At 29.1% G+C, this 115343-nt stretch carries 138 protein-coding genes, 1 other RNA gene, 1 pseudogene and 1 other annotated feature (1 of these 141 running past the window's edge); of the genes and pseudogenes, 19 read left to right on the plus strand and 121 right to left on the minus strand.

The annotated features are described in order from the left end of the window. Window positions 1–94: 94 nt before the first annotated feature. Window positions 95–1108 carry a type II CAAX endopeptidase family protein gene (locus tag B3B03_RS06155; protein WP_346846894.1) on the minus strand — a complete coding sequence of 338 codons (1014 nt, stop codon included), beginning with the start codon at window positions 1106–1108 and terminating at the stop codon, window positions 95–97. 310 nt (window positions 1109–1418) lie between these two features. Between B3B03_RS06155 and ssrS the strand changes: the two genes are divergently transcribed. Continuing rightward, window positions 1419–1611, plus strand: a non-coding RNA gene (ssrS, locus tag B3B03_RS06160) — 6S RNA. 169 nt (window positions 1612–1780) lie between these two features. Here the strand turns inward: ssrS and abc-f are convergent. From abc-f to B3B03_RS06180, 4 genes are all read right to left on the minus strand, one after another. Next, window positions 1781–3757, minus strand: coding sequence for a ribosomal protection-like ABC-F family protein (gene abc-f, locus B3B03_RS06165; protein ID WP_346876714.1), 1977 nt, complete (start codon window positions 3755–3757; stop codon window positions 1781–1783). A 530-nt stretch (window positions 3758–4287) separates the two neighbouring features. Beyond that, window positions 4288–4863, minus strand: a complete 576-nt coding sequence (locus tag B3B03_RS06170; protein WP_346876715.1) for a GNAT family N-acetyltransferase — start codon at window positions 4861–4863, stop codon at window positions 4288–4290. 142 nt (window positions 4864–5005) lie between these two features. Continuing rightward, the gene (locus B3B03_RS06175; RefSeq protein WP_346876716.1) at window positions 5006–5575 is read right to left on the minus strand and encodes an HD domain-containing protein; all 570 of its coding nucleotides are present in this window, start codon (window positions 5573–5575) and stop codon (window positions 5006–5008) included. 176 nt (window positions 5576–5751) lie between these two features. After that, window positions 5752–6255, minus strand: a complete 504-nt coding sequence (locus B3B03_RS06180) for an Rrf2 family transcriptional regulator (protein ID WP_346876717.1) — start codon at window positions 6253–6255, stop codon at window positions 5752–5754. A 206-nt stretch (window positions 6256–6461) separates the two neighbouring features. Between B3B03_RS06180 and B3B03_RS06185 the strand changes: the two genes are divergently transcribed. Continuing rightward, a complete protein-coding gene (locus B3B03_RS06185; protein ID WP_346876718.1) occupies window positions 6462–6833 on the plus strand; it encodes a pyridoxamine 5'-phosphate oxidase family protein in 372 nt (123 codons plus the stop codon). A 266-nt stretch (window positions 6834–7099) separates the two neighbouring features. Here B3B03_RS06185 and B3B03_RS06190 read toward each other — a convergent pair whose 3' ends face one another. The 14 genes from B3B03_RS06190 to B3B03_RS06255 form a co-directional block, all read right to left on the minus strand. Beyond that, window positions 7100–7228 (minus strand): hypothetical protein, encoded by a 129-nt coding sequence (locus B3B03_RS06190; protein WP_346876719.1) that lies wholly within the window; start codon window positions 7226–7228, stop codon window positions 7100–7102. A gap of 384 nt (window positions 7229–7612) precedes the next feature. Continuing rightward, window positions 7613–8473 (minus strand): hypothetical protein, encoded by an 861-nt coding sequence (locus B3B03_RS06195; RefSeq protein WP_346876720.1) that lies wholly within the window; start codon window positions 8471–8473, stop codon window positions 7613–7615. A 169-nt stretch (window positions 8474–8642) separates the two neighbouring features. Further along, window positions 8643–9299, minus strand: coding sequence for an HAD family phosphatase (locus B3B03_RS06200; RefSeq protein WP_346846887.1), 657 nt, complete (start codon window positions 9297–9299; stop codon window positions 8643–8645). A gap of 147 nt (window positions 9300–9446) precedes the next feature. Next, window positions 9447–10004 carry a hypothetical protein gene (locus B3B03_RS06205; protein ID WP_346876721.1) on the minus strand — a complete coding sequence of 186 codons (558 nt, stop codon included), beginning with the start codon at window positions 10002–10004 and terminating at the stop codon, window positions 9447–9449. Window positions 10005–10135: 131 nt separating this feature from the next. After that, on the minus strand, window positions 10136–10606 hold the full coding sequence (locus B3B03_RS06210; protein ID WP_346876722.1) for a GNAT family N-acetyltransferase: 471 nt from the start codon (window positions 10604–10606) through the stop codon (window positions 10136–10138). Between the two features lie 188 nt (window positions 10607–10794). Then, window positions 10795–11247, minus strand: coding sequence for a GNAT family N-acetyltransferase (locus B3B03_RS06215; protein WP_346876723.1), 453 nt, complete (start codon window positions 11245–11247; stop codon window positions 10795–10797). Window positions 11248–11627: 380 nt separating this feature from the next. Further along, window positions 11628–12041 carry a RidA family protein gene (locus B3B03_RS06220; RefSeq protein WP_346846883.1) on the minus strand — a complete coding sequence of 138 codons (414 nt, stop codon included), beginning with the start codon at window positions 12039–12041 and terminating at the stop codon, window positions 11628–11630. Window positions 12042–12218: 177 nt separating this feature from the next. Beyond that, window positions 12219–12488, minus strand: a complete 270-nt coding sequence (locus B3B03_RS06225) for a CD3324 family protein (RefSeq protein ID WP_346876724.1) — start codon at window positions 12486–12488, stop codon at window positions 12219–12221. 531 nt (window positions 12489–13019) lie between these two features. Next, the gene (locus tag B3B03_RS06230; RefSeq protein ID WP_346877178.1) at window positions 13020–15422 is read right to left on the minus strand and encodes a heavy metal translocating P-type ATPase; all 2403 of its coding nucleotides are present in this window, start codon (window positions 15420–15422) and stop codon (window positions 13020–13022) included. A gap of 107 nt (window positions 15423–15529) precedes the next feature. Next, on the minus strand, window positions 15530–15898 hold the full coding sequence (locus B3B03_RS06235) for a metalloregulator ArsR/SmtB family transcription factor (RefSeq protein WP_346846881.1): 369 nt from the start codon (window positions 15896–15898) through the stop codon (window positions 15530–15532). A gap of 316 nt (window positions 15899–16214) precedes the next feature. Beyond that, on the minus strand, window positions 16215–17126 hold the full coding sequence (locus tag B3B03_RS06240) for a metallophosphoesterase family protein (protein ID WP_346876725.1): 912 nt from the start codon (window positions 17124–17126) through the stop codon (window positions 16215–16217). Between the two features lie 93 nt (window positions 17127–17219). Beyond that, the gene (locus B3B03_RS06245) at window positions 17220–17999 is read right to left on the minus strand and encodes a DUF5694 domain-containing protein (RefSeq protein ID WP_346876726.1); all 780 of its coding nucleotides are present in this window, start codon (window positions 17997–17999) and stop codon (window positions 17220–17222) included. 98 nt (window positions 18000–18097) lie between these two features. After that, a complete protein-coding gene (locus B3B03_RS06250) occupies window positions 18098–18667 on the minus strand; it encodes a hypothetical protein (RefSeq protein WP_346846878.1) in 570 nt (189 codons plus the stop codon). Between the two features lie 249 nt (window positions 18668–18916). After that, window positions 18917–19207 carry a cytochrome b5 domain-containing protein gene (locus tag B3B03_RS06255; protein WP_346846877.1) on the minus strand — a complete coding sequence of 97 codons (291 nt, stop codon included), beginning with the start codon at window positions 19205–19207 and terminating at the stop codon, window positions 18917–18919. Window positions 19208–19448: 241 nt separating this feature from the next. Between B3B03_RS06255 and B3B03_RS06260 the strand changes: the two genes are divergently transcribed. After that, a complete protein-coding gene (locus B3B03_RS06260) occupies window positions 19449–19796 on the plus strand; it encodes a four-helix bundle copper-binding protein (protein WP_346846876.1) in 348 nt (115 codons plus the stop codon). Between the two features lie 149 nt (window positions 19797–19945). On the opposite strand, the gene B3B03_RS06265 is transcribed toward B3B03_RS06260, so the two are convergent. The 12 genes from B3B03_RS06265 to B3B03_RS06320 all read right to left on the minus strand — a co-directional run bounded on the left by B3B03_RS06265 (window position 19946) and on the right by B3B03_RS06320 (window position 30400). Then, window positions 19946–20476 (minus strand): dihydrofolate reductase family protein, encoded by a 531-nt coding sequence (locus B3B03_RS06265; RefSeq protein WP_346876727.1) that lies wholly within the window; start codon window positions 20474–20476, stop codon window positions 19946–19948. Window positions 20477–20641: 165 nt separating this feature from the next. Then, the gene (locus B3B03_RS06270) at window positions 20642–21193 is read right to left on the minus strand and encodes an AAA family ATPase (RefSeq protein ID WP_346876728.1); all 552 of its coding nucleotides are present in this window, start codon (window positions 21191–21193) and stop codon (window positions 20642–20644) included. 42 nt (window positions 21194–21235) lie between these two features. Then, on the minus strand, window positions 21236–21865 hold the full coding sequence (locus tag B3B03_RS06275) for a hypothetical protein (protein ID WP_346876729.1): 630 nt from the start codon (window positions 21863–21865) through the stop codon (window positions 21236–21238). A gap of 117 nt (window positions 21866–21982) precedes the next feature. Then, a complete protein-coding gene (locus B3B03_RS06280) occupies window positions 21983–23191 on the minus strand; it encodes an SDR family NAD(P)-dependent oxidoreductase (RefSeq protein WP_346876730.1) in 1209 nt (402 codons plus the stop codon). 415 nt (window positions 23192–23606) lie between these two features. Further along, window positions 23607–24659 (minus strand): serine hydrolase, encoded by a 1053-nt coding sequence (locus B3B03_RS06285; RefSeq protein ID WP_346876731.1) that lies wholly within the window; start codon window positions 24657–24659, stop codon window positions 23607–23609. Between the two features lie 343 nt (window positions 24660–25002). Beyond that, window positions 25003–25452 (minus strand): GNAT family N-acetyltransferase, encoded by a 450-nt coding sequence (locus B3B03_RS06290; protein ID WP_346876732.1) that lies wholly within the window; start codon window positions 25450–25452, stop codon window positions 25003–25005. 5 nt (window positions 25453–25457) lie between these two features. Then, complete coding sequence (locus B3B03_RS06295) at window positions 25458–25754, minus strand: pyridoxamine 5'-phosphate oxidase family protein (protein ID WP_346876733.1); 297 nt, start codon at window positions 25752–25754, stop codon at window positions 25458–25460. A 321-nt stretch (window positions 25755–26075) separates the two neighbouring features. Then, window positions 26076–26918, minus strand: coding sequence for a class I SAM-dependent methyltransferase (locus B3B03_RS06300; RefSeq protein WP_346876734.1), 843 nt, complete (start codon window positions 26916–26918; stop codon window positions 26076–26078). Between the two features lie 151 nt (window positions 26919–27069). After that, a complete protein-coding gene (locus B3B03_RS06305; protein WP_346876735.1) occupies window positions 27070–27990 on the minus strand; it encodes a phosphotransferase enzyme family protein in 921 nt (306 codons plus the stop codon). A 104-nt stretch (window positions 27991–28094) separates the two neighbouring features. Beyond that, window positions 28095–28949, minus strand: a complete 855-nt coding sequence (locus tag B3B03_RS06310) for a hypothetical protein (RefSeq protein WP_346876736.1) — start codon at window positions 28947–28949, stop codon at window positions 28095–28097. A gap of 128 nt (window positions 28950–29077) precedes the next feature. Further along, window positions 29078–29824, minus strand: a complete 747-nt coding sequence (locus tag B3B03_RS06315; RefSeq protein WP_346876737.1) for a GNAT family N-acetyltransferase — start codon at window positions 29822–29824, stop codon at window positions 29078–29080. A 75-nt stretch (window positions 29825–29899) separates the two neighbouring features. Continuing rightward, window positions 29900–30400 (minus strand): GNAT family N-acetyltransferase, encoded by a 501-nt coding sequence (locus B3B03_RS06320; protein WP_346876738.1) that lies wholly within the window; start codon window positions 30398–30400, stop codon window positions 29900–29902. A 435-nt stretch (window positions 30401–30835) separates the two neighbouring features. Between B3B03_RS06320 and B3B03_RS06325 the strand changes: the two genes are divergently transcribed. Further along, window positions 30836–31279, plus strand: coding sequence for a hypothetical protein (locus tag B3B03_RS06325; RefSeq protein ID WP_346876739.1), 444 nt, complete (start codon window positions 30836–30838; stop codon window positions 31277–31279). 333 nt (window positions 31280–31612) lie between these two features. Here the strand turns inward: B3B03_RS06325 and B3B03_RS06330 are convergent, their stop codons facing one another. From B3B03_RS06330 to B3B03_RS06415, 17 genes and pseudogenes are all read right to left on the minus strand, one after another. Then, entirely contained in the window at window positions 31613–31756 is a 144-nt protein-coding gene (locus B3B03_RS06330; protein WP_346876740.1) for a hypothetical protein, read from the minus strand. 49 nt (window positions 31757–31805) lie between these two features. Further along, window positions 31806–32015 (minus strand): hypothetical protein, encoded by a 210-nt coding sequence (locus B3B03_RS06335; protein WP_346876741.1) that lies wholly within the window; start codon window positions 32013–32015, stop codon window positions 31806–31808. A 113-nt stretch (window positions 32016–32128) separates the two neighbouring features. Next, window positions 32129–32641 (minus strand): GNAT family N-acetyltransferase, encoded by a 513-nt coding sequence (locus B3B03_RS06340; RefSeq protein WP_346876742.1) that lies wholly within the window; start codon window positions 32639–32641, stop codon window positions 32129–32131. 164 nt (window positions 32642–32805) lie between these two features. After that, window positions 32806–33282 carry a DUF4829 domain-containing protein gene (locus tag B3B03_RS06345; RefSeq protein ID WP_346876743.1) on the minus strand — a complete coding sequence of 159 codons (477 nt, stop codon included), beginning with the start codon at window positions 33280–33282 and terminating at the stop codon, window positions 32806–32808. A gap of 176 nt (window positions 33283–33458) precedes the next feature. Continuing rightward, window positions 33459–33950, minus strand: coding sequence for a hypothetical protein (locus tag B3B03_RS06350; protein ID WP_346876744.1), 492 nt, complete (start codon window positions 33948–33950; stop codon window positions 33459–33461). Window positions 33951–34214: 264 nt separating this feature from the next. Further along, window positions 34215–34661: an NUDIX domain-containing protein gene (locus tag B3B03_RS06355; protein WP_346876745.1), complete on the minus strand. Its 447-nt coding sequence runs from the start codon at window positions 34659–34661 to the stop codon at window positions 34215–34217. A gap of 123 nt (window positions 34662–34784) precedes the next feature. Next, entirely contained in the window at window positions 34785–35594 is an 810-nt protein-coding gene (locus B3B03_RS06360) for an alpha/beta fold hydrolase (protein WP_346876746.1), read from the minus strand. A 213-nt stretch (window positions 35595–35807) separates the two neighbouring features. After that, window positions 35808–36236 carry an N-acetyltransferase gene (locus B3B03_RS06365; protein ID WP_346876747.1) on the minus strand — a complete coding sequence of 143 codons (429 nt, stop codon included), beginning with the start codon at window positions 36234–36236 and terminating at the stop codon, window positions 35808–35810. 218 nt (window positions 36237–36454) lie between these two features. Continuing rightward, complete coding sequence (locus tag B3B03_RS06370) at window positions 36455–36916, minus strand: GNAT family N-acetyltransferase (protein WP_346876748.1); 462 nt, start codon at window positions 36914–36916, stop codon at window positions 36455–36457. 134 nt (window positions 36917–37050) lie between these two features. Next, on the minus strand, window positions 37051–37533 hold the full coding sequence (locus B3B03_RS06375) for a GNAT family N-acetyltransferase (protein ID WP_346846851.1): 483 nt from the start codon (window positions 37531–37533) through the stop codon (window positions 37051–37053). A 44-nt stretch (window positions 37534–37577) separates the two neighbouring features. Then, a complete protein-coding gene (locus B3B03_RS06380; RefSeq protein ID WP_346846850.1) occupies window positions 37578–37760 on the minus strand; it encodes a hypothetical protein in 183 nt (60 codons plus the stop codon). Then, window positions 37751–38167, minus strand: a complete 417-nt coding sequence (locus B3B03_RS06385) for an OsmC family protein (RefSeq protein WP_346846849.1) — start codon at window positions 38165–38167, stop codon at window positions 37751–37753. Before B3B03_RS06385 ends, B3B03_RS06380 begins: the two co-directional genes overlap by 10 nt. Window positions 38168–38802: 635 nt before the next feature. Then, a complete protein-coding gene (locus B3B03_RS06395; RefSeq protein ID WP_346876749.1) occupies window positions 38803–39333 on the minus strand; it encodes a VanZ family protein in 531 nt (176 codons plus the stop codon). A gap of 398 nt (window positions 39334–39731) precedes the next feature. Continuing rightward, window positions 39732–40321 (minus strand): annotated as a pseudogene (locus B3B03_RS06400) (arylamine N-acetyltransferase family protein). 356 nt (window positions 40322–40677) lie between these two features. Then, a complete protein-coding gene (locus tag B3B03_RS06405) occupies window positions 40678–41106 on the minus strand; it encodes a hypothetical protein (RefSeq protein ID WP_346876750.1) in 429 nt (142 codons plus the stop codon). 19 nt (window positions 41107–41125) lie between these two features. After that, window positions 41126–41290, minus strand: coding sequence for a helix-turn-helix transcriptional regulator (locus B3B03_RS06410; RefSeq protein WP_346876751.1), 165 nt, complete (start codon window positions 41288–41290; stop codon window positions 41126–41128). 177 nt (window positions 41291–41467) lie between these two features. After that, complete coding sequence (locus tag B3B03_RS06415) at window positions 41468–41662, minus strand: hypothetical protein (RefSeq protein WP_346876752.1); 195 nt, start codon at window positions 41660–41662, stop codon at window positions 41468–41470. A gap of 453 nt (window positions 41663–42115) precedes the next feature. Here B3B03_RS06415 and B3B03_RS06420 point away from each other — a divergent pair, with 453 nt between their 5' ends. Beyond that, entirely contained in the window at window positions 42116–42259 is a 144-nt protein-coding gene (locus tag B3B03_RS06420; protein WP_346876753.1) for a hypothetical protein, read from the plus strand. A 387-nt stretch (window positions 42260–42646) separates the two neighbouring features. On the opposite strand, the gene B3B03_RS06425 is transcribed toward B3B03_RS06420, so the two are convergent. The 30 genes from B3B03_RS06425 to B3B03_RS06570 form a co-directional block, all read right to left on the minus strand. Then, window positions 42647–43105: an NUDIX hydrolase gene (locus tag B3B03_RS06425; protein ID WP_346876754.1), complete on the minus strand. Its 459-nt coding sequence runs from the start codon at window positions 43103–43105 to the stop codon at window positions 42647–42649. 23 nt (window positions 43106–43128) lie between these two features. Further along, window positions 43129–43536 (minus strand): DUF3795 domain-containing protein, encoded by a 408-nt coding sequence (locus tag B3B03_RS06430; RefSeq protein ID WP_346876755.1) that lies wholly within the window; start codon window positions 43534–43536, stop codon window positions 43129–43131. A gap of 5 nt (window positions 43537–43541) precedes the next feature. After that, entirely contained in the window at window positions 43542–43961 is a 420-nt protein-coding gene (locus B3B03_RS06435; protein ID WP_346876756.1) for a DUF3788 domain-containing protein, read from the minus strand. A gap of 161 nt (window positions 43962–44122) precedes the next feature. Continuing rightward, window positions 44123–44677 (minus strand): NUDIX hydrolase, encoded by a 555-nt coding sequence (locus B3B03_RS06440; RefSeq protein WP_346876757.1) that lies wholly within the window; start codon window positions 44675–44677, stop codon window positions 44123–44125. Further along, window positions 44626–44976 (minus strand): VOC family protein, encoded by a 351-nt coding sequence (locus B3B03_RS06445; protein WP_346876758.1) that lies wholly within the window; start codon window positions 44974–44976, stop codon window positions 44626–44628. The genes B3B03_RS06440 and B3B03_RS06445 overlap by 52 nt, the downstream gene beginning before the upstream one ends. Window positions 44977–45221: 245 nt before the next feature. Further along, window positions 45222–45893: a manganese catalase family protein gene (locus B3B03_RS06450; protein WP_346846838.1), complete on the minus strand. Its 672-nt coding sequence runs from the start codon at window positions 45891–45893 to the stop codon at window positions 45222–45224. Window positions 45894–46118: 225 nt separating this feature from the next. Then, entirely contained in the window at window positions 46119–47084 is a 966-nt protein-coding gene (locus B3B03_RS06455) for a phosphotransferase (RefSeq protein ID WP_346876759.1), read from the minus strand. 196 nt (window positions 47085–47280) lie between these two features. Further along, window positions 47281–47646 (minus strand): hypothetical protein, encoded by a 366-nt coding sequence (locus B3B03_RS06460; protein ID WP_346876760.1) that lies wholly within the window; start codon window positions 47644–47646, stop codon window positions 47281–47283. 162 nt (window positions 47647–47808) lie between these two features. After that, entirely contained in the window at window positions 47809–48753 is a 945-nt protein-coding gene (locus B3B03_RS06465; protein ID WP_346876761.1) for an alpha/beta hydrolase, read from the minus strand. An 82-nt stretch (window positions 48754–48835) separates the two neighbouring features. Beyond that, complete coding sequence (locus B3B03_RS06470; RefSeq protein WP_346876762.1) at window positions 48836–49282, minus strand: VOC family protein; 447 nt, start codon at window positions 49280–49282, stop codon at window positions 48836–48838. 14 nt (window positions 49283–49296) lie between these two features. Beyond that, window positions 49297–49575, minus strand: a complete 279-nt coding sequence (locus tag B3B03_RS06475; protein ID WP_346876763.1) for a zinc ribbon domain-containing protein — start codon at window positions 49573–49575, stop codon at window positions 49297–49299. Between the two features lie 61 nt (window positions 49576–49636). Beyond that, complete coding sequence (locus tag B3B03_RS06480) at window positions 49637–50539, minus strand: YafY family protein (protein WP_346876764.1); 903 nt, start codon at window positions 50537–50539, stop codon at window positions 49637–49639. A 168-nt stretch (window positions 50540–50707) separates the two neighbouring features. Continuing rightward, complete coding sequence (locus tag B3B03_RS06485) at window positions 50708–51187, minus strand: NUDIX domain-containing protein (RefSeq protein ID WP_346876765.1); 480 nt, start codon at window positions 51185–51187, stop codon at window positions 50708–50710. Between the two features lie 150 nt (window positions 51188–51337). Beyond that, entirely contained in the window at window positions 51338–51892 is a 555-nt protein-coding gene (locus tag B3B03_RS06490; RefSeq protein ID WP_346876766.1) for a flavodoxin family protein, read from the minus strand. A gap of 430 nt (window positions 51893–52322) precedes the next feature. Further along, window positions 52323–52796 (minus strand): GNAT family N-acetyltransferase, encoded by a 474-nt coding sequence (locus B3B03_RS06495; protein ID WP_346876767.1) that lies wholly within the window; start codon window positions 52794–52796, stop codon window positions 52323–52325. Window positions 52797–53001: 205 nt separating this feature from the next. Then, entirely contained in the window at window positions 53002–53592 is a 591-nt protein-coding gene (locus tag B3B03_RS06500) for a GNAT family N-acetyltransferase (protein WP_346876768.1), read from the minus strand. Window positions 53593–53746: 154 nt separating this feature from the next. Beyond that, a complete protein-coding gene (locus tag B3B03_RS06505) occupies window positions 53747–54406 on the minus strand; it encodes a UDP-N-acetylglucosamine pyrophosphorylase (protein ID WP_346876769.1) in 660 nt (219 codons plus the stop codon). Window positions 54407–54626: 220 nt separating this feature from the next. Then, entirely contained in the window at window positions 54627–54854 is a 228-nt protein-coding gene (locus tag B3B03_RS06510) for a hypothetical protein (protein WP_035131546.1), read from the minus strand. Between the two features lie 259 nt (window positions 54855–55113). Then, window positions 55114–55938, minus strand: coding sequence for a GNAT family N-acetyltransferase (locus B3B03_RS06515; RefSeq protein WP_346876770.1), 825 nt, complete (start codon window positions 55936–55938; stop codon window positions 55114–55116). 275 nt (window positions 55939–56213) lie between these two features. Continuing rightward, the gene (locus B3B03_RS06520) at window positions 56214–57017 is read right to left on the minus strand and encodes an alpha/beta hydrolase (RefSeq protein WP_346876771.1); all 804 of its coding nucleotides are present in this window, start codon (window positions 57015–57017) and stop codon (window positions 56214–56216) included. Window positions 57018–57030: 13 nt separating this feature from the next. Next, window positions 57031–57657, minus strand: a complete 627-nt coding sequence (locus B3B03_RS06525) for a TetR/AcrR family transcriptional regulator (RefSeq protein WP_346876772.1) — start codon at window positions 57655–57657, stop codon at window positions 57031–57033. 359 nt (window positions 57658–58016) lie between these two features. Further along, window positions 58017–60041, minus strand: coding sequence for a phenylalanine--tRNA ligase subunit beta (pheT, locus tag B3B03_RS06530; RefSeq protein WP_346876773.1), 2025 nt, complete (start codon window positions 60039–60041; stop codon window positions 58017–58019). A gap of 18 nt (window positions 60042–60059) precedes the next feature. Beyond that, window positions 60060–61067, minus strand: a complete 1008-nt coding sequence (gene pheS / locus B3B03_RS06535) for a phenylalanine--tRNA ligase subunit alpha (RefSeq protein ID WP_346876774.1) — start codon at window positions 61065–61067, stop codon at window positions 60060–60062. A gap of 49 nt (window positions 61068–61116) precedes the next feature. After that, window positions 61117–61403 (minus strand) — a binding site (T-box leader). Between the two features lie 843 nt (window positions 61404–62246). Continuing rightward, entirely contained in the window at window positions 62247–62705 is a 459-nt protein-coding gene (locus tag B3B03_RS06540) for a GNAT family N-acetyltransferase (RefSeq protein WP_346876775.1), read from the minus strand. A 223-nt stretch (window positions 62706–62928) separates the two neighbouring features. Next, window positions 62929–63633, minus strand: a complete 705-nt coding sequence (locus tag B3B03_RS06545; RefSeq protein WP_346877180.1) for a DUF4037 domain-containing protein — start codon at window positions 63631–63633, stop codon at window positions 62929–62931. Beyond that, window positions 63630–64052, minus strand: coding sequence for a hypothetical protein (locus B3B03_RS06550; protein WP_346876776.1), 423 nt, complete (start codon window positions 64050–64052; stop codon window positions 63630–63632). The genes B3B03_RS06545 and B3B03_RS06550 overlap by 4 nt, the downstream gene beginning before the upstream one ends. A gap of 201 nt (window positions 64053–64253) precedes the next feature. After that, window positions 64254–64823, minus strand: a complete 570-nt coding sequence (locus tag B3B03_RS06555; protein WP_346876777.1) for a GNAT family protein — start codon at window positions 64821–64823, stop codon at window positions 64254–64256. A 64-nt stretch (window positions 64824–64887) separates the two neighbouring features. Then, window positions 64888–65271, minus strand: coding sequence for a hypothetical protein (locus B3B03_RS06560; RefSeq protein WP_346876778.1), 384 nt, complete (start codon window positions 65269–65271; stop codon window positions 64888–64890). Between the two features lie 73 nt (window positions 65272–65344). Further along, window positions 65345–66103, minus strand: coding sequence for an APH(3') family aminoglycoside O-phosphotransferase (locus B3B03_RS06565; RefSeq protein WP_346876779.1), 759 nt, complete (start codon window positions 66101–66103; stop codon window positions 65345–65347). A 121-nt stretch (window positions 66104–66224) separates the two neighbouring features. Beyond that, entirely contained in the window at window positions 66225–66713 is a 489-nt protein-coding gene (locus B3B03_RS06570; RefSeq protein WP_346876780.1) for a topology modulation protein, read from the minus strand. Window positions 66714–67100: 387 nt separating this feature from the next. On the opposite strand from B3B03_RS06570, the gene B3B03_RS06575 reads away from it, so the two are divergent. From B3B03_RS06575 to B3B03_RS06585, 3 genes are all read left to right on the plus strand, one after another. Beyond that, on the plus strand, window positions 67101–67571 hold the full coding sequence (locus B3B03_RS06575) for a hypothetical protein (protein WP_346846814.1): 471 nt from the start codon (window positions 67101–67103) through the stop codon (window positions 67569–67571). A 227-nt stretch (window positions 67572–67798) separates the two neighbouring features. Continuing rightward, entirely contained in the window at window positions 67799–68590 is a 792-nt protein-coding gene (locus B3B03_RS06580; protein ID WP_346876781.1) for a CPBP family intramembrane glutamic endopeptidase, read from the plus strand. 131 nt (window positions 68591–68721) lie between these two features. Continuing rightward, window positions 68722–69207, plus strand: coding sequence for a hypothetical protein (locus B3B03_RS06585; protein ID WP_346846812.1), 486 nt, complete (start codon window positions 68722–68724; stop codon window positions 69205–69207). A 404-nt stretch (window positions 69208–69611) separates the two neighbouring features. On the opposite strand, the gene B3B03_RS06590 is transcribed toward B3B03_RS06585, so the two are convergent. The 4 genes from B3B03_RS06590 to B3B03_RS06605 all read right to left on the minus strand — a co-directional run bounded on the left by B3B03_RS06590 (window position 69612) and on the right by B3B03_RS06605 (window position 72235). Continuing rightward, window positions 69612–70112 carry a GNAT family N-acetyltransferase gene (locus tag B3B03_RS06590; RefSeq protein ID WP_346846811.1) on the minus strand — a complete coding sequence of 167 codons (501 nt, stop codon included), beginning with the start codon at window positions 70110–70112 and terminating at the stop codon, window positions 69612–69614. 127 nt (window positions 70113–70239) lie between these two features. Next, on the minus strand, window positions 70240–70902 hold the full coding sequence (locus B3B03_RS06595) for a Type 1 glutamine amidotransferase-like domain-containing protein (protein ID WP_346876782.1): 663 nt from the start codon (window positions 70900–70902) through the stop codon (window positions 70240–70242). Between the two features lie 117 nt (window positions 70903–71019). After that, window positions 71020–71547 carry a GrpB family protein gene (locus tag B3B03_RS06600; protein ID WP_346846809.1) on the minus strand — a complete coding sequence of 176 codons (528 nt, stop codon included), beginning with the start codon at window positions 71545–71547 and terminating at the stop codon, window positions 71020–71022. 235 nt (window positions 71548–71782) lie between these two features. Beyond that, on the minus strand, window positions 71783–72235 hold the full coding sequence (locus tag B3B03_RS06605) for an NUDIX hydrolase (RefSeq protein ID WP_346876783.1): 453 nt from the start codon (window positions 72233–72235) through the stop codon (window positions 71783–71785). Between the two features lie 501 nt (window positions 72236–72736). Between B3B03_RS06605 and B3B03_RS06610 the strand changes: the two genes are divergently transcribed. Beyond that, a complete protein-coding gene (locus B3B03_RS06610) occupies window positions 72737–72859 on the plus strand; it encodes a hypothetical protein (protein WP_346846807.1) in 123 nt (40 codons plus the stop codon). A gap of 30 nt (window positions 72860–72889) precedes the next feature. Further along, window positions 72890–73156, plus strand: a complete 267-nt coding sequence (locus tag B3B03_RS06615) for a hypothetical protein (protein ID WP_346876784.1) — start codon at window positions 72890–72892, stop codon at window positions 73154–73156. Window positions 73157–73373: 217 nt separating this feature from the next. On the opposite strand, the gene B3B03_RS06620 is transcribed toward B3B03_RS06615, so the two are convergent. The 3 genes from B3B03_RS06620 to B3B03_RS06630 form a co-directional block, all read right to left on the minus strand. After that, on the minus strand, window positions 73374–73853 hold the full coding sequence (locus B3B03_RS06620; protein WP_346846805.1) for a GNAT family N-acetyltransferase: 480 nt from the start codon (window positions 73851–73853) through the stop codon (window positions 73374–73376). 219 nt (window positions 73854–74072) lie between these two features. Further along, a complete protein-coding gene (locus B3B03_RS06625) occupies window positions 74073–75977 on the minus strand; it encodes a S41 family peptidase (protein WP_346876785.1) in 1905 nt (634 codons plus the stop codon). Between the two features lie 211 nt (window positions 75978–76188). Further along, the gene (locus B3B03_RS06630) at window positions 76189–76659 is read right to left on the minus strand and encodes an NUDIX domain-containing protein (protein WP_346846803.1); all 471 of its coding nucleotides are present in this window, start codon (window positions 76657–76659) and stop codon (window positions 76189–76191) included. Window positions 76660–77025: 366 nt separating this feature from the next. Between B3B03_RS06630 and B3B03_RS06635 the strand changes: the two genes are divergently transcribed. Then, window positions 77026–77355, plus strand: coding sequence for a hypothetical protein (locus B3B03_RS06635; protein ID WP_346876786.1), 330 nt, complete (start codon window positions 77026–77028; stop codon window positions 77353–77355). A 337-nt stretch (window positions 77356–77692) separates the two neighbouring features. Here the strand turns inward: B3B03_RS06635 and B3B03_RS06640 are convergent, their stop codons facing one another. The 18 genes from B3B03_RS06640 to B3B03_RS06725 form a co-directional block, all read right to left on the minus strand. Beyond that, on the minus strand, window positions 77693–77995 hold the full coding sequence (locus B3B03_RS06640) for a spore coat protein (protein WP_346846801.1): 303 nt from the start codon (window positions 77993–77995) through the stop codon (window positions 77693–77695). A gap of 4 nt (window positions 77996–77999) precedes the next feature. Beyond that, the gene (locus B3B03_RS06645; protein ID WP_346876787.1) at window positions 78000–78215 is read right to left on the minus strand and encodes a hypothetical protein; all 216 of its coding nucleotides are present in this window, start codon (window positions 78213–78215) and stop codon (window positions 78000–78002) included. Between the two features lie 266 nt (window positions 78216–78481). Next, a complete protein-coding gene (locus B3B03_RS06650; protein WP_346876788.1) occupies window positions 78482–78670 on the minus strand; it encodes a hypothetical protein in 189 nt (62 codons plus the stop codon). A 271-nt stretch (window positions 78671–78941) separates the two neighbouring features. Next, window positions 78942–79400 carry a GNAT family N-acetyltransferase gene (locus tag B3B03_RS06655; RefSeq protein WP_346876789.1) on the minus strand — a complete coding sequence of 153 codons (459 nt, stop codon included), beginning with the start codon at window positions 79398–79400 and terminating at the stop codon, window positions 78942–78944. A 220-nt stretch (window positions 79401–79620) separates the two neighbouring features. Next, window positions 79621–79947 carry a hypothetical protein gene (locus B3B03_RS06660; protein ID WP_346876790.1) on the minus strand — a complete coding sequence of 109 codons (327 nt, stop codon included), beginning with the start codon at window positions 79945–79947 and terminating at the stop codon, window positions 79621–79623. Between the two features lie 229 nt (window positions 79948–80176). After that, complete coding sequence (locus B3B03_RS06665; RefSeq protein WP_346876791.1) at window positions 80177–80812, minus strand: class I SAM-dependent methyltransferase; 636 nt, start codon at window positions 80810–80812, stop codon at window positions 80177–80179. A 282-nt stretch (window positions 80813–81094) separates the two neighbouring features. Beyond that, window positions 81095–81607: a GNAT family N-acetyltransferase gene (locus B3B03_RS06670; protein ID WP_346876792.1), complete on the minus strand. Its 513-nt coding sequence runs from the start codon at window positions 81605–81607 to the stop codon at window positions 81095–81097. A gap of 75 nt (window positions 81608–81682) precedes the next feature. Then, a complete protein-coding gene (locus B3B03_RS06675; RefSeq protein WP_346846793.1) occupies window positions 81683–82393 on the minus strand; it encodes an HAD family hydrolase in 711 nt (236 codons plus the stop codon). Window positions 82394–82767: 374 nt separating this feature from the next. After that, the gene (locus tag B3B03_RS06680; protein ID WP_346846792.1) at window positions 82768–83013 is read right to left on the minus strand and encodes a hypothetical protein; all 246 of its coding nucleotides are present in this window, start codon (window positions 83011–83013) and stop codon (window positions 82768–82770) included. A gap of 174 nt (window positions 83014–83187) precedes the next feature. Then, window positions 83188–83607 carry a GNAT family N-acetyltransferase gene (locus B3B03_RS06685; protein WP_346876793.1) on the minus strand — a complete coding sequence of 140 codons (420 nt, stop codon included), beginning with the start codon at window positions 83605–83607 and terminating at the stop codon, window positions 83188–83190. Between the two features lie 108 nt (window positions 83608–83715). Next, window positions 83716–84183 (minus strand): NUDIX domain-containing protein, encoded by a 468-nt coding sequence (locus B3B03_RS06690; protein ID WP_346876794.1) that lies wholly within the window; start codon window positions 84181–84183, stop codon window positions 83716–83718. 134 nt (window positions 84184–84317) lie between these two features. Beyond that, window positions 84318–85235 (minus strand): hypothetical protein, encoded by a 918-nt coding sequence (locus tag B3B03_RS06695; protein WP_346876795.1) that lies wholly within the window; start codon window positions 85233–85235, stop codon window positions 84318–84320. A 271-nt stretch (window positions 85236–85506) separates the two neighbouring features. After that, the gene (locus B3B03_RS06700; protein ID WP_346846788.1) at window positions 85507–85950 is read right to left on the minus strand and encodes a GNAT family N-acetyltransferase; all 444 of its coding nucleotides are present in this window, start codon (window positions 85948–85950) and stop codon (window positions 85507–85509) included. Window positions 85951–86055: 105 nt separating this feature from the next. Next, on the minus strand, window positions 86056–86538 hold the full coding sequence (locus tag B3B03_RS06705) for a GNAT family N-acetyltransferase (protein WP_346876796.1): 483 nt from the start codon (window positions 86536–86538) through the stop codon (window positions 86056–86058). A gap of 184 nt (window positions 86539–86722) precedes the next feature. Then, on the minus strand, window positions 86723–87022 hold the full coding sequence (locus tag B3B03_RS06710; RefSeq protein WP_346876797.1) for a hypothetical protein: 300 nt from the start codon (window positions 87020–87022) through the stop codon (window positions 86723–86725). Window positions 87023–87180: 158 nt separating this feature from the next. After that, window positions 87181–87543: a sigma-70 family RNA polymerase sigma factor gene (locus B3B03_RS06715; RefSeq protein WP_346876798.1), complete on the minus strand. Its 363-nt coding sequence runs from the start codon at window positions 87541–87543 to the stop codon at window positions 87181–87183. Between the two features lie 184 nt (window positions 87544–87727). Further along, on the minus strand, window positions 87728–89263 hold the full coding sequence (locus tag B3B03_RS06720) for a virulence-associated E family protein (protein WP_346876799.1): 1536 nt from the start codon (window positions 89261–89263) through the stop codon (window positions 87728–87730). A gap of 80 nt (window positions 89264–89343) precedes the next feature. After that, entirely contained in the window at window positions 89344–89745 is a 402-nt protein-coding gene (locus tag B3B03_RS06725; RefSeq protein WP_346846783.1) for a sigma-70 family RNA polymerase sigma factor, read from the minus strand. Window positions 89746–90526: 781 nt separating this feature from the next. Here B3B03_RS06725 and B3B03_RS06730 point away from each other — a divergent pair. Next, window positions 90527–90871 carry a hypothetical protein gene (locus tag B3B03_RS06730; RefSeq protein WP_346876800.1) on the plus strand — a complete coding sequence of 115 codons (345 nt, stop codon included), beginning with the start codon at window positions 90527–90529 and terminating at the stop codon, window positions 90869–90871. A gap of 231 nt (window positions 90872–91102) precedes the next feature. Here the strand turns inward: B3B03_RS06730 and B3B03_RS06735 are convergent, their stop codons facing one another. The 6 genes from B3B03_RS06735 to B3B03_RS06760 form a co-directional block, all read right to left on the minus strand. After that, on the minus strand, window positions 91103–91906 hold the full coding sequence (locus tag B3B03_RS06735; protein WP_346876801.1) for a RelA/SpoT domain-containing protein: 804 nt from the start codon (window positions 91904–91906) through the stop codon (window positions 91103–91105). 214 nt (window positions 91907–92120) lie between these two features. Further along, a complete protein-coding gene (locus B3B03_RS06740) occupies window positions 92121–93359 on the minus strand; it encodes an MFS transporter (RefSeq protein WP_346876802.1) in 1239 nt (412 codons plus the stop codon). A gap of 1 nt (window position 93360) precedes the next feature. After that, a complete protein-coding gene (locus tag B3B03_RS06745; protein WP_346876803.1) occupies window positions 93361–94110 on the minus strand; it encodes a hypothetical protein in 750 nt (249 codons plus the stop codon). Next, window positions 94110–94832 (minus strand): ABC transporter ATP-binding protein, encoded by a 723-nt coding sequence (locus B3B03_RS06750; protein WP_346876804.1) that lies wholly within the window; start codon window positions 94830–94832, stop codon window positions 94110–94112. Before B3B03_RS06750 ends, B3B03_RS06745 begins: the two co-directional genes overlap by 1 nt. 78 nt (window positions 94833–94910) lie before the next feature. After that, window positions 94911–95558: a TetR/AcrR family transcriptional regulator gene (locus B3B03_RS06755; protein WP_346876805.1), complete on the minus strand. Its 648-nt coding sequence runs from the start codon at window positions 95556–95558 to the stop codon at window positions 94911–94913. A gap of 156 nt (window positions 95559–95714) precedes the next feature. After that, window positions 95715–97886 (minus strand): peptidase domain-containing ABC transporter, encoded by a 2172-nt coding sequence (locus tag B3B03_RS06760; protein ID WP_346876806.1) that lies wholly within the window; start codon window positions 97884–97886, stop codon window positions 95715–95717. 425 nt (window positions 97887–98311) lie between these two features. On the opposite strand from B3B03_RS06760, the gene B3B03_RS06765 reads away from it, so the two are divergent. From B3B03_RS06765 to B3B03_RS06785, 5 genes are all read left to right on the plus strand, one after another. Beyond that, on the plus strand, window positions 98312–98533 hold the full coding sequence (locus B3B03_RS06765; protein ID WP_346846775.1) for a lichenicidin A2 family type 2 lantibiotic: 222 nt from the start codon (window positions 98312–98314) through the stop codon (window positions 98531–98533). A 21-nt stretch (window positions 98534–98554) separates the two neighbouring features. Continuing rightward, a complete protein-coding gene (locus tag B3B03_RS06770) occupies window positions 98555–98743 on the plus strand; it encodes a lichenicidin A2 family type 2 lantibiotic (protein ID WP_346846774.1) in 189 nt (62 codons plus the stop codon). 158 nt (window positions 98744–98901) lie between these two features. After that, a complete protein-coding gene (gene lanM / locus B3B03_RS06775; protein ID WP_346876807.1) occupies window positions 98902–101955 on the plus strand; it encodes a type 2 lanthipeptide synthetase LanM in 3054 nt (1017 codons plus the stop codon). Between the two features lie 14 nt (window positions 101956–101969). Next, a complete protein-coding gene (locus tag B3B03_RS06780) occupies window positions 101970–102686 on the plus strand; it encodes a flavodoxin family protein (protein WP_346876808.1) in 717 nt (238 codons plus the stop codon). A 100-nt stretch (window positions 102687–102786) separates the two neighbouring features. Then, entirely contained in the window at window positions 102787–103647 is an 861-nt protein-coding gene (locus B3B03_RS06785) for a site-2 protease family protein (protein WP_346876809.1), read from the plus strand. 131 nt (window positions 103648–103778) lie between these two features. Here B3B03_RS06785 and B3B03_RS06790 read toward each other — a convergent pair whose 3' ends face one another. Further along, window positions 103779–104006: a DUF4351 domain-containing protein gene (locus tag B3B03_RS06790; RefSeq protein ID WP_346876810.1), complete on the minus strand. Its 228-nt coding sequence runs from the start codon at window positions 104004–104006 to the stop codon at window positions 103779–103781. 101 nt (window positions 104007–104107) lie between these two features. Between B3B03_RS06790 and B3B03_RS06795 the strand changes: the two genes are divergently transcribed. After that, on the plus strand, window positions 104108–104266 hold the full coding sequence (locus tag B3B03_RS06795; protein ID WP_414632719.1) for a hypothetical protein: 159 nt from the start codon (window positions 104108–104110) through the stop codon (window positions 104264–104266). A gap of 55 nt (window positions 104267–104321) precedes the next feature. Here the strand turns inward: B3B03_RS06795 and B3B03_RS06800 are convergent, their stop codons facing one another. The 8 genes from B3B03_RS06800 to B3B03_RS06835 all read right to left on the minus strand — a co-directional run bounded on the left by B3B03_RS06800 (window position 104322) and on the right by B3B03_RS06835 (window position 111295). Continuing rightward, window positions 104322–105167, minus strand: coding sequence for a DUF2785 domain-containing protein (locus tag B3B03_RS06800; protein WP_346876811.1), 846 nt, complete (start codon window positions 105165–105167; stop codon window positions 104322–104324). Between the two features lie 125 nt (window positions 105168–105292). After that, the gene (locus tag B3B03_RS06805) at window positions 105293–105778 is read right to left on the minus strand and encodes a GNAT family N-acetyltransferase (protein WP_346876812.1); all 486 of its coding nucleotides are present in this window, start codon (window positions 105776–105778) and stop codon (window positions 105293–105295) included. Window positions 105779–105838: 60 nt separating this feature from the next. Continuing rightward, the gene (locus B3B03_RS06810; protein ID WP_346876813.1) at window positions 105839–106042 is read right to left on the minus strand and encodes a hypothetical protein; all 204 of its coding nucleotides are present in this window, start codon (window positions 106040–106042) and stop codon (window positions 105839–105841) included. 318 nt (window positions 106043–106360) lie between these two features. Next, window positions 106361–108445: an ABC transporter permease gene (locus B3B03_RS06815; protein WP_346876814.1), complete on the minus strand. Its 2085-nt coding sequence runs from the start codon at window positions 108443–108445 to the stop codon at window positions 106361–106363. Continuing rightward, on the minus strand, window positions 108445–109200 hold the full coding sequence (locus B3B03_RS06820; RefSeq protein WP_346876815.1) for an ABC transporter ATP-binding protein: 756 nt from the start codon (window positions 109198–109200) through the stop codon (window positions 108445–108447). Before B3B03_RS06820 ends, B3B03_RS06815 begins: the two co-directional genes overlap by 1 nt. 26 nt (window positions 109201–109226) lie before the next feature. Further along, entirely contained in the window at window positions 109227–109664 is a 438-nt protein-coding gene (locus tag B3B03_RS06825; protein ID WP_414632829.1) for a helix-turn-helix domain-containing protein, read from the minus strand. A 261-nt stretch (window positions 109665–109925) separates the two neighbouring features. Next, complete coding sequence (locus B3B03_RS06830) at window positions 109926–110360, minus strand: DUF3788 family protein (RefSeq protein WP_346876817.1); 435 nt, start codon at window positions 110358–110360, stop codon at window positions 109926–109928. Between the two features lie 503 nt (window positions 110361–110863). Continuing rightward, window positions 110864–111295 carry a hypothetical protein gene (locus B3B03_RS06835; RefSeq protein ID WP_346876818.1) on the minus strand — a complete coding sequence of 144 codons (432 nt, stop codon included), beginning with the start codon at window positions 111293–111295 and terminating at the stop codon, window positions 110864–110866. 395 nt (window positions 111296–111690) lie between these two features. Between B3B03_RS06835 and B3B03_RS06840 the strand changes: the two genes are divergently transcribed. Then, window positions 111691–112128: a GNAT family N-acetyltransferase gene (locus tag B3B03_RS06840; RefSeq protein ID WP_346876819.1), complete on the plus strand. Its 438-nt coding sequence runs from the start codon at window positions 111691–111693 to the stop codon at window positions 112126–112128. Window positions 112129–112531: 403 nt separating this feature from the next. Here B3B03_RS06840 and lexA read toward each other — a convergent pair whose 3' ends face one another. The 3 genes from lexA to B3B03_RS06855 form a co-directional block, all read right to left on the minus strand. Further along, entirely contained in the window at window positions 112532–114976 is a 2445-nt protein-coding gene (gene lexA, locus B3B03_RS06845) for a transcriptional repressor LexA (protein ID WP_346876820.1), read from the minus strand. A gap of 141 nt (window positions 114977–115117) precedes the next feature. Next, window positions 115118–115276: a hypothetical protein gene (locus B3B03_RS06850; RefSeq protein WP_346876821.1), complete on the minus strand. Its 159-nt coding sequence runs from the start codon at window positions 115274–115276 to the stop codon at window positions 115118–115120. A 42-nt stretch (window positions 115277–115318) separates the two neighbouring features. After that, a protein-coding gene (locus tag B3B03_RS06855; protein ID WP_346877181.1) for a DUF2357 domain-containing protein crosses the window boundary here: on the minus strand, window positions 115319–115343 show its final stretch. The gene runs 2273 nt beyond the window's last position; the window shows 25 of its 2298 coding nt (coding positions 2274–2298); its start codon lies beyond the right edge, outside the window; the stop codon is at window positions 115319–115321.

Below are 115343 nucleotides of genomic sequence, written 5' to 3' on the forward strand. Positions count from 1 at the left end.
TATTTTCCTCCTACTCGATTAACTATTAGTGTACATTAAAGATAAATATAAAGATATACACCTATGTAGTTTTGGTGGGTATCTTTATATATTCCTATTCATTTATTTCTTCTGAAATATGAGTTTTCTTTCTATATTCTTTTGTAGCTAAAAATGGCAAATAAATAATACTAAAAATCACAAAGGACAAAAGAACATCTTGCCACCTAATAACAGTATTTGAACCATCTGCACCAAAGAGTAGAAAACCAAGATTATTGTTTAAATAATGTATCATGGACACAGCCCAAATATTTTCCGTCTTAAGATATACATAGCCAAAGAAAACAGAGTAACATATACAAACTATAAGCTGAGTAACTATGCTATAAAAAGAGGTCTCTGGACTATAATAAAATAAATTTATTGGGAAATGCCAAAGTCCCCAAATTACTCCAAGTAAAAGTACACCCCATCTTTTACCAAACTTGTCCTGAAGTACTGGTTGTAAGAAATACCTCCATCCGTATTCCTCTCCAAAGAAAAGAAAATAAGTAAATAAAAAATTTAATGGTAAAAGCAGAAGTAATTTAAAAATAGTCGGATACTTAAGGTATGTAAAAAAATCATCAAGGGATCCACTTATAGCACAGGATATTAAATTTGCTAATAAGTAAAGTACAACAAAAATAAGAATATAGAATAATGATTTCTTACCATTCTTTTTTATGCTAAGTCCAAACTCTTCCCTGGTTTTGCTATCTTCAATACCTAGCATAATAAGTCCCAGAAAACTTCCTGCTGTGACTAATATTCCAGCTACAATCTCTGGCTCACCATATCCAGTAAAGGTCTGTATAGAAAGTATAATTACTGATACCATTGAGAAAATCAAAAATACTCCAAAAAACTTTTTAGGTGCCCTTGTTCTTATTTCCTTGTTACATAAGAATGCAAACATAACTCCCATGGATGGGTAATACATTTGTACGAGGGGAAATGCACCTACAGCCCCTTTAGAATATGCAAAAGCCATTAAAAATCCCATTAATGCTGTCATTCCAAAACATACTATAAAGAATATAATAACAGTACCTTTGCCACTGTGTTGCTTATCCAAATTGTCCATAAATACTCTCCTTATATTTATTACTGTTATACTAAGACAAGTTATATGAATATTTATGTAATTTCATTATATAACTAAGTTTTTACCTCATATAACTAAGGTGCTACCTTAAAATATAATAAATAAAAAACATAAATATTCAACAATTTCATTATATCAAAATTACTAAATATATACAAATCATGGTATTTACGTTAAATTAAAGTAAAACATCAAAGGATTAATTTACCATAAAAAAATATATTGTACATTAAACTAAAATATGATATTATAATCTCACACCAAGGAAATGACTAATAAATAAAAAGTTAAATTTCTGGAATATGCGTTAAGCTCTTATTTTGAACCTACATTTAATTTTAGGGAGTTCAATATTTAAATGAGGAAATGTACCTTCTTGTGAGTCCTTTTCACGGCATTGAGGGCGATTGAGACATCTGTGAGGACACCCACCTATCGTGAGATAGGCTTCAAAATTAGAGTACCGGTATTTTGGATTTTATATTAAAATTTAAGCCAAGCTTATAGTCTTAAGCATTGGCTTTTTGTTTTATCCGATGAATATCAGCTCTAATACTCCCATCTTCTTCAAAATGGTAGTAAAGAGAAGTTACGTCCCTAGAAACGATTTCTACAACTTTCCACTAATCTAATTACAGTTACCCATAGGTATTAATTTAAACTTACCCACAATTCCATAGCTTCATCACGCTTACTACTTAACTCTTCTTTTTTGCAGTATAACTTATTAAGATTTTCATAATCCAACTTTTCATCAGTCATGGCAACATCAATATCCTTTATTTCATTTTCAAGGACTTCAATGATTCTTTCAACCTTAGCCTTTTCCACTTCCTTCTGTTTATCCTCATCAACCTTTTTAGGTTTCTTAACTTTTTCCTGTTTTATCACTGGCTCTTTGATCTCCTGTAGCTTAAGCTGTTCTTTTACATTTTTATAATAATCATAATTTCCAGGATAGCTTTTAAAACCATTATCTTCAATGGCAATTACTCTTTCACTTATTTTATTAATAAAATATCTATCGTGGGATATGAAAAATATAGTTCCTTTAAAGTCTTCTAGAGCTTCTTCAAAGTTTTCTATGGAGTCAATATCAAGATGATTAGTAGGCTCATCCAATATCAATAAATTTACATCTTCATATAATAACTTACCAAGTTTTAGTCTTATTCTCTCGCCCCCAGATAAATGCTTTACTTTTTTAAATACACTATTCCCATAAAACATGAATTTTGATAGATATTCACGTGCTTGACCTTCAAGTATTGAAATATCTTCTCTAAAGCACTCTAGTACAGTAAACTCCTCATTTTTAAAGGTGATTTTCTGTGGTAAATATGCAGCCATTACATTAGCACCTAATTCCACTACACCAGAATCTGGCTTTTCTTCATCTAAAAGCATTTTCAAGAAAGTAGTTTTACCACTACCGTTTGGGCCTATTAATGCTGCTCTTTCACCGAAATGAATCAATAAATCTACATCTCTTAAAATAACCTTATCATCAAAAGATTTAGAAAGCCCTTTAGCCTTAATTGTCTCATTACCAGATCGTTCACCATCTTTAAAGTTAAGCTTCATATTCTTTCTTTCAAACTTTGGTTTTTCAGTTCTTACATATTGACCCCTGGTTCGATAAAATTTATCACTTTCAGTATCACTACTTTTCATTTTATCAAGCTTTTTTTGTAGACTAGCAGCTCGTTTAAAGAATTTATTATTATCTACCCTAGCTGCCCAATCCCTTAACTCCTTTATAGCGTTCTGTAGATTCTTAATCTCCTTTTGCTGCTCCTTATATTGGTGAAATTGTTCAAGGATATTCTCTTCTTTTTGCTTTGAAAAATCAGAATAATTTCCTTTATAAGTCTTACTTTCCATATCCTCTATTTCTATAATCTTTGTTACCACATTATCTAAAAAGTATCTATCATGAGCTACAATAATTACAATACCATTGTAGCTTTTAAGATAAGCTTCAAGCCATTCAGTTGACTCCATATCCAGATGATTTGTAGGCTCATCTAGTAGTAATATATCTGGGTTATCTATGAGCAGTTTGCCAAGGACAACCGTAGTTTTTTCGCCACCACTTAATAAATTAAATTCTTTATTTAAAAAGCTTTCATCTAATTTTAACCCAGTACAAATCCTACTTAATTTTTCTTCTGTATTGTATCCATCTTTAACTTCATATAATTCAACTAATTGGCTATACTGCTTCAGAGCTTTTTCTAAATTATTATCTTCTAAAAACTTCATTCTATCTTCTAATTCACGCATTTTATTCTCTATGCTATAAACTTCTTCAAAGGCTAATTTTAGAACATCAATAACCTTTATGCCATCTTCATACTTAGGAATTTGCTCAAGGTATGCACAAGTAGCTTCTCTAGGCTTACAAATGAAACCTTCATCATATCCTGGACTTGTAGCTCCCGGATACCCAATACAATAATTCATTGGTAACACTCCTGCTATTAACTTAAGAACAGTACTCTTTCCACTTCCATTAACCCCTACTATACCAACTTTTTCTCCTGAAAAAATCTGAAAGGATATATTTTTAAGAACAAGAGTTGCATCCATATATTTTTTTACACCATTTAATGTTAATTCGAACATAAAAATTCCTTCTTCCATCAATAATTCTAATTATGCATTTCATGGATAGGCACAAAAACACCTTAATTATTATAACTTTTTATTATTTAAAAATAAAAAACTGTAAGAAGATGGTTTCTTCTTACAGTCAGAAATACTCTAATACTATTATAATTTACTTAAATAAGATATAGGTTAAAAACATATTATTATGCTATATATCCCATTATATACTCTTCAAAGCTTTTTCTCCAATAGTTAAAGCTTTTTGAAATATTATAAATTATAGTATCAATTTCAATAAAGTAAGTTACCTTCTAAATGCCTTATTCCATAAAGAGCACAACAATAAAACCTAAATATAATTAGGTAAATTAAAACTCATTATAAAATATATTAATTATTAAATTAAAATTAATATTAGCAAATAGCTGGTTTCATAACTTACTTCCTCCTCTTGGCGTTTTTTTTATTATACCATTTTTAATATATTATGTAAATACATTTAAAAACTGTATCAACATAGCTATTTTAATCCACCAATTTAAGACCTATACTATGATTTTCTGTGCATTTTCATGGGTATCATCATATTCTTCTCTAAGTAGTGAACACATATATCTATCAACTAGTTTCCCCTTATTTTTAACACTTTTTCTCATTAATCCTTCTACTTGAAATCCTAAACTGGTTAATAAAGCTAAAGAGCCTGTATTCTCCTTTTGTAAAGTTGCATATATCCTAGCTAACTTTAGTTCCTGAAATGCATACCTAATAAGCATTTGTGCTGCTTCTTTGGTATAACCCTTATTCCAAAATTTTTTTCTTATCCAATATCCAATTTCTCCATTTTCATATTGATAATTAATATTACTTAAGGAAACAACTCCTATAAAGTCATCTGTATTTCTATTGAAAATACCCAGTTCTATGCAAGAATCATCTTTTATAGAATTTAAGTACTTTATATAGCTTTCAGCATCTTCTAAAGTATATGGGTATGGAACTTCATGCATATATTTTGTCTGTTCAAAATCATTTATGTTTTCTTGAAGGGTCTTTGCATTAACTTTGGTTGTAAGCGTTTCCAAATAAATTCTTTCACCTATTAACAAAAGCTTTCTCACAACAACTACTCCTTTTAAAATTATATTTTTAGGTAAATTACAACTTTACCTAATTATAACTCAATATATAAAAAGTTCAATGATAATTTTATAGGGTGAATAAAAATTCACCCTATAAGTCACTGTTATTTATTCTAAAAAACTAAGCTTCATTCTTATGAGCTATTTTTTCTTTCGTTCTTTGGTCAATTTCTTTCTTCAGCTCTCTTAAATAAGGAGAGAATTCCACCTTATCCGCACCATAAGTAAGTTGCAAGTCATATTCTAGCGGAATCCAAGTACTAATATCCGCCTCGTTATGCTGAATGACTGCTTCTAAATTGTCTAAAGCTTTATAAAGCTTTGCTTCATCAGTCTCAAGTTCATTCATTTCCTTTAAAAGTTCTGTGAATTCTTCACGATAAGGAGTATGGAAGGTTGCGATCCATTTGAAAAACATCTCATCCTCTTTTTCATTATCTTCTTCTTTCTTCTCAAATGTAGGAATATCACCAGTAAAGGCTTCACCTAAATCATGAATCAAACACATACGAATTACCTTGTTCATATCAATTTCTGGAAATTCATCACGCATTAATAATGCCATTAATGCAGTACGCCAGCTATGTTCTGCTACACTTTCATGGCGTCCGCTCGATGTCCATGAGTGCCTAGTATTGCATTTTAGTTTTTCTGCTACTGTTAATATTTCTAGAAATGTTGCTGTATTCATACGAAGGTCCCCCTAGAATTTTTATTTGTGGAATATTATAACAAATACATATAAATAAGACCACGCCTATTTGGCTAAAAGTAAATAAATGAAGTTAATTTAAATTATAGATTTCCTAAAATATAATGAAAAAGATCTAAAATATGGAACCTTATTAAGGTGTAGTTCACCTTATTTTATTTCCTTCTATTACTAAACCATTCAATTGTTACTTTTTCCACCTCTTTAGGAAGCTTTTTATTATATACCTCATCATATAGCCATGCCAATGTCTTATTATTTAAATATTTTTTCATTTCATCTTCTGCTTCTAACATTACAACTTTTATTAAACAAGGACATTTGGTATGTGTATCTGGCAAATTCTCTTTATCTAATAATATATTTTTTTGTCTAATTTCTGCACATTGAAAAAATGATTCAGTTCCTTCTACTGCTTCAACAACATCCCAAAATGTTATTTCTTCTGCACTACGAGCTAGCGCATAACCACCTTTTACACCTGGTATAGATTTTACAATTCCTGACTTACTTAATTTTGCATATACTTTTGATAAGTAAGTTTCTGAGATACCTTGAAATGTCGCCAAATCCTTTATTCCCACAGATTTACCTTCTTCTAAATTTACCATATATAATAAACAATGTATTGCATATTCTACTCCTACTGAAAATTTCATTTTTCATACTCCTTTGATATATATAGTCTTTTATTAATAATATCCTATTATTTATTCTTCTTCAAGATAATCATGTTCCATTAAATATGTACTCTCTTACAAAATATCTCCATTGACAAAAGGGAAAAAAAATTATATTCTTATTAAGGATAACTGTTGTCCACGATAATTCTTATCCATAATCTATAAGAAAGAAGGAATGTGAAATGTTTACAGATAAATTTTTTGAGGTACTAAATCATGAAGGAGTAGTTTCTATTGTTACTTGTGCAAATAATACAGCTCATGTCGCTAATACATGGAACAGTTATTTAATTGTTGTAGAAGAAAATAAAATCTTAATTCCTGCAGCAGCTATGATTAAAACAGAAGAAAATATTAATGCTAACCCTAAAGTTAAATTGACTCTTGGTAGTAAAGAAGTAATGGGATACAAATATATGGGAACTGGATTTTTACTTGAAGGAACCGCCAAATTCCTAAAAGATGGAGATAACTTTAAGAAGATGAAAGAAAAATGCCCATTTCTTACAAGAACATTAGAAGTTACAGTTACCTCATGCAAACAAACACTGTAAAGAATATTAAACTCAATCAGAGAAACTATGCTAAGAAAAATAAGGCCTAGAATTAGTTCTAGGCCTTATTTTTTATATAATTTTACATCTTCTTTCTAACTTCTTAATTCAAAAATAAAAAAATGCTTCATACAAAATATTATCTAATTAAAATTGAACCTTTACCAAAACTAAATACTACCTGGGCTGTCAAATGAGCAATAGCTAACTATTGGCATTTTTTATCAAATAGAAATTAGTGTTTTACACCCTTTTCATAATAAATGCTACCCTCTGTTTGTCAAATATTCTCCTTTACTTTCACCGAATCTAATGTCTTCATCTGTATAAGCAAGTCTTCTAACCTCTATGATATTATGAGCATCTTCAATTTTAACCTTTTCAAGATGTAACATAGATTAATCTCCAACATTTTATATTTTTCATTTTTAGGTATATTAAATCCCACTTTCAAAATATGAAAACCTCTGAAACCAACATGGTGACAACAACTAGTTTAATAGTTAAATATTTTTATAGTTAACTATGTTTATATATTTATAGTTAAATAGTTCTCTATATACATTTTTACCTATGTAAATAGTTATGTATATACCTAGATGTGTTCTAAATTAAGTAAAAGTATAATTTTTTTTATTTTAATATATCAATTGACTTATAGACAATATAAGAAAAATATGAAGTAATTAGATTTTAACTTGTCATTTGAAAACCGAGCAATACTGTGAAATAGTTATCTGATATATAGTTTAAAAATATTCTTTTAGTATTAGTTTATTTTAGTCCAAATTAAACACTACACATATAAGTAATCCTATTTCACAAATCGAAAATAATTGAGCACAAAAATAAGTTTTATAGAAATCATCGGACTGTCGTTTTTCAAGTAAATATATAAAAAATATCATTAATGAAAATATAATTCCTATAATTAAACCAAATATGCCTTCATTTTTAAACGAAAACCAAATACCATTTTGCATTCCATATTTCGTAAAATAATAAGCAAATGTCGGAATGGCAATTATATTTGTTGGTATGAATACTTTCAATTTAATAAATTGTGAAATAAAAGCTAAAAAGAATATTGCACCTAGTATAGCAAGGAACAACAAGATATCTTTAAAAGGAAACCCTATAACTTTTCCTGCCTTTTCATTATTACTGCCCAAAACGATTTTCTCACAATAAATTGCTTTATGGGTATGGGTTAGATATCCTATTTTATAAAAATCATATTTACTTACACCAGATGAAAAGAAAAATTCAACCTCTTCTCCTGTAGACAGATAAACATAGTCTGTTGGGTCTTTGCTATAATGTTTTATTTCTACTACTTCCCCAGTGACATAATTTAGTTTTCCAGTTATTAATTGAGGAATATCAAGAAAGTTCGGTTTAAGAAAGTAAATTGTTATGCCCATAACGATTATAAACCAAATAACTTTCCATGGACTAACCTTACTTATATCCCATCTTTTTCTTTTAGAAAAACTTTCTAAATAATTATATCTATGTTTTTCTTTCGTTGCATTTTTTTTAATGCCTAAAAGCCAATTAGAATTTAGTGCTATTATAAGTCCTATTATTAACCAGAATATGATTCCAATTATAAAAAAACATGTTTGAAACATCCTCATTCTTTTACCACCTTAAAATTTTCAATATATATTAGGGTTTATTCAATGTATATCGCTCTTATTTAATTGAATAATGTTCGTACTAATTTACAATTTTCATTTATAAATATAGTTATACAAACTTATTGTAACATAATTACAATATTTAGTTTGTTATATTAGAACTATGTTAGTGATAAAAGCTATCTGCCAGCTCTATTCTCTTAAGAATGTCCGTTAAATCGTCTGTATCAACTACATACATCGCACTCTCTTTAACTTTCGGTGAGCTGTTTATTGCGATAGAGCCTCCACAGTATTGAAAAATTGGAATATCTGTTGAACCATCACCTACAGCAATGCATTCTTCGGGTTTAATACTATTGTTACTACAAAAATCTTGTAAACACTCAATTTTTTGTTCCGCCCCAATATAATTAAGGATTTTTCCAGTAAATACTCCTTCAACTACTTCATAATCACTACCATAATAATAATCAAATCCCCAAATATCACATACAACTTTGGCTACTTGCTTTGGACCGACAGTAATAACAATACATTTAATATTTTGTTCATGTAATGCTTCAACTACACTCTTGATATTTTTTAAAGGTTTTGCAATCTCTAAAAAAGATTGAGCGATTTTACGTTCTTCAAGACCTAAAAGCAATTCTGATCTAAGGTAATCTGCTGATATATAGTCAAGCAGTCCTTTTTCTTCCTGTTCTTGAATGAGAGAGTGCTCTTTTTCTTTCCCATTTAAAATGCATGGCAACATAACGGAATGAATTTCTCTAATGAGAGTATCATCCAAGTCAAAACAAACAAGTTTCAAATTTTTCACTCTAAATACACCATCCTAAAATATAAGTTATACAATTGTAAACTTATTATAACATAATTACAATAATATGTATGACTATATATTAAAAAGCACCTCCTTTAAGAGATGCTTTAATTCAGTATCTATTAAAATTATTCATTAATATTGTTATGATATAGCCATACTTATAACTTCTAATTCCCATTGACCATTTTTATAGACCGCTTTATATTTTGGGAAAACTGCTCCTAAGTTGCCAAACCAGGAAGTAGATTCAACCACAGCTTTATTATTCTTAAATTGCTCTACTTTAATTGAAAGCATTGTTCCATTTAAAGTTCTTGACATCATGCCATTGTCATCAAATTCAAAAAGTGATTTATCATCTTTAACATCTTCATACCAATATACATTTTCTGTTAGACTTTTAAGTCCTTCAAGTACATCTTCCTTTGCCTTTTCTTCTATAAGTCCGTCTAATGTGTCTTTTTGTACAGCAATGAAGCCGTTTCCTCCATTCTCTATTTGAAAGGCTGCACTCATAACTGCAACATACAATTTAACCCGTTTAACTTCTTCTTCAGTGTACTGACTATTATCATTCTGTATTGGGTTAGTAGTCTCCTTACAAATAGAAATATTTGTCTTTGTATGTGATACATATATAGCTACGGCTATAGCTCCAATAATGCATAGAGCTAAAATTCCTATAATAATTTTTTTCATTGATTTGACCCCTTTCATATATCTAATATTTAAACTTATACCATAAATAAATATAAATTATATACGAATTTAAAAGGTCACTAGTTCTCAATAGGTTACAATATAACTTCAAATCTTTTCTTCCGCGTTATTTATATTATTTTTTTCATCTTAATAAACTCAAACTCTCCACCATTTGTTTTTTGCATATATTTCTCTACAAACTGGAAGCCTATGTTCTCATATACTTTTATTGCTCGCTTATTAAATGAGGCAACTGCCAACATAATATAATCTTTCTTATACTCAAATTCTTTTATCCCAAAGTTAATACCAGCAACTACAAATTCAGCCCCGATCCCTCTTCCAGTTAATTCAGGCTTTAGACCAAACCCTATCCACAGAATACCACCTTCAAAGTAGTATGAGTAATAAGCAATTAACTCACATTCATCATTAAGAACTGCGAAATAATGTCCTTCCCAATTATCTTCATTTAGAAATTCTTTTAAATCTTCTTCGTCAGCTATCATGTCATAGAATGAATATACTCCATTATATTTCCAATTATATGCAATCTCATTTGCATATTCTTTATTCATAGGAATAAAAACATAATTCAAAATATCCCCTCCTCCTTTGCAAATTGTTATATATTGTCTTAAAACGGTTAATTTGTAGTTTTAAGACTACAAACTTATTGTAACATAATTACAATAAAGTGTTTGTTCATATATAAAAAGCACCTCATTAAAGAGATGCTTAAGAATCAAATATAATTACCGTTTCTGTATAAAAGCATAATAAATAACTATTTTAAAATCCATTCATATATGCACTCTTGTCGTTCTCCCTCTAGATACAGTTCATTATATGGTGGCAAATCTACTATCTCTTTAAGTTTAAGTCCTGCTTTTTCGCAAGTTTTTCGAGATGGGTAGTTCTCTGGATTGCAAGTTATTATAAGTCTATTCATTCCATGTGCAATGGCTACATCTTTGATAATTTTACAAGCCTTTGAAGCATAATTATTTCCCCTATAGTTTTCTTCAACTCTATAACCAATATGACCACCATAATATAAATTTTCATTATACCCAATTCGTATATCAATAGCACCTATACTATCATCTGAATCATGTAGCGTAATTCTATATTTATATGCAGGTACATAACCTTTTTCCTCATTAGCTGGAGTTTTTTCAACAATTTTTAAATCAATCTCGCCATCAGTTAAGTAATCAAAATCTTTGAACTCAAACATCTATATTCCTCCTTTATTTTAATCAATTTTAGCCTTATGTATTATAAGATTATTAATGTTCCAATCATCAAAATTTCCATTTTTAACTCCAATCACTATAAAATAAGTTCATATTTTTGTACAATAGATACTTATATTTGATTTTATATCCTATATTGTAATATATTTTACAACATATATTAATATATTGTAAAAGAACAATTATATAAGAACGCACGGTTGGTATGTCTCTTGGTTATCATATTATTTATTTCAAATGCGACGTAAAAAACACTGTAAAATTCAAATTTGAATAATACAGTGTTTTAATGAATCGCTCGTCTTTTCAGTTGTTACGTTAAATAAGAATGGTGTAAATTAGTTCACCTCTATCACTTCAATCATTTTGAATTATTTTCTACTGCTGCTACTGCTTCAATTTCTACCAATTGATTTGTATATCCTAATACTGTAACTCCAAATAAGGTGCTTGGAACATCATGATCACCAAACTCTTTTATTATTTTTTCCCATGCAGTTACCAAATCTGACTGATTTTGAGATGCTACAAGAACTCTGGTATATACAACGTCTTCCAAAGTGGCCCCACAGTCCTTCAGTGCTTCCTTCAAATTCTCTACACAAAGTTTTGCCTGAAGCTCATAATCACTCAAATTAGGTACTTCTCCATCTCTATTAATGGGACATGCACCCGCCAAAAATAATAAGTCCATTCCTGAAGGTATACGTCCAGCATAAGCATAATCTACTGGAGCTAAATTTGTAGAATGAATTAATGATATTTTTTTATTCATTTTGACTCTCTCCTTTTGTTCTAATATATACGAGAATAATTAAAAATTCATTTTTAAAATGAATTTTATGTTCAATATCATTTTAAAGCTTCTATATTTTTTATGAAAGATAATAATCGTTTCTATATCATCTTTTATACAAAAGCTACCACCCATTACAAGAGTGGTAGCTTTTTACTAGTTATCTTTTTTATATACAATTTTCTTAATACTACTATGTGAAAGGAAGAATTCTTCAGCAAGATTGCTAATTGATTGCCCACCTATATATTGGTTTAATATCTTTGCATTTCTAGCTTTTATATAATCTCGGCTTTTAGATTTTTCACCCCATCTTTTTCTCTTTTCAGGAGGGGAAGGCACATATATATATTCACCTTGAATATACTTTTGAATTTCTTTAACTAAATCATCTGGTAATATTCTATCAATTCTTACATATTTCATAAAGCTCACTTCCTTAAATTTATTATTTAATTAAGGAAACAAAGCCTGTATATGTATGAATTTATTTATGAAAAGCGACTAAAATCTATCTCTGTGCAAATTGTCGCCCAAACTCATACTTACAGACTTTGCACAGAGTATTTTAAGCATTTTTCTATCCATGAGGTTAATATTCATGATATCACACTCCCTATTTATATTAAGTCAATTATATTATTTATTAAGACGATACGCAATTTTTTACTAATTTAACTTAATTAATGGTAATTATATTATTATATCATATTTACGCTGCCTTATATGGTTATTTTTGTAACAAAAATCAAATATCTTACTTCTTAACACTGTATTATTCAATTCTCAAAGAACATAATTTATTGTCTAGTTCGCATTTTCTACAAATTGCATAATATATTTGAATTACAAAACAAAAATACCGCATATTCATATTGAATAATACGGTATTTTACATACGTTATTTAATTAAATATTTGTTACGCTATTTAAGAATATTGAGATCTAAGAATTAATTTATTGCGCTGTTTTCATTGCTCTCATAGAGTTTAATACTGCAATTAGTGTTACACCTACATCACCAAATACAGCCTCCCACATAGTTCCTAATCCAAGAGCTACAAGTACTAATATTATTGCTTTAATACCTAAAGCAAAGACAATATTTTGCATAACTATTGCTCTTGTTTTCTTAGCTATTTTTATTGCAGATGCAATCTTTGAAGGTTCATCAGTCATTATTACAACGTCAGCAGCTTCTATTGCTGCATCTGAACCGACACCACCCATAGCTATCCCAATATCTGCTCTTGCTAAAACTGGAGCATCATTTATTCCATCACCAACAAATATTAACTTGCCTTTAGAGGATTTTTCTTTATCTAATGCTTCTACTTTTTCAACCTTTTGATCTGGTAATAACTCTGAATATACTTCATCTAACCCTAATTGCTTGGCAACTTTAGTTCCAACAACTTTATTATCTCCTGTAAGCATAACAGTTTTTCTAACACCAATTTCTTTTAAAGCTTTAATTGCCTTAGCTGAATCTTCTTTCACTTCATCTGAGATAACTATATATCCTGCATACTCTTTATTAACAGCAACATGCACTACAGTACCTATTGTTTCAACTTGTGCATAGGATATATTTTCTTTACTCATTAACTTGTAATTACCTGCTAAAACTTCTTTACCTAAAACAGTAGCTTTTATACCATGTCCTGAAATCTCTTCATAATTTTCAATTGATTCATTATCTATTTCCTTACTATATGCTTTAACAATAGAAGTTGCTATTGGATGATTAGAAAAGCTCTCAGCAAAGGCTGCATAAGTGATAAGTTCGTCCCTTGATACATTGCCTTGAGGTTGTATTTCTGTCACCTTAAATACACCCTTAGTTAATGTTCCAGTTTTATCAAATACTACAACTTCTACATTATTTAATGCCTCAAGGTAGTTTCCACCTTTAACAAGTATTCCATTTTTTGAAGCTCCACCTATACCACCAAAGAAACCAAGAGGAATAGATACAACTAAAGCACATGGGCAAGATACTACTAAAAAGGCTAATGCTCTATATATCCACTCTGAGAAGGTAGCTCCACTTATAAATAGTGGTGGTAATACAGCTAATGCTAATGCTGAGAAAACCACAGCAGGTGTATAATATCTTGCAAATTTTGTTATAAAGTTTTCTGTGGGAGCTTTTTTACTACTTGCATTTTGAACTAAATCAAGTATCTTAGCAATAGTAGAATCTCCAAATTCTTTTTCTACTTCTATAGTTAATAGTCCATTTTTATTAATAACTCCGCCTAGTACATTATCTCCTATTTCTACCTCTCTAGGAACTGATTCACCAGTAAGTGCAGAAGTATCTACCATAGAAATTCCTTCAATTACTTTACCATCTAGAGGAACCTTTTCCCCAGGTCTTACAACTATAATATCACCTATATTAACCTCTTCTGGTGATACCTTTTTAATATCACTACCAATTTTTAAGTTCGCAAAATCCGGCCTTATATCCATTAATTCTGCTATGGATTTTCTTGAGCGATTTACAGCCATACCTTGGAATATTTCACCTAATTGATAGAATAGCATAACTGCCACACCTTCTGGGAACTCACCAATAGCAAAAGCTCCTATAGTAGCTATACTCATAAGGAAGTTTTCATCAAAAATTTGACCTCCTCTAATATTTTTCAATGCTCTTAACACAACTTCTCCACCAACAAGGAGATAACTAACTAAAAACAATGATAACTCAACATAAAAATTAAATTTAAAAGCTGTAGCAAAGGCAAAAATTGCTGCGCCAACTCCAAGTCTTACAAATTCCTTTTTGCTATTTTCATGCTCATGCTCATGATTATGATCATGGGATCTTTGCTTTCTGTTCTGATTTCCTTCTTCAGCATATACTTTTACATCAGGTTCAATCCTTTTAACAATTTGTTTAACTGATTCAATAATATTATCTTTATCGCTATTGTTTTCCACTTCTAGAATAAGTTTTTGAGCTACAAAATCAACTACAGCACTACTAACATTAGTAATATTTTGAGATTCTTTTTCAATTTTTGATGCGCAATTTGCACAGCATAACCCCTCAAGAATTATCACTAATTTGTTTGACTTTCCTACAGACTTTTCTTTAACTTTTACATGTGATTCTATTTTGTTTATTGACTCTATAGATGAAGCAATTAACTCATTAACTTTACTTATTTCTTCTAACTCCATAGTTAAAGTTTTAGTGACAAAATTTACTGATGCATTGGCAATTCCATCAATACTATTTAGTTTTGTCTCTATTTTTGATGCACAATGTGCGCAGTCTAACCCTTCCAAAATGAATTGCTTTCTTACTTTTCCAGGGTTTTTCTTTGTCGTTGTTCTCAATTCCATAATAGTATTTGATTTATTATTTGATTGAGATTTTATTTGTAATGATTTATCTTCTTTAACGTTAGGTTTTAAAACTTTATTACTCATTCCCATGCCCCCTAAATTCTTTATTTCTCATATAAATGTTCTAATCCTTGATCAAATATCCCCTTAACATGATCATCATCTAAGGAATAGTATACAACCTTACCTTCTTTTCTATTCTTAACCAACCTAGTTTGTTTAAGAACTCTCAACTGATGGGATATTGCTGATTGATTCATTCCAAGTAGTGCCGCAATATCACAAACACACATTTCTGCTTGGAATAATGCACAAATTATTTTTATTCTTGTACTATCTCCAAAAACCTTAAATAAATCTGCTAATTCATATAAATCTTCTTCATCTGGAATAGTTTCCTTTACTCTCTTAATCACATCTTCATGGATAGTATTACAATTACAGGTACTAATTATTTCATTTTCGTTATTCATTTATATATCACCTCATTAGAATGTATGCACACATGTTCATATGTTTATATATTCAGTATATGTATCTTCTTCATATTTGTCAAATATTTTTATTATAATTTTAAAAATATTTTTAAATATTTATTAAAATAAAAGAGGCTGTATATTTATGTTATATGAAAGATTTCTAATACAGCATTATTCAATTTATAAAGATCATATTTACTAATTGATTTGCATTATCTGCAAATTTAATAATATATCTAAATTGAGAAATAAAAAACTACCGTAAAATTCAATTCTGAATAATACGGTAGTTTAGCAAATCATAAAAATACTATATATCCTTTAAAGAAGATACCCTTGGTAGTATAGAGCGACCATTCCACCTATCGCCAATGCCCAAGTCTTTTGGGGTGACATTTTGGTAGCTTCCATTGATGCCTTGTATATGTATGCCACCATCGTTGTTAATGGTAACAATGGCATATAGCCCCTCATTATATAATACTAAGTCTTTTAAAAAGGGGTAATCTTCATGTATTTCCTTTGAGTAAGGGAAATGCTCATATTCAGGCCCAACCCATATATATGACATAGCATTAAGACCAAAGTAATATGTTTGTCCTATTTTTTCAAGAGAATCTCCATGGTCATGACCATTTACGCATAAAAGTACCTTTTTTCCTGTATCATTTATTCTGTTTATCAAATCTCTAACTTCACCCTTGTTATATACTCCTCTTTTAGCAAATTCATTTTCAAAACTATGGTGTGAAAAAATAATATAATACTCACTATCATCATTGAACTGCTCCTCCAGCCAATTAAATTCATAATCTGGAAGAATTGGATATATGTCCTGTGTTTTATCATAGTTTCTCTTACAATATGGTATATATCCATTATCAGTTTTTATAAAACATGTATCTAATACAATGAACTTAATCTTGTCCATTTTAAATGAATAATAACTATTGTCCATTTTTAAAAACTTCATAACTTCTTCTCTTGGGAATGAATCAGAATCATGATTACCAATGGTATGATAATAAGGCTTCCCTATACTATCAAGGATATCAAGTAAAAATCGATTTTCTTCTTTAGGCACACAAAAATCCCCAAGTTGGATAACAAAATCTATATCTAGATTTTTTACATTGGTAATGAAGTTTTCAAGCCTTTCATAACCATCATGGATATGATCATAATGTAAATCAGTAAATACTGCAAATTTAACGCTATCCATCAATATACCTCTTCTCATAGTTAATATAAAATTTCTAAATATAAATTAAGAAATTTAACCTTATTTTATTCATTAAAATAAAGGAATTATGTTTTATATTAAATATGGTAAAACTTCTGTATACTCTAAATCGAGAGAATCATTTATAAAATCTCTTAAGAGCTTTAAATGACCCGCCCCATATAAAACTAATACACGATCGTCATCATTACAAATATGCTTTAAGTTAGAAAAAATGTGAAGATTTCTTTTATACCATGAAGCAACGAAGTCAATCCCTATAGAATCATCTCCTATTTCAATATCATTAAAAGGTAGGAAGGAGGTTACATGTTGGAACTCATTAAACTCTTTACTATTAAAAGATTTATATATATCTTCAATGGTTGTTTCTTCTGTAAATAATCCATAGTACTTATTTGCAAATTTCATAAATGACTCATTAAGATTTTTGTATAAAGCATGATTTTCTTTAGCTTTCTTAAATACAAGAGGTTGAGTCCAACCATCATAATAATCAATACCATATATATAATTTAATTTATTATATTTCGCTATATCAAAAGCAAATTTAATACGTTCATCTACGGCATCATTAATGCTATAATCTGCTCCTCTTATACCGATTTCAGCTAATTGCTTACTTAAATCCAAATTAGACTTATATAAAAATTCTTGAAAGAGTTTATTATATTGCCCCTCTTCACTAGGTCTTAGTTCAACACATAATTTATTTGGATTAAATTTAGATATTTTCTTTATAATTTCTTTTAATTCATTCTGGCGCTTGTCATCTTGAATTTTAATAATGCTAGTACTCTCTTCAGTTTTAAAATGAAATGTACCTAAAATCATAATTTTTGCTTTGTTCATATATCCTCCTTCATACCTCAATATAGAGTTATGTGATAATCACCAGGTGAAATTCCTTGCAATTATATATTTACAATTACTATACTTTAAATGTGTTTCTAAAATTTATATTTAAAATATTCCCTAATGAAGTTAGCCATAGGATTTTTTTCATCTTCATCTCCTATGTAGTCTAAATCCGAATCATAAAAATATAAATAAGCTATACTTTTTTTATCTTCAGATACTCCAATCATTCCAAAGGATTTAGGAAATTCTGTATTTGAAGTATCATTTTCGTCTACAACTCTAAAATCATAGCTTTTCAAAGAAAACTCATATTCTGGAATATAATATTTACTTTCATCAAAACTAGACTTAATTTTTTCATCTAAAAAAGTATATTGCTCATCTATTTTTTTCTTTTCACTCTCAAAGGTATTATCATCATATTTTACAATTAATGCAACAGAGTCAGATTCAAAAATCAATAGGGACTTATGTGTATATCTATATTTGATATCCTCATATTTAGGCAAGTCCTCTAGCTCTGGCATAATATCTTTCGAATTTGAATCGATTGTTTTCCCAGTGTTGAGATAATTATCAATTTTTGAACTTGAATTACTACAACCAGTAATACAAAGAATAAACGTAATTATCATGACAATTAAATATTTTTTTCTCATTTAAAATCACCTCTTTAAAAATAAATAGTCCTGAATTCTTAAAATGTCATTTGCTAAATTTTAGTTCCTAAAACTTACAATTCATTACATATAGCATAAAGGTAGCCAATTTATCCCATGACTATTAATTTTTAATACTCCATCTCCTTCAAAGTGGAACAAAGAACTCCATTCATTATAACATAATTAGTATAAATTGTATATTAAAGCAAAAATGACCTTGATTTTTAATCAAAGCCATTAAATAATTTATTCTTTAAGTATCCCAACTTTAGGTAATTTATCAAGTTTAGTCATTACATGACAAGCCTTAAATTCACTGGTTAAATCTTGACCTGCAGTATTACCAAAGTGTTTTCCACCTGCCCACTCTGCTACCTTACTCACATCATATACTATACCTTCAATTGCCACATAAACAGGTTTCCCATTACTTCCATCAAACTGTGCTAATTCATCTAATGTAAATTCTTTCTGTTGTCTAGAGTAATTATGTCCTATAAGTTCTTCAATAGTTTTTAAATCAAAATAAAGTGCCATATATACCTCTAAAATATTTATATATATATATCATATGATTATAATAGAAAGTTGTTCAATTAATTAATGTTATAAACTTGAAACTAATCCCCTTATATACTTTTATTGCTTATTTATCTAATGAAATAACCGTAGATATTTACTTATGGAAATCATTTCTACAAACAATATTTGAATAATAATTAGCTTATTACGAATAATAATTTTTGTATCATAAAACTATTTTAAGGAGGACTATATAATGGGAATAGTAACTAATTCAACAGACAAATTTCAACCATGTATTGATGAATGTAACAAATGTGCACAGGCATGTCATGAGTGCTTTACAGCATGTTTAAATGAGCCAGATGTTGCAGCAAGAAAGAAATGTATAAGCATTCTTACTGAATGTGCATGTATGTGCCAAATGTCATCAGCAATGATGTCTATGAATGGCCAATTTACAAAAGAACACTGTCAACTTTGTGCTACTGTTTGTGATAAATGTGCTCAAGAATGTGAAATGTTTAAAGATGACCATTGTCAAAAATGTGCTCAAGAATGTAAAAAATGTGCTACTGAATGTAGAAACATGGCTAGTATGTAATAACCCATAATATAGAAGCCAATAGTGTTATACTACTGGCTTTTGTACTATTTTAAATTACCTTTAGGGTAAAAGTCTATTACACTTCTCAACTCCATCTTACAAATAGTACATCATTTAAGAAAATTGTGAACTAGATATCAATTGTTTTATTTCATCTTGTAATGAAGTTCAACAAATTGATTGAATCTCCTTATCCCCTTTAACTTTAGTTCTAACTCAAAATCATTTCTTTTAAATAAAGGTATTCCATGACCTATTAGTGTAGGTGATATAGTAATAATAAATTCGTCAACTAGCCTTTCTTTAATAAAAGAATTTAGAAGAACACCACCGCCAACAAGCCATATGTTTCCTCCATCCAGTCTTTTGATTTTATTTGTAAATTCCACTACATCTTGATTAATAAATTCTACATTCTCATTCTTACCTTTTTCTGATTTAGAAAATACATAACACTTTTTATTCTTATAAGGAAATTTACCTTTTTCTTTTTCAATAATCCAGTCATAAGTTCTTCTACCAATTAGAATAGTATCAACTGTATTGTAGAATTCAGAATATCCATTATCTCCTTCGCCTTCAGTTTTAAACAACCATTCCAAGGAATCATCTTCTGTAGCTATGTAACCATCTAAACTTGTTGCAATATATAGAACTAATTTTCTATTGTTGTACATCTATAAACCTCCATATTTATAAAATTTAATCTAATTTTAAAACACAATTAGTGAACAATATTCTACAATTATTCATTTGAAAAATCAACCTATTAATATCTCACATGACTTATAAGCAATATCAGAAGAATACGAATTAAAGTTTATAGTTATTCTAATCAGATATTACAGCCCAAATTGCTCTTTTATTATCTGTGCAACAATTTCCGCCGAAAGATTGGTATTGTCAATTTTTATATAGTTATCATAAGGAATCTCACCATCATTACTTACACACCGATACTTGTTATCATCATTTATAAGCCTTTGATTTGACAGTTCTATATCTCGTTTTGAGATTTTATTTTTCAGACGATTTTCAGTAGCATTTCTTTCTAATCTGATTGCTTGAGGAGCAACAAGCTCCACATAACATATATCTGCATTATGTTTTCTGAAAATATCACAAACATATTCAACATAATCCCAATCAGATTGCTGATTAAATGCCCACATATATGTGAAAATTAATCCATAGTGTTCAGATTTTGCAAACTCTTCAAAAATAACTTCTCTCATGCCAGAGATAGCTTTTCCATTAAAATATCCGAATATCTCCAGTACAGGTTCAATCATCATATGATTATGGAATAAACGTAAATCCGTAATTTTAGCTAGTTCTTGTCCTACTGTCATTTTTCCAACAGCACTGTCTCCGATTATAAGTACTAATTTCAAAATATCACCTCTTTTATCAAATATAAATAATCTTTTTTTATCCTATTTAACTTCTGTTCCACCCCATTCAATAACGGTAAATCCCTTTCTTTCAAAAGATTTAACTTCTTGTTCTTCTATTTCTATAGGTTTATCTAATGATTTAAAGAGCATCATTACCCTTAATATCGAATCTGGCTTTGGAGTTATATTAAGCTCTGCTATATTTTCATAATCTTCCCCTGCAAAAGTAATCAGGTTGTATTTATTCTCTTGCATAATTGGTAGCCAATACACTATAAATTCGTTATATTCCCTTGGAGTTAACCCCATGTATTCAAGCTTTTCTTGCAGAAATTCTTCAGTATCTTCTCCTTTTACTACAAACCCTTTTGACATATCCCATTGATTTTTTGAAATCCCTTCCCAATATAAATAAGAATACTTCCTCTTATCTCCAATATTAGTTAATGTACCATCAGGTTCTGCTATTACATTCCAACCATCTTTGTACTCTGGATAAGTACAAGTAAGCTCTCCATTATAATCTAGTTTAACGCTAACTGATTGCTCTGAAGTTGGATACAAATAAATTACAGGTTTCTTAGTCATATCTTTATTTGTACAACCTGTAAATGTTATTAAAATAAGAGATAGTAATATTATAAGAAATTTTGCTTTATTTGTTTTCATATTAACCCCCTAAAAACTTTCTTTGTTATATTATTAATTTTTAAGATATGGTAAAAATATATCATTACACCAACATTTCATTGATTTCTCAATCCATGGCTGATTATAAATTTATATTCATCTTTCATTATTAAGTAAAATATCACAAATAGTTTTTAAATCCTCAATATAATGCAAAAGTGTTATAGAATATTCCTTGAGTTTTTCAGGATTTTTTTCATATCCTTGTAGTAGTGTATATTGTCGCTTATAATATTCCATCAATTTTTGAAAATTAGATGAATAGCTGCTTATCTCTTGAATCTTTTCATTATTAACTACGTATTGAATGTGTTGCATAATTTCAAGAAACTGGTCAGCAGAATATCCTACTGTTTTCTTAAAATCACGCAATACCCATTGACGTTCAAAAACATTTCTTTTCATCCAACCATAATATTGTTCTTTATAAACTTTTACCACATTCAGAACAGTTGGAATAATGTTTTGATAATCATTACTTTTAGTGTTTTCACTACTATCTAATTTTAGTAGTAAGCCAGAATCAGACAAAACCTGTATAGCACCAATTTCTTGACCGTTATACCTATCAGCCATTAAAACTGATATAGCAAATCCAGTGCCAGCTTCCTCAACTCCAATTATGTGATCTTTATTCATTTCATAAAATTCTTCTGTTGTTATTCCCATATGAGATGACACAAGCTCTATTCCCTTCATTGCGGTTTCTGTTTTAATGAGTCCTGGACCGATAGTATATACTTTTATATTTGTACTTTCCAATTCTCCATATAGTGTATTAGACAATTCCACCTGTGCTGTTTTAAAGACTTCATATGCGCCCATAAAGGGTGCTGCACCAGAAGATGAAACAAAAACAATTGTCCCAGAACGCTTTTGTTTCATGAGTGGCAAAACTAATTGTGTTAATAGTAATGGGGCTTTGAAATTAACGGCATAACTCTTATCCCATACATCAATAGAAACTTCTTCTACTGTTCCCATAGTAGCTATGGTCGCATTATTAAATAAAACATCTATGCCACCATATTTATCTTTCACATGAGAAACTAGAGCATATATCTGATTTTCATAGGATAAATCAATTTCATAAAATTCTACAGAGTTTTTACCAAATATACTATCTAAAGTGCTTTGTGCACATAATATTTTTCGTTTATCTATTTCAGCCACAATAACCTTCGCGCCCATATAAACTAGTGCTTTTGCAGTTTCAAAACCTATACCACTCCCTGCACCAGTTAAAAGTATAACTTTACCTTCCAATTTATTTTTAAAGGATATATTTTTTTCTATAAGCATCATAATCTCCTTCTTTATAATTGTTAGCCAATTTCATTTTTGGTTTTAAATACTTATCTTTATAATAAGAAAGAAACTTAACTCGACTTCATATTATGTTTACCAATGAGTCCATATTTTAATACAATCAAATCCAAATAGCATTCATTCTCATGGATTTGATACATAATCCAGCCGACATTATTGCCCGTTTAGATATCCAAGATTATATAGTTTTCCTTACGTGATAAAAGTTCGAATCATTCTTTCCATTCGTTTTCAGACGTATTGTTTTCAGCAAAGTATGGTTCATACTCCTCATTTGTAAATAAAGAACGTATAAATTCAACATCACTCACCGTAGTCACACTAAATATAATACACATTAACTTCCCCTCATAAAATATAAATAATTTTCACCTTTGTTTACATATAGGATTTAAACCCCTATCGTTATATCTTCAAACACCTTAAATGCCATATAACTACCTGCATCACGATTGCATAAAACAGTACACACACTTTTGTTATGTGGATAATAAGCGCTTCTGAAAGAGACTCCAGGGTCACCACCCATAACATGAATTTTCATAACCATGTTATTACATGTATCTAACCATACACCATATCCATAGGCACTACCATTTTCTCCAGCTTTTATTTGTGGAGTACACATAGATTGTACATTCTGAACCGATAGCAGTTTTCCATTTATCAAAGCATCCCAGAATAAATACATATCACTTGCAGTAGTATATGCCCCTCCATCTCCACCGCCAATGATAGGCACAGAATAAATATTAGACTTTAAGCCTCCCTTTCCATTATCTGTATAACCAATTGCAGTATCACATGGAAGATTGTCCATCGAAAAATAACCGCTATTACTCATTCCGCATTTGTCAAAAATGTATTTCTGGATAAAAAGTGGAAAATCCACTCCTGAAACTTTTTCTATAATCATAGAAAGTATTACAAATCCACCGTTATTATATTTGAAGCGAGAACCAGGTTCAAACTCCATTTTTTTATTTTTAAGCAATCTCAAAAAATCACTTGGTGATTTCATGACATACATCGGAATATTCTCCCATACCTTAGCATAGTAAACATCAGATTCATTTTCTTCTTCATCAAAATAGTCGCTAAATCCCGATGTATGGGTAAGTAGATGGCGAATTATCACCGAATTATCCATATATGGGAAAAAGTTCGGCAAACAATCTGTAACCGAATCATCTAATGACAGTTTTCCCATTTCAATTAATTTTAATATGGCAATAGCAGTAAAAATCTTACATCCAGATGCTGTTGGAAATCTCGTATTTATATGATTTTTAATATGTTCACTTATATTAGCTTCCCCAATAGCTTCTTGTATAATTTTTTTTCCACTAATCGAGAGGAATATAACTCCAGAAAAATCAGGGTTCTTGTTTAATATTTGTGATTTAATAATATGAGCATCCAATATTTTCACACTCCACTTCAAATTTTACAATTATATTTATAGTATTTTACAGTTCAACCTCACCTATCCATATATAAATTTTACCATTAAATTTATACTATGAAAAACAATTTATGTTAATATAAATATTTCCTAATAATATATCATCCAGTTTACAAATAAGGATTTTTAATTTTATTAGTACTGAAGGTCTTTGAATTGCGAAATAAAAAATACCGCATATTCATTTTGAATAGTACGGTATTGTGAATAAATTATTTAATTGTATATTAGTTTGTCCATTTAAGAAAGGTACGACATAACTGAATAAAAAATATGTTATATCAACCCTACAAATTGGAATTTGATGAACTTCTCATTATACTCATACCTCTTTTTGATAATAAACAGATTCCTTATCTCTGTACATTTCCAAATATCCAAGCTTTTTATAAAATGAATTTGTTCTTGTATTCCAAATCGGAGTTTCTAAGCGCCATGTTGTAATCTTGGGAAACATATTTTCAATATATTTCATTGATTCTAATCCGAAACCTTTTTTATACTCTTTTGGATCTATGAATATTCTTCCCACATACATAATCTCCTTATTTCTTTTATCCTGAAATAAAACGGCTCCCCCAATGAGATAATCCTCCTGCTTTATAGTGTATAAATTATGACTTAACATCATTTTTTTATGCCATTTTTCAGAATCATAATTGGGTGGCCCTCCTACCTCATCGGCACCTACCATTACGTCTGTATCGAAAGCTCTCTTTGAAATATTGGTTACTATTTTGATTTCTTCTGGACTCGCTAACTTAATATCCAATTCACTCACCATCTCTCTAAAATTTCTTTATTTTCATCACTTGATGGATGTCCTAATATGACTGCTCTTCCTTGTATTTGTACATTATTAAAACACATTGCCACTAAAGTATTTTTAATAATTTGTTTATATTTCGCATAGGCTTTCGAAGTCATAAAATATATTTTCAATTCATTTGATGTGCAGTAAACAGTTCTAGCAGTAACTTTTCTATTTTCACAGGTTGCTAATACAACATTTTTTTGTTCTTTCAATCGATCAATTATTTTAGCCCTCATCTCTGTATATTCAAGACTCCTCATTACTTTTCACCTCACAAAATATAAATAATCTTCCCTACAAATTACTATTTATAAATCATTAATTCATCATATAATACCACTATGACTTAACTCATAAAAAAAGTGTATCATACTAACTGTTTTATTGCACTAATTCCCAATATGCTTATGTTAAGTTTTATCTTTAATACCGTATTATTTAGTTTTCAAAGAACATTATTATCACTCTAAATTCAATTAGTTATGTCGCTTTTTTCATAAATTATAACGTAACTAATATATAACTAATTTTATGCTTTTACATATTACTGAATAATACGGTATCTAAATTTTTTTAAGAATTTATAATTTTTCACCAAAGGCATATAAAACAGACTTTGTATGTGGTATGCCTCCTGCTTCTTTCATTTCTCTAAGTTTTTCAAAAACTTCTGATTTAAAGTCTTCAAGCATATCTTTTGGTATCTTTTCTAGTGTGCTTATAGCGCCATGAGTCCAAAGTTTATCCCACCATTCTTGTTCATCTTTGTATATAAAAACTTTTTCTTCACTTATAACTCGTATATTTTTAAATCCAGCTTGATTCAAAATTTTATATAAACCTTCTTCTGTATCAAATTCAGGGATATCCTCTGATTGATACTCATCTAATTCATCTTCAAATACAGGTAAATATTTATCAAATAATTCATTTAGCCACATAAATTTTTCATCTTTTTTTCTAAGAAATGTAGTTAATGAGAATCGACCACCACTTTTTAGAACTCTCATGAATTCATGAAAGGCAACTTTATAATTTGGTAAGAAGAATACTCCAAATCCACAGAGTATATGCTGAAAAGTTTCATTTGCAAATTCTAATTTTTCAGCATCCATTACCATTGCATGTACATTTTTTACACCTCGGCGTTGCATTTCTAAATCAATTTCATTAACCATTCCTTCAGCTATATCAATACCTGTAACAACTCCACTCTTCCCAACTTTCTCTGCTGCTGAAAAAAGTGAAGCTCCTTTTCCTGATGCAACATCTAAAACTCTTTCGCCTTCCTTTACATCTGCAAATTCAACCAATCTCTCTCCAAAGTATGTAAAGTATCTTGGACCACTACCATCAAAAACTGCTGATACCTTATTAAATATATTAGTTATATCTTTTTTTATTTCTATACTTTTGTCTTCCATAAATTTCTCTCCTACCAAATAAGTTAATCAATTATTTTTTAATACTAAATATAATGAACTCATACTATATGTTAACCCAATATATTCAAGCTTTTCTTGCAGAAATTCTTCAGTATTTTCTCCTTTTACCACAAACCCTTTTGTATAATTATTAATCTTTAAGATATGGTAAAAATATGTCATTACACCAACGTTCCATTGATTTCTCAATCCATGGCTGATTATAAATTTTTTCATGTTGACAGATGATAAATAATAGTACCTGTAAGCTTAAACATGTTTGAATAGCTTTTTTATCAACCTTTATACTGCAATAGGATTCATAACCCTTCAAAATTTCTTTATTTAACTTGTCATTATTGATATGACTGAATATTGATGCTAAATCCATTTCTGGAAGGCAATATCCTGATAATGAGAAATCAATTGGAACTATTGCTTCATTACATAAAAGGAGATTTGATTTTCCAAGATCAGCATGAATAAAAGAAAATCTATTTTTATCTTTATCCATCTTCATCTTAATTTTTAATAAAGTATCTATAATAATTGCCCCATGCTCCTTATCATAATGCTTAGCTGCTATTGCATACCTGGCCTCTTCCAATAATTTATCAATCATTTCTGCTCCATATATATATCTATTTTCTATCTTTACCTTACTCATAGATTTATGAACACTACCAATCATCCTTCCTAGCCTCAAGGCTAATTCATTGGTAATTTCCACATTTTCTAAAGTCTTACCCTTTACCCATTCCAAAGCAGTAACCAGACTTCCATCCCTTAAAGTGGTAATAGGTTCTCCACTTTTGTTTCTAAATACTTTTTGTGTCCCTAATTGAGAAGTGTTTTCCAGATAAGTAAGTACTTCCATTTCACTTTCTACAAACTTATTCTGTGCAACTCCAAGACGCAAAAAATCCACTGAAAAACCCTTTGATGGTTTATGTATCCTGAGAACAAATTGTCCATTATCATCAGTAATACAATATGTCATATTTTCATTATGACGCACAAATCTTGATGTGGGATTTACAAAATTGTATTTTTCTATTGCTTCTTCAATCATAATTTTTTCTCCTGAATATTCAGTATTTAAGGACGTTAATTATTTTATAATTGCTTAATGTTGTATGAATATTGCTAATCTTTATTAAATAATAATTTAGTAAACTAAAGTATACATCTATAGCATCTATATCTTTCTTTAATTTCAAAACCTGCATTCAACACAAAATTTAGTTCGTCACTATTATCTTCATCAACAAAATATAATATTTCTTTTACGGAACCAAATTCATTATATAATTCCATGAGCATTTCATTGATTAAAATACTTTCAATACCTTTATTTTTATATTCATTATCAATAAATAAACCAACAACGTCTGATAAGTCTTTGTTACCCTTAGTAAAAATGCTTCCATGAATCTCTTCGTCTTTTCTAAAGACAAGTACTTGAAAATAATCCATATCATTTTTCAAATTTGTGCTATTGTAATAAATACCTAATGGAATAGCATGTTTATCATGAAATATAGCATATTCTTCAAAATTATCTTTAGTAATTTTATCTACGTTATCATGCCTTTGATTCCAATGAGTTTTTAAATTATATAAGTTTGCCACAATACTAGATTCGATACATTCTATATTCTTTTTCTTAAAATATTGGTTTGCATTTTCGTTAGAAAATGGTACACCTATAAATAGCTTATATCCAGACAATTCCTTACTTATGTAATGAATCATTTCTTCTGCAACTTGTTGATAATCGTCTCTTATTAAAAACTGTAGTGTTTGTGCATATTTTTCATCAGGTATCCAAAAATAAGTGCATACGCCCCATAGTACATCATTTTGATAATAGGCTATTATATTACGATTCTTCTCATTTAGAGCCTTTTCAAGTTCTCCTTTAAGCTCCTCTATTGAGTTTATCCTTGGATAACTTGCATGTATATTGTCCTGACTTAATTCCCATATAAAATCAATTACTTCCTCAGATGTATAAACGTTTTTTATCATTTTTATCCCCCATTATTAATTATTTTGAAATCCTATTTAAATATATTTATTAATCTAAACTCTAATTTCCTATTAAAATGTCACATAAAAAATTGAGGTGTAAATTGCTTGTTACTTCACTTGTAATATTAATATAATAGTTTCACTAATTCATTATAAGATGAACTACCATCAAGTATATTCTTATATGTGCTTATCCAGTAAGGTATCAACCCAGCTCTATGAGCTACTGCTTGTGAGGCAATATTAGATGATGATGCACAGTATATGGGTAAAATGTTTTTGCTTAATATTTTATGCATTAAATGATTTACAAGTACTGTAGCCAAACCACCTGTTCTATAATTACCTTTTACATCTATACCCATTTCCCACATATTATTGTATTCCTTAGATGCACCAGCAAGTCCTATGATTTCTCCATCCTTCATAGCAAAAAATACAATTGCAGTAGATGCATTTCCACATTCATCAAACTCTAATGAATTATTAAATCCTTTAATTTCTCTTAATTTATTTATCTCATTTCCTTCTAAATAGAAATATTCGTATTGTGGTAATAAATCACATAACTTCATTTCTTTCATATCAGGAATATAATAAATTGATTGACCATATATTAAAGGGCATTCAAATACCTCATCTCTTGATTTCCCAACTAATAAAGTCTTCACATTTTCCATAATTTCATCTGAAGCTGATACAATAATTGTTTTTTCAATGCTCGTAATTTCCAAAAATGGATTTTGTTGAAATTCATTTAATTTAATTGGTTTATGAAAAATTAATCCGTTATGATCAAAGATTTCTTGTTCACAATTTAAGTGTTCTCCAAGATTTTCTTTCACAATTTTTTTAATTTGCATCTTATTCATTTATCCATCTCCTAAGTTTTATCTATCCATGTATTATTTAATAATCTTTACTTCACCTTACCTACACGCAGTGAATTAATAATTCCTAATTTTCAAATTTTTCAACATAGATATATTCTGATTTTTTTCATCTCTAACTTCATATTCTAAACTTTTATATAGTGAATAAGCGGGTTTATTGTATTTAAAAACATTGAGTAATATTTTATTAAACCCCTTTTCTATTGCTTCTTTTTCAAGCATAAGCAAGGTCTGTTTTCCATAACCTTGTTTACGGTACTTCTCAAGTATTAAGAAATCGCAAATAAACCCTATATCTTCCTTATACTTTTGATACCAGATAAATCCCAAACTTTCATTGTACTTATTTACAATCACATAAATATAATTATCTTTTGTGCCCTTTCCTTGTGGGAGCAATTCATTAAAACTTTCTTTTGCATCCTCCAGTGCATTTTCTTCACTAGATAGACCCGCCTTTATTAAATCTTTGGAATAATCTAGAATATCCCACTGAGCAAATCTATCAAACTCAGCATCACTCATTTCTCTAAATTTTATATTGAAGTCTTCCATGTTCTTCCTCCTTAAGTATAGTTTTAATTATACTAATTATAACATGATTTACAATATTATATATATATTACCCAGGGATAGCTGAAAAAAATACCTTTAAAGATAGGATTTTAAACTTTTCAAATCAGATTTTAGGGATGATTAAAATTTAAATAGATTGGATAGTGAACTGAATTAAATGGTTGAAGCAATGATCTTGCTATGATAAAATATAAAAATAACCACTAGGCAAAATATTTGCAAAGGGGTTGTGTCCCTAAATTACCCTGTGGGATGTTTTTGTATTTGGAGTTATTAGGATTAATGAAAGAATAGCAAGAATAAAATTTTTAATGGAAAATAATTGTTTTAAAATGAAATTTTAAAAATGGAGTATAAATATAGAGCTTCATATTGAATGGATTCAAAGATGACGTATAGATTAAGGAGTAAAATATGAATAATTTTGGAACTATATTAGCCGTTATAGGTGCAGTGGGATTTATTGTAGCAATTTGGATATTATTTGGATGTCTTTACTTTAAAAAAAGAAATTTTAAAACCGGTTTATTGCTTTTACTTGTTTCTTTGCTGCTTGTGGCAGGTGGGGTTTTTATTGGTGTACAAGGTGCATGGAATAGTGCATCAAAGGGAATAGCCTTGTCTGAAGAAATTATTGAAATTATTGAAACTAAAAGCGTAGAAGAAACCACGCAAGAACAGCAAGCAAAAGTAGGTAGCAGTGTATTTTTAAAAATTGATGAAGATGATTGGGCTAAATATGAAGATAAAATAATGACATATTACATTGCCTGGCAAAAAAGCTTAAACCCTCAGGCAGAAGATGAAGCTATAAAAATCGAGTTTAAAAATTTGAGAGTGAAAGCCCTTTTAAATTAATCGATTATTTAAGATTAATGCAAATCAAAATTTATGGAAGCGCAATATGAACATAGTAAAATTCTTGTTGGCTAGGACGTAGATGGATAACCTTTTTATATTTTCATATGAAATTCATGTTTAAAATTTTTACAGTTGCATTTTAAAAAAGACACCCTATTGTAAAATACTAGGTATTTTAAAATAGGGTGTCTGTATTCTTAAGCCTTTCATTAACCTCTTCACTAGTATTAAGTGCTACCTCACTAGGGGATGCCCAATTTCTAATTTCCCTATTAAACCTTTAAGGATGCCTCTCTCTTGTAATATTATAAACCTTTCTTCTATGAGCCATTATTTCTTCATCTTTTCCACAACTATTTTACCACCCAAGGCACCATTAAAATTATTGTTTATTAACCGAGTATATAGAGTGTGGTGAAGATCATTAAAGCAATAGCAAGTACAATTCCTACAATTAAATTTTTTAATTTTCATTCCCAAGAGTGAAGAATATGCTATAGTTTCAAACTAAAATTAAAATCTCCTAATATGAAAATGTCTGCAGCAGTAATAGTCCAAAAATTAATACTCCTGCTATACCAGAAAATCTATAGAAAAAAACCTTAGGGTCCTCCTTATCTAATTCTTGTAGGATAAACATAACTCTAATTGTGTTCATAATTTTCAAAGGTTTTATAATTATAAATATACTTATTAGTATCAATATAATACAAAGAATTTGGTCTAATAACATAAATATACCACCTATAATTTTCAATCCATCTAATTATTTATTAATCTTTTTGTTTCTTTTAAATTATTATCTATTTTCAAGTCTAGTCTTTCACCTTTTTTATTCCAATTGTATTATACCGTCTGCTTACTTAAATAATCTTGTTTAGTTAATTCAACAATTTCATCTGAAACTCTTTTAAAGCCTACTTTATTAAACACTTTTTCTGCGGATATTCTGGATTTTGGAAAATCATAGAATACCTTATCTGCTCCTAACTCATTGAATGCAACATCAACTAATAATCTTAAGGCTTGTTCACTAAATCCATTGCCCCTATGTCTTGCTTCGATTATTATATTAACACAGTAAGACTTTTTTTCACTTACATATCGTAGAGCAACCTCACCAACAGGTAAATTTTCATCAGTCTTAATAATATATGCATAATATCTTTCTGGAGTATTATTAACCCATCTAAAAAACCAGTCTCTCCAAGTATTTTCCTTAAAATCTATACATCCTGTTCCATCAGTGTCTTCATACCCTATATTGTAAATCATTGTTTCTCTATCTGATAAAAGTTTTCTTCTATAATCTAACTCTTCAAATTTAGGTGTCTTTAATTCCACTTTGATATTTTCCATTTATGCTCCCCCATATTAGATAAATTAGTGTAAAGTTTTATGCACTTTTTATTTTATAAATTATTTGCATATTAAGGTTTCTATAGTGTTTTGTATAATATGAAAATTACACTTCCCAATTACTTCTTACAGACAGTATATTATTTAAGAAGAGTGTGAATTAATTATACGCCCATATCATCTATAAGCCATGGTGAATTTTCATCTTTTCTTATAACAAAATACCACCAATCATATATCCCACTATTTTGGGGACTCGCTCCATCATTTTTATACTTTACTTCATACTTTACTTTGTAAACTTTAAGGTTATTTTCTGTTGTTCCATTTGTACTACCTCGTCCATTATGCAAATAACCTTCTTTAACTTTTTCGTTCATTTCCTCTTCAATGCTTATTATCTTAGTGCTGTCCAAATTATCAAAGCCCCAAACTACATTTGGAGCGTTGAAATGCTCTGTTAAAGTAGTTAATAACTTATCTTTATTTTTTTCATTTTCATACTTAAAATAATTCTCTACTACAGTTTGAGCAGAATCACCTTTAGTATCAATTGACCTATTGCTCTCACTTGAGCAACCGACAAGAAGGATCAAAGTAATAATAATAAGCATAACATTGAAACTTATATTTCTCTTCATAATACCCCTCCTATGAATTAACTTTTTCTTTTTCCCATTATAATACATTCCCATTTGAAAACATAGTTGTATATACTTATTGTAGCATAATTACAATAAAATGTATGTATATAAAAAAGCACCCCTATAAAGAGATGCTTTAAATATTGTCTTTTACTATTTCTTACATTAAATAATTATTTTAACTCTTCCATAATCCTTTTAATATCAAAATCCTTATCTTGGATTTTATAATATTTTTCCTTATGCTGATCTTGTTCTCGAAAACCAATTACGTTATCATCATAAAATGTAATAGAAAATACATCTTTAGTATAAGTAGTGTATTCATCTTCATCATAGCTTGCCATAAAATTAAGACTAAATTTAGACCAATCCTTAGGCCTCCTAGCTTTTTTATAAGATAACTCATCAATTATACTGACTAACTTATTTACTTTGTCATCTTCAGTATTATCTATCCAAGTTGAATTATCTAGTAAATCTGAATCTATTTCATCTTCTTGTCTATAGGTATAGTCATATGCATTTACTTGTTTATAGGTGTAATCATAATTATTTTTTGATATTAAGTTATTTGTAGGAAAAATATATGGTATGTCAATCCATACAATTATAGCAAAGAAAATAAAAATAACTATTCCCCAAATGATTTTTTTCTTATTCACAAATAATCCTCCTAATTTTATAAGGTAGTTTAAAGATGTTTCACTTATATTTTATAGTTTCAATATTGTATACTTATTATAGCATAAATGCTATATAATGTATGTTTATATTTATAAAAGTTACTACTATAAATAACACTTTCTATCTCACAATTAGGCACTTCAATTTCTACACTTCCTAATGTCGGTTGCAGTATTCCAATTAAACATTTTAACGTAGTACTCTTACCAGCATCAGTAGGTCCAATATGGATTAGCAAATATTTATTCTATACTCTCATTTCCAAGATATACTACCGTTTCTTCAGCATTATATAAATTCATTATCTGTTTTCTTAATTTTGAAGGATATAATGGCTCATTCATAAGATTTTCAATAGGTAACCAATCAAATCCAATTTGATTATAATCACCAGTAATTTGAGCATCAGGTATTTCTTTGATGTACTCACACAAAAATACTAAATCAACTCTATGAAATGACTCCCCTGTTACTCCTTCAATTACAAATTCAAGGGTTTTGGGTTCAACAATCAATCCAAACTCTTCTTTAACTTCTCTTCTAACAGCCTCTTCCAAAGTTTCTTCAGATTCTTGACCACCTCCAGGCATTATATAAAAAATATCACCGTTATCATTGATTTTTGATGCTAACATTTTCCCATCTTTAATAATCAATGCCTTTGCAGAATTACGTATTTTTCTTTCCATTCTCTTACTCCTTTTATATCTACAAATATAAATAATATTTACTTGGTTCTATCCTATAATTTTTCATTTGCAAACATGGTTACATATACTTATTGAAGCAGAATTACAATAAAATGTACGTATTTAAAGCATCCTATCAACTATTTCATTTATAGCATCAATTACTATCTGAGGCTTATCCTTCTGTATATAATGACAACAATCTTTAACCATGATGTGTTTACTATAATCCGATAATGTTACTATGTCATTTTGATAGTTTAACCAGGTTTCTTCCGAAATGGCAGCAGACTCTTCACCTTTATGGTCAGCAGTAAGTACAATTATTGGAATATTCCTTAAAGCATCCTTTTTTCTTATTTCTTTTACTTGCTTAGCACTTATTAATAATTTATCAAAAGTTTGCTCTTCTCCAATCAATTGTTTTCTCACCATTTCTATTTCTTCAGCAGAAGAACGGTTTACCCTATCTTCAAATTGATTTTCATGTGAACAGTCAATAAATATAATACCAGCTAATTCTTTAGGATATGTACCAGCAAATAATCTTGCATTATAGCCTCCTATTGAGTGTGCAACTATAATATAGGGTGCTTTAACCTTTGCTTTATTTAAAAGGGTATGTAACTCGTGAACTTGCTCTAAACTTGTTCTTGATAAATCACCTATAGCACTATTTCTCAGCTGTGCTCTATCATAAGAAAATGTTATTGTAGTTTTTGAAATTTCTTGCTGAACTAACTTCCAAACTCCATTATCATCGCCTAAACCTGATTCAAATATCACAGTTGGCGTTCCTTTTACCTCACATTTATATTTATTTCTATTATCTTCAACATTCCAATGACATTGATTCTGTTTCCAATTAACATCCTGACTTGCCAAATCTCTATTCGTACTTCCTCCACTCAATGCTTTTACTCTATCGTCCATATTAGTACCCCTTTCATAAATTCCTATTTTAAAGTAATTTTAATAAAAGCACCCCTATAAAGAGATGCTATAAATATCGCCTTTTACTAATTCTTTATATTAAATAACTATTCCCCAAATGATTTTTTTCTTATTCACAAATAATCCTCCTACTGTTAAAGCGTGTTGCAGAATTTTTTGCAACACGCTTATTTCTGTCGATTATATATTAAACTATTTTTTACCAAAAGACATAGTATATTCCATTTCTTTTGTATCCTCATGAATACGTTCATCTACAACTATAAAATCGTTTTTATCATAGAAGTTTATTGCTCTTTTGTTTTTTGTAAAGACATCTAATAGGAGATATGGATACCTAGATTTACAATGATCTATCAGTTTCTGTCCTATACCTTCTTTTTGATATTCTTTTTTCACAAAAATTCCTGCTATATAATTTTGTTCTACAATTCCTATAAAACCCTTTATAATATTATTTTCTTCATAAACATAAATATCAGCAGATGGCAACATTTGTTTCACCATATCATAATTTTTAATCCAGTATTCTTCCGGTATAAAACTGTGAGCGTTAATGTTAGTTTCAAGCCAGATTGCCATTACATCATCTAATTTACTTATATCAAATTTTTTAATCATTCTATTCTCCTTCATTTTTAAAAATATTAAAAGTAAGAGTAGAATACACTCATGAAGTTCACCCTTTCTATTGCTTTTCTAATAATATATTTTATACTATTAGAAAACTCTATTAAGTTAAATAAATACTATTAACTATATTACATCATATCATATTATTTAGTATTTCTTATTATATTTTTCTTATTTCTTCAATAATCTAATCAATAAACTTTAATTTATATTGTTCTATGGATATACATTCTTGTCAGATTTTTTTCACCCTCGGCTTGGACCATACACAGAAACTCCCAACCATGACGCTCATAAAAAGACGTGTGGTCTGTAACAAGATAAAGTGTATCAACATTTTTTTCTTTCATATCATCACATACATAGTTCAGCATTTTACCAGCAATTCCTTGACAGCGATAATCATCTTCCACATAAACAGCACATACATTAGGAGTTAAATCTTTTCTGTTGTGAAAATCATTTTCTATTACACCAAGTCCACCTACAATTTTATCTCCTATTATTACTATATACCATTGTGGAACAGCAGTTTTATTTTTCATACATTCATCTATGCTTTCAATATATGCTTCAAGGGGAATATTCCACTTTTCATGAAACCAATTTGCCGCGTAGTTTTTCAATTCAGGGTATTCCTGTAATTTTATAATTCTATAATTGCTCATTTTTCACTCCTTATAAATTATAATTTTATTTTATAAAATAAACTTCTTCTATCTTTTATACTTTACTTTTACAATTCTTATTATTAGCTTCTACTAATTCATAATCTACTTTCTTTATATTACACTTTCCTTTTTTATTGGTTCAATAATTCATAATAGTATGAAGGCACACCATCCTCTTCAAACTCCTCAAGCATCCTAAATCCCACACTTTCTAAGACACCTTTAGATCTTGTGTTATTTTTATATGTGAATGCACATAACTTGCTGACATTATATTTTTCAAATACAATGTGGCAAAATTGTGTTAACGCATTCTTACCAATCCCTTTACCCCAATATGTCTTATCAAATATAACTATACTTACAAATGCCTGTTTCTCATCAGCTTCATCGATTCCATAACACCAGATATCACCTATGTATTTATCATCAAAATAAATAACCTTCCCAAAACTCCTTGCACCAGGCTTTAATGATTCCTCATACATCTTAACTGCTTGGTCTAATGTATTCCTTTCAAATGGAAACATAGCTTCTACTTCTTCGTCCTGGGATTGTCTCCAAAATATTTTTACATTTTCAAGTTTGCGAGGTTTTAGTGATAAATTTTCCAATTTTACATTCCTCCAATTATAATACATTCCTCTCGATTTATACCTTATTTCATATATTTTCTTAGATATTTTCCTGTATAGGATTCATCACACATTATAATATCCTCAGGGGTTCCCGCTGTTACTATTTGACCATCATTTTCTCCTGTATCTTGGCCCATATCTATTATATAGTCTGCGGTTTTTATCAAATCCAAATTATGTTCAATTACCTTTTTTAGTGGCATATTATCTTATAATCATAGCTTATGTCAACATTACTTTTTACCATGTTCCAAACAGGGCATAACGACTCTTCCATCAGTTTTATAGTCCTTTCGATCTCATCAGTCTGTACGTCCTTTGATGCAATTTCAAATATTAAATGTATACTTTTAAAATATGTAGGATAGATTTCTCTTCTTTCACCTGAAGCGATTACTTTTAATTCAGATACAGTTTTGTTCATCTTCCTAAGCAATAAAGCTAAGGTCATCCCACTGCAGGTTGCCAGACTCATAAGAAATAGCTCAAGTGGAGTATACCCATCGCCATCCACGGAATCAATGATTATCTCCTTATTATAACGTGATACCCCTGAAAATTTCACCTTGTCATTTATAAGATCTGCTGTTACTGTCAAATTATTACTCACAATAAAACCTCCTAAAATTACATTTATACTATTTGATAATATTTTATTTTTTTACAACTATGTATTAACTCACAAGAAAAGTACAATATATTTACTACTTTATTGCATACACTTTTCATACATTTGGTAATATATGCTATTTTTCTAGCATTGTTTATTATAAGTCTATTTTATTCATCATATCTTTCATAAAATCCAGTGATTAAGCTCATAATTCATTTTATCTGGCTTAAACACATTAGAAACAGCTTCTGCAACTATCGACATTTCTTCAAGGTGTTGAACCTCTGATACCATCCTAAGATAACATATCCAGTTTCAAGTTCCATAATAAAATATGGATCATTTGCAATATTCTTTTGTTGTTCACATATCTTGCATTGCATATTATAATCCCCTGAATAAAATATAAATTTTATACTTCTAATTATTTTGCAACTATTTATTTACAATCATAATTATAATACTTATTATAGCATGATTACAATAAAATGTATTTACATAAAAAAAGCACCTCTATAAAGAGATGCTCTAAAATAAATGGCTTCAATTTTTAATCAAAGCCATTAAATAATTTTATTCCTAAATAATCCTGACAATCCTCTAAAACATACATAGGATCAGTATGTAAAGTATTAATGTCTAAATATCCATAGGTTGTTTGTCATTAGTAATAATAACAATAAAATCACTAAGATAGTTCCTATTGTTGCAATTATATTTATGAATTTTTGTGCCTTAACACTATTTTTAAATGCTTTTTCAATTCCTTTATATATCATTAATCCAATTATTCCGCCTAAAGTATTATTAATTATATCTGTAATATCAGAAGCCCCAACATTTAAAATAAATTGGAATACTTCACATATTAAACTAATTAAGAAAAACAAGAAAAGTTTTTTTCCAATACTCCATCTTTTAAATAAAATTCCTGCATATATACCAAGTGGTACAAAAATCACTACATTCATAATGATTTCACTAAAAGCAATTTTACCATTTAAGATTAAAGGTTCACTAAAAGGAATTAAGTTTATACTTCTCATATTTCTCAAAGAAGGTAATCGTACATTAAATTTAAATACTATAATCCAAAATAATGCAATCAAATAAATTATAAATAATACATTAGTTAACTTGTTTGTTTTATTATTATCTTTCATATTGTTCCTCCAATGTTTTGCAAATTCATGTTTAACCATAAGATTATATAAATAACTACTAGTTCGCATTTTTTATAATTATTCATTTACAATTACTTATTATAGCACATTATAACAAACTATATCAAAATACAAAAGCACCTCTATAAAGAAATGCTCTAAATATGGCTTATTATATTTTATAACTAAAAGTGAAAATACCTAACAACAATTTCATTATCTTTCATTGCAACAATAGAATAAATTGTATTTAACCTTTAACATATTTTCCATCTGTTTTTATCCACATTATAGCATATTTTCAAATACCGTACTGTTCAATTTTCTAATTACATATATGTTACATCATTTAAGAAAAATGTAACATAATTACAGCTGCTATTAGTTCTATAATTTTACTAATAATCTATTTTTACCCTAAAATACTTTTCAAGTGTGTCATCAATTTCTTCTTCATTTTTTAACTTGACTTTCTTTATTACTTTTGCATTTTCATAAAATTTTAAAGTGTTGCCTACAAGTGTAATATTAGATGTATCAGTAAAAATTGATATCTTTTTATAACCAGTAAAAAGCGATTGTTGATGTTTTTCACAGAAGAAAGAAGGCATGACATAATCAATGTCCAGTTGAGGTTCTTCTGTAAAACCATAAACTCTTTTCCAACTCTTACCTTGCTCCTTCTGCCAAAAAGTATGTCCATAAAAGTCATCATGCTCAAATATATATTCACTTCTCACCCACACATCACATATATAGATACCATCATTCGTTGTAACTTTAAGTATACGATGGCTTCGCATCTTAATAGTAGTCTCATCATTCGCAAAACGCCCTGCTAAATTTGTAACATTAAATCCAAGGCTTTTTAACAAATTACTATATAATCCGTTTAACTCAAAGCAATACCCGCCCCTATGGTTTAATATCATTTTTTGAATAAGTCTTCTGCATTAAGAGACAGCGGAACTTGATTTAAAATATCCAAGTTTTCATATGGAATATTTTTTAAGTGAACAATTTGTAATTTATAATTTTAGTTCAAAATCTCCTTTAACCCTGAATTTCTTTGCCATGAATGATGCTTATAATAGGAAATTATCTTTACATAAAGTGTTATAAATTTCATGCAACAATAATTTTACTGCTTTTACTACCTTTAAGACCTCCCTTGTGAGCTTTGCGAGGCATAGTTAAAGTTGTACTTTTTTTATGGTCGTCTTTAAAAAGTTCTCTAAAAAAGCCTCGTCAATTTACCACAACATAGTGATGTACAATTCAAAAAAACTTGAAATATTATCTAATCTATTAAATATATTGGAATTTGTTAGCTTAGCATTATGCTCATTTTCTTTGTTGATTTTTTAGAATGATATAACTAAAAATCAAAGTAATGATATATACAACAATAAATACAGCAATGGCATAAATATCTGTAGGATAAGGAGAAATTACCTGTCTGCATAATAACGAAATCGCAATAGAAATTGGCATAAATAAACCAATGGCTAAATTAGCGAAGTTTATTACAAGTGGTATTTTTGATTGAGAATATATCTTTCCAATGAAGTAACCTACAATACCGACAATTTGTATAATCATTCCACCCCAAATAGCTTCAGCAGATTGCTCTTCATACCAAACGCCAAATGCGCAAAATAAACCGATTGCTAAAAATGCTACAGAAGATATTAATAAAATTTGTGCGGTAACATCATTTTTGTTCCCTTGAAGTGTAATTTTGCTTATGCTGATCTCTTGTTCATCTTTCAAAAGATAATCTGTTGTTACATCAAAAATATTGCTTATTTGTACAATTTTTTTCCATATCGGGATTTGATTCACCGAGCTCCCATTTTGAAATAGCTTGTCTTGATACATTAATTTGTGTAGCAAGTTGTTCTTGCGACATACATTTTGATTTTCTTAATAATTGTAGTTTTTCCCCAAATGTCATAAAGACCACCTCCTGTTTTCTTGCTTTTAGTTTAGCATTTTGCTCAGTTGCATTCTACCAAAGAGACCTTGAACTTTCGCAACTGCCAGTTGCAGGTCTTATTCAAAGCTATTTCCAGATAAGTATACTTGTCACGTCATTTAAGAAGATAATGAACTAACTAAACTCAAATTATGATTATTCTGTATGGTTGGTATCGTCATTACCTGAACATATTTCAATAAGGTTTCCTTCGGGGTCTGCAACATAGCAGATTCGCATACCATAAGATTCAGTAGTAGGCCTATAAATTGGTTTTGCTCCTGCATTTATAACACATTCAAATTCCATGTCTACATCAGAATACTTAGGAACATCAAAACAAATCTCCATATTACCGTTTATGCCTTTACTCCAATGAAATACCTCAGGTATAGAATTTTCAAAACATAAGTTTAAAGATTATGATAAATTTAATGTTAAAAATTTTGCATTTCAGGATTTTGAGTGTCCTGCTAATTCATTTGACCTCATCTTTTCAGCATCAGCCTTTCACTAGATTCCTGAAGATATAGGATATACCAAAGTATTTGACATACTAAAAAGCGGTGGTATTTTTGCACGATTTGCTAATCACCCATACAAAGATAAGAAACGCAATAACATACATATTGCATTTGAAAATATATATGCAAAGTATAGCCTGATTCATTAGGTGGAGATGAATATAGTGAGGAAAATGCTAAAAATATAGCAAATATAGCTTACAAATATGGATTTATAGATGTAAGTTATAGACTCTATCATAGAACAAGAACTTTTACAGCTGACGAATATACATCATTATTGGGTACTTATTCAGACCACATTGCTATTGAAGAAACCACAAGAATGAAATTCTTTGATGAAATAAAAGAAACAATTAATGACAACAGTGGTATTATTACTATATACGATATAATAGATTTACAACTTGCAAGAAAACAATAACTTCCTGTTATGAGAATAACAGGAAGTTCGCTAAATTCCAATTTATAGAATTAATTTACCCACTTTTGCTCTTAGAGGGGGTTTTGTCGAAAATGTTGGCTCTCTCCCTCAAAGAACATAATTTAATCTCTACTTCGCATATGCTAAAATTATTCATTTAAATCTATTTGTTAAACTGGAATATATATATTATATAATTATTATTAGTACCATACTATCCAATTTTCAAAGAACAATTTATATAAGGATGTATGGTTGTCCTACACACTAGGTCTGATATACTTGAATTACGACGTAAAATACCGTGCAACTCATTTCTGAACAATACGGTATTTTCATAAATTATTCGATTTTATTTTTAGTGAGCTACTTATATCTTTTACAGCTTTACATTTCAATTACTTCACTATATTGAATGTCATTCTTATAATTATCAAGAACTATTTTTCTAATATCAATAATTTCATTTGGAAGATCATCTATTTTAAACCATCTCAATTCTGAGCATTTATCTGGTTCTATGACTTTAGGTATACCATGATACTTATTAACGACAAAATAAATATCATAATAAGTCCTTCCTCCATTGTTGCTAACACGATGAGATAGATGAACAAAAGATAAATCTTTAATTTTCACATCAATCCCTAACTCTTCTGCACATTCTCTTACAACAGCCATTTTAGCCGTTTCACCTTCATCCACATGTCCACTTGCTGCTATATCCCACTTCCCGTCTTGATAACCAGTATTTTTTCTACGATGCAATAAAATTTGTATAGTATCATCTTTCTCTTGTAAAATAACTGGAAATATTGCTGAAAATGACTTAAAATGTTTTCCCATTTTTCACCTCTTCAAATTATTTATTAAAATTTATTTTTCTTATACTCGTCAATTCTTGATTTATTATCATAAGCAAGTAAATACTCATTATATTTAGAAGCATCATAGTTTTCTCCTAATTTTTCTTTTACTTCATTTACTGAAAGTCCTTGTCTTTGATCAAAAGTGGAACAGGGATATTTGTTACATTCTCCACAATGATTTAAATTTTCTTCTATAACGCATTTTCTTACAGGACAATTGGTATCAATAAGTTTTCGATTTTCTTTTTCACATCTACATCCATCACAATGTATATCTTCTGCTAAAATATCAAGGTCATAATAATCCTTCCATGCTTTTGAAAGTTCTTTTCGCTGGTCATTTTCTTTTATATTTGGTTCAAATGCTTTGCATAAGTCGCAACAATATCCACATCTTGTTATATTCATGATAATTACGCTCTCTTTCTATTTGGTTTTTTCTTTATAAATAATAATCTTTCTATATCTGCGATTACTGTGTTATTTATTGCATCTAAATATAACCATTTCCCATCATGATACTGGCGAGTATTATCATAGAAATTATTAATATATTCAGAGAAGTCTTTCCTTGAAGTTTCAAATTTTTCTCGTTCATTCTTTCCCAATATAATTAAAACTTTCATACCTTTTTCTCTTGGATACAACGCACAAAATGTTTTTCCACTCTTACGATATTTTAATTCAAAAACACCTGTTTTCCCGCCATTATCCCATAGCATATCCATATCATAATTATCCTTAATGAAGTTATTGATAGAACACCAAGTTTTAAATACATCTTCTTCCATTAATTGATTCAATTCCTCTTCTGTTGGTACTTTTTCAAGCATAAGTATATCCCCCTTTTTATAAATTTGAATAATTGAAACTTATATAATCATCATTGTCTCCTATAGATAATTATGTATATTTATTACCTTGATAGGTTCACAATTTATTAATATTGTGTAATAAGTTTACTTTAGATTATGCTTATACCATACATAGTGAATTAATGTGAATTGCAAAATTCATCTAATGCAATGAGCAACATTTTATATCCGGTCTTATGCTGCCAAAATGATTTATTCTGATTCATTACTATATTTTTAAATTCATCATAACTTATGTATTTTACCGCCTGTACTTCTTCTTCCTGCACAGTGACCTCGTCAATATCAAAATTTGCCTTTAATACAAAAACATCATAAAATTCATTATCAAAAAAAGCTCCATTTTTTTCTATCATAGTTTCCTTGAACGTATAAAGATATTCTACAGAATTCATGAAAGGTGAAATATCCAGCCCTAATTCTTCCTTTGTTTCACGTATTAACGTACTTTCAATGCTTTCACTGCTCTCAATATGCCCACTGACTGATACATACCACAAATTAGCGCCTGCATCTTTGTCCGCACTACGTTGCTGAATTAATAGCTCATTTCGAGAATTTAGAATCCATAAGTGTATTACCCTATGGCATATCCCATTCTTATGAGCTTCGTTTCGCTCAATTATTGCACCTGTTTTTTCTCCATATTTGTTATATACATTAAAATATTCCATATATGCTCTCCTCCTGCATTTATAACACGTTGAAATTCTATATCTACATCAGAATAGTTAGGAACATCAAAACAAAGCTCCATATTGCCATTTATGCCTTTATTCCAATGGTATACCTCAGGTATAGATTTTTCAAAACCTTCTCTTATGCATAAAATAAAATGATGAATTTGTCCTTCCATTTCAATAGCTGTAAATCCACTGCCATCCCAATTTAAATTTAATCCCATTACATTTTTATAAAATTTAACCATGGTTTCCATGTTATTGACATATAATCCAATTGCTCCAAATCTCATTGTTATACCTCCGTTAATTCAAATAATCTTTTAGTTTACCACAAATTATAATTATTCACTTACATTTACAGTTTTATATACTTATTGTAGCATAAATACTATATAATGTATTTTTATATTTGTAAAAATTACTTCTATAAAGATATGCTCTAAGTAGCGTATGATCAATTTTTCATATTATTTAAGTCACAAAATAAAAAATACCGCATAATTCACTTCTGAATAATACGGTATTTAAAATGCTACTATCTTCTAGGGTTTTCAAAGGAAGGTGGTGTTGGGTTTGGAGCTTCATGGGAAGGTCCTGGAGTTGATAAATCAAAATATAACTTAGAATCTTCAGTAACTCCAAAATCCTTATTTGAACCACTCTTTTGAACTTTATTTAAAGCCTCTCTAAACAATGCGTTATGAGCTTCTTCTCTATTAAGTAAAAAATCTATTGTTGCTCTTACTTCTTTATCCTCTATCTGTCTATAGAGATATTCATAAACAACCTTTGCTCTTTGTTCAGATGCTATATTAGATAGTAAATCTGCAACTAAGTCTCCCGTAACAGTTACATAATCTGCTGTCCATGGAGCACCTGATGAGTTAATAAGTACAGGTGATAAACCACATTGTACATGTGTTTGAATTTCTCCATTACATACTTCAGTATTATTAACATCATGACCATTCAAAAGATTTATAGTCTGTGCAACCATTTCCATATGGCTAAGTTCCTCAGCTCCTATATCTAAGAATAAGTCCTTTATTTCAGGATCTTTTATTCTAAAGCTCTGAGAAATATACTGCATAGCTGCTTTTAACTCACCATTTCCTCCTCCTAGTTGTTCTTGCATTAGTACTGCATACTGAGGATTTGGTCTCTCTACTTTAACTTCATGCAACAATTGCTTTTTATGTTCAAACATTCTACTTCCTCCTAATAATATATTTTTATTAAATTTATTATTAGCAAAGTTTCAGTGTAATATTCTACACCTTTACCATAATACGGTATTAAAAATAATAATATTTGATTATATCTTTATTCATCATTGAAAGTATCTACTTTCGAAACCTAAACTACCTATAGAAATAGATGATTTATTAATTGGAAGGATGGTCAATGGCTTGAACATCTAATTCCAATGATTTCAATGATTTCGTTCTTCTTTCTCAAATTGGTCTTTGCCATTTAAAATGATATCAGCTAAAGCCTCTGCATTTTTATAATAATAAGTGAAACCTTCATCTCTTTCAAGAGATTCATCATTTAATTCTCTTTCAATAAATTCAATACATTCATTTAGCCGTGAAAGTGTCACATCCCAAAGAAACTGTTTGTAATCAGGTTTATATAACAATTTATTATATATGCTTTTTAGGAAAATCTCTCTATATTCATCTGTCATATAAAATGGAAAAGGAAAAAACTTCTCTGATCCGTGGGATATTAAACGCGCAATATCCAAAGAATAAGGCATAATACCTGCAAATGCCCAGTCTATTAAAACAATACCTTCATTGCTTTCTATTGCATTACACTGCAAGAAATCCCCATTACATAAGGTGCGTGGACATACTAACTGTCTATCTAAAAAAACATCATATGCAGAAAATAGTTTCTGCTCATTTATAAGACATTTTGACCTTTTATTTATTCTTGTCCAATATCTTTCAAATCGGTTGTCCAACTCATTATCTTTAAAGTCATTTTCCTGCCAGTACATATTAAAAATACGAGAAAGACTATCAGCACATCCATAGGCCATGTCTTCATTAAACATTCGTAAATCCGTTCCAGCAATATATTCAATTAATATCCACCTCACGTTGTTAAAATAAGCCCACCCCTCAAGTTTTGGCACAGGTAGATTTTTATTCTCAAGAAATTTTTCATAAACTTCCACCTCATATTTATCTGTCTTTTTCAAAATATATGTCTTATCATCTGATATTATTTTATAGACATTATATGTCCTGTCAACACCTTCTCCGTTATCGTGAAAACGTTCAATATAAATTTGCTGTGAAAGTGTTACATTAATTGCATGAAGAACACTCTTCAACATATATATATGGTTTATGTCTCTTATTTTTTCTGTATATACCCCTTTCATTGGATACCCCCCTTTTGTATGGTGAACAATTTCTTACAATAGACATTTATATTTATTTTACCTAGTTATTTACGATTTTTGTTACAATTTTATTTAATCTATACAACAAATATTATCAGTAATTATTCATTAATAAGGCCTTTTTCTTCCATGAATTGAATCTATAAAACCTAAACTACCTATAGAAATAGATGATTTATTCATTTGAATAATGGTCAATGGCTTGAATAGCAAACTCCAATGATTTAATCCTTCTTTCTAAAAGCGTTCTTTGAGGACTTCCAACCTTAGACTTAGCATAAACTCTTTCAATTGATGGGAGTAAACCAGTAAGAATATTTCCAGCTTCAACTAATTCTTTCTCATTGTAATGGTGGGGTATTTGATTCCAAACTTTCTCTAGCATTGCCAACCCAATGTGAAGAGCTTTAAGCCGTTTTTTTATTAATGTAGTATTTGAACCTTTTTCTGTCATCTGAGCCAAGGCCTTTTCGGATTTACTGATAGTTGACTGGAAGGATTTTATTGATTCCAATTTACATTCATCTGATATATTTTCCATGTTAGTGCTCTCCTTTTTTCGTCTATTAATTATTTTGATTCACGAGGTTAAACCATATTTGGTAATTTTCATAATATGTATTTATATTTGATTATATTAGCTAATATATTTAAAATACGGCTTAACTACCTCTTATTTATACTTCATAATCTTAGTATTTACTCATAATCTGCAAATATCAGCTAAAGCATTAGTAAATAGTTTCGGTTGATCAAGCATCATAAAGTGACCAGCTTCTTTTATAATAAACATTTTTTTGTTTGGTGCATTAATTGAATCAAAATAACGACTTGCTATTGTATGCGGGGCTTGAAAATCTCTGTCCCCAAGAATATAAAAAACAGGTATTTCATAATCACGACTTTCTTCATATAAACTATGTGAAAATAAAAAATCCCAAAGTTTTTTATTACTACTCATCCCTTTAAATAAACTTACAATATCTGACAACCTGAAAATTGGGCTTTTAAGTAATGTTTTTATTATAGGAATAAAATTCATTCCAACCTTATACTTTCCTTGCAATATTCTAATTCTTTGTAATTTCTTTATCATAGGTTTTTCGTAATTTTTTTCAGGATAAACCCCTATTTTTTCAAGGCTGTCTAAATCCTTTTTATTGCCCACTTTTATTATTAATTCCCTTACTTTTTCGTAACCAATCTTTTCATTCTCCACTATATCTATTACTTGTCCTGCACCGATGTAGTATAATACCTCTTGAGGATATTTCAGCACAAATAATGTTCCCAGTACACTTCCCCAAGAATGACCTAAAATAACAATCTTCTCCTTGTTATATTTCTTTTTCAAATAATTAACTATTTCAAATAAATCATCTATTAATTCTTCACAAGAAGGATAGTTACTATTTCTTTTCGATTTGGTTAATGTTTTTCCTGCACCTCTTTGATCCCAATGAACAATGTTAAAAAAACTTGATAATTCTTTTTGAAAAGCATATGCGAATGTTGACTCTGGCATTCCTGGACCACCATGTAAAAACAAAAGTACAGGAAGTTCAGCACTGATGGTGTGGTGTAACAAGTATTGTTCTATTCCATTGATTTTGATATATTCTGAAGAATAATCGTTTTGTTTTTTCATAACTTACACCTCCTCTATAAAAATAATCTCTATTTCTGAACATACTGGTATTTCAACATTATTACTTATAGTTGTACAAATTTTATTTTACTACCTCACCATTATATCCACCAGTAATTTCAATAATGTTATCATCAGGGTCTTTTAATTGAAAATAATAATATGGTGTTCTGGAATAAAAATATTTTATATTAGTAATCTTCGTTGATATATTTAAACTTATAATCCTATCGTATTCCTTTTGCAAATCTTCAATCCAAAAATTTAAAACAAACTTATTTTTATTAGGTGCACTTGTTACACCAGTGAAATCAAATTCTTTATTATATTTGCCTATACTTATTATCTTATCAGGATTTTCTTCATCGAAGTGTGGATTAAGCATAGATATGTTGTGTCCTTCAAAGTGAAATTCTGCAAACCTATTTTGATTTCTACAACTTACTTCTATATCAAGCAATTTACTGTAGAAATCTATAGATTTATTAATATCTGCTACAACAAGATAAATGGAACCTAAATGTAACATAAAAAAATCCTCCTCTACTTCTTTTTCCAACGTTTCAAATTTGGCATATACTTCATCATTTTAGCTCGTGCAGTTTCTGCATCTGGACAATCGTCCCTTATTCTAAACGGAATACAGCTTTCAATCATTTCTTCCAAAGTTTCATCTTTTATAAATCTACCATTAGAAAAACAATAACAGCAATAGTCTTCATTACTTGAACTATCTGAATTTTTTCCAAGCTCCTTCTCATCTTCTAAAGACATACCACAACTTTGACATATTTTTTCTCCATAGTTAATCTCTCCTATCAATATTTAAATTGTTAATTATGTCTTATTATACCATTTTAAAATTGACACCTGTATGTCAACTTTAAAAATAATTTTCATAAGCTTCTTTAAATCTATTTGCAACTTCACTTTTTAATGATTCAGGAGAAATAACTTTAGCATGATTCCCAAATGACATAATCATCCCATAAAGCCACTCATCTTTAGGATAATTCAATGATACAGTAAAAGTTCCATCCTCATTAGATTTTATTTCATGTTCTTCAAAATAATCAAATACTTGATATGCCATACATTTATCTATTTTCATAGAAAACGAAATTTTATTTTGCGGAGAATCTATATATTTATCAATTTCTTCTTTATCCTCTATGTTAAGCTCCTTCTTTTTAAAAGACTCATCAAGACATTCAACTCTTTTCATTCTTGACAATTTAAATACTCTAATAGCCTGTTTTTCTTGACAGTACCCTCTTAAATACCATGCATGTCCTTTAAACCAAAGTTGTATTGGCTCCACTTTACGAGTTGAAATATCTCCAATTCTACCATAATAATCAAATTTTAAAACACGTTTTTTCACTATTGCAAATTTTACTCTTTGAAATAATTCTTGATGTTGATTACTCCAATCAGAAAAATCTATCGAAATCCAATTTGGATTTTTTATTTGAAATAGCCCAGATAATTTAACTAATAAATCATTAATAGTGCCTTTTTCTACCTCTTGTATACTTTGAATGGCTGCTAAAATTTGAATCTGTTCATCTTCAGATACAATACTTTTTTCAAAAACAAAATTATCAAGTATTGCAATTCCTCCATACTTTCCTTTTTTAGCGTATATAGGAATTCCAGCCATACTTAACGTTTCCACATCACGATAAATAGTTCGTACAGATACTTCAAAATGTTCTGCTAATTCACTAGCTTTTATACATTTTTTTTCTGATAGCAAATACATTATTTCAAATAATCGCTTCAATCAATCTCCCCCCAAAATGGTGTACAACTAATCAATTATCAACATTAAATCCTCTCCTGCAGGATATCTATATTGTACATAAATTGAATAAAACTTACCACAATAGAATTATATGGTAAGCTTTGTATAAGGTATCTTCTCTATATATTTTGTCATAACAAAAATATTTTAACCGTGATTATAAGCTATATGTTCTGAACCGAAAAACTTAGGATTCTCACTACTTATCATTTCAAAAATATTATCATTTAAAAAACTAGGTAATAAATATATTTCCTTTAAATTATTTATATCAATCCATTCACTTTTAAGTTGCATATCATCTATTTCTGTAGGATTAATAGTTTTGTCATTTTTTAATTTACATATAAAAATATGGTACATTTTATGAATATATTCAGGATATAACTCTCGTATTTTAGGGCTATCACATATTTCTTCATATAAAGCAGAAAATCTTATTGGTACAACATTGTATCCTGTTTCTTCAAGACATTCTCTTATAACAGCCTCATGTAAAGTTTCATATATATCTTGTCCTCCACCTGGCAATGAATAATAATTCCCATTATTCTCATCAAAGCACTTGTTTAATAAAATTTTATTGTTATCTATAATAATTGCTTTTGCTGCACTTCTAATGCTCATTTTTACCTCCATAAAAAAACTAACTGGTTGTTAAAATACTCTTTGTCTGACACTTAAAAAGAACTTCATCTTTTCATTTTAATATCTCGCATGACTTATAAGCAATATAAGAAAAATACGAATTACTTAATTTTAGATTATGCTGAAGATCTATTCATCATCATTAAAAAACAATGCTAAATTCTTTGAACTTTCCATTGCTTTCATATCATCTTTAGATGATATATTATTTGTATTATGGCTATAAATAATTGGTGCAATATCCCTAGAGTTCATATGATGTAAAATTGTACATGCTGTAGTGTAGGCATCTTCAATACGTCCATCCCCACCTCCAACAATTATAACTCCACCTTTTTTTTCTTTATTAATAGGTTTTATATTTTGAAAATGTCTTGCACAAAAATATGTTTGTAACCTGCTTGTAATAGCCAGTAACTGACCTGTTAATTGAGAAAAGTAAAGTGGTGATGCAATTAATATGTTGTCACATTCTTGAATATATTTATAAACTTCTTGCATCTCATCGTTTATACAGCAGCCATCATTTTGCCAACAGTATCTACAATCAATACAAGGATGAATATGGCAATCATATGCATCTACTATTTTATATTCACCATCTAAATATTTAATAAACTCGTTTATCAAAGCCATAGTATCACCATTTTTTCTAGGTGTGCCACTAAAAATAAGAGTTTTCATTAATCAATACTCCTCGTATAATAAGTTTATAGTCAGTTAAATGACTGCTATAAACTTATTTATTTTTATATTTTAGTATAGATAAGAATGTGTCTGTGTTTTTCTGTGGGGATTCTCCTGCAATTATTCATTTGTAAATTCAATCTACTAACTTATTGATAAACAATTTCATGTCGCTTTCAAAAATAGATAACCCCTGAAACCCGCATGAACACAACAACTAGTTTTATAGTTAAATATATCCATAGTTAAATAGGTTCATATTTTTATATTTAAATAGTTCTCTATATCCATTTTTACCTATATAAATAGGTAAATATACACCTATTTATATTTAAAACTAGGCAAGGATATTTTTTTCATTTTAATATCTCACATGACTTATAATCAATATAAGAATATTGTGTATTAATATAACTTCTGATTATGATTATTTTGCGGGTGTTAGAGGATACTTATTCATTGATGTATATTTTGATACTCGAAATCCGAGATTTTCATATAATGGTTTCCCTTTTTCAGTCGCCATTAAATCAACTGCGGCAACGCCTAATAGCTTTGCTTCCGATAAAAGTTCTGTCATAACTTTCGTTGCAATGCCTTTTCCTCTATATTGAGGGTATGTAAAAACATTGTATACCGTACCTACAAGATATGATGAAAACGCTATTATCGGAGGTCTTTCCACGATTGACATAAATGCAGTTGCTAATACTTCATTTTCATTCTCGGCAATGATAGCAATAAATCCCTTGTTAAGGTGTTGAGTAAAATATTCTTCTAACTTCATTCTAATATCTTGCACCTCTTCCGGAGAATACACACCTTTTTCTGCAAACAGGTAATCCATACGAATATTTATGAGGAGGTCAATATCCTCTTTAACCATTTTTCTTACTTTCATGTTTTGCACCACCTTATATTTATAATCTTCAGTTCGTACTTTCCTTTGAATTGCTACATAAAAAATATCGCATATCCTCGTTGAGTAATACGGTATTCACATAGATTATTCTATTTATGCTTAGTCGTTAAATGATAAAAATACGAACAAGCTAACCGATAAATTGGAATTTGTCAGCTTAATATATTGCTTATTTTGAAAAGTACTACTTTAACTGCTTCCTCATAACAAGCCCTTGTTCAGTCTCAAAAGACACATTAAATCCACTTTTTTTATACATCTCATAATGGCCGCCAAAATCTGATGACTGATAACTAGATTCTTTGTATGGGTATGCCTCCACAAAGTCAAATCCATCCTGGACCGCATCCTTACACACACGCTCCAATAGCAGTGTGGCAATGCCTTTTCTTTTCATCTCCGGCGCAATCACGAAACAAAATATGGATTTCACCTTTATGCCCGTGTTGGATTGCTCTAAAGGTACATAATCCATAAATCTTCGCCAACTAGCGCATTTCAAACAATCTGATTTCGTATTTGCGTTGCACCATCCAACGACTGTATCACCACTATAAACAAGATAACCTTGAATGTTATTGCCTTTAACATATTGTAAGGCACATTCTCTTCTTTTCGCTACTGTTGAAAGATCTTTGCCCTCATAATCATCGTTACACCAACACACACAATAACATTTATGCTCGTCCACATTGTTATCGTGTGGCGTAGTGTCAAAAAAATGCACGTAATCTTCTGCAAGCTCTGGTATTAACTTGCGTATCTCAATATCCACTCATTTACCTCCAGTAATATAAATAACTTACAATTCAAATTCCTGTTTATCTGTTTGTTAAATAGGTATCACTACTTCGCAATATCTACAAAATACGAATTAAAACACAGTAAAATTCACTTCTGAATTAATACGATATCCTGATTCCTTGACTTTATTTTCTCTCTACAATTTCACCATTACTTTTCAAAATACTATTCTCTGGAATATAGCCTCTTACAGAACTTAATGGATAAACAATACTATCTTTTCCTATTATTGTCCCTGGGTTTAAAACTGAGTTACATCCTACTTCAGATGAATCGCCTACAATTGCACCAAATTTCCTTAAACCAGTTTCAACAATATCTGTACCATATTTTACTTTTACTAATGTTCCATCAGACTTTAAATTGGAGGTTATTGCACCTGCCCCCAAATGGGCTCTATACCCTAATATTGAATCACCAACATAATTGTAATGGGGAACCTGCACTTTATTAAAGAGGATTGAATTTTTAATTTCAGTTGAGTTTCCAATTACAACATCATTACCAATGATAACATTGTCTCTAATGTAAGCAGAATGCCTGATTTCGCAATTGTAACCGATAATCGCTGGACCGTTTATAAGAACACTTTTTTCTATAGTAGTGCCTTTTCCAACCCATACAAATTCCTTTATTCTTTCAAAATCGCTTGGCAGATTTTTTGCGTATTCAAAAATGAAATCCTTAATTTCTGTAAGAGCTTCCCAAGGATACTTAATCCCACAAAATATTGCTTGTGCATATAATTCACTCAATGTAAAAAGTTCATCAACAGAAATCCCCATAATAATCCCCCTTAATATATTTTATAATAATTAATTGATTTCACATCAAATCCACTAGGATATTCATTATTTTTAGTAATTCTAATACCTAACGGCAATTTATATAAAGCCATATTTTACCCCTTTCACATAATAATGATACATATTATATATTTTAAAATATCATACTATTCAGAAATTAATATCCATATTTTAAGTAATTGTAACTTTTATTAAGTTGCTAGATATTTAAAGAAATTTGTCCAGATATATAGAAATGAAAATAAATAAGTACTAAAAATATTACAGTTACACCTATTAGATATATAATTTTTATTAATCTTATTTGTATTGGACTTGCTTTCTTTAAACTTTTTTGAAGTTTGGGTGTTAGTAATAAGAAATAAAATGCTAATGCTACAATGTAATAAATACATGCAATAATTATAAATAAATATTTCTCAATCATGTATATTCTCCCCCCTGTAATACTAATATAAATACAATTTATATGGCTTAGAATCAATTTAAGAAAATTATACCACATCATATTGAATATTCATCCATATATCTCACAAATTTAGTAATTAATATTTTAAATACTATACTATTCAATTTTCAAAGATCAAACTTTCTTAATTAGTTAGCAATACTGATATACTTTTCATGTTAGTGATCTCCTTTTTTCATCTATTAATTATTTTTATTGGTCACCTCACTCTTTATAATTATATTTTTTTTACCATACTATATGATCTATAGCCTCTTGGATCATTCTCTTTTACCAAAACTACCTTGTATCCTAATTTTTCGTAGAATTTTTCTGCTTGAAATTCTACTGTACCTAGATTAATACTATAAACATTTAGCTCTTTTGCTTTTTCCTCTATTTTACACATAAGATTTTTACCAATTCCATTTCCCTTACATTCTTCATCAACTACAAGCCAACCTATATACATTGAATCTTCAGTAATGCTCCCATGAACTCCTCCAACAAATTTATCATTATCTAATGCAACAAACATTATATTTCTTTCTTCCATTGGATAAATATTATTATCTCTATTAAACTTTTCTATTCGATTTAATAAAATAGAATTATATTTATCTACTTTTGCAGTCACAACCATAACTTGTATCTGTAAATTACTTTTTATATCAAAATCAATATTCTTCAAATAAAAATATCTAGTTGTTCTTGGTGTCCTTTCTGTAGTTCCTCCAATATCAAAACCAATAGACTTAAAATCTTCTACTCTAGATTCAACTTCTGTATATAATTTCATGCCTATTGCTTTATTTTTATAATAATGACTAACTTCTGAAATCAACTTTTTTAAAACATCAATGTTCTCATAAAACATACTTCCAATACTTACCCAATCCCAAGAATAATTTATATATACACTTCCAACCAATTTTTCACCATCAATAGCATAAAAATATTCAGTTGATAAATCTTTTTCGCCAATATGTTTTAAATTATAAGCTCTTAATTCTTTTATCAGTTCATCTTTATATTTAAAATTTTTATCTTCTATATACCTCATTTTATCCCTCCAAAGGTCCATAAATTTCTTGTATCAGACAATTAAAATAATAATATAAAATTTATCTCATATTTATAGAAAAAACTACAGCTACTTATAGTACGGTTCTCGTAACAGTTCTATCGGCGTGCTTAAGCAAAATTTATTATTTATCATAACTCATGAATCTGTCTTGAAGATATAATAAGTATTAGCTACCGCAAATTACCATTTGGCGTTTTGCATTTTTAAAAATGAAAATATAAATGTATGTAACAACTATACTCCTAATATAACTAATTATTTACAAAGTCAATAATCAACTTATTAACCATATCTGGATTATCTTGATTTGAGTTATGCCCTGCATGATGAATAAAATAAAATGTACAATTGCTATCATCTTTTGCCCATGCCTCAGCAATTTTTTTAATATTGCCTGTTTTGTCATCTGAACCACAAAGTAACAACACAGGTTTTTTAAACTTAAATTCCGGATCATAGTGAAGACATCCTGTTAAATCTGTTATTATATCAATAAAGGTTTTTTTATCTATCCTTTCAAAGCAATCCCTAACGTATTTCTTTACACTAGCTTTGTTTCCACAAGCATTGGCACTCTGTTTTATAAGTAACTTCCATGGATAGCAGTTAAATATAAACTTGGTACATTTCAGTGAACACTTTTCCATAAATGTGAGCTTACCTGTGTTTTTGGTACAATCAATCAGCACTGATTTCTCAACTAGTTCTGGATAATAATAAGATATTTCCTGAGCCAGATTTCCCCCCATTGATTGTCCTATAAGAATCGCTTTATCAATATTATAAATTTCATATAATTTTTTGCAGTCGCTAATCATTTCTTTAAACTGAAATTTTTTCCCTTGCTCCAATTTAGATAAACCGTGCCCTCTAGAATCCCATGCAATTAAATTGTAAGTATCGTCAAATGCCTTAAATTGTTCATTGAACATTTCATGATTAACACCTGCTCCATGAAAAAATAGCACCCATTTATTTGTTGTTCCCTTTCTATACCAGTAATGAATCTCACAATTCAAATTTTGAAATACCAAATGTGTGACTTTATCCTCCATAATGAACTCCCCCTTATAGTTTAATCAAGAATTCTTCCTTGTAATAATATTTTTTCAAAGAATTCATCATACCCTTAAACTCACTTACCTTCTGCTGCATTTTTGAAATATCCAAATCTTCCAGTCCACGCATTAACCCTTCTGCCGCAGAAAGAACTATATCAAGCAATATCTTTACATCACTTGGATTTTTAAATTTATCATAATCGATAATCTTTAATATCTCCTCTTCCCCAGTTTGCAGCATTATTTTTTTCCTTTTATCTAGCTCAAGCTTTATCTCTTCAAAGCTTTCATAATACGCTTTTGTGACAAACTTATACAAATATGGATAGTCATTAATCATTTTCATTCTACGCTCCACAGTTTTATTGATTAGTTGAAAAAAATCATTTATTTTTTTATTAACACTCTCTTCCTTCTGTTCATCAAGAAAGTTAATTGCGGTATTAAATAAAAATAAGTAGTATTCCTTTTTGTCTTTAAAATAATAAAACAATAACGACTTGGAGATATCGGCTTCACTAGCAATTGCATTCATTGAAGCTTTCTTATACGTATATAATGCGAATAGCTTGTATCCAGAATTGAGCAAATTTTTTTGTTTATATGATGGTAACTGAAAATATGATTGATTCATAGTATTCTCCTTTATAGACCAAAACGGTCAGTAGATTAATTTTATTTTAAACCTACTGACCGTTTTTTAGAAGACCTAAAATTTAATATTCAATAAATTTGTAAACTAACTATAAATACCTGCTACTCATTTATCGAAATTTTGCTACTACTTGCTGTTGCCCATGCTGGGCGCACAATAACAAAACCCTCAACAACAACTTGTTGAGGGTTTCATTGGTGGAGGTGAAACATGTCATCCCAAATCCACGATTGCTAATTAGTTTACAAAAAAACTTAGATACTATTTATTTTTACTCTACTTCAATTCTAACTGTGAACTTATCTCTAATTATTTTCTAACGTAGTATAACCATTCCACTATCTAAGTTGTAACCCATTTTCATTAAGATAATTAATAAAAAGCTCTTTTACCTTAGTAATCTCTTCAATTTGTAAAGTTCTATTACTATCACCAATAATCATTCTAATAGTAGTACTCTTCAAGTTATCTGGAACATTTTTTCCTGAATAAGTGTCTATATAATTAGTTTGTATTATTAATGGGTGGATGAATCTATTCACTAGGGATTCTATATCATCATAAAGCGTATTCATTGGAGTTAAAATACTGAAATCAAGATAAGTTTCAGGATATTTGGAAATTGCTTCATATTTAATTAGATTTTTTTCTACAGTACTAAGAATCTGCAAATTAATGTCTATTACCTTTATAGTATGCTTGCTGCTGAATAATTTCAGTGTAGAGGACGGTATAGAATATACATATCCTAATTTCACATCTTTATAGCTTATGCTAAGGCAATGCTCCTTATAGTCATCCTTTATTTGAATATACTTTCCATCAATATTTTTCGCAGTTTTTAATAAATAGCTGCTAATTCCCTTTGTATAGCGATATAATTGTTCCTCATCTTTGCTGCTGTAAATTGCAGCTGTCAAATGCTTAGGTTGAGCTAATTTACCATCATCCATTTTGAATACTCTTCCTATTTCAAAGATTTTAATTTCCTCGAAGCTTTTTCTATTGTCATAAATTATTTTGAGTAAATTAGGCAGTATATCGCTTCTAAGGCTTTCATACTGCTTTACTCCAGAATTCACTATCTTCAAGGTATTTTTATATTCATAGCCAAGTCTCTTAAGCCAATTGTTATCGTACCATGAGTAGGAGTGAACCTCGTTGAAGTCAAATTTTTTCACTAATATATCATTCAATAAATACTCCATGTCCTTTATAGGATCTTTTATACCAGCAGTTACTTCTGCTTTATTAGGACTGCCTTTTATATTATCATAGCCATACACTCTAAGAATTTCTTCTATTATATCTGCTTTGCAGGTGATATCCTTTGTTGACCTGAAGGTGGGCACTTTTATATAATATACATTCTCTTTCTCTTCTATCTCAAACTCCAAACTCTTTAGTATATTCATCACAACAGTCTTATCAATGTTGTTTCCTAAATAAGTTTCTATATATTTACGGTCAATGCTAATATCTATAGACTTTACTTCATTAATAACATTATCGTACAGCGATGTTTCTACTTCTATTTCAGGCTGATACTTCTGAAGCAGTTTCAAGAATCTCCCAATGGCAACAATAGTAATTGCGGTATCTAAGAACTTTTCATATCTCACGCTTGCATCTGTTCTAATACCTAAGGATGAGGCAGTTTTTCTTACAGCTACCCCATCAAAAGTAGCAGATTCAAGGATTATTCCTTCTGTATTTTCACATACCTCTGATTCATATCCTCCTATTATGCCTGCTATGGCTAAAGGCTTATCCTCATAGCATATCATTAATGTATCTTTAGGAATATCTCTTTGTGAATTATCTAAAGTATCGAACTGTATTGACTGCTTTAAGCTAGCTGCTCTAATAGAATGGATATCTCTACTATTAAAAGTATGAAGAGGTTGACCTATATCAAGCATAACATAGTTTGCAATATCTACTATAATATTAATTGGTCTAATGCCGCAGTTACTTAATCTATCAGCAATAAGCTCTGGCGATTTATTTGCCTTCACATTACCAATTTTAATTGCAGAATATCTCAAAACCTTTTCTTTATCTTCAATATCGACCTCTAAAGTCTTTTTACTACTGTCTCTTAGCTGCTCTTCCTTTATATAATCTATACTTTTTAATTTTCTACCTGTGATTGCTGAAATTTCTCTTGCTATTCCATAATGGCACCATAAATCTGGCCTATTGGTTAAAGATTTATTATCTATTTCAATTATCACGTCATTCTCTATATAATTTACTTCTTCTATCTCTGCAGTAGTGATTGTGAATTTACTTACAAGCCAATCAACATCTATATCTTTTATTTCCACATAATCATTTATCCAATCTAATGATATCTTCATTTTTCTTACCCCCATTACTTATTTAAATTGCCTCATAATTTTCAAATTGCCAGAGTTGAAAACTCTGATATCTGGTACTCCGTATTTCATCATTGCAAGTCTTGTAAGTCCAAGACCAAATGCAAAGCCTGTGTATTTTTCGCTGTCAATGCCACCATACTTTAATACATTTGGATGAACCATTCCACATGGCAGTAATTCTACCCATCCAGAATGTTTGCAGGTAGGACATCCTTTTCCTCCGCAAATTTCACATTTTATATCAAGTTCAAAGCCTGGCTCTACAAACGGGAAATATCCTGGTCTAAGTCTCACCGTAATCTGCTTTTCAAATATTTTACTTAACATTGTTTCCATAGTATAAATGAGGTTTGCCACAGATATTCCCTCATCTATTACAATACCTTCAAGCTGGAAGAATGTATTTTCATGGGACGCATCAATATCTTCATTTCTGAAGCATCTTCCAGGAATAATAGCCTTGATTGGAGGAGAATACTGCTCCATTATATGCTGCTGTCCTGCTGAAGTCTGAGTCCTTAATACCATACCATTTTCTAGCCAATAGGTATCCTGCATATCTCTAGCTGGATGATATTTAGGAATATTTAAAGCTTCAAAGTTGTAGTAGTCTGTTTCAACCTCATTGGTATCAGCTATGATGAAACCCATTCCCTTAAAAATTTCTTCAATATCCCTTTGAACAATTGTTATTGGATGATAAGTTCCCTCCTCAAATTCCATGCCAGGTAGGGTTATATCAAATTTATTTTCCATGCTGCTGTTTTCAAGGTCAGTTTTTAGTTCTGATATTCTTTCTGTAATGTAGTTTTTAAGCTTATTTCCTTCAACACCTATAGCCTTTCTTTCTTCAATACTAAAGATGCTTAGTGACTTTAATATATTTGTTAATTCTCCATTCTTACCTAAAAATCTTATTCTCAATGATTCCAGCTCTTCCATAATTTTAACTTCTTCAAAAGCTCTCACTACCACTTCTTTTAATTGGTTAATTGACTCTGCCATTTTAATCCTCTCCTTTTAACTTTTTGAAAATTAAAAAACCCCTCATCCTAAAAAGGACGAGAGGTTAAACTCACGCTGTACCACCTTATTTATCAATCATATTTGATATTCTAATACTGTTTACAGAACACCTAATACAATTGACATCTCAAACAGATACGGGAATGAAATCCGATATCCTCTTTCTTATAACGGTGAAAGCTCCGTTTTACCTAATAAAATTTCAGCTTAAAACTCCAGAGGGAACTTCAAAGTAACTTCCACTGCAGGTTTCTCAGCATCCCCTACTCTCTGTAAGCTTTAGATAAATTTACTTTCCTCTATCATCGTCATATCAATATTCATTTTCAAATATATTAACATAATAATATTTTAAAGTCAATATTTTTTTAAAATTCTGATTAATTCGCATCAATTACTAAATTGTATATGTTAAACTCATAATGTTTATAATGATTAAATTTATTGCTGGAACTACCCTCATCATTCAAAAAACACAACCGACTGTAAGCAGCTTTTTAAGCCACCTACATGCGGTCGAGGGTTTCACTGGTGGAGGCGAACCTTATTTAACTCCTATACAAAAATTCCAAGTCATTTAAGGTATGGTTCTACATAAAGTTCTTTAAAAAAATCTACGTGATTTATGGTAATGTTCATCTTATCGAAAGTAATCATTCTAACTTGTGTGTAACATATACCCCAATTTTACCTTTATCAAATTATATTGTTAAATAAAATGAATACTTTGACCCCCTCTGAAAGAACTTCATCTAACATTTCATTCCCCACAGTTACACAAAACTAATGTTGGGATATCTGATTTTTACTAGTATTCCCGTCGTTGATATCCGATAATATTATTCTAGCTGACAATTGACTAGTACGTCTTCTCCTACAATTATTCATTTGTAAATTCAATCTACTAATTTATTGATAAACAATTTCATGTCGCTTTCAAAAATAGATAACCCCTGAAAGCCGCATGAACACAACAACTAGTTTTATAGTTAAATATATCCATAGTTAAATAGGTTCATATTTTTATATTTAAATAGTTCTCTATATCCATTTTTCCTTATATAAATAGGTAAGGATATTTTTTTCATTTTAATATCTCACATGACTTATAACTAATATAAAAATATTGTAACCAAATTATAAAAATACAAGAATATATTACAGTTTTTTAGCCATTATTATGAATTCCGTATATCCATCAGAAGTTTCCAATACATTTCTTTCAGTTTCTTTAAAACCTAACTTTTTATATATCTTTATTGCTCTTTCATTGAAGGATGCTACCATTAGCTTAACATTATTTCCTTTATAGTTTAGTCTTTTAATACCAAACTCAATGCATGCTCTGGTAAATTCTTTGCCTAAGCCTTGTCCCGTTAACTCAGGTTTGATCCCTAACCCTATGGTCATTTGTCCATCCTCTAACCAGTGGCAATAAAATCCTATCATATCTTCTCCATTAAAACAGGCAAAATATCTTACCTCGCTATCTGGTGCTAAAAATTCCTTTAAACCATCTTCTGATGGCATATCATAAAATGAATAAATTCCATCATAGTGCCACTTGTTAACTTCACGTATATGTTCTATTTTAAATTCCTTAAATTCTAAATTCATTTTTTATCCCCCCATTTTGGTAAAGCATATTTATTATTAAATATTATAAAATCATTAATTTCACCTCTTAATTATAAAAAGACTATGGGATATTACTCTCCCCTCAGTACTTGTCTTTATAAGATAATCATACTTATAATTTTTTACAGTAGTTATTTATATTAAATTTTATTACCTAATCTATTAAGATTACGATTTTAAATATTATGTTTATTGCTTTACATTATTTGTTTCTATTTACTGACGCTTCAACTATTCTTTTGTTAATAGAATAATTACATCCAAAATTAGAATCATCAAACAATTCTATTCTCGATAGTAAATCAATATCTTTTATATTACTCCAGTTAATTTCGCTGCTTAATTCTTTTAATATTATTTCTGAATCAAAACCAAGATAACCCCTACTATAATAGTTTATAATTTTAGGTTCTACATAACTTGTTAAGCCTATAGAATTATGTTTCTCTATTATCTTAATGTATAAGTTACATAAAGCTGCTTCCCGTTCTTTTCTTTCAGGTGAAGCTATCGCCGTCTCTATTAAATCAGATATAGCACTCGATATTTCAAGCCTTTTGAAAGCAACTCCGAACCACTTGCTATAGGGATAATATTTTTTTTCATAATAAAAACATATCTTCATTAGCTTATTTATTATTCTATTCGTAATAATACTTTCACCTATTCTATCATCCTTTTCTGCACATCTACCTATAAAAGCTTGTTCCTCATTAATTGATTTCCATAGTATAAATAAACGTAAGAGCAAAACATTCCTTGGGAAAAATTGAATAGCTTGTCTTGCTTTAGTTAAATCTCCAATTCCATCATAAAATACTTCTCCACTTGTTAGTTCTAGTAGATGCTGTATTGGGAAGGATATCCAGTCCTTAAAATCTATTTCTCTATGTTGATTAACAACTATATCATTGTTAAAAAAGAATTTACCGTATTTATTTCTACAAAATGGTTAATAGGATATGTATTCTTATATTGCATATAACTATTATTAGTCCATCCTTCGACAGCCTTGTAGTTAGTTGGAAACCCCTTATATTCAAAGGGTAGGTTATATTTGAAGAGGGTATCTAACTTAGTTTTTACATCATTAAAGTTTTCTTCCTCTAAAAAAATTTGTAATCTGGGCCCCCAAACATGGTCAGTGGATTTATAGTCATCAAACCCCAATACATCTGAGCAATGTCCAACGAGCGCTGCTGCATATCGAAGATCCGGATATTGCTTATCTATTAGTGGTTTTATAATATCAAAGTAAAATCCTTTATTTAATTTTAATCCTGGAATAAATTCATTCTCACTTTTACATACAAAGATATCACTCATATTCCTACTCCTTTTATCAATTAGTGAATAATATCTTACAATTATTCATATACAATCATAATTATAATACTTATTATAGACCAATTACAATAAAATGTTTTAAAATACAAAAAGCACCTCTATAAAGAGATGCTCTAGTCAGTGTATGAATAACGTTTATTATAATTTGAGTTATTAAATAAAAAATACTGTCGTGATATATTAACCTTCTTTATAATTATTATGATATTCTCGATCCAGCATACTAAAATAGAATTGGTCGACCCACTTACCTCCACATAGATACTCTTCCCTAAATACACCCTGCTTTGACATACCTGCTTTTTCCATTATTGATGCAGATTTTTTATTTTCGCAATGGCACATACCTAATACCTTATGAGCTTTCAATTCATTAAATGCAAAGGATAGCAAAATCTGTACACTCTCTAAACAATAACCATTACCTTGAAACTCAGGCAGCATAACATATCCAATTTCCCAGCTCTTACGTGAAGTAATACATTCCCATATATAAACTACTCCCATCTGTACCCCATCTGAACTGCGTTTAACTATAAAATCAAAAACATCATTTTCTTCAATTCGCTTAATAAACTTCTTTCGAATACGATTTTTGTCAGTCTCAACATGTTCCTCATAACACCATAATTCTTCATCACTTTCTTCATTACATATAAACTCCATATATTCTTCAGTTACAGGTACAAGTTCTATAGATTTTCCTTTTAATAGATGATGTAATTGTTTTTCTATATTTATATTTTCCATTCTTATCCCCCACTTTTTCATTTTCCCCTGCTAATCTAATTTCATATAATATTCTAATACCTCTTTATATTTCATATATAGGTGCAGACCTCTTTGCTTTTATTGAATAATCATCAAGGTAATCTGGTAATCTTTCCTCTATACTACATCCATCTAATGAATACCAAGTTATTTTTTCAATGACATCACACAAACTTTTGCCATGAAATACTTTGGAATTTAAAATATCCTCTAATTTAGCATAATCATAGGCTTGTAAGTCATTTGATGTTAATCCATACCAGTATACTTCTTTACCTGGGTTATCTCTATCTGGCATTTTCCCAAGCCAGCAATCTTCATATTCTGTGTCATCATCAATACAAAAGTTAATTTCAATACATGAATTATACTTTACTACATCACTTTTTAGTACTGTTATTAAGTCTTGCAATTTGATTTTCGCCAACATTATCCCCCCTAATACTTGTATTCATAAGATAACCCAGCTTTGTAGTTACTACTCCGCAATTTATACATAATTAGAATAGCTCATCTAATAAAATATAGTATTTTATTTTTGCATAATCAGGTTTTATTTCTAATTCTTCAAACAACATATCTGTATATCTTGAATCAAAATCCATTAATTCACGAACACATAATGCAATATCTTGATATAGATCGCCAACTCCTGCTCGTCCCATATCTATAAAGGATGTAATATCTTTACCATCTGTAAAATAGTTGTTAAAACAATAGTCTCCATGTGTAAACACTAATTGTTCTACTGGCTTATTCCTTAGGAGATAATTAAATACATCCCTAGATGTTTCAAGGCCTTCCGTATATTTATTTCTATCCACTCTTCCTATTAAATTATGATCAATCCTGTATTTTGCTTTTTCTAATTTTTCCTCTATTCTACTGTTAAAATTACATTCTGTGATATCAACACTCTGCAATTTCTTTATACCAATAGCTGCTAAATGAACTAATCTATCTGGATTTTTTCTATATGCTTCATCTTCTAGCATCTGACCTTTTGCATTCTCTATCAGCATATAAGAAATGTCATTTTCTATCACACGATAAATCACTTTTGGTACTGATAGTTTTCCATACAACCACTGGTACATCTCATATTCTCTGATCACTTCATCATTAACTTTTTCTATCTTTAAATAATAAGATTTATCCATATCAAAGCACTTAATTACTTTTGCTTTCGACATACCTTCTTTATCTACTTCAAAGTGCATACCTGCAAGTATTTTTTCTAACTTATTTGGTAAATACATATATTTTCCCACCAATCCTTTTTCTATATAAATATCTGGCTTTCCATATTCATTTAAACCTATTATTGTGATTCTGTTGATATATTTATTTTTTCATCTCTCCATAGTTTTAACAACTTTTTCATTTTTTTCTGCTATCAATAACCCAAAACGGTTTATTAGGATATTTTTTATGTAAATTCATTATAGTATGTTTACGTGTTTTAGAGAAACTCCATAAGCCTTTACAAAGACGTAAAAACTCCTTATCAAGTTTTTCTTCAAGATATTGGGGTATATCCGAACGCTTTTTACCATTTCTTGTTAATACACTAACCAAACATATGAAACGATTTATATCAAGAAATATTATTAAATCTGCTGCTTTAAATCGCAATTCCATTGTGCCAGTATGATTTCCCTCAATTATCCATTTTACCTTTGATGTAAGTTCCATTTGCTTCTTTATCCATTCTTCTCTCGGTGGTTGTTCCCAATTAGGATGCCAAAACTCAACATCAAGATGAATAAGTGGCAAACCCGTGATAACAGACAATTCTTTAGATAAAAAACTTTTTCCACTACCATTATTACCAACAATAATAATGCGATTGTATCCTAATATACTCAATACTATCACTTCCTAAAATATAAATAATCCAATACCTATTATTAATGGGGCATGTCTAAAGAAATTATTCAGTTTCATATTTCTTAATCTCCTTCGATCAATTTATTATAATTACACATAACCTATAAAATAATTATACATGAATATAAGCAAGTATAATCTAATTTTTCAAAATATCAGTATTAATAAATTTATTAAATATTTCAATCAGAATCATTTTAATTTTAAAGTGAAATTTACCCTCGTCATATGTAGATATTGGGAACTAATTAAGAAAGTTTGATCTTTGAAAATTGAATAGTACTTTATTGGTAAGATATGTTATAATAGTATCGAATTGTACTGGATAAATGGGAGTCATTGAGCTAGAAGTAAGGAGGATTGGTAATGAGGAAAAACGCATTATTAACTTGCTTTATATTAATTGTGTGTGCCATGATAACAGGATGTTCATCTGTAAGCAAAGATTATTCATCAAATATATCTGTAGATAATTCAGAATTAATATATGAATCGAAAGAATCTCCAAACGAAAACTATGTTAGTTTGGAGAAAGATAAAGTATTTTTTGTGGTACAAGTATTTCAAAAATCAGATAATTCTATCATTGTAAATTCAAGTTCAAATTCACAGTTTTTTGATGATATGCAATATATAATTAAATATGATAAGAAGATTTCTAAATCAGATATAGATATAAAATGGTTGACTCTAATGGGTTCTGAGGATGCTACGAAAGAAAATCAAATAGCCATATCTGATATAATAATATCCTATAGCGGAGAAGTAATTAGTGAAAGAAAAATAAATTTTGTTAAGAAAGCAATAGAAATAGTTGTAGATACTGTCAAAAATTAATTGTAATGCGGGATAAGTCCCCATTTTATAGTATATAGAGGAGTAATTTCAAATAAATACAATTCATTATAATTACACATCACCTATAAAATAATTATATATGAATATAAGCAAGTGTAACCTAATTTTTCAAAATATCATTATTAATAAATTCATTAAATATTTCAAGTAGAATCATCCATCCATTAAAATTCAATGGATACTTCAAAATGTGAGGTGAAGAAATCATGACAGATAAAAAAATTATAGTACAATTTACGATGCTGACATTTTGCATAGCCTATATTGTGTCAGGTGCTTTGATTATTCTTGGGCAGTTCGGATACTCGGTTTACAATTGGGTTCACTCGTTACAGCAATTCGGTATGAACATTCCTTTTGCAATCTATATTTTGTCACCCGCTATTGCTTCATACGTCGTTCTGAAGAAGAATAACAAAATAGCAGATTTTAAGGAATGGTTGAAAACTGTTTTTTATTTTAAAAATAAAATTTCCCTCTATTTGTTCGTTGTTGCAGGGCTTGCACTGTATTTTTTGATACATATTGCAGTTTCAGGCCATACGGAAATGGTGCTTCCGTTTTATACGTTCTTCCTTTCTCTACCTGGGGGGCTTATTATCGGTGGCTTGGAAGAAGCTGGCTGGATGTACATATTGCAGCCTGAGCTTGACAAAGATTATGGCTTTGTTTTTTCTTCCATTTTTACAGGTATAGTTTGGATTTTTTGGCATATTCCTCTCTTTTTTATTCCGGGGACTAATCATGGAGAGGGACTCATTAACTTTTGGATGTTTGCAGTTCAACTCATGGCGTTTCGTTTTTTTAATGGAGCAATCTACAAAATATCGGGAAAAGGCTGTGTGTTTATGTGTGTATTATTCCATACCATGTTTAATGCAGCATCCCCCATCTTTGGCACCATGACTATGACTTGGTTAGGAACTGTTGTGGCAAATACTATGATTATTGTTGTTTCAATTGTAACTGTTGTGATGTACAACAAAAGTATAGTGTAATAGTACAACCCTGCATCCTTATACAAACTTTTCTTTGAAAATTGAATAGTACGGTGTTGGGAAATATGTTATAATATGGTCAAAGTAAGCGTGTTTAAATCAGTTGATAAAAAATAACGGGAGGTATTTTTATGGATTTTAGGATAATATCATTGCCACCATTCAAAGCAGCATCATCTGGGATAGATAAAGAATTTAACTTTTCCCCTGACGGTATTTTAGGAAAGTTCAATAAGTATTTTTCTGCAATTAATCTATGTGAACGAGATAGTTTTATGCCCAGAGACTTTTTATGTTTTGATGAAGAAAAACAAGGCCTAGTATGGTGGTGGGCATTGAGTGATGATATGGATGATGGCAGTAACGAAATTGTTGATTTTGAAGGCGGGTACTATGTAACTTATTTCTTCAAAGATGGAGATGAAGAAACACGTGGTAAGTTATATAATCAAGCCTTGGAATATATTAAGAATTCTGATATTTTCGAACTGGATATCCGTCAAAATCATTATGGTATGGGACATATTATTACACCACCAGAGATTATAAAAGCACAAGGATGGGCACAAATGGAAGCGTTTATACCCATTAAATTAAAATCAACCTCCAACTTGTAATGAAAGTTACAGTGAAGTAATTGAAATGTAAAGCTGTAAAAGATATAAATAGCTCACTAAAAATAAAATCAAATATTTTATGAAAATACCGTACTATTCAAAACTGAATATACGGTATTTTTAGTTCGCAATATAATTAAAATCTAATTTATTATTTTATGAAAAATCAGCAAATATTGAGTTAACCATTTAATATAGTTTTTCTATTATTCTATAGATTCTATTAATCTTACAGAAGTTACCACTTTATTTAATTCGTATTCATTGTTGTTATTTAATACTTTAATTATATCTCCAGTTTCAAGTGCTGTTGACCAAAAATATCCGGGGTGATGTATTAACCTTACTTATAATTATTATAATATTCTCGCGCCAGAATACTAAAATAGAATTGATCAATACACTTATTGTAAATTGTTTAATGGAAATGTATATTTAAAAACACTAATCATATAATCTTTTTCTTGAAAATCTCCGCAATAATCAAATCCCGCTTTAGAATAATAGTTTTTTAATTTTACATTTCCAGCCCAACAGTCTAAATATAGTGTTTTTCTTAAATTTCTTGAAATCTTAAAGGCATAATTAACAATTTTAAGTCCTATATCTTTTCCTTGATACCCTGGTAATATTGCTATTCTGTAAAGATATAAATTATTGGGTTTGTTGATGTGAAGTACAGCATTAACATCCATGTCTTTTATAGAAAATGTTCCAACTATTAGCTTGTCTATTGTCATCATATAGATGTTTTTATTTTTTACGTCTATGTTTATTTCTTCAATATCCCAAGGATATGTCCATTGATTAATACTTTTTTGATGTAAGTTTAACGTTACTTTATTTAGTAACTCAACTATTATCCTTATATCATCTTCCTCTGCTAATCTAATTTCATATAACATTCTAATACCTCTTTTATATTTCATTTATAGGTGCAGACCTTTTTGCTTTTATTGCATAATCCTCAAGTAATCTGGCAATCTTTCCTCTATACTACAGTTCCTTCTTATTGAAAATTTAATATTAAAGTTATTTTTGATAAACTTTTGCATTTCCTAACAATGATAGGTTATAACCGTCAACAATTATTGCACTTTGTTGTTGTGTAGTATATACCATCTTTCCATTTTCTCTTATATATTTTTCAATACTTTTATTTTGTGAATCAGTATTTTTATAGTGTACTTCAACTGCAAAATTGTCTATACATCTTAGTCCTTTTTCATAAATAAACTCTGGATAATCTTTATCTGGAGAAATATAATACTGCGAGCATTGCATCATAGCACCAGCACTCCATCCCATTATTATTCCACTATGCTGTTCTACGGTATTAATCAATCCTAACTCCGATAGCCTACTCATTATTTTATCTGGGAATCCACCTGTAAAAAAAACTATATCCGCTGAATTAATTTTTGCTTTAGCACTTTCTGAATTGTCTGTAAAGTAATTAATCAATGTTATATTATTATCCTCTATTCCATAAGTGTAAAATGGAGCAGCTATATTTTTGCAATGCTCACCACTTATTTTATTATAGGATTTTTCCCACTCAGCCTCATTTTTTATCCAATCCTCATGAAAAGCAAAAGGAATCACACAAATTTTGTACTCAGGTCTAATTATATTCTTTAATGTTTTATATGCCCATGATTCGTTAAAATCTAATCCATCTAATAAAATATTCATAATACTCCCCCTCAATGAAACTTTTTAAAATTCATAATGCTTCACAATTTAATATAACCGTTTTTATTTTCTGCTACAAACATAAATTCCATTATGTATTCCTTACTAAAGAGCGTGTCAATCCACTTCTTCTTTTACCTTTTTTAATACAGAATTAATAAATTCATTCTTTGCATTTGTATATGAACCTCTATCATTAGTATACTTTGAAGCTAAATTCTTCTTTAGCCTTGAATATTCCTCAACGGCTTCCTTATTTAGCCTAAGGTAATCACGAAAATAGATGTGATTTTTCCACAGTTCTCCGTTAATTATTTCTATATGCAAATAATGAGTTCTTAAATCTTCCCTTCCTTTAGCAAACATTACACGACCTTCAATCCCTGCATTATCTCTAAATTGATATCCATTTGCTTCTAATAAGTTTCTATGCTTATCTACATCATCCAATGATTTAACTCCTACAGCAATATCTATAATTGGTTTTGAATCAAGTCCTTCTATTGATGTACTTCCTACATGTTGTATGTCTATAGCAGTTTTGCCTAACAAATGATACAATAGTTTTTCTTCTTCCTTATAAATCTCTTTCCAATTAAAGCTATATGGAACAATCTTAACGGTTCCCCTTGCTAATCCAATCATTTATTTAACCTCCTTAAAGAGATGCACTAAATATTCTAGTTTAATAGTTAAATATATCTATAGTTAAACTGGTTCATGTTTTTATATTTAAATAGGTCTCTATATGCATTTTTACCTATATTAGATAGTTAAGTATATACCTATATGTATTTTAAACTAGGTAAGGGTATAGTTTTTAAATTTTAATATCTTACATAACTTATAGACAATATATTGAATTTGTAAATTGATTACTCTAAAATAAGTTTGTTTCAATTCTACTATTTAGTTCAAATAGTGCAACTTTATTACTTTCCCAATATAACTTTTTAAAAACCTCTTGATATGTCCCCCAGAAATATTCAGTATGTTCTAATGATAATTCTATATGGTTATTGTTAATATTAACTGCAAAACAATATTCAGGTATTACAAATACATTCTTATCCCAATATTGTCTACATTTCTCTGATATGCAGTTAGCAGGCACATAAAATGTAGATACTAATTGATAAAATTTATTTAAACTTTCTATATCAGACTCTTCAAATGATTCTCTCTTTGCAGCCTCTAAAGGAGTTTCATCGTCTTCAGCTCCGCCAGCAATAAATTTCCAATAATCTCCATTATTTCTCTTAAAAATACAATATAATGGGATTTCATTAACTAATTTATATGGTATTACTAATACCTGTATAGGCGCTCTCATAATATACACTTCCCTTTTACATTTATTTGTATTTAACGAATAATAAATTACATTTTTTCATTTACAACCATAAATATAATACTTATTATAGCACGATTACAATAAAATGTATGTATATGAAAAAAGCACCTCCATAAAGAGATGCTCTAAAATAAATGGCTCTGATTTTTAATCAAAGCCATTAAATTCAATATTATGCTTATACTATTCGTCTTAATATTGCTTATAAGCATAATCCTCAAGATTCTTTTGAACTTCAAATCCTTCTGGCATTTTTTATGCTAACTCAATACTTTCAATGGTTATATTCCCCTTATTCCTTTTAGTCTTCATTAAGGGCAAAAAAGTTAAAGTTAATATATCCTCTACGGTAAATTTAAAATTATTTTATTTTTCATTATTTTGTAGTAAACTATTCATAGTATAATTAATCCATAAATTGATTTTTTAGTATTTTTTTCTAATTTGAGTTATGATATTAATTATGAGGAGAGTAAGTAGATGAAAAAGAGAACAAAGATTATATTTAATGCAGAAGGAGAAAATTCAACTCAAAAGAAAGAACATGAGGAATCTATGGAAAGATGGAAAAAGGAAATACAAGAAGATAATAGATCAGATTGATTAACTTTAATATATATTGGGAGGTGTATCATGAATAAGATAGAAAATTTACTAAAAATTCGTAAAATTTCTTTGGCCTGCTTATTTTTATCTGTTCCTCTATGCTTTATAGGATGTTTTTTTCCTTTTACCTTATTTACAATTATTGGTATAAGTTTATTGCCAGTATTTATAGTATTATCTCTTTTGTTTTGGAAATGTCCTTATTGTAATTACAGGTTACCAATGAAATTTGACAAAGATAGTGATATTGATTTGGTATATCAATGTCTATATTGTAATAAGAAGTTTAATTGAAGTAAATATATATTTATAGACAATATCCAGATATGAAAGACAATATGTAAAATGAAATATAAAAACAAATGGAAGAGCAATCTTCCATTTGTTTTTTACCCCTAATATAAATTAAAATTTAAATATCTAGTCACTTTATGCCTCAATATTGTACTTTCCTAAGGCTGATTGTAAAATAAAATTCTATAAACTACAATAGTCTTTATTAGGAATTCTATTAAGAAGAGTGCTCATAAAATTCCATTCTAACAAATTCTCCATAACCAAGAGGCGTATCTTTCCTATAAGTATCTACTACATTAAACCCTGCACTTTTATAACATTTAATCGCCCTTTCATTGAAAGACCGAACTTCTAAAGCAATCTTTTTATCTGTATATATCTTCTTGCATTGTTCTTTTACTATTTCCATTAAGACCTTTCCTAATCCTTGTCCACATAGAGATGGTTTTAAACCAATTCCAATAAAAACACACTCATTTTTATCCAGTAACCTTATGTATCCACATAAGCAATTGCAATCATCAATCACAGCATTAAATTCACTCTTTCTCTTTTCTTCTATTGTAATCCCCCATTTTTCATTAGATACTTTATCCCATCCTGGATAATTATATATAGAATATATATCGTCATATTTCCAATCGCAAACTTCTTTTGCATATAGCTCTGTAAGACCTGCCAATCTCAAATTCATTTCGTACACCTCTAGAAAATTTTCCATTTACATTACAATATGATACTTTCATGAATAAATTCACCACATCCACCACAAGGTGTCATATTTAATTACTTCACAACATTTTACAATTTCTGATTTACAATCATAATTATATATACTTAGCAACTTTTGAAACCACAAAATAGAATTTATCATAATATTATTTCACATGTTCTTACTTATTTTACACTATTGCTATTTACTCTCTGGTTTCGTGATTAACTCTATTGCTTTTTCTATAACCTCATCCTTACCCTCTGCAATTCCTTTCACAGTTTGTTTTACAGTTATGTCAGGTTTAAGACCTATTCTTTGTGTCTGGCTTCCATCCATATATGTTACTGCTAGCCCTGATATAGATGTCTGTATACACCCTGGGAGTGTAATGTCCATTTTATTACCATTAGCTCCTGCAGAAGGAGTTCCTATTACCGTTGCATTTGGTGCATCCATAAAAGACATAACCATTGTCTCCAAGACGCTTTGTGTACATTCATTCATCAGTATTATTACCTTCCCATTATACTGATATCTATCTTTTACTTTTCCTAATGAGGTTCTAATAATGCCGTTATCAAATATTTTGCTAAATGTAGTTGAATCTATACCTTTGTCCAATTGTTCCGCTATGAATCCTCTTCCTGAACTATTACTGGTTGATTTGATAAATTTCCCTGGTTCGAAACTATTACTTGAATAAAATTGTTGATATTCAGAAACTTTAGGTTTTATATATTCCCCTATAGGATAATTAATAAATTTTAAATATTCACTCATTTTTACATTATCGAATCGCGCATCAATAATCAACCCTTCTGTCCCTTTAAATTTTTTCATTAATTTATCTAAATCTCCACTTTCAAGTGTAGCTATATTAATATAACCTATTTTTTTGTCTCCCATAAAGCAACTTTTCTCATCTTGGCCCAGTCTTTTTACATCATACTTGCTATTATAATAGCATGGAACATTCAAGCTTAACTTTTCACCATTTCTTATTACCTCTATTTCAGCTATTTCTTTTGTAGAACGCAAAAGGTAATAGTCAAAAGCATTTGTAAAACGATTTTTATCTGATACTGATATATATTTGTTGCACTCCTCTATTATCTTTTCTATAGTAGTTCCATCAATAGCTACTACAATATCTCCTACCTTTAAAGGGGACTTATCTTCCCTGCCAGCAATGACAATCTGACCATCTATATTAAATATTGATGCTTTTGCTTTGTATGCTCCAAAGTGTTGTTGTAGCACCTTAAAGTTATCATTAAAAAAGCCATGAGAGTCATGAATATATGTGGTAAGATTTGCAATGGATAATACATATGATTCCTTATCACCTTGAAGTGCTAACTCAGGAATCTTGTCATAAAGTACTTGATCCCAATCTTCATCCATGAGATTTTTATATGGATAGAAATATTCTATAATATTCCAATAACGAAACAACCCGAGCAATCTCATTCCTGTGTCTTCATAGTTAATAGAATTGTCCATAAAAGAATCTGAAGATACATTAACAATATCCCCTTCTTCAAAAACAGCATATCCATTGTCATTATCAGTTACTTTTACCTCTGATAAATTTTCAAGATAGTCAGCAAGGTTATTTCCAAGGACTTGTCTATTCTTTATCCATGAATATTCTACATCTAAGTATACTTTCTCTTTTACTTGATGATATAGATCTTCCTGTTCTTTACTAAGTGTATTAACCTGAAATGGAAACTGGTTTAACCATGTAGCCATGATATCTCCAGCTTCTTCCTTGGTGGTTGCCTCAAGCACTTTGGGAATAACTCTAAATAATTCTGCATCCCAATTAACATTCCCTGCTGTAATCTCTGGATGACGATACTTAGTAAATCCCCAGACCTTTGCTAAAGTATGCAAATTCTTCTGTTGAACTTCACTTAATTTTTCTATCCTAACTCCACTATCTGATGCAAATTCTGTATCTTGGGATCTTTTAAGATTCTTTTCTTTAGTTTTATCTGAACTAGTACAAGCTACAAATGTTAGACCCATAACTATAAGTATAAAACTAATTATTACTTTTTTACTAAATACATTCATTTTAACTTCTTTTTTTTTCATACTTTCCACCTACATTCTTTAGTACTTTAAAATCTTTTTCAATAAGATTTTATCTTTGATAAAGTACAAATATATACAATATTGTCTATAATATTGTAAACATACCATAAAAACACTATATCACATAGTAACTAATGTGAAAACCATTTATGGAATATATTATAATTTTTGTTAGGTGATTTGAAATATGCTCACTTAAAAAAATCAACAGTTAACTTATCATTGATGAAAAATACTCTTTAATTATATGTCTATGTGTTTCAGCGATATTTAATTTTTCTAGCTCTTGGTAAGTAAAATACTTCAATTCTTCTGATTCGTCACTGCATACCAATTTATGATTCTCTGTTAAATTTACTATATAAGCAGCAGATATTATTCTAACAATATTTCCATCTGGATATGCTGCGATTCTTGATGGGTCTGAAAACATTTTCCAAAAGAACAAAGACTCTTCTGATATTATAATTCCTGTTTCTTCATTAATTTCTCTAATTATTCCTTCTTCTAAACTTTCATCAATTTTCAAACCTCCGCCTATAAGTGCCCAACGGTTACTATCTGCTCTTTTTTCTAATAATATTTTATTATTATACTTAATAATTGCACAGGCACCTATATGGTTTGGCTTATTAGGCTTTGGTGCATTTTCATTTTTATAATAAAATTTTGCTTCAATCATATTATTCCATCCTCCAATATTTAAAATCTACAATGTTATGCACTATAACACAATTATTCATTTACAATCATAATTATAATACTTATCATTGCACACTTACAATAAAATGTACCAATATACAAAAAACACCTCTAAAAAGAGATGCTCATATCAAAGTTTATTAAATATTAATCTATAGATTTATTAATGTATTTTAAATTTGCATTCATTACTTTTATAATATCTTATAATTATATAACATACTCATTATAAGACAATTGCAATAAACTACCAATTTATTTATCCTAATTAATTCATTTCCTTAAATTACAAATCTGTATATTATTAGCTCCATTACACAAACTAAAGACGAAAGGAGGCTGTGCTATGAAAAAGTTTACCGTTATATTGTTAATTTTAATTACATTGGTATTAAGTACTTTTGCTTCTACACGTGTATTTGCTGAAAATATATTTACAGAAGGTGTTTATAAAGCAACTGATTTCAATATATCCCCAAATGAATCTTATATAGTCCAAAATGTTTCAGCAAATGATAGTGTTTTTCTTACTCTTTATGATGAAAATCAAGTTATAATACAATCTATTCGTCTTGAACCTAAGTCAGCTAAGTATAATTTAATTCCTCTTAAGCCTGACTATAGAATTGTTATAGTTGGTAACGGTCAAATATTTATTGATAAAGGGACACAATAGGGTGTCCTTTTATTGTTATAATTTCTTAATTTCTTAATTTCTTCTATGCTAGTAAATTATTCTGCTATGCTATTAAGTTCTATTTCGTAATTAGCTAGATTTTCATAATCATTTATTATTTGCTCCAAGTATATTTTTCAGTTATTAATATGCAGTAAACTATTCAGAATGCTGAAGAGTTATAATATATTTTTTTATTTGTAAGTATAACTCTTCTAGTTATTACAATGGTAACTACCTCTTTTATATACAAAAAATAAGAAGTGCTGTCGCACCTAGAAGTAATTTTCTATTGTGTAACAGCCCTTCCAATTAATCATAATAGATTTATAATTTATTATTCAGTTTGATCAGTTACAGTTTTTGATTCATTATAGGTATCAGTCAATTGTTGCATAGGTGAATTATAAGGTTTAGCCCAACCTTTGTTTACAGCTAGTTCTGTAAGAGCAGTGTGCCCTCCAACTATTTGATTTAAACCAGAAGAATAAATGGATCTTAACTCTGGAGTACTGCTTGTTAATGTAGCATTTAGATAAGCGTCAGCTGCAGCTTTTCCAGAAGAAAGCATATTTGTAGATATAACCTCATCATTGATATTAATGTTGTTTTTAATTAGGTTTCCAACTAAATTTGCCATTCCATTATACCTCCCTTGGAACTGTTACTTGATTTTCAGTGATAAATTGTTGTATTCCTTTTATCCTACCCTCGCATGCTAGCGTGCTAGATTCACCTTGTCTTTTTAGATTTTCATCCGTTATTAGTGCATTTACTGCTCTTTGTACAATTAATCCATCTTGTTCCATCTTCAAAAGTGATGTTAAAGATAGTACTTCTGCTTCTGAAAGTTTTCTCATGTTCTTACCTCCATAATATAAATTATAAGCACTTATATTATGTGATTTTAAGAAGATTAATAACCATGTTATATCTATCCATTTTATTTTCAAATAAGTATCATTTGCTTTTTTATGAGGTAGGTTTGTTAATATAATACTTATTATAGCTCAACTACAATAAGATATATTAAAATACAAAAAGCACCTCTAAAAAGAGATGCTCAAATCAAGGTTTATTAAATACTAATCTATAGATTTATTAAATGTCTTAATAGAATCATATATTAATATAATTTCTTAATTTCTTCAAAATATGAATTATTAATTACTTTAGTTATAGCTTTACTTACGTAAGAATAATTAAAATCTTTTAAATGAATATTTCCAACATAATATTCATTTTCCCTTTCTTCTAAACAGAATAAATCATAGTACTGATTTAAGTCATTGAGCAATTCTTTCAAATCATCCATACTAGGATAACCATAAACTTCTTCAGCATCTATATTAATACTCCAATCCCTTACTATTTGAGCGTATTTCCTAAAAACCTCTACAAATGAATTGCAATATTCATCATTTTCATTATCACTAAATATAATTTTTGATTTATCATTATTAATGATTATTGGTAATATTTCTTCTATGCTAGTAAGTTCTAGTTCGTAATTAGCTAGATTTTCATAATCTTTTATTATTTGCTTCTAGTATTCCCCTTATTTCCTAACACTATCTTCCACATCCTCATCTATGTCCTTCTAATTTAGCCTTAATATATCCCATATATATCATTGATGAACTATCAGATGTTTGAGGAATCTCAAATCTACATTTCTTATAGAAATCATAATTTTCTGGAGTAGTATGCACCCACCAATTTCCATGGGGTAACTTTTCTAAACACAAGTCTATAAGTTTTTTACCTATGCCTTTTCCTCTATACTCTTCTTTCACAGCCAGGTCTTGGATTGTTGCTGTCATGACTCTATCTGATACAACCCTTACCATAGCTATCATATCTTCCTTATCCCAGACAGTGAAAACCCATGATGAATTTTTAAAGCAGATTTCATACTTTTCATCTAGCCATAACGGTTGATTTACAGACACCCAACCAACTTCATTGTACATTTTTTTAATGATATCCCCCTTAATCCCATCTGCACCTTCTCTAATAATCAATCCTTTATAATATTGATACATTAAATCCCCCCCTAAAATTAATTTGAACACAATTTCCTAATTTTTTTCATTTGCAATCATAAATATAATACCTATTATAGCATTAGTACAATAAAATGTATGCAAATAAGCACCTCTATATAGAGATTCTCTAAAATAAATAGCTTTGATTTCAAATCAAAGCCATTTAATGATAAGTATACTTATTTTATAATAACTAGTTAAAAAATATAAGATCTAATTATTTTATACCTGCATCAATATGTACTTCACCGTCACCAACTATTACGATTTTATATTCAGATTTAAGAGAAACTAAATAATGTCTTGGTGATTTAGGTTCTAGATATAAGACTTGTGTTTTAATATTATTTTCATTAAAAACAATAACAGAAATACTATATGCTGATATATTTTGAACATGATAAGAACCATCTTTTGAATGATTAAAATCCGATACTTTATAAAACCCCTCTTTATACATATTTCGTGAAGATGCATAAGTTGTAATAGATGTACCAAATATAATAGTTACTAAAATTAGTAAGATCATAATAAATTTTTTCATATAATATCCACCTCTCAGTGATATTTTATGTATTATTAATAATAATATACAATTATTCACTTATATCATTTTGCACTATAAAATAGGAGCAATATAAAATGTACTCTATAAGGTGGACAAATTAAGAAGAAGGCAAGGCTTAGGTATTAACTAAACAACTTATGAAAAAATTCAAAATGAAAAGAGTGTCAATTATCCTAACTAATAATTATTATCGTTAGCTTTATGATTATCCTCTTTTTCTACCTAAGTAATAATAACCGTTTGATTTATTTCCATTCATAGTTGTATATACCACCTGATTTAAAATCAATTTATCAAATGGCTGCAAACATTGATCAATCCATTTTATATCGTGATGCCTAACTATAGCACCTTCAGGTAATTCAAATACACCATATTTTTGGTATTTATCTTGAAATAACTTATAACGTTCTATATTGCGTTCATCTGTGTTTAGTAAGAAATCATTAATATACAGAATCCCATTAGGTTTCAAAACACGCTCTATTTCTTTTAGCAATGCTGCCTGTTCTTTATCGTTAACAATACACGTTAGCACTGCAAATAAAATAACCGCATCACAACTTTCACTATCTAATTCAATATTATCTCCTTGCATTACCCTCAAATCTAAATGAGGATATTTTACATTGCCTCGTTGTATCATTTTCTCTGAGAAGTCAATTCCTATTAAATTGCTGTACCCTTCTAAATTTAGCTGTTCTAATGTTCTTCCATAACCACAACCCACATCTAGAATAATACCTTCCTTATTAACAAACTTAGCAAACTCTTCAAAGTGAAAAGGTGTTGTAAATTCTTTGTTTTCTGCGACTGTATTCCAATATTTCTTCTGTGTCATGACAAACCTCCTAGTTTCTTTTTATTGAATTATAATTTATGATGAAATATTATATAAATAACCTTTACTTAGTCTTATGTTATATAAGATTGTGTTTATAATGTCCTTAATGATTTGTTCCATTCAATATAAAAATCAACCATTGAATTATATCTTTTAGACCTATCAATATTTATGGATTTAATTACGATATCATATAGGTTTTTATTCAATTGCTTATTATTTATTAATTTCATTACCTAATTTAAGAAACTTTCAACTTAATGCAGTTTATAATTGCAACTACTTTTCCATTAAGTATGCTGAACATGAAACACTAAAATCACATTGTTCATATAATTTTTTTGCACTAATATTATCAACATCTACGTATAGCCTAATGCCTGTAGCATTCTTTTCTTGCCTTAATATCTCTGCTTTTTTCATTAATTCATAGGCAAACCCATTTCTGCGATATGAAGGATGAATCCATAATTCATCAACATAAACATGTCCAAAACCATTATATTTACCAACTTTAGGCATATAAATTAATGAAATCCAACCAACATATCGTCTTTCCACTTCAACCACATATATAAACAAATTAGGATTTGACAATTCATTTATAATACTTTGCTTAATTGCTTCTTTCAATGGTAATCTTTCACTACCGTTCATTCTCCAATATATCATATCATCAAATAATGAATAATTCCGTGCATCTATTTTCACAATTTTATAGTTCATACAATCACCCTCATATACAATATAATTAGTTATCTTTTTATCTAGTAAATCCATATTTTTTGACATTCTCATTAAAGCATTATTCACTCTTGCTTATATATCATTATCAGTCATCCTACAATTTGTCTAACATGCCTATTTTTATCTAATTATCTCTAATAATTCATTTAGGGAATTAATCTCAATAAAATTTTTGTTATTAATATGGGTATCATGTTTACGGTTTATAAAAACAGGTGTAAAACCAAATTTTTCAGCCCCTAGAACATCAGCTTCAAAGTTATCTCCAATGAAGTAAACTTGTTCCATTTCGATGGTAGTATCATACTTTTTAATATCATCAAATACAATTTTAAATAAATCTTTATGGGGCTTCCTTATCTTATAATCCGCACTGAAATGTATATTAGCAAAATATTTTTCTAAATCATATTGGTTAATGAATCTTTTCATTACATTCTTTTTAAATATGGAGTTACTTAATAAATATACTGGGATTCCTAATAACTTAAGTTGCTCTAAGGTAGAAATAGTGTCATTAAACAATTCAGTAGTATTTATTTCAAGTGCACAATTAAATAAAATTTCTTCTAGGGAATAATTCACTTTAAAACCATATTTATTTTTAAAATCTAAAAGTTCATCTTCAAATGCCAGTTCTGAATTATCCTCGCTTCTTTTATCATAAAGTTCTTTCCAATATGTAGCTGCATAATCTAGAAATTCAGCTTTAACAGTGTCTTTTGATAAAATATTTTTATGTAGATAAGATAAACCCGAATTAAAATCAAATTTAATATCATGAAGCAATGTGTCAAATAAATCAAAGACAATAGCTCTAACTTTAGCCATAAAACCCCTCCGCAAATTATTATTTATCTAGCCTTGATAATATTTTTTGTATCCTAACCGTACAGTCAATCTTTCTATTAACATGGTCTCTCCATGAATTAGATAAAGGAAAATTAAAAGATATCTAGGTATCGGGTCTAAATCGAAATTTAGAAGTTCCTCCACTTTTAGCATGCTTCAATCCTCCTTTTAGCTCCGTTGCTTAAATGCATTTGTATATATGCTTTTTGCACAACCATCGCTGATCGCTTTATGGTAATATATTCTATAAAATACCATAAATTCCTCTAAAGCAAAAGAAGTCTTGTTAGTAGAGTTTGGATTTTATAATAGACTAAAATAAGCTAAAATTAAACCATTAATAAGTTTTCAAATTATTCAATGTAAATTAATACCCCAATTATTCTCAAAACTATTACTGTAATAAATCCAATTATAATTAATCTATTTGCTACCTTAAGTTCTTCTAGCGTTTCCTTACTAACTATTTCTGTATCATCATGCCTCTTTAGTTTTTTAGATATCTTTATATGCTTTATATATCCCCAAAGTATTATACAATAAGGAATCAAAGAAAGTAGTTCTAGAATAACAGGAAATTCTCTTAATATATCTCTCAAATATATACCCCCTTATATGATAGTGCGTAACAATTTATAATTATTCCTTCACATTCTTATTGATATACTTATTATAACACAATTTCAATAAAATGTATAAAAGCACCTCTATATAGAGATGCTTTAAAATAAACAGCTTTGATTTTTAATCAAAGCCATTAAAACCTGATCAATCTATGCCTCAAAATTGTATTTAACAAATGCAATTCCTTCAAGTTCACATGATGTGGACATACCACTTTTCTTATAAAAGGCTTTAGTTTTTTCTGTATTATCAGTCATCAGTACAATTTGTCTAATATGCTTATATTTATCTAATACTGATTGTAAAAGATAATTTCCTATGCCTTGTCTTTGATACTCTTCTTTTACTAAGATATCTTGTATATAAATAATATAAGCATCATCACCAACAACCCTAATTAATCCAATCAACTCTTCCCCATCAAAAGCTCCAATATTGAATAAGGAATTTTTTACTGCCTTAAATAGTTTATCAGGTTTATCTGAATATACTGTCCACCCAACATTTTTATATAATTCTATCAATTGTTTTAATTCAAACGTTCCATTTTCTTTATATTTTATATTCATTTTTATTCTCCATTTCATATATATTTGAACTAGCTACTTTATGTGGAGAATTAATTTCTACCACTCACTAATAATTTCTTATTTTCCGTTTTAAGAAAAGGACAACCATCAAAATTCCTTTAATTCAATAAAATCAACACCATTTTCACTTGCAATTCCTGCATACAACTTATTATTATCTTTACCTATAGACAAATAATGCCTCAAACATTCTTTAGCAGTAAAAGGCATTTCTCTATCTAAAACTTCATCCATATTAACCCACTCCAATATGCCTTCATCACATTCATTAATGTCTATTTCAGTGTTTTGTAGTTCAGTGAAATAGTAATAGTTTTGCCTAATCTCATTATTCTTCATACGAAGTGTAACATATTTTAAATCTACAGTTCCAATATCGTTTTCTGTAATACCTGTTTCTTCAAACAGTTCCCTTAAAACACATGCCTTTGGATTATTTAGTTCGCCTTTTTCAAAATGACCACCTATACCACACCAAGAAGGTTTCACAACTCTTGAACCAACTCTATAAAGCAGTAACATTTTATTTTTAAATATAATATAAATTGTAGTCATATTCCTTAACATATCTAAAACACCTCATTTAAGTTTCTTTTAGACTTTAAGTTCACTTTCTTATACCCCTATGCGAAACTTATCAATATAATTTCTTAATTATAGAAGATTACGAATTAATTAAACTTCTATATTTATTTTGCAGCCTCAATAATCCAGTCAACTATATAATTAAATCTTTCTGATGTAAGTGCATGACCACCTTCATATTGTTTAATACTAATTTGTTGCCCTGCATTACATTTTATATATTCCTTTTCTGCCTTTTTATAGATATCCATTGCATCTTTCGAGTATTTATCTTCTGTTGCTGATACAATTAGAAATTTAGTTGGGCAAATCTCGCATACTACATCGTCAATATCATAATATCTCATAAAATTTGGTATAACACTTGCCATTTCAATACCAACATTATTCTTAATTCTGTTTCTAAATGTTGCGGCACTACCGCTAGCACAAGCATAATGTATTCTTTTATCAAATGCAGTAAGATAAATCGTTGTATTACCTCCATATGAATGTCCTAAACAACCTATTTTATTATAATCAACGCAATCCAATCCATTTAACACGCTGATTGCTCCCATTGCATCTTCAATTACTGTTTTTGCCAGAGTCTGACCTGTGAGTATTCCGTAGCACATTGTAAGAAAATGCTGCCAGTCATCATCTTCATCATTTTTATTGATTCCTGAGGCATTAACTCTTCTATCCTCAAAACACAATGAATCTGGTGCGATGACAACAAATCCCCTCTCTGCAAGTGCAGGACCAAAGGCTTGAAGATGATTCCCAGCAAGACCGCAAACTTCACTTTTGCCAAGATTTCTTTCTCTGTTATGTTGATGATTTATTAAAACTGCTGGATGCTTACCTTCTCCATCTGGCAAAAACAAAAAGGCAGTGTTTTTACGTCCATGTATGAAATATTGAATAAGTTCCCTTCTGTATCCATTACATTGGAATGTTTCTAAAACCTCATAATTTATTCTGCTACTCACAGGCTTCAAGTCAATAAGTTTTAACATCTCTATACTGTTTGTACTCATACTACCTCCTTCTAATAAATACAAATTTATACTTTTGCAATATACGTATTTTATTTACTTCGTAATTTAACACAATTATTCCTTAACATACTTATTATAGCACAATTGAAATAAACTGTATGAGCATATTAAAAGCACCTCCATATAGAGATGCTCTAAAATAAACAGTATTACTAATAAGTTATTTAATTATATATCAATTTCACCATATAAAAAGATGAGATTTTAAAACATAAAAACTCTCTGACTCCACCTTGCTTAAACAATTATTTTAAATTGTATACTTAAATATAAGTTCTCCATTAACATCCTTTTCATTTATATACTCAAATCCAATGCTTTTATATAAACTATAAGCTAATGTATTTTGCTCAACTATACTTAAGTAGATAGTATTAACATCATATTTTTTCGAAACTATATCAATAAGGTTGGTCATTGCAATTCTTCCAAATCCTTTTCCCTGGTATCTTTCATCTATCATTATTCTATCAATCCAAGTATCTTTATTAGGCCCAAAGGATCCGTACATTGCAAATCCAATTACTGCCTCCTTATGATATATAGCTACAGGATTCCATTGACTACAAGTTCTTGCTTCTTCTAAGCATTCATCTACAGTTTCAATAAATTTCTCTTGGTCTGACTTTAATTTTATTTTCCTAACAATATTTTCATTAGTATTATCTATATCTTTAAAATATATATTATTCATATAATTACTTATCCCCCAAATTCAAAACATTTAAATTCATGCATCTTAACCAATGAATTACTTGATTAATCTTCTTTCTTATCTTAATTCAATCTGTTTATAATATTATTTTTCCTTCTTAAAAACAAAAGATTTGCATTCATCATTATATATGTTTTCCTTTAAAAATGTAAATCCACATTTTTTAGTATAAAATCTATGGTTTCTTATTGAATAATCCGGCGTTTCAACTGTCCACATCTTAGCATTTATATATTTTTGCTCTATGTCATTCCAAACTATAGTTCCAAGATGATGTCCTCTGTAATTTGGATCAATAAAGAGCATTTCCAAACTATATTCATTATTGGGCTTAATTCCAACTGTGTAAGCACCAACTGTATTTCCTTCATAAATAACTTTATAACTTTCAAAATCTGTGTGCTCATTGAGCCATTTAATCAAACTGCCATCATTATATCCTTTAGGTCCATCCTCTTTTATATCCGTGTGCATTGATGTATCTTCATTAAATGCAGAAGTCATGATTTTTGTTAATTCTTTATAGTCATCAGTATATATCTTTTGATACAAAATCTTGTTATTCATTATAACTTCTCCTTCTTATTGTTTAGTACTTTGACATGTTTTTCCTACAATTATTCACTTATATTATAAACTTATTGTAACATAATTTCTATAAAGTGTATGTTTATGTACAAAAAGCATCCAATTAAAGAAAAGGTCATAAAATTAAGTGGCTACTTTTTTCTAGAAGCAACCACTTTTTAGTTTAAGTAAATGAAACTACCCTACCAACAGTTAAGATAAAAATTATAAATCCTGTCATTATAATGGTTATGGCTACTGTAAAGACTCCTCTAAATAATTGAAACCAGCTGATGGCTGCCGAAAATCCAAGTAGCCCTAGTAATAGTGTGATTATAGAAAGTATCATAACTATAACTAATGGATGCACTTGCAATAGATCCATTGTAAAGTTAATTACCTTATTTGATTCTATTGATAAAAAGAATAATATTACACATATCAATGATAAAATGAATGAGTAAATATTTAACCTTAATTTCATACTGAACCTCCTAGATATTCCATGGTAATGCAAGGTGCTTATTTAGCACGCTGCAATATTCTATTATAATTTACAATTTTACCATATTGTACGACCAATGGTATTAACTTAAATTTAAATTTCTATATACATTCAGTAAAACCTTATAAATAGAGTTTTTAGCTTCTCTGAAGCTTACTAACAGAATTCTTTCCATCGGTGTTTCTGCCCATGTAAATTAGACCTTCAAGGTTGTTTTTTATAGCTATAGCTACATGACATGGGAAGTGACCTTTGGTTATATCATAGCCATGGACTGCTTTATATAGGGCAATAATACCCACTTGAATTAGGTCATCTATGTCATAGCCCTTTACACTTATAGCCACAGCTTGGCTAGATATAAAAGCCTTGAAATTTTTTATTAGCTCTTCAAGGGCAGTATCCTCCCCTGCTTTTGCCTTTGTCACCAATTCTTGAATTTTAGCACAATTATCCATAACAAAAATCCTTTCTCCTAGGCTATTTCCTCCTGTGTCCATGTGTCCATTTTTTCCCCTATATATACATATATAGTATATATATATTATTTATATTATAAATATGCTCTAATAGAATATCATGGACATAATAGATACATAGGGGGTTAGCCCTTATTATTACTAGGTTTGAGGCGTGTCCTTAACTGTGTCTTTCCCTGTGTCTTTGGAATCAAGGATACAGCTTTTAAGTGTTTTCATAATTATTCTTTCTTATAAAGGCTCTTTGACATCCATAATTTTTACCAAATCTCAGCTTTCCTGTGCCCATGTTATAGGGTTCCCAATCCTCAAGGACACGGAGCACATCATTAATTTCTCTAGAATTCATAGGTTTCATGTACTTAGGATCTCCTTGTAATAGCTCCACCCATATCTCCATGGCACATATTTTATCTCTTTTTTTAGTGGGTATTATATTTTCCTTAAAGTTAGTTCCATGAATATAACTTCTTCTAGCTGCCACATCAAGGTCCTCCCAATTTTCAGGAAGAGGCATTTCAAGGTATTCATGAATCAATCCCTCTATGGAACTTCTCTCTGTATGCTTCTCTTGGATTTTAACTGCTTGCTTTTCTAGTTCTAGCTCTAAGTATAACCCTTCTCCCATCTTCCAAAGCTCCACAGCTTCTGCCCAAATCTGGTGGATTTCAGCCTTTATATCCTCTCTCCATAAATTCTTTTTAATTCTATGTTTCTCTACCATTACAGGCCAAAACCTTCTGTTCCCTGTTTTATCCTTTAAGAAGTCCATTTCATTGGTGGTGCCAAAGAATACACACTGCATTGGAAACTTTGTAACCCTCTTTCCATAGGCAACTCTATAGATATCTTCCCTCTTAGATATAAAGTGTTTAACTGCCTCCGTCTCTGCTTTTTTTGCAGCAGTAAGCTCTGCCATTTCTATAATCCAAGCATCTTGAAGTTGTTCATAGGCTTCTTTCCCTTGCACTGTGTTAAAGGAATCTGAGTACCAGTTTTGCCCAAGAAGGCTTAAAATATGACTCTTGCCTACACCTTGTTTTCCAACCAAAACCAGCATATAATCAAACTTCACTCCTGGATTAAAAATCCTAGCCACCCCAGCAATTAAAGCTTTTCTTGTAACCATTCTGTTATATTTAGTATCACTAGCTCCTAGATAATCTATAAATAGGTTGTCCACTCTTTTAACTCCATCCCACACTAAGGAGTTAAAGTAATCTCTAATGGGATGAAACTTATTTTTCTCCTCTACAATTAAAAGACCATCATTAATCTTCATGGGACTAGTTATCCTATAAACCTTTTCTATATAATGCCTTAAAGATGAATCGTCACTGTCCTTCCACTGATCCCCTTCTTTTTTATTAAGAAGCCTATGCCAGGGTAGATTACCCTTAATCATAGTTCTATGGGAAAATTCATTTAAAGCTATTTTCCCCTTTAGATTTTCTTCCTTAGTTATTGGCTTCTTAAAATTCTCAGATTCTATTTCGTCCTTAGTCATTGGCTTTGTAAAGTTCACCGATGCCTTTTCTTCCTTAGCATCCTTTTCCTCACTTTCCCCCTTAACATCCTCTAACTTCCAAATCAGTCCCTCTTCCTGATCCTTAGGTAATTCACCGTCAGCACCTAAAGCCTCAGACTCCTTCTCATCCAAAGCTTTAAAAAACCTAGCTGACAATGTTAAAACCTTGATAAGTTCCCTGCAATTAAAGTTCACATTAATATTAATATCCATAAATAAACCTCCTTCAAAAAAATACCCTCTATATATAAAGCCTTCGTAGCAATTAATTCGTAGCTATTTTTGAAAATTTCTTAAAGTTTTTTTAAAAGGATTATTATTTCCTTATATATGAGCTTAAGAATCCTTCTTATATTTCCCTCACTAACCCCTCTCTCTTTGGCAATGGACACAATGGTTTTCCTTTGAAAAAACACTAGGTAAATTAACTTTCTCTCATCGAAAGATAATTTACCTAGTGCTTTATAAAGACTCTCATTAATTAATATTTCTTCTACATTCTCAATAACTTCAATATCATTAGATCTAAATTGAAAACCATGCTCCTCCATTTCCTCAAGAGAATTGTGTTTGCGTCTCTCCTTGCGATTATTATTATGAACCTGCCTTTCTATCTCCATGACAACTTTAATAAGCTCATCAGGGATATCTACCTTCTGAACTTCACCTGTAATAAATTCATACTTAATTTTCATATTCATCTCTCCTAGCTTCAAATTATTTTGAAACTTTTATGAAGCTATTCAAAGCCTAGGTGGAGATGCTTATAAAGGGATAAAAAAAGCCTTCCACAGTGAAAGGCTTTAAAAACTAACCCTAGATGGATTAAATTCTGTTAAAATAAAAAAATAGCCGATGACTGCTAATTTAGCAACCATCCGGCTATTCGGTAGTTAATCACTCCATTGCTCGGTATGTTTTATTATACTTTAACCTATATCTTAACTCATTGTATATGAAAATTCTATTTTTCTTAATTTAATATTATTTTTTACCCCCAGAAGTTTTCTACACTTATTACACTTTATCTCTATAATTCCAACGTAGCTATTTTCCACATCGAATAATCTATTATTGCAAATTGGGCATCTCACCTGAATCAATTACATCTAATCCCCCTCTCTATACTAATTTCCCCTTTAAATTACTTAATCATAATATAGATAATATATCATTTACCTACATTTCCCCTTAATATAACCTAACATATCCTTTTATTTATGTCTTTTCTACCAAATACTTTTATCATTAACCCGAATTCCATAAAAGTATAGTTACATTATATGACATTTTTAAGGGAAGGTCAAGGAATTATTTGAATTATTTTGAAAATTTATTGTTTTTATCCATAAAAGTGTTTTTCAAATATGTTGCTATATACGTGTATATATTTTACAATTAGTAGGAGTAACTGGATAGTTACAATAAAATTAAAGTATATAATATTTTAATTTTATTCTTTTAGGAGGTTATAGAATGGTAGTGGAGCCTTTAAATGATGTTATGTCTCATTTTAGATTTGTATTTTCCGCCTATGTAGTATTGTTTATAATTATAGTTTTGAATTTTTATAAATCCCTACATATTAGAAAGAATTTACAGAGAGATAATTCAGTTGGCAAGTTAATTCAAAGATTTGATTTGGTTATTGATATTTTTTGTGGACTAGCAATGACTGCAGGTTTAATGTTTCAAGGGGTATTGGCAGATAATAATGCATTAGGGCACAATACTTGGTTTATGGCACTTTTAGTCATATCCATTGTGAGTTTTATCATTTTTGTATTAACTGTAATTGTGGTTAGGAAAGATAAAAAATAGGCATATTAAAATCAACTTTCACTTATTATTTATTTTCAGATGCCTTAATGGATGTAGAGATTAGAAGTTTGTGAGTATAAATAATTTAATGAAAATATATCTCTATAAGAATTATTTTAAAGGCATGGAGATCATAAGATGGTCCCATGCCTTAATTTCGATACAATAAATAATTTAATCCATTAATCATTATAGGACATACTACCTGACAATTATTGGTGTTAGTAACATTTATTTATTTGTGGTTACCTGTCTTTTTAAATCCTCTATCTCTTTATCCTTAAGATCTATAATCTTTTCATACTTTTGTTCCATTTCCATCAAGTTTTTGCTTAACATATTTATAAAGGATGCCATCTCATCGGAACTTCCTGCTATACGGTTAAATAGCAAAAGATTTAATTTTAAGACCTCTGGGATCTCTTTGTGAGAATATCTAAGTTGATGGTCAATCTCTCCATAACCTTCTTCAAATATGGTTCTTACTTGAATTTCCGCTATAACCTTTTGATTAGTTGGAAAAAATTCTATAAGATAATGGACAGAACGGTATCCTGATTTTCTAGAATTAATTTGTATATTTAATTCCTCAAATATTTTTGTATCATCCCCTTCTCGTACATTAGCAGTTATCTCAACAACCTTCCAAGTTCCCAGAATATAATTATGTATATCTTCCCAATCATCCTTGAATATATGTATGGCTCTAATACCTATCAAATCATTTATCTCTTCTTTATAGTTAGAAACGGAAAATTGAAAATCCTCTCCATACTTTGATTTTCTATCCTCTGTCTTTCTAATAATCTTTTCAATAAGCCTTTCAGAATCCTTTACTCTAGATTTTACCGTATGTATTTTCTTATGTGCCCTAAGTGTATTTGCTATAAATTCTGCTTGTGTCTCATAAGCCTCTTTATACATATTGAAATCCATATATATTTCTTCTAAAGTGTCCCAAACTATTCCACTCTTTATAATCTCTTCATTCTTAAGATGATATTTACTTAAAAAAGTTTCTTTATCTAAAATCATAAATCTTGCCACCTTCAGTTTTACTTATTTTGTCCATAATAAATATATTTTATGATATTTTAAACTTATTGTAACTCAAAATGATAAAAGATAACAAATTGTATTGCCCATATAAAAACGTAAAAAATAGCATTATCACGTCCCTACTAAAATAAGCTTTACTTTAGTAGGGACTTTAGGTTAGTTTTAGAGGGATTGCTCATAATAAGAACTATCATGATGCATCCATATTTTTAAATATATCCTTTGATGTAAGGGAGATGGCTGCAGATAGAATTCCAACCACTAGCAGAATAATCCCTGTATGATTTGAAAATTCATCAAAAGCTACCCCATATATGGCTTGCCCAATCGGTTGTGCACACATGGAGAGAGAAATCATCACTGCGATTACTTTTCCCACAAGCTCTGGCGGTGTTTCACTTTGAACTGCTGCAATCATCTGTACACTGAACATTGTGGCAAGTGCCATGATGACAAAGCTTGTGGCTGTAATTACTACATAACTGACCATATTTGCCATGCCTAGTAGCAGTGGAATTGCCATGACCCCCACGGATAGGCTGCAAAGAAACATCAAAATGTGTGAACTTGTAAGCTTTAGTTTTTTGCTGAATACAGCGGTTAAGATTCCTCCGCAAAGTCCGCCAAGTGCCATGGCTCCCTGTGAAAACCCAAGCAGCTCATCACTCATTTTAAGTATGCCAATAATTAGAATAGGCATGCCAACAATCAGCATTGATGATAGTACCAGATTGAAAATAGTAGCCAGACCAATGATATTAATGAGGACCGGTTTTTCTTTTTTCATATAATTTGTGCTGTCAAGAAAGTCACTTTTTATAATTGCAGATATTTTCATTGCATTATTTCTTTTTTCAAAGGGTATGTGTATAAAAATCTCCATTATAGCAGAGGCAGCAAAGCAAGCAATACTAATGAGAAGGATGGGTACAATGCCAAAAGCACCAAATAACATACCACCAATAATAGGCCCCAAAAGCCCTGCCAGTGCACCAACCTGGTTGACTACCGCACCTGCTGATAAAATTTTATCTCCTGAAACCAGCAATGGAATACTTGCTTGCACTGTTGGCTGATAGGTGCCACTAATGCCATAAAGCAACATTAAAACAGCAATAAACAGTGGAACTATGGGCAGTTTTCCAAGAGCCATAAAGAACAGAAAAACAATGCTTGCCGTTAAAAAATCAAGTGCTACCATGATATTTCGCTTGTTCACTCTGTCAGCCAAAATACCTCCTAAAAATGAGAGAAAAATCATGGGAAGAAAGGAGGACGCTGTTACAATTCCGAAAAGAGATGCTGAGCCTGTTTCTCGCAAAAGATAGAGAGGAAGCGCAAATCGCAAGATTGCATTACCAAACATTGAAATGATTTGTCCGATTACTACAAGTGTAAAGTTCCTATTAAATAGTTTTGTTTGTTCCATATTACAATGCCTCCATCTTATTTACCTTTGACAACAGCTCCATAAATACTACAAGACCTAACACTAGTAAAACAACCATTCCTATTAGCCTGATTTGCAAAGAATTTTCAGGTACAAACGACATCATATTGCCAAATGGAATAATTAACAGAAAGGATGTTACTACAGTAGCTACCAATGACTTCCTCCAAAATCCTATACGCATTGCTATAAGACCTATTGAAGCTGCCAGCAGTGCTGAAACTCCTGTTGTAACAAGTAGGTTTGGCCACATTTCACCTGTAAACATATTGGGTAAAATGTGAAAAGTATTTGATAAAAAAGCAAACATACTGATTGCAACAATATTACATATAGATACCGCAATGGCAATAAAGAAAAACACAAAGCTGCATTTCGCAAAGAGAATTTTGCTTCGCTTTATTGGGTATGAGAACAATAGAATTGCTCTTTTCCCAGTATATTCTTCAACTGTAAATTTAGCGTGCATGATAGCAGATAAGACACCGAATGCAGCAACAAACAGTATGGAAATCAAAGATATAAAATTATTCCATTGACTAAACATACTCAAATCTGTAGGCAGGGAAACGCCTCCTCTAATTTGGATCATCTGCTGTGATTGTTCAATTTGTGGTATATATGCTGTTAAAAAGCAAAATCCAAATCCAAAAATCAAGATAAGAAAGGATGCCACAATATAAGATCTAATTTTGTTTCTTTCAAGTTCTAAATTTATAAGTTTTATCATTATAATTTCCCTCCTCTCATTTTTTCAATTAAGAAATCTTCAAGATTGTTTTCATGCTCTACAATTAAGTCCTTCACATTAGCTTCAAGGGTTAACGTGCCATTTGCAATGACCGCAACTCTTTCAACGGTTTGTATAACTTCGCTTAAAATATGACTTGAAAGTAAAATTGTCATCCCTTGATTTTTAAGGGAAATAAATAAATCTCTCATTTCCTTAATTGCAACAGGATCAAGTCCATTAATGGGCTCATCAAGGAGCAATACCTTGGGACTATGTATCATACTTCTAGCAATGCCTAAACGCTGACGCATGCCAAGAGAAAACTTTGATACTGGTTTATCGCCCACATCACCAAGACCGACACGTTCAAGGGCTTTTGATATATCTGCATCCATCCCCATATATCTAAGATGAATGGACAAATTGTGAGTAGCATTCAGATGCTCATAAAAATATGGTACCTCAATAAGACTACCGATGTTACCGAGTACCTGGTCTCGTTGGGCCCAAGCATTTTTTGCCAGAACATATGCACCACCCTCAGTTGGCTCAAGCAGCCCAGCCATAAGCTTTAAGAGGGTTGTTTTCCCCGCTCCATTTACACCTAATATGCCATAAATCTCACCCTGTTTAACTTTCATTTCTAGACGATTTAATACGGTCTTGCCATAAAATTCCTTGCATAGTCTGTTTGTATGCACTGCAAATTGATGTTCCATATACTTCTCCTTATTCATATACCGACGTTCGGTATGTATTTTACCAAAAATATTCTGCCCCCTGAGGAGCAGTTATTTCTACCCATTGTAGCGACTACTGTACTCAACATATTGTAAGATAGTCTCTGTATCTAAAATATCAATTCCTATTCCATTCAAAATCACACTGAAAAATTCCATTTTCCTACGCATTTCTTCAGGTGTAGATTTTGCAATGGCAGGGTTTACCCAAATGTTCATTAGTGTAATGATCACCTCAGCAAGTTCCTTTGGATAAGCGGTTTCAATTGAACCATCACTTATTCCCTCGTTGATGATAGGCTCTATATAGCATGGGACAATCAATTCATAGATTTCTATAACTTGTTTCATCACAAATTTAGGATCATTCATAATTTTGTTTGACATTGCTATAATCGCATTACTACCCGGATTAGCGTAGCCGGCTTTAATCATTGTTTTTAACTTTTCATAGCCAGTAATTGTCTTATCATCACGGAGTTTATTGAAATAAGCCGTATTTTCATTGCCAATCTTCTCACATACTGATTGAAAAATTTCCTCCTTGGATTTAAAATGATGATAGATTGCCCCCTTGGAAAGCCCCCCTAAATTATTGATGATATCTTGAATTGAAGTGTGTTCATAACCTTTTTCTATAAAGAGCTTCAATGCTTCCTCTAAGATTAGGTTAACTGTTTCTTCTGGATATTTATTTCGTGCCATACAGCATCCACCTCCATACCTACCGTTGGTATCTATATTATCATTGATGATTTTTCTTGTCAAGCACTAATATACTATTAATCTAAATATAATAAACTATAGTATTTGTCATTCAATATGGTTCTATGAAATTTATAGATTGCACCTAATAAGAAATTATTCTTTTTCTGCTGCAAACATTTCTGCATAAATACCTTGTTTTTTAATCAAACTCTCATGATTACCGCACTCCATTATAGTTCCACTTGAAATCACAATGATTTTATCGAATCGCTTAACTAAATTTGCTTTATGCGATACTAATATACATGGAATTGATTTTTTTAAGAGATTATCAATTATTTTAGTTTCTGATAAAGAATCAAGGGCACTGGTTGGTTCATCTAATAGTAGCATCTTAGTGTTTCTAAATAATATTCTTGCTAGTATTATTTTTTGTTTTTGACCTCCAGATAAATTCATTCCTTGATCTGATATGGTAGTAGATAATCCCATTGGTAATTCTTTTATCAATGTATCTAAAGTTGAATCACAAATAACTCGTTGTAAAAAATCAGGATCATAATTTTCTTCTCCAAGGGTAATATTGTAAAGAATGCTTTCATTAAATATAATAGGATTTTGATTAACCATTCCTATAGCATCTTTAATAGCCTCTTTAGAGTATTTATCTATAGTTAGATTATTAATATAGATTTCACCTTCAGTAGGTTCTAATAAATTATCAAGAATTTTTAATAATGTGCTCTTCCCAGAACCACTTGAACCTACCACAGCAATTTTATCATTTTTATGGATGGATAGATTAATATTGTTTAGTATTAGCCCATCAAATATTGAATGTTTAAAAGATATATTTTCTAACCTATAAGAATCAATGTGATCAATTCTTTCTAGCATGTGTGTATCTGAATTAAGATGTTTTGTAGAGTTTATAGCAAATATTTCATTTATCTTTTTAAACTGTATCTTAATAACAGTCATCTGTATAAATGTACTCATAACCCCATTCAAGGGTGAGAGAAAAGATTGAGATAAAGTTATAAACCCTATTAATTTTCCAAGGGTTATTGAAAATACTCCTTGTCCATAAATTAATGTTGTACCAATCAATATTAAAATAATAGGAGTAAAGTAATATATTGAACTTATAAAACTACCTAAGACAGAAATTTTTATATCCTTCTTTAAAGTAAGATCGCGTTCTAGCTTGAATTTTTCTGACCATCTCTTTAGAAAAATATTTTCTAGGTTTAGAGATTTTATTGTTTCCATTCCTTCAAAAAGTTCAATAATAATATTTTGAGTTTGATTCTGCAAAATCATTTCTTTGCTATTAAAATTAAATAGCATTTTTGTGTAGAATAAGGATGAAAAAATAATAATAGCACCTATTCCAACAGTTATGAAAGTAAGAATTGGAGAATAAGAATACATTATAAAGAGATATACAACTACTAAAATAATTTCAATTATTGATTTTAAAAATTGTTGGCTTAGTAATTGCTGAATGTAACTTATTAAATTTGCTCGATAAATCCAATCACCAGAGGCACGATTTATAAAATACTTAAATTGGATTTCCGAAATCTTCTTAATTAGCTTATCTATCATCTTCCCATTAAAGTTATATTTTAATTCTGCCAGCAATAAGTCATTTAAAAATTGCATCAGAGTATAAATTATAAAGATTATAATAAACCCAGGCACTATTAATAAAGTTCTTTGAAGTAGTGATCTTACAACATTGTTGCCATCAATGAGAAGTCTAATAAAGGTAGGCACAATTATTGAAAATAACTGTAAAATTATCATTGATACAAGTAAGAATATTAGTGATTTTTTTTGCTTCACAAAGAAATTCATAATGATTTTTTGCAAAGTCTCTACATGTGATTGTTTCTGTTTTTTCCCCGTATCAATAATCATATCAGTTGGTTCAAAACTAAGAATAACCTGGCTAAATGATTCTTCAAATTCCATTTTTGAAACCTTCAAAATTCCCTTATCAGGATCAAATAATGTTACTTTATTTTTAATACTTTTAACCACAACAAAATGATTATTATTCCATAGAATAATAATTGGATGTTTAATTTTTGACGACATCAAATCATCTGAGTTAATTTTATAGGCTTTACCTTTTATCCCATGATCAGATATGATCTCAATTAAATTGTATAGACTCAAACCTCCCCTAGGAACCCCATAATGATCCCTTATTTCATTTAATGTAGATTTAATGCCCCAATAATTTAATATCATTGTTATACAAGCAATACCACATTCACTATGTTCAGATTGTTCTACTAAACTTAACTTTCCCATATTTGTGTCCATCCCTTTCCATTAACTTAAAGAGCTAAATAAATAAAAAAGCACCCTTATTTATTTAAAAATTATGGTTGTATTATCCCAAATATATGTAAAATTGTCAATGTAATCTTCTTTTGCTGTAAATAATATATACTGTACTTTTTACATGTTGTGTACTTGTTAAAAATTAAACATTGCTCTGATGAGAAATAAATAATTTAATTTACAAGATTTATATGGCTATTATTTGGGAAACCTTGTAAATACAATAATTCAATTTTAATATATCATATTATATATAAAAACAAAAATGTAAAATATTTAATAATATGTAAACAATATTGAAATTATAAAATCTTCGTGATATATTTAACATGTAAATTCAAAAGTACATGCATGTTAGATGAATTTAACAAATTAAAAGGGGGGGAATAAAAATGCAAAAAATGTCAAATGAAATTTGTGGAAAGAGCTTAAGGGAAATGTCACAAAATGAAATGCAAGATATATATGGTGCTTCATCTGAAACAAACGGTACACCAGCTACTGTTGTTAGTGCAATATCAAAATTTGTAACAAAAAGCTCAAAGGCGTGCATATCTGCATCTGCATCTGCTATAAGTGGTATTCTTTCATATAACAAAGACTGCTTAGGCTAATAAAAAATAAGGAGACTGGTTATGGAAATGAAACAAGATAAAATTGTTGGAAAGAGTTTAAAGGAATTGTCAGAAAAAGAATTAATGGACGTTTATGGTGGACGTGGAATGTCAGAACCTCAATCTACCATGGTATGCTCTGCATTAATAACTTTTGTAGGCTCATACCTTGGTTCTGCAGTGACTAAATGCGGTAAGGACAATAAATAATAATTAAAATATAGAATAATCATAAGTAAGAGGTGTTGGCTCACCATCACCTCTTACTTATGTAATAATATAAAATTTATAACTAAATAAAAGTACCCACTTTTAGCATTGTGTAGGTTGTGGAAGTACGTAACTAAATAGGTAGAGGAGAAAATATTATGTACTATAATTTTTATAATGCACTTACTATAAAAGAAAGATATTCAATAATAGAAAATCAATTAAAATATAAAAATAACTTTAATAAAGAAGCTTTTATGCTTTGGCGAAATGATATGTCTATATTAAGTAATGCTGAATTTTCAAAGATGCTAGAAATAAATAAGTATAACCAAAATATTTTTTCATTTGCTGTTGAGAAAAATCCAAATCAGGAATTAAAAGAATTATACATAGACTATACAAAAAATTCTGATTGGTATAATAAGCTCATTGAAATACATGAATTATCCAACTCATGTATTGATTTTGATAACACAAAACTTTCATATTTATTAAGATATTATATAATATATGCTGATAAAGAAATCAGAAGTAAGCTTAAACCAGAAATAATCAAATTTATTAAACAAGAATCAATTCAGTCTATTTTATTATCCTTTTTTTCACAAATTAGTGACATAGGAATAAAGGCTATTACCCTTGAAATTAATATGCAAAGAGAAAAAGGCCTTCTTCTTGGAGATACTACTGAGGACAGATATAAATATTTTATTAGCAAATATGAAAATCCAGAAGACATTCTAAATTTCTTTGATAAATATCCAGTATTAGCTCGTGTTCTTGTAGAAATGACCACAATGTTTATTAAGAATACCATTGAAGTATTTGACCATATTAATGAAGATAAAATAAAGCTAAAGAGCCATTTTCATATAGATGAAAAAGATTTTATTATTGATACAATATATTACGGACTCGGTGATTCACATAATGGAAATAAAACCGTAATGACATTAGCTTTTGAAAATAATAGAAAAATATTGTATAAGCCAAAGAATTTACATGTAAATATTGCATTTTCTAAGTTATGTGATTACCTTAACGATAGAGCTCCCATTCTGCCTTTGAAAACTGTAAATTCTCTTGCTGTCAATGATCATGGCTATGAAGATTTTATTGATCATATAGATTGCCAATCAGAAGAGGAAGTAAAAAGATATTATACAAGATTTGGTTATTTATTAGGTCTTATGTATCTTCTTAACGGCACTGATATGCATATGGAAAATTTAATTGCCCATGGCGAACATCCAGTTATTATTGACTTAGAAACAATAGTGCAGCAACCTACATTATTCAATGGTAAGGATAATGATAAAACTACACAGCTAATCAAACGAAAAGTGTTTGAAAATATTGATAGAATAATGCTATTAACTAGCAGACTTAAAAATAGTGATAACAGTAAGGGAATAGACATTAGTGCTTTATCTGGAGCAGAGAAAACCCTTGATGAAAAGGTACTACAAATCACTAATCTTAATACTGATGAGATTAGATTTGTAGAAGAAACTGCTGTACTACCAGGAAGCCAAAATCTCCCATTAAAACAGATTGATTTTAAAAAATATAAAAATAACGTAATTGATGGCTTTACTACTATATGTAATTATTTTATAAATAATAGAGAAGAAATTTTAAATTCAGATGTGTTTAAAAGCTTTAAAGGGTTAAAGGTAAGGCAATTATTACGAAATACTAATCAATATGCTAAGATATTGGGTCACTCCTATCATCCTGACTTTTTATCTGATATGTTAGATAGAGAAAAAATATTAGAAAACATGTGGAGCATTGAATTTAACAATTCAACATTTATTATTAGTGAAATTGAAGATATGATGTTTAATGATGTCCCTTATTTTTCTTATTACACCCATGGATTAGAAATATATAGCTCAAATAGAAATCTGGGAGAGTTTACTTCAAAAACTTCATATGAGTATCTTATAGAGCATATTATAAGGATTAGTAATGAAGATATCTTGAAACAAGTTTCCTTAATAGAATTAGCATATGGAAACTATGATATACCTAATAAAATTAAGGAATATGAAATGACAGTACAATCCCTTAAAGAAAATTCTTCAACTGAAAACACTTTCTTAGAATGTGCTATTAATCTTAGCAAAAAAATATTATCTGAGCGAATTAAAAGTGAGGATCTCCTTCTATGGATGACAGTAAACACAAGTAAATATGAAGAAGACTCCTATAATGTTATATCAGCAGACTTTTATGACGGTGTTTATGGAATTGCATTAGCTATGTACTATTTATATAAAGTAACAAATGAGACCAAATATTATAGCTATTTTGAAAAAATAATTGATGAGTGTAATACGGAAGATCAAATAATATATGTTGAAAAAAATATTGGATATACCAGCACCTTTAGTTTTATACACATGGCATCCTTCTTAGAAAAAGAAGATTTACAAAAAAGTAAAGTTAAAGGTTATATAAATAAGTATTTAAAAAAATTAGAGAATAATATTGAAATTGATGTTGATTATCTTAATGGAGCAACTTCCCTTGTAAATTCTTTAATTAGATTATATGATAACTCTCATGATACAACATACTTATCCCATATTATCACCTATGCTGAAAAAATATTAGCATGCTTTAAAAAAGATGAGGTAAAGGATTTTCAGGCTGGTTTTGCACATGGCTTAGGACCTATTTCTTTAATATTCTATAAATTGTATAGTATTACAAAGTCAATAAAGTACCTTAATTTTGCAGTCGATATATTAGATAAGGACAAGCATCTCCACTCCAATTATGAAGAAATGCCACTATCATGGTGTAGAGGTTTAACTGGTCTGGCAATTTCTCGTATTGAAATTTGCAAAACTATGAAAAAAGCAAATTTAGATTATACTGAAGTTTTAGAAGAAATTGAAAAAATCAATGACCATATTATGAAGTCAGCCATGTTCCAAAATGATTGTTTATGCCATGGTAATTCAGGTTTAGTAGAATATTTCTTGACTAGGTATTCTTTAACATGGGATTTACATGATTATGACATGGCAAAAACAATAATGAACAAGATTATGACAACCCAAAAGGCAAAGGGTAAATTCCATTTGAAACAACTTGAGCATATTTCTTCAATAGGATTATTCACTGGAGAAACTGGTATTTTATTTGAGCTAATTCGTTTGATTAATCCTGAAATTGTTCCTTCAGTATTAAGTTAGAGAGGTGATATTATATGAAAAATATTGTAACACTAATAGGTACACGTAATTTAAATACTCGAACCTATAAATATGTTGAAGAGATTTTCAATGAACTCAATGTAGAAAGTGAATACAATAATACTATTTTAGACCCAACAAAATATTGCCTTAATCCTTGCTCTGGATGTAAAAATTGTTTTAGTAATGGTATTTGTATTTTTGATAATCTTAAAGATGATAAAGGTAGTGAACTTAAACAACTACTTTTATCTGCAGATTTAATAATTATTAGTTCACCAGTGTATGCCCATAATGTAACCTCTGATGTTAAACTAATTTTTGACAGACTTTCTTATTGGTTGCACATTTTTAAATTGTTAGGAAAGCCAGTTATAATACTAACCACAACAGATACAAATGGTGAAAGCTTTGTTAATGATTATTTAACTAAAATGTTTCAGTATATGGGAGCAGTAATTATTTCAAATGAAACTTTCTTTGCATATGATACACAGGAGGAGATTTTTCATAAGCTCCAATCAATAAGAAGTATCATAAAAGATGCTCTTGAAGGAAATATTGTTTTAGAATCCTCTCCAATGCAAGAGGCTATGTTTCAGCAATTAAAGTATACTTATTTATTTTTCCCTAAAGAACATTACGAATATAAATATTGGGATAGTCACGGATATTTTAATGCAAACAGTTTTTCAGAACTTTTAATTAAGGATAACAGCCATAATGAATAAATTTTTCAACTATACAAGTTTTCTTTTAATACTAATATTATTAAATTTAATTAGTTTTTTTCTACGGATAACAATAATAAATGAAATAACCCTTTACTATTTGTTATTTTTAATCGCCGTTACTTTCCACGAACTTGGACATTTTGCCTTTGGTAAAATCATAGGAATGAAGCTGGAATCCCTTTATGCTGGGCCCATAAAAATTTGTGTTGTGAATAACAAGGTTAAACTTAAAGAAAATAGCATTTTTTCCTTAAGTAATGGCTTATGTCAAATGTTTAAATGCATTGATAAAAACCAGGTATCAAGGAATTTTTCACTCTATTATTTAGGGGGCATATTTACTAATTTATTATTATTTATTCCTGCCATTCTTATAAGTAGAATAGAAACTGAATTTTACTTTAAAACAGTTATTACCACCTTTGGTATAATCAATTTTGTTATTGCATTAGCAACGTCACTGCCCTTTGAAGGAAACGATGGATGGATGGCATTTTTATTACTAAAAAATGATAAGGGCATTAAAAATAAAGTTTGGCTCCAAAATATATATTTAAGTGATATTGATGCTAGTGAGTTAACAGAGGCTGAAATAGATAATTTATTTCAAGTATTTAATAACCATGAAGACATAAGTGATATTTTCACTTGCGGTAGTCTATTAGCATTACACTATATAAAAAACAGTAATTATGACTTAGGAAAAGATTACTTTATGGAAATTATCAATATTATGAAAAAGCAAAATAAAACTAACAGGATGGAAGCAAAGAGTTATATTGAAGTCGTAGATTTTCAATTAAAATTGCTTACTTTACTAGAGAAAAATGCAGATATAGAAAACTTCAATGATTTTGACAAATCACAATTAATAAAAACAGCAAAAGAATATCAAAGAGCGACTATAGACAATCGATTTAGAGAGTACATTGATACTATTCTGTCTAGGATAAGGTAGCTTTCTATGATAATGATTTTAAAGGCATGGTGATTATCCTATAATCCCATGCCTTAACTTCAATTTCTCTATTTAAGCTTATTAAATACAATACAAATGATATAAATACTATTACTTATTTATATCATTTGTTATACTTTAGTAAGCTTAAAATACTCTTCCAATTCCTCCACAGAATTTATATCAAAAATATCCATACCAATTCTATCAATGGTATTAATGGGTAAATTCATTATCTTATTCTCATATCCATCTGGTAAACTTTTAAATTTTTTTATTAGTAGCTTAATTAGTAATTCTGCTTTGCCTTTTTCTATGCCCCTCTTTTCAACCTCTGGATCAAATAATGTTTTTGTCATTCTATTCACCTCATTTTCTAAAATTTCATCCTTAATAAAATTTCTATTTAGATATTCTATTAAATTCTGTATTGCTAACAGCAATAAATAAAGTAGTTTGTATGCCTACTGAAAGAAGTATTTATAGACTATCTTTTGAAATGTTGAAGGTTAATGCCATACTCAGTGAAGACCCATTTTACAAAGAAAAAATCGCCAGTTATGAAATTATTGAATTTATTCCTACCAAATATGCAGCTAGTTTCAAAGATTTTATTTAATAAGAATGAGAAAGGGGCTATCTCCCTACATTCACTCCATTATTTTATGACATTATTAATCTAAGTATAAATTTATTTTCTTTTCTAAGTCAATTATTGCTTTTGATATTTCCTCATTATTTTCAAGATGTAATAGTCTAAAGTACAGGCTACGTATGAAATTTTTCACATTAGTTCTAGCCATAAATCTTGTTCTTCTATCTTCTATTTCAACAACCTTACTAAGCCCATCTATCCAATTACAAATATATTTATTACTTAATAAGTTGTCTGATATTATATCATAATATATTATTGTAATTAACCTTTCATCCTCTTCTGCATTGAAAACTTCTCTTCCTTCAAGTAACTTATTTTCTATAGTCCCCATAATATCTTTACATATATCCTCAGTAATTCCTTTACAGTTTATTAATGCATGTATTCCATCAGCTACATGCGCTATAGCATGTAGCCAACCCTTTTCTTTATCATATCCACGTAAATCTTTTTCTTCATTTAAATATTTAATTAAGCAATCTTTAGTCTTTAGAATCATTTCTTCATCTAAAAATTCTTTATCTAAATGAACACATAAGATTGTATTTACCAAAAGTATAGAAAAACTTCTTCTTAAAACTGAATCATCATCTTCACTTCCAATGTTATAAAAAGCAAAGTCTTTACTTAATATAGTATTTAATAATGTTTCTAACTCTTCATCAGTAAAATACCCTTTTTCTTCAATCCAATTAACAAAAGTAGTATATATCAACTCATCTCTTACTTCAGGATCATTGTCACCAATATACTTAAGCATTAAATTAACATAATCATTAATATTTTCACCATTTCCAAGGTTGTATTCATTCTCTTTAATCCTTATTAAATTTGCTTTTAGCTGTTCTTTTTCATTATACATTTTTAGCACCTTCCTATTTAAATAAAAATTTAGGCAAAAAATTTAATTCTAATAATTAATCTTACTGATATATTATAGGGAGAATATATGAATAGAATTAAATAAGTTTATTTACTAATTTCTTCTTAGTGAAGAATCATAATCCCAAACTCCATTTTCCCATTATCCGATATACTTTCAAAAGAGTTAATTTTTTGAAATCCTAATCGCTGATATACCTTAATTGCTCGTTTATTAAAAGTTGCTACAGTCAAACGAAATACTTTTGCTGATAGTTTATTTCTGGCAAAGTCTAAACCACTATTAAAAAAATCAAACCCTAATCCTTGGCCACACAAATTTGGTTTTATTCCTAAACCAACATCAGTAATATCTTTGCAATCATAAACACCAAATTGATTTCCTACTGGAACTTGAGCAGATTCACCAAAGCAATAGTAGCCTATTAGATTATTCTCTTTGTCAGAAACCGAAAAATAATATCCATTAAGGAGTTCACTTATACAGCTATTACTTTCATCCATACTATAGATTGAAAATGGTTCTTTATAAACCCATTTTGAAATTTGCTTTGCTTCATTATAATTCATTTGCTTTATATTTAGTTCCATGCTAAATCCCCCATTACTTAATTACCTACTTATTTGATTATATACCATATATTTTCAATATTAAAGATACCTAACATAAGCTGTATAAATTGCTTCTCTAATTCTAATTTCCTTTAATTTTGCGTCTGAAAGAGAGGTATGAGAATGTGCTAATATATTTTTACTCTTAATGGTATCTTTCTCTGTGTTAAAGACCTCTAACCACTTAAACCAATATATGTAATTAGCAAGATATTTAGTTGCAACACCATTAAATCTATCCATCAACTTCTATTACACCAACAACGCTTCCAATACCCATAAATGCCTAATTGCTATTGTAAATTAATATTGCCAAATAGAAAAGCATAATTTCTCCTGGATAATATAGTATAAAAGCCAACATTTTTATTATCACCTGTTAACATAACTGTTTGTTTAATATTAGCTGTCTTTATTTCTTTTATTGCCTATGCTGAATCTGTCTTTACCTCATCTGCAATAATCCATAAGGTCTGAAATTATTTTAAAACATGTGTGATAATAAAAAGTTCTTATATTATGCATTTACTGCATAGTATAAAAACTTTTATATTCTAAAAATTAATTTAATACTTCCTTTATATATTTATTTTTGCTTATTTTATAGAATATAATCTGAATTAAAACTCCTAAAAGAAGAGTGTTAATTGACTTCTTCATTAACAGTTCAGTGATTCCACTATTAAATACCATAATATATAAGAAATATACGCCTAGCATTCCTCCTATAAATATGGGAACAAAGAAAATTATTCTTAACTCCTTCTTGATAATGGATTTTACTTCATTCTCCAAAATTCCAACTTTAAATAGGATACTGTTTCTTTTTCTCTCTTCATTAACATCAGAAATTACTTTATAATATAATACTACTCCATTAGTTATAATAAATAGTATTCCTATAAAAATTGTGGTGAATAATAACATACCATTATCATCTAATTGCATTCTGATTAGCTCTTCTCTATAAAGTGGTCTATATGCTTCCAAGGTTCCTCTTTCATCCTCAGATATCTTACCACCCCATAGCTGACCTTCATTCCAATAGGTGCTATCTAAATCGTTAACACCTTTTAAATAGTTTAGTAACCCTTTAAAGGCAACATCTTTATTCCCTACATTCATTAAATGTAAGCTTTTAATGGCTCCTTCTTTTACATTTTTCTTTATCATATTATAGTCATTATCGTTAAGAACAAATGCGAATCCTGAATCATATTCTCCACCATACCTAAAATTAGTGAATTGCACACCTTTTTCTTTTCTAATTTTATCAGCGTTTATTTTCAAAGAGTGAGATTCATTAACAAGGTCATCAAATTGTTCTTTCTCTATCAAAGTCCCATGTTTACGAGCTAACTTATCTACTATTTCTAGATTATTATCCTTAAGAGTTAAAAAAATCAGATTTGGAATCTTATAGTCTTTACTTTCATTTTCAACAGTAACATATAATGCCTCATTAGGTTTAATATTAATACTAATTCCCATATGTTTATTATAGTTTGACTGGCTAATTACTGAATGTCTGGCATTTAAAACACTAAGATTATCCGATTCTTCCTTAAATACAGGTACTTCAATATATTCTAATTCTTTGTATTCATCTACACTTCCACCATTATCTTTAACAACATTTATAACATCTTCTCTATTTACACTGTTATACTTGTTGCTTTCAACAAACATAATATCATATGGATTTTCATTTGAAATATATTCTCTAGTTGAAACATAAATTGAATAACTATATCCTACAAATAGCATAGCTCCAGCTAATAGTAGAGAAGTAATAAACAATATGTTTTTATATGCTAAAAATCTATGAGATAAGTTGCTTAATACCAACAAGTTCTTATTATATATATTAGGAAACTTCTTTAAAATAGCTTTGATTAAGGTAATAATTGCTCCAATTATTATATATGGACAAATTATAATCACTAAAAATAATCCTAATATTATAGGTGCAACCTCCTCAATATTTCCCTTTAGAATAATAATAGGTAAATAATATAAAGCTGCCACAAAAATCATTATAGTTACTACGCCAATAAATACATTAGTATGTCCAACTTCCTTTTTTACATCAGCTTTAATTCCTTCAACAATAGATATACTTCTAAGATAAAATATGTTGAAAATTACATTCCCTAAAAATATTATTGCAAATACACCAGCACTTAATAAAAAGCTCTCATAATCTAATGTGTACTGGATATTAGCTCCACTAACCATTTTATTTAGAGCCATATAGAACATTCTACCCAAAACTATACCACTAACAATTCCAGTAACTAGAGAAGCTATCATAACCCCGATATTTTCCATAATAACCATTTTAGTTAAATCTTTGTATGTCATTCCTAATGTTAAATACACACCAAATTCTTTACCTCTATTTTTCAAAAAGTATACATTGGTATAAGTAATAAAAACTATAGAAAATATGATAATTCCCACTAATGCCAGCTTTACTATGCCATATGTTGATGTTTTCCCAATACCTTTGATTATGGCAGAATTGTACATTAAACTTCCATACATAAATAGCATTGCGCATATTAAGGAATTAACAAAATAGAATGATATATATTTATAAAAATTATATAAAAAGTTCTTTTTAACTATAGCACGAAAGGTCATTAATTGTCCCCTCCTATAAGACTTTGAACTTCTAGAATTTTATCAAATAATTTCTTTCGATCCCCATCAGAAGTAATTTCCATTTTTATTTTTCCATCTTTTATAAATATAATTCTTTTACAGAAAGAAGCTGCAAAGGGATCATGGGTTACCATTAACACTGTACTACTTTTTTCATCATTCATTTTAGCTATAGTTGTCATAACATCATTTGCTGATTTCGAATCTAAGTTTCCTGTTGGCTCATCTGCAAAGATTATAGTGGGATTATTAATTAGTGCTCTTGCAGCAGCAACTCTTTGCCTTTGACCACCTGAAATATTATAAGGATATTTTTTCTTTAAATCTAATATATTAAAATACTTCATAAGATCATTTAAACTATTTTCTATTTCACTTTGCTCTTTCTTATCTAATATAAGAGGTAATGATATATTTTCTTCAACAGTCAAACTATCTAGTAAATTAAACTCTTGAAAAATATATCCAATATTTTTTCTTCTAAATAAAGCAAGTTTGTCCTTTTTCATTTCACTAATATCATTATTATTAATAATTACACTACCTGAAGTACCCTTATCTACTCCTGAGAGAATGTTAAGTAAAGTACTCTTTCCACTTCCACTTGGCCCCATTATGCCTACAAATTCACCACTATTAATAGTGAAATTTAATCCATTTAAAGCACTAACTTCTTTTGCTCCCTTAAATGAAGCATATACTTTAGTTAACCCATTAACTTTTAATATTTCCATACACCATACCCCGCTAAAAAATAAAATTATCTCTTTTCTTTATTCTTTCTTCTAATAACTTCTAACACATATCCTATTCCCATACCTATAAAAGTCCCTGCAGTTCCCCACATAAAATTCCCTGTAATCACACCAACACCTGTCCCGATTATAAAACCTCCAAGCATTAAATTTACTGAATCTTCATCCTCATCCTCTTCATCATAACTATCTTTGTTATCACTAGATACATACTCTTCTTGATTTATGCTTTTTTCTTTATCTGCCTTTTCATTAACTATCAACTCATCTAAACTAACATTAAATATATCCCTTAATAATATAAGGTTATCTATATCTGGATATGCTTTACCTGATTCCCACTTTGAAATTGCTTGACGTGATATATTTAACTTTTCTGCAAGTTGTTCTTGTGATATATTTTTTTCTTTCCTTAATTTTTTTAGATTTTCTTTAAAATTCAAAGTAACCACCTCATGTATAATTATCTCTATCTATTTGCTATTATACAAGCATATATTAGTTACTTTAGCTGTAAACCAGCGGTTGCATCAATTAAAATTAAGCTTAGATTCCTTAGTCTTGATATAGAAGTTAAAAGCAAAGAAAAAAAGTGCCCCATCCTACAAAGAATAACACTTTTTATCAATTAATAAGCTATTATAATAAATTTGCCAGTGAAGGACTTCAAATAATAGGTAAAGAACAGAAGATTAAATTTAGTATTATTTTACAACAGGCTTCTTTTTAAAAGCTAATAATCTTATTATCTCTTCTATATCTTCCTTTGTTTTAGGTCTGTAATTAATCCATCCACCATCACTACAAGGATATTTATTCTTCCATAATTCTTTAGTTAAAGATAAACCCCCATTAATTACTTCATTGAGTTTTTCCTTATCTTTTGAACTTATTTGCATCATTACATCTATATCGTCACTTTCAAAAAAGATATAACATAAGTGCTTGGTTTTATGGGAATACTTATATCCCCAACCGTAATTATTTCCAAATGGGAACTTTAATTCCTTTTGCATATCATATTGTCTATCAAACATTTCTTCAAATTGCTTCAATAATTTTTTCATATCATTTCCAATGAATTCAAAAATCTCTTTTTCTGTAGGTATATTATTTTTATCTAACATCCTATTACTCATATTAACTTCTCCAATCATATATTATATAAAGAGAGTTATAAGCTTCTCTAAAGCTTTACTAACAGAATTCTTAGTATCAGTATTTTTGATACTTAGAAGTCGTTGTCCTTTAGGGGAAATCCTTATCCAGGGACGTAACAGCTCTTTACTCCAACCTTGAAGAAAAGCAGAGAGCCCAAATCTCTGATTTGGTGCTAATCGCTTTCACAGAGTGCGATAGGAGTATTAGAGCTGATAGTCATCGGATTAAAATTAAATAGCATAATTTTTTACTATTATGTATTATCATATATATTATACGTAAGTTGTCAATAACTTGTCGCATAAATACTTATAGCTATTCATTATAGTGTTTATTAGGTATACAAGTTCCCGTTATATTAAATTTCTTCATCAAAATCTATCACCATCTTATACTGATATTCTATAATATAAAAGGGTTATTTAAGAATAGAGTAAAATTTCAAGGATTTATTCTATGGTTGCTAGAGTATCTTACTTATTTAATTTTTCAAATTATATTTTATTTCTATTTCATTAACTTTATCTATACCTATATTTGTGTTAGAAATATATGTTGTTTCTTTATCATTTTTGTAAATAGTAATCCTATCATAACCATAATTAAATGAAACTACTTTTTTATCATTAATAAACAATCTAGCTTCCAAACAATATCCTGTCTTTCTTAATTGGCTAAAGCTTTTTTTAACTTTAGTATTCTCAAACTGGTTTAAAAATTGTTCAATTTCATCTTTATCCGTTATTTCTACAGTTTTTCCATAGGTTCCAGAGCTCATAAGTATCTTATCTACTTTTGTAAAATCAATATCTATTATACTTTTAAAATCCTTTGGTATAAGAAATGGTTGTATAATAAGTCCTATGATAATTATCACTAATATAACCAGTAACCCAATAATCTTTTTCTTCATATCTAGATCCTCCTTAATAAATATAAATAATGTGGTTAATTCAATTTACGAACTACTGGAAAAATAGCCTGTAAAAAAGAGTGCAAAAACGGTTAATACAATTCCTCCTAATATAGAAGTTACCTTATAATAATACCATATATTCAAAATAAAGTTAATTAATTATGTTTGTCTCTTTGAGTTAAATAAAGGTTCATAATTTTCTAGTCTTCAAAGGATTGTTTTCCTCTTACTGGATAAGGGATATATTTCAATATTTTATAGTAATTTGTATTACATTTACTATAATGATACACTAATAAATAGGTCGTATATGTAAACCATAGCAAATCAAAATAACATCTAGAGATTTATTTGATTTTATTATCCCAAATCTAAAATAAGGAGGAAACTCTATGGGTATTATGTTAAAACAAGTAACAAAAGAAAATTGGTACGAATGTAATAATTTAGAGGTTTATAAAGAACAAGAAGGAATTGTTGCGCCAAATTATAATTCAATCATTTTAAGTTTATTATATGAAAATTGGAATGCAAAATGCATTTATGAGGATGATATACTAATTGGACTTCTTTTATATGGAATTGAAGAAGATACAAGTAAACCAATGTTACTTAGGTTTATGATTCATAAAAAGTTTCAAGGTAAAGGATTAGGAAAAAAATCAATGCTAAAATTGCTTGACTTAATAAAAGTTGAATATGGCAATATAAAATTCTATACAACAGTTTCGCCCCAAAATATATCTGCAAAGAAGTTATATGAAAGTGTTGGCTTTGAAGAAACTGATGAAATAATGTGGGATGAAAATGTAATGGTATTTCAAATATAAATATGGAATACGTTTAAAATGTATGTTTTAACCCATAAAAAATATTCAGAAAACCCGCAAAGCCCCACAGCGCCAACAACTAGTTAAATAGTTATATAGTTTTATAGTTACCTAGGAACATATTTAACTAGGATGCTAGTTTAATATATAACTATTTTTCTATGTAAAATTATATATATATCCCTATTTAACTATATAAAATTTTGTATATTTAAATAGGGATATATTTAAATATGTATATATTTTGGGGGTGAAGTTGGAGAATTTTTTTGGATGAGAAAATTATTTTTTGGTGGATGTTTTAGAAAAGAAATTGACTATGGCGATAGAAAAATTATTGCCATAGTCATTTTCGTGAGTGATATATTTTGTTTGACTTTCATATATTTTTATATCTTTTAAGTTATTTATTTTTTATTAATCCAACAGCAACTCCAATTATACTAAATTGATTTTCTTCTAAAATAATAGGTTCATATTCATTGTTTTCTGGCATTAATAGAATTTTTCCTCCCAAGGTTTTATATGTTTTTAAAGTAGCGTTTCCATCAATATCTACAGCAACTATATCTCCTATATCTGCAGATCTTTGTTTATTTATGAGTACATAATCACCATCATTTATATTTTTATTTATCATAGACTCGCCTTTAATTTTTAACATAAATAGATCATCTGAACTTCCAACCCATTCATTTGGTAAACAAAATTTTTCTTCTAGTAAATCATTTATAAGTATTGGAGTTCCTGCTGCAATTTCATTATATACTGGTATTTCTTTTATATCATTAATTCTAATTTCTCTGCCATTTTCCTTAATATAAATATCACTTTTTGCAGTAGTATCTTTTATAAACTTGTGACTTGTATTCCACTTCAAGTTGATATATTCTACTTCTTTCAAAGTTGATGGTAACATAGATGAATCAAACTTAGGAATATCATTAATTTCTTCCATATTTCTATCTATTATAATCAATTCATTCCCATCTGAGGCTATTCCATATTGTACACTTGGACTATTTGCCATATAACTTTTTAATTGTAAAAGTGCTGATTCTATACCTAATCCCCACCTTTTTACTTCAACTAAAATGAATGGTCCTTTTGATGAGCTTCTATTAATATTTACACCAATATCAGCAAAAGCAACTTTAGATCCTATATTTACTCTTTCTTCTAAGGTAATAAAATCTAGTGGGTATTTATATGATTCAACTAATTCTCGTATCATCCATTGACGTACCTTTTCTTCTGCTGAATAAATATCCATAATATTATCTTTTAATAAATAATCTTCTATATCTATATTAGATATTTTTCTTATTAAGCACTTTTCTTTTATTCTTAAATACCTATAGTCTATATCCTTAATAAATTTAGATGGTGCTTCATTTGTAGTTATAAACAACTTTTCTGTAGCTCTTGTCATTCCTACATATAGTAATTTTCTTTCTCTAGATTCAACTATATCATTATCTTCAATATTGGAACTTAATGAAAAATTTGGTATGATTTTAGAATTTACTCCTACCATTATAACCACTTTAAATTCAAGTCCCTTTATAGAATGCATAGTAATTAGCTTCACAGAATCATCTGAAAAACTAAATTGATCTTGCTTATCAAATAAAGATACTGGAATATTTGCTTTTTCTAAATACCTCTTCATTTCAACAAGTTGTGATTTTAACCTAGCTATTATAACTATATCCTTTAAGTTATAGTTGTTTTTTAAATTTGTATTTATTAGTTTTGTAATATAACCTGCCTCTACATCTTTGTCTTTAAAACTTCTAAATATAGGATATTCACCTTGTTTATCAATTAAATTTGGTTTAACAAAATTATCATCTTCAAAAAGCTCTTCATCCTTATTAATTAAGCTAAAAGCTGCTTGTGCAATTTGTGTTGTAGTTCTGTAGTTTTTACTCAAGGAAGTAGACTTTCCAGTCATATCATATCCTAAAGAAGCAAATGATCTATTCTTTACAAGCCATGCTTGAGGATATATACTCTGAGCTACATCAGTTATAAATGTTATACTTGAGTAATTTTTATAATTATAAAGAGTATTTAAGAATTCAAGCTGAACTTTAGATAAATCTTGACATTCATCAATTAAAATATGAGTATATTTCTTTCCAGGAGATCTTTTGGCTTGCTTTAAAGCTAGCAAATTCATATCATTAAAATCTATTTTATTTTTCTTTTTTAAATTTTCATTATATAAATTTAAAACTTCAAATATAGCACTTCTCTGTCTGGAATTTTTTCTTATTTTCTGTGGTCCATCTTGATTTGCCTTTGAAACTCGCCCTACCCTATCTATTGTCTGATATTCATATAGATCAATATAATTACAAGCCTTAATCCACATAATTTCATCTTTTAAAAAGGTTAAATTCTTATTACCAATTATCTTTATATCAGGATACTTCGAAGAAACCATAGCAATTGCATCAATTAAAGCATTTTGAATTTCTTCAGCATTTGCTAAAGTTAATTTTAAATTATTTTCTGATTTATATGTATTATAATAAGTATACATAAGAGAATCGATATTTCTTATTTCTAACTTATTGCTATTATCTTCATTAAACAAATTTTCCTGAAAATCTTCTTCATCTAATATATTTTCATATATGTATGAAACATACTTTACTAATGATTTATTAAATGTAGAAACTAAGACAAAATCATCACTTTCAACACAATAATTCTTAAGTAATATTGGTACTTTACTTACTGCTACTGTAGTCTTTCCTGATCCGGCTACTCCTTTTATTAATGTATGTCCGTTTGGCTTGCTTTCAATTATTTTTTTCTGTTCTACATTTAGCTGCATTTTTCATCCCTCTTTACATATTGTTAAATTATATGTTATATATTGTAATTATAATTCATAAATACAGGAAATGCAAACAAATACAACTAAATATGTATTCTATAAGTGAAATACATATTTAGTAGTATTTTAAGTAGTTAACTATTTATTAATCAATATATTAGGATTAGCTTTTAATCCTGAATTATTTTTACATTCTATTATTCTCTTAATACTCCATCTCGGTTTTCTTAATAACTCATCCCTTTTTATGTTTATTACCCTATCTCCAATAATAGCTTTAATCTCATCATCCTTCACAATTATATCTATACCTGAAATAGAAATTCCACTTATATTTCCCTATTTATTAGTTACTTTTGTAGCT

The sequence above is a fragment of the Clostridium sp. UBA5712 genome, from assembly GCF_002419845.1.
Taxonomy (GTDB): domain Bacteria; phylum Bacillota; class Clostridia; order Clostridiales; family Clostridiaceae; genus Clostridium_J; species Clostridium_J sulfidigenes.

Excerpts from the sequence above, each read along its gene's own strand:
- B3B03_RS06155 (WP_346846894.1), bottom strand. The coding sequence starts at position 1,108 with ATGGACAATTTGGATAAGCAACACAGTGGCAAAGGTACTGTTATTATA.
- abc-f (WP_346876714.1), bottom strand. The coding sequence starts at position 3,757 with ATGTTCGAATTAACATTAAATGGTGTAAAAAAATATATGGATGCAACT.
- B3B03_RS06175 (WP_346876716.1), bottom strand. The coding sequence starts at position 5,575 with ATGAATACAGCAACATTTCTAGAAATATTAACAGTAGCAGAAAAACTA.
- B3B03_RS06180 (WP_346876717.1), bottom strand. The coding sequence starts at position 6,255 with ATGAAATTTTCAGTAGGAGTAGAATATGCAATACATTGTTTATTATAT.
- B3B03_RS06185 (WP_346876718.1), top strand. The coding sequence starts at position 6,462 with ATGTTTACAGATAAATTTTTTGAGGTACTAAATCATGAAGGAGTAGTT.
- B3B03_RS06190 (WP_346876719.1), bottom strand. The coding sequence starts at position 7,228 with ATGTTACATCTTGAAAAGGTTAAAATTGAAGATGCTCATAATATCATA.
- B3B03_RS06195 (WP_346876720.1), bottom strand. The coding sequence starts at position 8,473 with ATGAGGATGTTTCAAACATGTTTTTTTATAATTGGAATCATATTCTGG.
- B3B03_RS06205 (WP_346876721.1), bottom strand. The coding sequence starts at position 10,004 with ATGAAAAAAATTATTATAGGAATTTTAGCTCTATGCATTATTGGAGCT.
- B3B03_RS06215 (WP_346876723.1), bottom strand. The coding sequence starts at position 11,247 with ATGTTTGAGTTCAAAGATTTTGATTACTTAACTGATGGCGAGATTGAT.
- B3B03_RS06220 (WP_346846883.1), bottom strand. The coding sequence starts at position 12,041 with ATGAATAAAAAAATATCATTAATTCATTCTACAAATTTAGCTCCAGTA.
- B3B03_RS06225 (WP_346876724.1), bottom strand. The coding sequence starts at position 12,488 with ATGAAATATGTAAGAATTGATAGAATATTACCAGATGATTTAGTTAAA.
- B3B03_RS06230 (WP_346877178.1), bottom strand. The coding sequence starts at position 15,422 with ATGGAATTGAGAACAACGACAAAGAAAAACCCTGGAAAAGTAAGAAAG.
- B3B03_RS06235 (WP_346846881.1), bottom strand. The coding sequence starts at position 15,898 with ATGAATAACGAAAATGAAATAATTAGTACCTGTAATTGTAATACTATC.
- B3B03_RS06240 (WP_346876725.1), bottom strand. The coding sequence starts at position 17,126 with ATGGATAGCGTTAAATTTGCAGTATTTACTGATTTACATTATGATCAT.
- B3B03_RS06245 (WP_346876726.1), bottom strand. The coding sequence starts at position 17,999 with ATGAACAAAGCAAAAATTATGATTTTAGGTACATTTCATTTTAAAACT.
- B3B03_RS06250 (WP_346846878.1), bottom strand. The coding sequence starts at position 18,667 with ATGAGAAAAAAATATTTAATTGTCATGATAATTACGTTTATTCTTTGT.
- B3B03_RS06255 (WP_346846877.1), bottom strand. The coding sequence starts at position 19,207 with ATGGCACTTTATTTTGATTTAAAAACTATTGAAGAACTTATAGGACAT.
- B3B03_RS06260 (WP_346846876.1), top strand. The coding sequence starts at position 19,449 with ATGGGAATAGTAACTAATTCAACAGACAAATTTCAACCATGTATTGAT.
- B3B03_RS06265 (WP_346876727.1), bottom strand. The coding sequence starts at position 20,476 with ATGTACAACAATAGAAAATTAGTTCTATATATTGCAACAAGTTTAGAT.
- B3B03_RS06275 (WP_346876729.1), bottom strand. The coding sequence starts at position 21,865 with ATGAAAACAAATAAAGCAAAATTTCTTATAATATTACTATCTCTTATT.
- B3B03_RS06280 (WP_346876730.1), bottom strand. The coding sequence starts at position 23,191 with ATGATGCTTATAGAAAAAAATATATCCTTTAAAAATAAATTGGAAGGT.
- B3B03_RS06295 (WP_346876733.1), bottom strand. The coding sequence starts at position 25,754 with ATGAGGAGTCTTGAATATACAGAGATGAGGGCTAAAATAATTGATCGA.
- B3B03_RS06300 (WP_346876734.1), bottom strand. The coding sequence starts at position 26,918 with ATGGAAGACAAAAGTATAGAAATAAAAAAAGATATAACTAATATATTT.
- B3B03_RS06305 (WP_346876735.1), bottom strand. The coding sequence starts at position 27,990 with ATGATTGAAGAAGCAATAGAAAAATACAATTTTGTAAATCCCACATCA.
- B3B03_RS06310 (WP_346876736.1), bottom strand. The coding sequence starts at position 28,949 with ATGATAAAAAACGTTTATACATCTGAGGAAGTAATTGATTTTATATGG.
- B3B03_RS06315 (WP_346876737.1), bottom strand. The coding sequence starts at position 29,824 with ATGAATAAGATGCAAATTAAAAAAATTGTGAAAGAAAATCTTGGAGAA.
- B3B03_RS06320 (WP_346876738.1), bottom strand. The coding sequence starts at position 30,400 with ATGGAAGACTTCAATATAAAATTTAGAGAAATGAGTGATGCTGAGTTT.
- B3B03_RS06325 (WP_346876739.1), top strand. The coding sequence starts at position 30,836 with ATGAATAATTTTGGAACTATATTAGCCGTTATAGGTGCAGTGGGATTT.
- B3B03_RS06330 (WP_346876740.1), bottom strand. The coding sequence starts at position 31,756 with ATGAAAATTAAAAAATTTAATTGTAGGAATTGTACTTGCTATTGCTTT.
- B3B03_RS06335 (WP_346876741.1), bottom strand. The coding sequence starts at position 32,015 with ATGTTATTAGACCAAATTCTTTGTATTATATTGATACTAATAAGTATA.
- B3B03_RS06340 (WP_346876742.1), bottom strand. The coding sequence starts at position 32,641 with ATGGAAAATATCAAAGTGGAATTAAAGACACCTAAATTTGAAGAGTTA.
- B3B03_RS06345 (WP_346876743.1), bottom strand. The coding sequence starts at position 33,282 with ATGAAGAGAAATATAAGTTTCAATGTTATGCTTATTATTATTACTTTG.
- B3B03_RS06355 (WP_346876745.1), bottom strand. The coding sequence starts at position 34,661 with ATGGAAAGAAAAATACGTAATTCTGCAAAGGCATTGATTATTAAAGAT.
- B3B03_RS06360 (WP_346876746.1), bottom strand. The coding sequence starts at position 35,594 with ATGGACGATAGAGTAAAAGCATTGAGTGGAGGAAGTACGAATAGAGAT.
- B3B03_RS06365 (WP_346876747.1), bottom strand. The coding sequence starts at position 36,236 with ATGATTAAAAAATTTGATATAAGTAAATTAGATGATGTAATGGCAATC.
- B3B03_RS06370 (WP_346876748.1), bottom strand. The coding sequence starts at position 36,916 with ATGAGCAATTATAGAATTATAAAATTACAGGAATACCCTGAATTGAAA.
- B3B03_RS06380 (WP_346846850.1), bottom strand. The coding sequence starts at position 37,760 with ATGCCACTAAAAAAGGTAATTGAACATAATTTGGATTTGATAAAAACC.
- B3B03_RS06395 (WP_346876749.1), bottom strand. The coding sequence starts at position 39,333 with ATGAAAGATAATAATAAAACAAACAAGTTAACTAATGTATTATTTATA.
- B3B03_RS06410 (WP_346876751.1), bottom strand. The coding sequence starts at position 41,290 with ATGACATTTGGGGAAAAACTACAATTATTAAGAAAATCAAAATGTATG.
- B3B03_RS06415 (WP_346876752.1), bottom strand. The coding sequence starts at position 41,662 with ATGGAGATTTGTTTTGATGTTCCTAAGTATTCTGATGTAGACATGGAA.
- B3B03_RS06425 (WP_346876754.1), bottom strand. The coding sequence starts at position 43,105 with ATGGGAAAACATTTTAAGTCATTTTCAGCAATATTTCCAGTTATTTTA.
- B3B03_RS06430 (WP_346876755.1), bottom strand. The coding sequence starts at position 43,536 with ATGAATATAACAAGATGTGGATATTGTTGCGACTTATGCAAAGCATTT.
- B3B03_RS06435 (WP_346876756.1), bottom strand. The coding sequence starts at position 43,961 with ATGCTTGAAAAAGTACCAACAGAAGAGGAATTGAATCAATTAATGGAA.
- B3B03_RS06440 (WP_346876757.1), bottom strand. The coding sequence starts at position 44,677 with ATGGAATATTTTAATGTATATAACAAATATGGAGAAAAAACAGGTGCA.
- B3B03_RS06445 (WP_346876758.1), bottom strand. The coding sequence starts at position 44,976 with ATGAGATTTGGAGCAATTGGATTATATGTCAATAACATGGAAACCATG.
- B3B03_RS06450 (WP_346846838.1), bottom strand. The coding sequence starts at position 45,893 with ATGTTTGAACATAAAAAGCAATTGTTGCATGAAGTTAAAGTAGAGAGA.
- B3B03_RS06455 (WP_346876759.1), bottom strand. The coding sequence starts at position 47,084 with ATGAAAGGGGTATATACAGAAAAAATAAGAGACATAAACCATATATAT.
- B3B03_RS06460 (WP_346876760.1), bottom strand. The coding sequence starts at position 47,646 with ATGGAAAATATATCAGATGAATGTAAATTGGAATCAATAAAATCCTTC.
- B3B03_RS06465 (WP_346876761.1), bottom strand. The coding sequence starts at position 48,753 with ATGAAAAAACAAAACGATTATTCTTCAGAATATATCAAAATCAATGGA.
- B3B03_RS06470 (WP_346876762.1), bottom strand. The coding sequence starts at position 49,282 with ATGTTACATTTAGGTTCCATTTATCTTGTTGTAGCAGATATTAATAAA.
- B3B03_RS06485 (WP_346876765.1), bottom strand. The coding sequence starts at position 51,187 with ATGAGCATTAGAAGTGCAGCAAAAGCAATTATTATAGATAACAATAAA.
- B3B03_RS06490 (WP_346876766.1), bottom strand. The coding sequence starts at position 51,892 with ATGAAAACTCTTATTTTTAGTGGCACACCTAGAAAAAATGGTGATACT.
- B3B03_RS06495 (WP_346876767.1), bottom strand. The coding sequence starts at position 52,796 with ATGAAAGTAAGAAAAATGGTTAAAGAGGATATTGACCTCCTCATAAAT.
- B3B03_RS06505 (WP_346876769.1), bottom strand. The coding sequence starts at position 54,406 with ATGGGGATTTCTGTTGATGAACTTTTTACATTGAGTGAATTATATGCA.
- B3B03_RS06510 (WP_035131546.1), bottom strand. The coding sequence starts at position 54,854 with ATGATTGAGAAATATTTATTTATAATTATTGCATGTATTTATTACATT.
- B3B03_RS06515 (WP_346876770.1), bottom strand. The coding sequence starts at position 55,938 with ATGAGGTATATAGAAGATAAAAATTTTAAATATAAAGATGAACTGATA.
- B3B03_RS06520 (WP_346876771.1), bottom strand. The coding sequence starts at position 57,017 with ATGGAGGATAAAGTCACACATTTGGTATTTCAAAATTTGAATTGTGAG.
- B3B03_RS06525 (WP_346876772.1), bottom strand. The coding sequence starts at position 57,657 with ATGAATCAATCATATTTTCAGTTACCATCATATAAACAAAAAAATTTG.
- pheT (WP_346876773.1), bottom strand. The coding sequence starts at position 60,041 with ATGAAGATATCATTAGATTGGATAAATGATTATGTGGAAATAAAAGAT.
- pheS (WP_346876774.1), bottom strand. The coding sequence starts at position 61,067 with ATGGCAGAGTCAATTAACCAATTAAAAGAAGTGGTAGTGAGAGCTTTT.
- B3B03_RS06540 (WP_346876775.1), bottom strand. The coding sequence starts at position 62,705 with ATGAATTTAGAATTTAAGGAATTTAAAATAGAACATATACGTGAAGTT.
- B3B03_RS06550 (WP_346876776.1), bottom strand. The coding sequence starts at position 64,052 with ATGAGTGATATCTTTGTATGTAAAAGTGAGAATGAATTTATTCCAGGA.
- B3B03_RS06555 (WP_346876777.1), bottom strand. The coding sequence starts at position 64,823 with ATGGAAAATATAAATATAGAAAAACAATTACATCATCTATTAAAAGGA.
- B3B03_RS06565 (WP_346876779.1), bottom strand. The coding sequence starts at position 66,103 with ATGTATTTACCAAATAAGTTAGAAAAAATACTTGCAGGTATGCACTTT.
- B3B03_RS06575 (WP_346846814.1), top strand. The coding sequence starts at position 67,101 with ATGAGGAAAAACGCATTATTAACTTGCTTTATATTAATTGTGTGTGCC.
- B3B03_RS06580 (WP_346876781.1), top strand. The coding sequence starts at position 67,799 with ATGACAGATAAAAAAATTATAGTACAATTTACGATGCTGACATTTTGC.
- B3B03_RS06585 (WP_346846812.1), top strand. The coding sequence starts at position 68,722 with ATGGATTTTAGGATAATATCATTGCCACCATTCAAAGCAGCATCATCT.
- B3B03_RS06590 (WP_346846811.1), bottom strand. The coding sequence starts at position 70,112 with ATGTTATATGAAATTAGATTAGCAGAGGAAGATGATATAAGGATAATA.
- B3B03_RS06595 (WP_346876782.1), bottom strand. The coding sequence starts at position 70,902 with ATGAATATTTTATTAGATGGATTAGATTTTAACGAATCATGGGCATAT.
- B3B03_RS06600 (WP_346846809.1), bottom strand. The coding sequence starts at position 71,547 with ATGATTGGATTAGCAAGGGGAACCGTTAAGATTGTTCCATATAGCTTT.
- B3B03_RS06605 (WP_346876783.1), bottom strand. The coding sequence starts at position 72,235 with ATGAGAGCGCCTATACAGGTATTAGTAATACCATATAAATTAGTTAAT.
- B3B03_RS06610 (WP_346846807.1), top strand. The coding sequence starts at position 72,737 with ATGAAAAAGAGAACAAAGATTATATTTAATGCAGAAGGAGAAAATTCA.
- B3B03_RS06615 (WP_346876784.1), top strand. The coding sequence starts at position 72,890 with ATGAATAAGATAGAAAATTTACTAAAAATTCGTAAAATTTCTTTGGCC.
- B3B03_RS06620 (WP_346846805.1), bottom strand. The coding sequence starts at position 73,853 with ATGAATTTGAGATTGGCAGGTCTTACAGAGCTATATGCAAAAGAAGTT.
- B3B03_RS06625 (WP_346876785.1), bottom strand. The coding sequence starts at position 75,977 with ATGAAAAAAAAAGAAGTTAAAATGAATGTATTTAGTAAAAAAGTAATA.
- B3B03_RS06630 (WP_346846803.1), bottom strand. The coding sequence starts at position 76,659 with ATGATTGAAGCAAAATTTTATTATAAAAATGAAAATGCACCAAAGCCT.
- B3B03_RS06635 (WP_346876786.1), top strand. The coding sequence starts at position 77,026 with ATGAAAAAGTTTACCGTTATATTGTTAATTTTAATTACATTGGTATTA.
- B3B03_RS06640 (WP_346846801.1), bottom strand. The coding sequence starts at position 77,995 with ATGGCAAATTTAGTTGGAAACCTAATTAAAAACAACATTAATATCAAT.
- B3B03_RS06645 (WP_346876787.1), bottom strand. The coding sequence starts at position 78,215 with ATGAGAAAACTTTCAGAAGCAGAAGTACTATCTTTAACATCACTTTTG.
- B3B03_RS06650 (WP_346876788.1), bottom strand. The coding sequence starts at position 78,670 with ATGGATGATTTGAAAGAATTGCTCAATGACTTAAATCAGTACTATGAT.
- B3B03_RS06655 (WP_346876789.1), bottom strand. The coding sequence starts at position 79,400 with ATGTATCAATATTATAAAGGATTGATTATTAGAGAAGGTGCAGATGGG.
- B3B03_RS06660 (WP_346876790.1), bottom strand. The coding sequence starts at position 79,947 with ATGAAAAAATTTATTATGATCTTACTAATTTTAGTAACTATTATATTT.
- B3B03_RS06665 (WP_346876791.1), bottom strand. The coding sequence starts at position 80,812 with ATGACACAGAAGAAATATTGGAATACAGTCGCAGAAAACAAAGAATTT.
- B3B03_RS06670 (WP_346876792.1), bottom strand. The coding sequence starts at position 81,607 with ATGTCAAAAAATATGGATTTACTAGATAAAAAGATAACTAATTATATT.
- B3B03_RS06675 (WP_346846793.1), bottom strand. The coding sequence starts at position 82,393 with ATGGCTAAAGTTAGAGCTATTGTCTTTGATTTATTTGACACATTGCTT.
- B3B03_RS06685 (WP_346876793.1), bottom strand. The coding sequence starts at position 83,607 with ATGAATATAAAATATAAAGAAAATGGAACGTTTGAATTAAAACAATTG.
- B3B03_RS06690 (WP_346876794.1), bottom strand. The coding sequence starts at position 84,183 with ATGACTACAATTTATATTATATTTAAAAATAAAATGTTACTGCTTTAT.
- B3B03_RS06695 (WP_346876795.1), bottom strand. The coding sequence starts at position 85,235 with ATGAGTACAAACAGTATAGAGATGTTAAAACTTATTGACTTGAAGCCT.
- B3B03_RS06700 (WP_346846788.1), bottom strand. The coding sequence starts at position 85,950 with ATGAATAATATATATTTTAAAGATATAGATAATACTAATGAAAATATT.
- B3B03_RS06705 (WP_346876796.1), bottom strand. The coding sequence starts at position 86,538 with ATGAATAACAAGATTTTGTATCAAAAGATATATACTGATGACTATAAA.
- B3B03_RS06710 (WP_346876797.1), bottom strand. The coding sequence starts at position 87,022 with ATGAAATTAAGGTTAAATATTTACTCATTCATTTTATCATTGATATGT.
- B3B03_RS06715 (WP_346876798.1), bottom strand. The coding sequence starts at position 87,543 with ATGGACACAGGAGGAAATAGCCTAGGAGAAAGGATTTTTGTTATGGAT.
- B3B03_RS06720 (WP_346876799.1), bottom strand. The coding sequence starts at position 89,263 with ATGGATATTAATATTAATGTGAACTTTAATTGCAGGGAACTTATCAAG.
- B3B03_RS06725 (WP_346846783.1), bottom strand. The coding sequence starts at position 89,745 with ATGAAAATTAAGTATGAATTTATTACAGGTGAAGTTCAGAAGGTAGAT.
- B3B03_RS06730 (WP_346876800.1), top strand. The coding sequence starts at position 90,527 with ATGGTAGTGGAGCCTTTAAATGATGTTATGTCTCATTTTAGATTTGTA.
- B3B03_RS06735 (WP_346876801.1), bottom strand. The coding sequence starts at position 91,906 with ATGATTTTAGATAAAGAAACTTTTTTAAGTAAATATCATCTTAAGAAT.
- B3B03_RS06740 (WP_346876802.1), bottom strand. The coding sequence starts at position 93,359 with ATGGAACAAACAAAACTATTTAATAGGAACTTTACACTTGTAGTAATC.
- B3B03_RS06745 (WP_346876803.1), bottom strand. The coding sequence starts at position 94,110 with ATGATAAAACTTATAAATTTAGAACTTGAAAGAAACAAAATTAGATCT.
- B3B03_RS06750 (WP_346876804.1), bottom strand. The coding sequence starts at position 94,832 with ATGGAACATCAATTTGCAGTGCATACAAACAGACTATGCAAGGAATTT.
- B3B03_RS06755 (WP_346876805.1), bottom strand. The coding sequence starts at position 95,558 with ATGGCACGAAATAAATATCCAGAAGAAACAGTTAACCTAATCTTAGAG.
- B3B03_RS06760 (WP_346876806.1), bottom strand. The coding sequence starts at position 97,886 with ATGGGAAAGTTAAGTTTAGTAGAACAATCTGAACATAGTGAATGTGGT.
- B3B03_RS06765 (WP_346846775.1), top strand. The coding sequence starts at position 98,312 with ATGCAAAAAATGTCAAATGAAATTTGTGGAAAGAGCTTAAGGGAAATG.
- B3B03_RS06770 (WP_346846774.1), top strand. The coding sequence starts at position 98,555 with ATGGAAATGAAACAAGATAAAATTGTTGGAAAGAGTTTAAAGGAATTG.
- lanM (WP_346876807.1), top strand. The coding sequence starts at position 98,902 with ATGTACTATAATTTTTATAATGCACTTACTATAAAAGAAAGATATTCA.
- B3B03_RS06780 (WP_346876808.1), top strand. The coding sequence starts at position 101,970 with ATGAAAAATATTGTAACACTAATAGGTACACGTAATTTAAATACTCGA.
- B3B03_RS06790 (WP_346876810.1), bottom strand. The coding sequence starts at position 104,006 with ATGACAAAAACATTATTTGATCCAGAGGTTGAAAAGAGGGGCATAGAA.
- B3B03_RS06795 (WP_414632719.1), top strand. The coding sequence starts at position 104,108 with ATGCCTACTGAAAGAAGTATTTATAGACTATCTTTTGAAATGTTGAAG.
- B3B03_RS06800 (WP_346876811.1), bottom strand. The coding sequence starts at position 105,167 with ATGTATAATGAAAAAGAACAGCTAAAAGCAAATTTAATAAGGATTAAA.
- B3B03_RS06805 (WP_346876812.1), bottom strand. The coding sequence starts at position 105,778 with ATGGAACTAAATATAAAGCAAATGAATTATAATGAAGCAAAGCAAATT.
- B3B03_RS06810 (WP_346876813.1), bottom strand. The coding sequence starts at position 106,042 with ATGGATAGATTTAATGGTGTTGCAACTAAATATCTTGCTAATTACATA.
- B3B03_RS06815 (WP_346876814.1), bottom strand. The coding sequence starts at position 108,445 with ATGACCTTTCGTGCTATAGTTAAAAAGAACTTTTTATATAATTTTTAT.
- B3B03_RS06820 (WP_346876815.1), bottom strand. The coding sequence starts at position 109,200 with ATGGAAATATTAAAAGTTAATGGGTTAACTAAAGTATATGCTTCATTT.
- B3B03_RS06830 (WP_346876817.1), bottom strand. The coding sequence starts at position 110,360 with ATGAGTAATAGGATGTTAGATAAAAATAATATACCTACAGAAAAAGAG.
- B3B03_RS06835 (WP_346876818.1), bottom strand. The coding sequence starts at position 111,295 with ATGAAGAAAAAGATTATTGGGTTACTGGTTATATTAGTGATAATTATC.
- B3B03_RS06840 (WP_346876819.1), top strand. The coding sequence starts at position 111,691 with ATGGGTATTATGTTAAAACAAGTAACAAAAGAAAATTGGTACGAATGT.
- lexA (WP_346876820.1), bottom strand. The coding sequence starts at position 114,976 with ATGCAGCTAAATGTAGAACAGAAAAAAATAATTGAAAGCAAGCCAAAC.